The sequence below is a fragment of the Pseudomonas poae genome (assembly GCF_001439785.1).
Taxonomy (GTDB): domain Bacteria; phylum Pseudomonadota; class Gammaproteobacteria; order Pseudomonadales; family Pseudomonadaceae; genus Aquipseudomonas; species Aquipseudomonas poae.
In genome coordinates, this window is the sequence record NZ_JYLI01000025.1 from 1 (window position 1) to 84,438 (window position 84,438).

Annotated in this window: 76 protein-coding genes, 1 rRNA gene and 3 pseudogenes; 35 read left to right on the forward strand and 45 right to left on the reverse strand. The window is 60.9% G+C overall.

Features of this window, described 5'->3' with window-relative positions; translation table 11 throughout:
- The coding region (locus TU75_RS23300) for a DUF2971 domain-containing protein (RefSeq protein WP_060550273.1) at positions 1-865 on the forward strand (865 nt) is incomplete at its 5' end.
- 176 nt (positions 866-1,041) lie between these two features.
- Here TU75_RS23300 and TU75_RS23305 read toward each other — a convergent pair.
- The 3 genes from TU75_RS23305 to TU75_RS28220 all read right to left on the reverse strand — a co-directional run bounded on the left by TU75_RS23305 (position 1,042) and on the right by TU75_RS28220 (position 2,354).
- Positions 1,042-1,290, reverse strand: coding sequence for a hypothetical protein (locus tag TU75_RS23305; protein ID WP_041931524.1), 249 nt, complete (start codon positions 1,288-1,290; stop codon positions 1,042-1,044).
- 167 nt (positions 1,291-1,457) lie between these two features.
- Entirely contained in the window at positions 1,458-1,922 is a 465-nt protein-coding gene (locus TU75_RS28215; RefSeq protein ID WP_231981900.1) for a hypothetical protein, read from the reverse strand.
- Positions 1,923-1,985: 63 nt separating this feature from the next.
- Complete coding sequence (locus TU75_RS28220) at positions 1,986-2,354, reverse strand: hypothetical protein (protein ID WP_231981899.1); 369 nt, start codon at positions 2,352-2,354, stop codon at positions 1,986-1,988.
- A 236-nt stretch (positions 2,355-2,590) separates the two neighbouring features.
- Between TU75_RS28220 and TU75_RS23315 the strand changes: the two genes are divergently transcribed.
- Positions 2,591-2,920 carry a hypothetical protein gene (locus tag TU75_RS23315; protein WP_003238429.1) on the forward strand — a complete coding sequence of 110 codons (330 nt, stop codon included), beginning with the start codon at positions 2,591-2,593 and terminating at the stop codon, positions 2,918-2,920.
- 9 nt (positions 2,921-2,929) lie between these two features.
- On the opposite strand, the gene TU75_RS23320 is transcribed toward TU75_RS23315, so the two are convergent.
- Entirely contained in the window at positions 2,930-3,565 is a 636-nt protein-coding gene (locus TU75_RS23320) for a LysE family translocator (protein WP_060550274.1), read from the reverse strand.
- 154 nt (positions 3,566-3,719) lie between these two features.
- On the opposite strand from TU75_RS23320, the gene TU75_RS23325 reads away from it, so the two are divergent.
- The 4 genes and pseudogenes from TU75_RS23325 to TU75_RS27110 all read left to right on the forward strand — a co-directional run bounded on the left by TU75_RS23325 (position 3,720) and on the right by TU75_RS27110 (position 6,492).
- Complete coding sequence (locus TU75_RS23325) at positions 3,720-4,091, forward strand: PH domain-containing protein (protein ID WP_057007296.1); 372 nt, start codon at positions 3,720-3,722, stop codon at positions 4,089-4,091.
- A 332-nt stretch (positions 4,092-4,423) separates the two neighbouring features.
- A pseudogene (locus TU75_RS23330) lies at positions 4,424-5,579 on the forward strand (S-type pyocin domain-containing protein).
- A 7-nt stretch (positions 5,580-5,586) separates the two neighbouring features.
- Positions 5,587-5,844 carry a colicin E3-like toxin immunity protein gene (locus TU75_RS23335; protein ID WP_003238422.1) on the forward strand — a complete coding sequence of 86 codons (258 nt, stop codon included), beginning with the start codon at positions 5,587-5,589 and terminating at the stop codon, positions 5,842-5,844.
- A 24-nt stretch (positions 5,845-5,868) separates the two neighbouring features.
- Positions 5,869-6,492 (forward strand): DUF3916 domain-containing protein, encoded by a 624-nt coding sequence (locus tag TU75_RS27110; protein WP_082630543.1) that lies wholly within the window; start codon positions 5,869-5,871, stop codon positions 6,490-6,492.
- Here the strand turns inward: TU75_RS27110 and TU75_RS28225 are convergent.
- The 3 genes and pseudogenes from TU75_RS28225 to TU75_RS23360 form a co-directional block, all read right to left on the reverse strand.
- A pseudogene (locus TU75_RS28225) lies at positions 6,489-6,982 on the reverse strand (sensor histidine kinase); the annotation flags it as partial. The gene TU75_RS27110 and the pseudogene TU75_RS28225 sit on opposite strands and share 4 nt — an antisense overlap.
- A gap of 106 nt (positions 6,983-7,088) precedes the next feature.
- The gene (locus tag TU75_RS23355) at positions 7,089-9,134 is read right to left on the reverse strand and encodes a Rho GTPase-activating protein (protein WP_003238414.1); all 2,046 of its coding nucleotides are present in this window, start codon (positions 9,132-9,134) and stop codon (positions 7,089-7,091) included.
- Between the two features lie 42 nt (positions 9,135-9,176).
- Entirely contained in the window at positions 9,177-9,551 is a 375-nt protein-coding gene (locus tag TU75_RS23360; protein ID WP_060550277.1) for a c-type cytochrome, read from the reverse strand.
- Positions 9,552-9,768: 217 nt separating this feature from the next.
- On the opposite strand from TU75_RS23360, the gene TU75_RS23365 reads away from it, so the two are divergent.
- The 6 genes from TU75_RS23365 (at position 9,769) to TU75_RS23390 (ending at position 17,246) form a co-directional block, all read left to right on the forward strand.
- The gene (locus TU75_RS23365) at positions 9,769-10,149 is read left to right on the forward strand and encodes a response regulator (protein ID WP_015372925.1); all 381 of its coding nucleotides are present in this window, start codon (positions 9,769-9,771) and stop codon (positions 10,147-10,149) included.
- Positions 10,150-10,344: 195 nt separating this feature from the next.
- A complete protein-coding gene (locus tag TU75_RS23370) occupies positions 10,345-10,959 on the forward strand; it encodes a biliverdin-producing heme oxygenase (protein ID WP_060550278.1) in 615 nt (204 codons plus the stop codon).
- Complete coding sequence (locus TU75_RS23375; RefSeq protein ID WP_060550279.1) at positions 10,956-13,199, forward strand: ATP-binding protein; 2,244 nt, start codon at positions 10,956-10,958, stop codon at positions 13,197-13,199. The genes TU75_RS23370 and TU75_RS23375 overlap by 4 nt, the downstream gene beginning before the upstream one ends.
- Before the next feature lie 81 nt (positions 13,200-13,280).
- The gene (locus tag TU75_RS23380; RefSeq protein ID WP_060550280.1) at positions 13,281-15,176 is read left to right on the forward strand and encodes an alkaline phosphatase D family protein; all 1,896 of its coding nucleotides are present in this window, start codon (positions 13,281-13,283) and stop codon (positions 15,174-15,176) included.
- Between the two features lie 195 nt (positions 15,177-15,371).
- Positions 15,372-16,385 carry a sensor domain-containing diguanylate cyclase gene (locus TU75_RS23385; protein ID WP_060550281.1) on the forward strand — a complete coding sequence of 338 codons (1,014 nt, stop codon included), beginning with the start codon at positions 15,372-15,374 and terminating at the stop codon, positions 16,383-16,385.
- A 156-nt stretch (positions 16,386-16,541) separates the two neighbouring features.
- Complete coding sequence (locus TU75_RS23390; protein ID WP_060550282.1) at positions 16,542-17,246, forward strand: hypothetical protein; 705 nt, start codon at positions 16,542-16,544, stop codon at positions 17,244-17,246.
- Positions 17,247-17,500: 254 nt separating this feature from the next.
- Here the strand turns inward: TU75_RS23390 and ptaA are convergent, their stop codons facing one another.
- The 9 genes from ptaA to hmpA all read right to left on the reverse strand — a co-directional run bounded on the left by ptaA (position 17,501) and on the right by hmpA (position 26,900).
- On the reverse strand, positions 17,501-18,595 hold the full coding sequence (gene ptaA, locus TU75_RS23395; protein ID WP_060550283.1) for a pyoverdine biosynthesis transaminase PtaA: 1,095 nt from the start codon (positions 18,593-18,595) through the stop codon (positions 17,501-17,503).
- Positions 18,596-18,680: 85 nt separating this feature from the next.
- Positions 18,681-19,376, reverse strand: coding sequence for a 7-cyano-7-deazaguanine synthase QueC (gene queC / locus TU75_RS23400; RefSeq protein ID WP_060550284.1), 696 nt, complete (start codon positions 19,374-19,376; stop codon positions 18,681-18,683).
- 116 nt (positions 19,377-19,492) lie between these two features.
- Positions 19,493-20,380: a heme o synthase gene (gene cyoE, locus TU75_RS23405; RefSeq protein WP_003238392.1), complete on the reverse strand. Its 888-nt coding sequence runs from the start codon at positions 20,378-20,380 to the stop codon at positions 19,493-19,495.
- A gap of 11 nt (positions 20,381-20,391) precedes the next feature.
- A complete protein-coding gene (gene cyoD, locus TU75_RS23410; RefSeq protein WP_003176003.1) occupies positions 20,392-20,727 on the reverse strand; it encodes a cytochrome o ubiquinol oxidase subunit IV in 336 nt (111 codons plus the stop codon).
- The gene (locus tag TU75_RS23415) at positions 20,727-21,350 is read right to left on the reverse strand and encodes a cytochrome o ubiquinol oxidase subunit III (protein WP_003238390.1); all 624 of its coding nucleotides are present in this window, start codon (positions 21,348-21,350) and stop codon (positions 20,727-20,729) included. The genes cyoD and TU75_RS23415 overlap by 1 nt, the downstream gene beginning before the upstream one ends.
- Before the next feature lie 3 nt (positions 21,351-21,353).
- Complete coding sequence (cyoB, locus tag TU75_RS23420) at positions 21,354-23,372, reverse strand: cytochrome o ubiquinol oxidase subunit I (RefSeq protein WP_003238387.1); 2,019 nt, start codon at positions 23,370-23,372, stop codon at positions 21,354-21,356.
- A 3-nt stretch (positions 23,373-23,375) separates the two neighbouring features.
- Positions 23,376-24,317, reverse strand: a complete 942-nt coding sequence (gene cyoA, locus TU75_RS23425; protein ID WP_003238385.1) for a ubiquinol oxidase subunit II — start codon at positions 24,315-24,317, stop codon at positions 23,376-23,378.
- 791 nt (positions 24,318-25,108) lie between these two features.
- Positions 25,109-25,615 (reverse strand): disulfide bond formation protein B, encoded by a 507-nt coding sequence (locus TU75_RS23430; protein WP_060550285.1) that lies wholly within the window; start codon positions 25,613-25,615, stop codon positions 25,109-25,111.
- A gap of 103 nt (positions 25,616-25,718) precedes the next feature.
- Positions 25,719-26,900 carry an NO-inducible flavohemoprotein gene (hmpA, locus tag TU75_RS23435; RefSeq protein WP_060550286.1) on the reverse strand — a complete coding sequence of 394 codons (1,182 nt, stop codon included), beginning with the start codon at positions 26,898-26,900 and terminating at the stop codon, positions 25,719-25,721.
- A gap of 146 nt (positions 26,901-27,046) precedes the next feature.
- Here hmpA and norR point away from each other — a divergent pair, with 146 nt between their 5' ends.
- Positions 27,047-28,567, forward strand: a complete 1,521-nt coding sequence (gene norR / locus TU75_RS23440) for a nitric oxide reductase transcriptional regulator NorR (RefSeq protein WP_060550287.1) — start codon at positions 27,047-27,049, stop codon at positions 28,565-28,567.
- A gap of 279 nt (positions 28,568-28,846) precedes the next feature.
- On the opposite strand, the gene TU75_RS23445 is transcribed toward norR, so the two are convergent.
- Positions 28,847-29,752, reverse strand: coding sequence for a DMT family transporter (locus TU75_RS23445; RefSeq protein ID WP_060550288.1), 906 nt, complete (start codon positions 29,750-29,752; stop codon positions 28,847-28,849).
- Positions 29,753-29,889: 137 nt separating this feature from the next.
- Here TU75_RS23445 and TU75_RS23450 point away from each other — a divergent pair, with 137 nt between their 5' ends.
- A complete protein-coding gene (locus tag TU75_RS23450; protein ID WP_060550289.1) occupies positions 29,890-30,762 on the forward strand; it encodes an AraC family transcriptional regulator in 873 nt (290 codons plus the stop codon).
- Here TU75_RS23450 and TU75_RS23455 read toward each other — a convergent pair.
- From TU75_RS23455 to TU75_RS23480, 7 genes are all read right to left on the reverse strand, one after another.
- Positions 30,759-33,260 carry a LuxR C-terminal-related transcriptional regulator gene (locus tag TU75_RS23455; RefSeq protein WP_060550290.1) on the reverse strand — a complete coding sequence of 834 codons (2,502 nt, stop codon included), beginning with the start codon at positions 33,258-33,260 and terminating at the stop codon, positions 30,759-30,761. The genes TU75_RS23450 and TU75_RS23455 overlap by 4 nt on opposite strands.
- Positions 33,261-33,460: 200 nt before the next feature.
- On the reverse strand, positions 33,461-34,819 hold the full coding sequence (locus TU75_RS23460; RefSeq protein ID WP_060550291.1) for a DUF1329 domain-containing protein: 1,359 nt from the start codon (positions 34,817-34,819) through the stop codon (positions 33,461-33,463).
- A 26-nt stretch (positions 34,820-34,845) separates the two neighbouring features.
- Entirely contained in the window at positions 34,846-36,636 is a 1,791-nt protein-coding gene (locus TU75_RS23465; protein WP_060550292.1) for a DUF1302 domain-containing protein, read from the reverse strand.
- A 439-nt stretch (positions 36,637-37,075) separates the two neighbouring features.
- Entirely contained in the window at positions 37,076-37,987 is a 912-nt protein-coding gene (locus TU75_RS23470) for an SDR family oxidoreductase (protein ID WP_060550293.1), read from the reverse strand.
- A 339-nt stretch (positions 37,988-38,326) separates the two neighbouring features.
- Positions 38,327-39,235 (reverse strand): alpha/beta fold hydrolase, encoded by a 909-nt coding sequence (locus TU75_RS23475; RefSeq protein ID WP_015372937.1) that lies wholly within the window; start codon positions 39,233-39,235, stop codon positions 38,327-38,329.
- A complete protein-coding gene (locus TU75_RS28355; protein WP_256094212.1) occupies positions 39,235-39,363 on the reverse strand; it encodes a hypothetical protein in 129 nt (42 codons plus the stop codon). Before TU75_RS28355 ends, TU75_RS23475 begins: the two co-directional genes overlap by 1 nt.
- Positions 39,364-39,540: 177 nt before the next feature.
- Positions 39,541-39,996 (reverse strand): flavodoxin, encoded by a 456-nt coding sequence (locus TU75_RS23480; RefSeq protein WP_015372938.1) that lies wholly within the window; start codon positions 39,994-39,996, stop codon positions 39,541-39,543.
- 127 nt (positions 39,997-40,123) lie between these two features.
- Here TU75_RS23480 and TU75_RS23485 point away from each other — a divergent pair, with 127 nt between their 5' ends.
- Together TU75_RS23485 and TU75_RS23490 are read left to right on the forward strand one after the other, a co-directional pair.
- A complete protein-coding gene (locus TU75_RS23485; RefSeq protein WP_003230825.1) occupies positions 40,124-40,591 on the forward strand; it encodes a PAS domain-containing protein in 468 nt (155 codons plus the stop codon).
- Positions 40,592-40,649: 58 nt separating this feature from the next.
- Complete coding sequence (locus tag TU75_RS23490) at positions 40,650-41,255, forward strand: hypothetical protein (RefSeq protein WP_060550294.1); 606 nt, start codon at positions 40,650-40,652, stop codon at positions 41,253-41,255.
- A gap of 2 nt (positions 41,256-41,257) precedes the next feature.
- Here the strand turns inward: TU75_RS23490 and TU75_RS23495 are convergent, their stop codons facing one another.
- Positions 41,258-42,217, reverse strand: a complete 960-nt coding sequence (locus tag TU75_RS23495) for a MerR family transcriptional regulator (protein ID WP_060550295.1) — start codon at positions 42,215-42,217, stop codon at positions 41,258-41,260.
- 213 nt (positions 42,218-42,430) lie between these two features.
- On the opposite strand from TU75_RS23495, the gene TU75_RS23500 reads away from it, so the two are divergent.
- The 6 genes from TU75_RS23500 (at position 42,431) to TU75_RS23525 (ending at position 45,437) form a co-directional block, all read left to right on the forward strand.
- Positions 42,431-42,988 (forward strand): putative antibiotic biosynthesis monooxygenase, encoded by a 558-nt coding sequence (locus TU75_RS23500; RefSeq protein WP_060550296.1) that lies wholly within the window; start codon positions 42,431-42,433, stop codon positions 42,986-42,988.
- A gap of 57 nt (positions 42,989-43,045) precedes the next feature.
- Positions 43,046-43,756: a dihydromonapterin reductase gene (gene folM, locus TU75_RS23505; RefSeq protein ID WP_060550297.1), complete on the forward strand. Its 711-nt coding sequence runs from the start codon at positions 43,046-43,048 to the stop codon at positions 43,754-43,756.
- Positions 43,757-43,776: 20 nt separating this feature from the next.
- Positions 43,777-44,337 (forward strand): GTP cyclohydrolase I FolE, encoded by a 561-nt coding sequence (folE, locus tag TU75_RS23510; protein ID WP_003230834.1) that lies wholly within the window; start codon positions 43,777-43,779, stop codon positions 44,335-44,337.
- Positions 44,338-44,339: 2 nt separating this feature from the next.
- Positions 44,340-44,744, forward strand: coding sequence for a dihydroneopterin triphosphate 2'-epimerase (folX, locus tag TU75_RS23515; protein ID WP_003230837.1), 405 nt, complete (start codon positions 44,340-44,342; stop codon positions 44,742-44,744).
- Between the two features lie 65 nt (positions 44,745-44,809).
- The gene (locus TU75_RS23520) at positions 44,810-45,106 is read left to right on the forward strand and encodes a DUF1244 domain-containing protein (protein WP_003230838.1); all 297 of its coding nucleotides are present in this window, start codon (positions 44,810-44,812) and stop codon (positions 45,104-45,106) included.
- Positions 45,099-45,437, forward strand: coding sequence for a HopJ type III effector protein (locus TU75_RS23525; RefSeq protein WP_003230840.1), 339 nt, complete (start codon positions 45,099-45,101; stop codon positions 45,435-45,437). Before TU75_RS23520 ends, TU75_RS23525 begins: the two co-directional genes overlap by 8 nt.
- A gap of 81 nt (positions 45,438-45,518) precedes the next feature.
- On the opposite strand, the gene trxB is transcribed toward TU75_RS23525, so the two are convergent.
- Positions 45,519-46,481 carry a thioredoxin-disulfide reductase gene (trxB, locus tag TU75_RS23530; RefSeq protein WP_003230844.1) on the reverse strand — a complete coding sequence of 321 codons (963 nt, stop codon included), beginning with the start codon at positions 46,479-46,481 and terminating at the stop codon, positions 45,519-45,521.
- Between the two features lie 281 nt (positions 46,482-46,762).
- On the opposite strand from trxB, the gene cysZ reads away from it, so the two are divergent.
- Entirely contained in the window at positions 46,763-47,527 is a 765-nt protein-coding gene (gene cysZ, locus TU75_RS23535; protein ID WP_060550298.1) for a sulfate transporter CysZ, read from the forward strand.
- A 54-nt stretch (positions 47,528-47,581) separates the two neighbouring features.
- Positions 47,582-48,784, forward strand: a complete 1,203-nt coding sequence (locus tag TU75_RS23540; RefSeq protein WP_060550299.1) for a glycosyltransferase family 4 protein — start codon at positions 47,582-47,584, stop codon at positions 48,782-48,784.
- Here TU75_RS23540 and TU75_RS23545 read toward each other — a convergent pair.
- The 7 genes from TU75_RS23545 to rplU form a co-directional block, all read right to left on the reverse strand.
- Complete coding sequence (locus TU75_RS23545; RefSeq protein ID WP_003230850.1) at positions 48,753-49,856, reverse strand: NADH:flavin oxidoreductase; 1,104 nt, start codon at positions 49,854-49,856, stop codon at positions 48,753-48,755. The genes TU75_RS23540 and TU75_RS23545 overlap by 32 nt on opposite strands.
- A gap of 111 nt (positions 49,857-49,967) precedes the next feature.
- Positions 49,968-50,450, reverse strand: coding sequence for a glutathione peroxidase (locus TU75_RS23550; protein WP_003230852.1), 483 nt, complete (start codon positions 50,448-50,450; stop codon positions 49,968-49,970).
- Between the two features lie 100 nt (positions 50,451-50,550).
- Positions 50,551-51,015 carry a CreA family protein gene (locus TU75_RS23555; protein WP_032869812.1) on the reverse strand — a complete coding sequence of 155 codons (465 nt, stop codon included), beginning with the start codon at positions 51,013-51,015 and terminating at the stop codon, positions 50,551-50,553.
- Positions 51,016-51,030: 15 nt separating this feature from the next.
- Positions 51,031-52,149, reverse strand: a complete 1,119-nt coding sequence (gene proB, locus TU75_RS23560) for a glutamate 5-kinase (RefSeq protein ID WP_003230854.1) — start codon at positions 52,147-52,149, stop codon at positions 51,031-51,033.
- 113 nt (positions 52,150-52,262) lie between these two features.
- Complete coding sequence (gene cgtA, locus TU75_RS23565) at positions 52,263-53,486, reverse strand: Obg family GTPase CgtA (RefSeq protein ID WP_003230855.1); 1,224 nt, start codon at positions 53,484-53,486, stop codon at positions 52,263-52,265.
- 194 nt (positions 53,487-53,680) lie between these two features.
- Complete coding sequence (gene rpmA / locus TU75_RS23570) at positions 53,681-53,938, reverse strand: 50S ribosomal protein L27 (protein WP_003176049.1); 258 nt, start codon at positions 53,936-53,938, stop codon at positions 53,681-53,683.
- Positions 53,939-53,969: 31 nt separating this feature from the next.
- Positions 53,970-54,284, reverse strand: coding sequence for a 50S ribosomal protein L21 (gene rplU / locus TU75_RS23575; RefSeq protein WP_003230856.1), 315 nt, complete (start codon positions 54,282-54,284; stop codon positions 53,970-53,972).
- 239 nt (positions 54,285-54,523) lie between these two features.
- Here rplU and TU75_RS23580 point away from each other — a divergent pair, with 239 nt between their 5' ends.
- From TU75_RS23580 to TU75_RS23590, 3 genes are all read left to right on the forward strand, one after another.
- Complete coding sequence (locus TU75_RS23580; RefSeq protein WP_015372944.1) at positions 54,524-55,492, forward strand: polyprenyl synthetase family protein; 969 nt, start codon at positions 54,524-54,526, stop codon at positions 55,490-55,492.
- Between the two features lie 194 nt (positions 55,493-55,686).
- Positions 55,687-56,028 carry a zinc ribbon domain-containing protein YjdM gene (locus tag TU75_RS23585; protein ID WP_003230858.1) on the forward strand — a complete coding sequence of 114 codons (342 nt, stop codon included), beginning with the start codon at positions 55,687-55,689 and terminating at the stop codon, positions 56,026-56,028.
- Between the two features lie 160 nt (positions 56,029-56,188).
- Positions 56,189-56,446 (forward strand): PA4570 family protein, encoded by a 258-nt coding sequence (locus TU75_RS23590; RefSeq protein ID WP_003230859.1) that lies wholly within the window; start codon positions 56,189-56,191, stop codon positions 56,444-56,446.
- 129 nt (positions 56,447-56,575) lie between these two features.
- Here TU75_RS23590 and bamJ read toward each other — a convergent pair whose 3' ends face one another.
- On the reverse strand, positions 56,576-57,193 hold the full coding sequence (gene bamJ / locus TU75_RS23595; protein ID WP_003230860.1) for a BamJ family beta-barrel-assembly machinery protein: 618 nt from the start codon (positions 57,191-57,193) through the stop codon (positions 56,576-56,578).
- 387 nt (positions 57,194-57,580) lie between these two features.
- On the opposite strand from bamJ, the pseudogene TU75_RS28705 reads away from it, so the two are divergent.
- Positions 57,581-58,510 (forward strand): annotated as a pseudogene (locus tag TU75_RS28705) (methyl-accepting chemotaxis protein); the annotation flags it as partial.
- Complete coding sequence (locus tag TU75_RS28710) at positions 58,502-59,365, forward strand: methyl-accepting chemotaxis protein (protein ID WP_370671324.1); 864 nt, start codon at positions 58,502-58,504, stop codon at positions 59,363-59,365. The pseudogene TU75_RS28705 and the gene TU75_RS28710, both read left to right, overlap by 9 nt.
- A 638-nt stretch (positions 59,366-60,003) precedes the next feature.
- Here TU75_RS28710 and TU75_RS23605 read toward each other — a convergent pair.
- Positions 60,004-60,372 carry a glyoxalase superfamily protein gene (locus TU75_RS23605; RefSeq protein ID WP_003230862.1) on the reverse strand — a complete coding sequence of 123 codons (369 nt, stop codon included), beginning with the start codon at positions 60,370-60,372 and terminating at the stop codon, positions 60,004-60,006.
- A gap of 159 nt (positions 60,373-60,531) precedes the next feature.
- Here TU75_RS23605 and TU75_RS23610 point away from each other — a divergent pair, with 159 nt between their 5' ends.
- A complete protein-coding gene (locus tag TU75_RS23610; protein ID WP_015372946.1) occupies positions 60,532-60,912 on the forward strand; it encodes a lysozyme inhibitor LprI family protein in 381 nt (126 codons plus the stop codon).
- A gap of 25 nt (positions 60,913-60,937) precedes the next feature.
- On the opposite strand, the gene TU75_RS23615 is transcribed toward TU75_RS23610, so the two are convergent.
- From TU75_RS23615 to TU75_RS23630, 4 genes are all read right to left on the reverse strand, one after another.
- Positions 60,938-62,383, reverse strand: a complete 1,446-nt coding sequence (locus TU75_RS23615) for a SulP family inorganic anion transporter (RefSeq protein ID WP_060550300.1) — start codon at positions 62,381-62,383, stop codon at positions 60,938-60,940.
- 147 nt (positions 62,384-62,530) lie between these two features.
- The gene (locus TU75_RS23620; RefSeq protein WP_060550301.1) at positions 62,531-63,427 is read right to left on the reverse strand and encodes a LysR family transcriptional regulator; all 897 of its coding nucleotides are present in this window, start codon (positions 63,425-63,427) and stop codon (positions 62,531-62,533) included.
- 31 nt (positions 63,428-63,458) lie between these two features.
- Entirely contained in the window at positions 63,459-64,049 is a 591-nt protein-coding gene (mdaB, locus tag TU75_RS23625) for an NADPH:quinone oxidoreductase MdaB (RefSeq protein WP_060550302.1), read from the reverse strand.
- Between the two features lie 124 nt (positions 64,050-64,173).
- Positions 64,174-64,938 (reverse strand): sulfite exporter TauE/SafE family protein, encoded by a 765-nt coding sequence (locus TU75_RS23630; RefSeq protein WP_060550303.1) that lies wholly within the window; start codon positions 64,936-64,938, stop codon positions 64,174-64,176.
- 158 nt (positions 64,939-65,096) lie between these two features.
- Between TU75_RS23630 and TU75_RS23635 the strand changes: the two genes are divergently transcribed.
- From TU75_RS23635 to TU75_RS23645, 3 genes are all read left to right on the forward strand, one after another.
- Positions 65,097-66,005 (forward strand): LysR substrate-binding domain-containing protein, encoded by a 909-nt coding sequence (locus tag TU75_RS23635; protein WP_060550304.1) that lies wholly within the window; start codon positions 65,097-65,099, stop codon positions 66,003-66,005.
- Positions 66,006-66,093: 88 nt separating this feature from the next.
- Positions 66,094-67,494 carry an amino acid permease gene (locus TU75_RS23640; RefSeq protein WP_003230903.1) on the forward strand — a complete coding sequence of 467 codons (1,401 nt, stop codon included), beginning with the start codon at positions 66,094-66,096 and terminating at the stop codon, positions 67,492-67,494.
- A 129-nt stretch (positions 67,495-67,623) separates the two neighbouring features.
- Positions 67,624-67,968, forward strand: coding sequence for a cupin domain-containing protein (locus tag TU75_RS23645; protein WP_003230905.1), 345 nt, complete (start codon positions 67,624-67,626; stop codon positions 67,966-67,968).
- A gap of 216 nt (positions 67,969-68,184) precedes the next feature.
- Here TU75_RS23645 and mmsB read toward each other — a convergent pair whose 3' ends face one another.
- Both mmsB and TU75_RS23655 read right to left on the reverse strand, forming a co-directional pair.
- Positions 68,185-69,072: a 3-hydroxyisobutyrate dehydrogenase gene (mmsB, locus tag TU75_RS23650; protein ID WP_003230907.1), complete on the reverse strand. Its 888-nt coding sequence runs from the start codon at positions 69,070-69,072 to the stop codon at positions 68,185-68,187.
- A gap of 15 nt (positions 69,073-69,087) precedes the next feature.
- A complete protein-coding gene (locus TU75_RS23655) occupies positions 69,088-70,605 on the reverse strand; it encodes a CoA-acylating methylmalonate-semialdehyde dehydrogenase (protein WP_060550305.1) in 1,518 nt (505 codons plus the stop codon).
- A gap of 130 nt (positions 70,606-70,735) precedes the next feature.
- Between TU75_RS23655 and TU75_RS23660 the strand changes: the two genes are divergently transcribed.
- Positions 70,736-71,683 (forward strand): LysR family transcriptional regulator, encoded by a 948-nt coding sequence (locus TU75_RS23660; RefSeq protein WP_003230911.1) that lies wholly within the window; start codon positions 70,736-70,738, stop codon positions 71,681-71,683.
- A 102-nt stretch (positions 71,684-71,785) separates the two neighbouring features.
- Here the strand turns inward: TU75_RS23660 and recD are convergent, their stop codons facing one another.
- The 3 genes from recD to recC are packed head-to-tail and all read right to left on the reverse strand — an operon-like array spanning position 71,786 to position 80,975.
- On the reverse strand, positions 71,786-73,858 hold the full coding sequence (gene recD / locus TU75_RS23665; RefSeq protein WP_060550306.1) for an exodeoxyribonuclease V subunit alpha: 2,073 nt from the start codon (positions 73,856-73,858) through the stop codon (positions 71,786-71,788).
- Positions 73,855-77,529, reverse strand: a complete 3,675-nt coding sequence (gene recB, locus TU75_RS23670; protein ID WP_060550307.1) for an exodeoxyribonuclease V subunit beta — start codon at positions 77,527-77,529, stop codon at positions 73,855-73,857. The genes recD and recB overlap by 4 nt, the downstream gene beginning before the upstream one ends.
- Entirely contained in the window at positions 77,526-80,975 is a 3,450-nt protein-coding gene (gene recC, locus TU75_RS23675; protein ID WP_060550308.1) for an exodeoxyribonuclease V subunit gamma, read from the reverse strand. The genes recB and recC overlap by 4 nt, the downstream gene beginning before the upstream one ends.
- Positions 80,976-81,188: 213 nt before the next feature.
- On the opposite strand from recC, the gene TU75_RS23680 reads away from it, so the two are divergent.
- A complete protein-coding gene (locus TU75_RS23680; RefSeq protein ID WP_414860466.1) occupies positions 81,189-84,257 on the forward strand; it encodes an autotransporter domain-containing protein in 3,069 nt (1,022 codons plus the stop codon).
- A 73-nt stretch (positions 84,258-84,330) separates the two neighbouring features.
- Here TU75_RS23680 and rrf read toward each other — a convergent pair.
- Positions 84,331-84,438: ribosomal RNA gene (gene rrf / locus TU75_RS23685) — 5S ribosomal RNA — on the reverse strand; the annotation flags it as partial.

Genomic DNA, 84,438 nt, shown 5'->3' on the forward strand with positions numbered 1-84,438 from the left:
CGCGAACCATGGCCAGTTTTTGCTCCGGGCTCCAGCGGCGCCGCCGCTCCTGGCCCAAAAGCTCCCCACTCTTGTCGTTGCTATTAGTCATAAACATAACCGTTTGCCTATCCCTTATCGTAAGGGGGAAACGGTGTCCTGTCTTTCATGGGGCTCGTTCAAAAACCTCCTACCACAGCTGATTGCAGATACGGTTGCAGAACTACCGCACCATCAACGGCATCTAGTCACCGAAGCTCAGGTTGAGGCGGTAGTGCGTGCGCAAATGGTCTCAAGGGACGTTGGTTTCGTCAGTACCATCAAGAGGCTAATGCCTGATCTACACGCGCGCTTCAACAGTGAGATGGAAAAACGAATCGGCATCCTTTGTTTAACGGAGGCACCTGACGATCTCTTGATGTGGGCACATTACGCTTGCTCTCATGAAGGGTTCGCAATCGAATTTGATCCAGAAGCGCTCTTCTTCCACCAGCGACGCACCAAAAAAGATGAGCTCAGACACCTGAGGCCTGTCCATTACTCGAACATCCGGCCATCACTTACATTTGATAAGGCAGACATGAAAGCCTTGCTCACGAAAAGTGAACACTGGGCATACGAGCGAGAGTGGCGAATGATGGTTGACTTGAGCGACGCATCTACAGTTTTGAATTTCGGCGGAAAAAGCTTCCATCTATTCGCTTTCCCAACCTCTAGCATCAAATCTGTAATCCTTGGTTCAAGGATGCCAAAAGAAACAAGGCAGGAGATTTTAAGCCTGATCCGTGGAAGTGCTGACCTTGAGCACATCACTTGCTACCAGGCTTCGATTGATGAAAATTTTTTCAGAGTTAACATCAATCCCGCAGAAGGTCCGGTTCAGTGACAAGCGTTGTGTATCCCTAGCTGTATCCCTAACTGGATAATCTGCCTACAAGCAGCGTTTTATATGGAACGCACGAGTCTCCCTCGGGCACCATCTTAAAAAAAGACCTTGAAATTCAAGGTCTTTTTTTTCGTCTGCAGGAAAGTGAATGGTCAGGCCTTAAAACCTGCCAGCTGTCACTTTTTCTTCTTGGCAGGCTTTTCCGCCTTCTCTGCCTTCTTGGCCTTTTCCGGCTTGCTATCCGCCTTCTTCACAGCTTTCTTCGGCTCAGCATCTTTTTTCTTGTCTTTCTTCTCGGAAGATTTCGAAAGGGTCGCGGCCGCTGCTGATTTTTTTGCCGGTGATGACTTCTTGTCTTTCAATTCCTTACTGGCTTTCGAAGACTCGCCTTTGCTTTTCTTCTCGTCTTTAGCCACGTTGACCACCTCTCGAAGGATGCCGGTATTGGCACGCCGCCTGGGGAATTATCCACAGGCTAATCATTAGGCGAGCGTGCCCAAAAGCGGTTCCATTTTTTTGCTGCCGAGAGGGGTGGAACCCGATCGCCCCTGCAGAGCGGTGGGTGAGAGTGTCTCAACAGGGTAATCTCGGCTCAGACCAGCTCGCGCGCTGGCTCTTGTGCGGCAAACAACGCATCAAGCGTGTTTAGAAACACGTCATGGCTCAAGATCCCCGTGGCAATCGTCGACAGCACCACTTTGCCGCTCTCGTCCTTGATCACCACATTTTCAGTCCAGGCATTGAGGTCGACGGTACGCAACGATGCCATCGACACGTTCTCGCCCTTGTAGTGTAAAAACGTACGGCTGACGAGAATCGGCGAGGTGGTGATTTTCAGAAAATTGCCGCTCACTCGCTTGCCCCAGACCTGTCCTGAATTGATGCAGTTGAACGTCACCGACCCGCCCGCCTCCAGCGTCGCGACCACTGCCGGCATGCGCGCGAGTACGTGACGCTCACGTACCAGTTGCTGGAATTGGTAAAAGCCCTTGAGGCCTTCGATCACGCGGTGAAACGGCTCGGACGCATTACGGCGATAGGCCAGATTGGTGATCATGCCGGTCATCGCGGTTTGCCCGGAGCCGAACAGGTACAGGTCTTCGATATCGGCAAATGCGGTTTAGTGGCGCTGATCGTTGACGATACGCTCGATGCCCAGCTCGAACACGTTGTAGACCGGTGCGCGCAGTCTCTTGTGCCAGGCGTAGGCCGCAAACACGCCCAATGCGATCACCGCGAGCAAGGCGCTGGTGGCGTAGATCAGCGTCTGTGGGCTGCTGAAGCTGAATGACAGGCCGCGGGAAGTCTCGCCGGCTAAGGGGCCTTCACTGCCTGCGGGCAAAATGGTTCCCAGGTACAGCACAAACACGGCGAGGCCCAACAGCACGACGCCAAAGATCAAACTGAACATCAGAAAGCCTTTGCCGTGACGGAAGCTGGCAATCAGTTCGCCGGTGGCCGAAGGTGCCTGGGTGGGAGATGGCTGCATGGTAGTTGCGTCCTTTTCATGAAGGAGAGGCGCCGCTGTTAAGGCAGCGCGAGTTAGCTCCGCACTCTGGGTCTCCGAGAACCGGATGCATGGCGAGTTGGAGCATGGCTAATTAGTATTGTTCCTTGGATTGCCCTTTGCGGGCGCGCGAGCCCCGTTGTACGGCGCCTGGGTCTTTTTTTTCAGACACAGAACAGTGATCATCGCCCTCCTCCCAATGAACCAGGACCCAAACCATGGAATTGACGCTGGAAGCGGTTGCGCTCTTTGCACTTAAGCTTGTGCACGAGACAGACGGCGGCAGCCCGGTTTTGCGGGATGATCTGGTGATGGATGGGTATGAGCGGGAGGTGTTTGGATTACTCGTACGCAAGGGCGATCTCGCTACAACTCAGCAAAAAATCAGCGAGTGCATCGCGCTGGCCCTGGTGGCACTGGGCGGCCCGAACACGGTAATGGGCCGTGAACTGCAACGGCTGGCGACGGACGTGCGCCAGGCGCCTACGTTTGAAGCACTCACGGCCCCGCTCGACGCGCTCAAGCAGTACCTGAAAGCAATCCTGTGAGGTGGTCGCTTACCGCCGCCCCTCCACCACCATCCGCACCGCCAACCCCATCAACACCGACCCCATCACCCAGCGTTGCACCATCTGCCAGCGCGGCCGAGTGACAAAGAACACCGCAATCGAACCTGCCATGCAGGCGATCACTGCGTTGACGCTCACGCTGATGAAAATCTGTGTGAAGCCCAGCACCAGGGACTGCGCAAGCACGCTGCCATGACCGTTCGGGTCGATGAACTGAGGCAGCAACGACAGGTACATCACCGCCACTTTGGGATTGAGCAGGTTGGTGACCAGGCCCATGGTGAACAACTTGCGCGGGCTGTCCTTGGGCAGGTCGCGCACTTGGAAAGGTGACCGTCCGCCCGGCCTGATCGCCTGCCACGCGAGGTAGGCCAGATACAGCGCGCCACCAAGGCGCAACGCGTCGTAGGCAAAGGGAACGGCCATGAGCAACGCCGTGATCCCCAGCGCCGCGCACAGCATGTACACGACAAAACCCAATGCAACGCCGCTCAGGGAAATCAGCCCGGCCATGCGCCCCTGGCAGATCGAGCGGGAAATGAGGTAAATCATGTTCGGCCCGGGCGTCAGCACCATGCCGAGTGAGATCAGGCCGTAGGCAAGCAAGCTGGACATATCGGGCATTGTTTGGCTCCTGGATTTTTGTTCTGCCGGCGTGGAATCCTTCGACAGGGCCGCCATGGTAGAGCGTACAAATCCCGCGCGTCAGATACAGATCCACAAGCAAAACGCCATACACCGGCACCCGTTTGAAACACCACCCACCCAGGACAGGCAGATGATCGACTTCAACAACAAAGGTTTCTTCAAGCTCAAGCAAAACAACGAATACGCCGAACGCGTATCGGCGCTGCTGCTGGACGGCGAAGAAGTGGTCGACGCCTACAAGGCCATGCGCGACGGCGTGGTCTTCACCACCCAGCGCATCATTGCGGTGAACGTGCAGGGGATTACCGGCAGCAAGAAGGACTTCACCTCGCTGCCGTACAAAAACATTGTGGCGTACTCCGTAGAAACCTCCGGCACCTTCGATCTGGACTCGGAGCTGGAAATCTACTTTTCGTCGCTGGGCAAAGTGAAATTCGAATTCACCGGCAAGACGTCGATTGTGGAAATCTCACGGTTGATTTCCAGGCACTTGCTCGGCTGATCAGCAGGCTGTATCTGCACAACGTCGATCGAACGCTTGCCCCCCACAGACAGGGATTTTGTGGCGAGCAGGCTTGTCCTGCGTTGGGCTGCGCAGCAGCCCCAAAACCAGGCGCTGAGCCGTATCAGGTACACCGCGTTTTGCTGGATTAGGGGCGCTTCGCACCCCAACGCGGGGCAAGCCCGCTCGCCACAGAAGCATTCGGCGGTGATGGAAAAGGCACCGACTGGGCATCAGTCCACTTTTCCCACGCCCAGCAGCGAACAAAGACGATATTCGCCTCTTTGCCTACCTCGTAGGCTCACTCCCTCGCACAAGGAAGTGAGCCCTTCATGTCAGAGCGCTTTTACCCACCCACCGAAGAAGATTTACGCAAGCGACGGATCCTGACCCCGCAGCCATCGCGTGTGCCGTATTCGCCGTCTTTTGATTTTTTCGAGCCATCGCCTGCTCCAATACCCGAGCCAGCCAAACCTCAAGGCTGCGTTTTCATCAAGCCTTGCCAACTGCCTGACGGCGTCACTCATTACTTCAACCCGGCCGGGTATGTGCCGTTGGAGCTGATCAGGGAGTACGGCCATTTAAGCCTGCTGGGTGGACGTGAGGTGGACAGCCGAGGCGCAGTCGCCTTGCGCAAAATCAGCGGCAGCACATTGCCCGCAGGCTTGGGGCAGCTGGCATTGCGTTCAGCTGTTTGGGAGTCGGCGGCCACTGCCGTAGGGTCCGTCGCCGGAGGCCTGCTGACGGGGTTGGTGGCGCTGGCTTGGCCTTCGGCGCTGGGTGATAGCGCGCTGTACAGCGAGGAGCAGTTGCGTTCGATGCAACGAGCGCGTTCGCAGATGCGGTTGCATATCGAGCAACGTGAGGACGGCACGCTCAAAGGGTATGGGTTTTACACGGGCAATCATGCCGCGTGGCAGATGATTGATGTGGTGCAGTTTCAAAGCCGTGGCGATCAGTTTGTGGCGGATTTGGGTGAGGGCGTGGAGCTGATCTGGACGCCTGCGGTTGATCCCAGTGACACGTTAGGTATTCCGGCATTGGAAGCTGCGCCGCAGGCGCCGGTGATCTGGATTTATCCGCCGACGGAGAAGGCCGCACAGATTCTGGTGAACCCGATTTATCCACCGCAGTATCGGGATTTTATTCTGGTGTTCCCGGTGGAATCGGGGGTTCGGCCGCTGTATGTGGTGGTGAGTGTTCGGGCAGGGGATCACAAGTACCACAAGGCGCCTAACACTGAACAAATAACTGGCTTTGAAAACTTGATAAAAGCAAAACCCATGACTCCCAGGCAGGGAGGTGCCGGGCTGAGAGAGCGCTGGGTTGAGGAAAAGGGTCGGAGGATCTATGAGTGGGACTCACAGCATGGAGAGTTGGAAGTTTATCTAGCCAGTGATGGAAGCCATATAGGTGCGTTCAGCCACCTAACGGGTGAGCAACTAAAAGGGCCGAAAAAAAAAACGAAATATCAAAAAATACCTGTGAGGGCAACATGGGACTAAAAGTGAGATTGGAATGGTTCGACAGAACCACAGAGCGGCTGTGCGGAATGGAGGACTCAGCGGATTTAGGAGACGACTATTCAGTAATTTCCGAGCTTGGGCTGTCGGTGAGAGAGGATATCAATAACGGCATGTTTGAGCTGCGTCCGGAGTGGCTGTCACTGATACAGACACGCTTCTCTCATGAAATTGCTCTTTCAGAAAACGACTACTTCATCGCGTTTGATTACGAAAACGCAAACGAATAACGCAGACTTAGAGAATTCAGCCTCATGCGCAGACTGTCACTGACAAACAAAAAACTCCGCAATATCCCCAGGCACCTCAGAGCCCTTACCCGGTGGGCAAATAGCTTCGAAGGCTGCTTTTACGAAGAGTTACCGCCGCAACCCGACTACATAAACATAAAAATTCCGGTTATCGAAAATCTTGTTGAAGGTGAGCAAACCACACCGGAAATTCTGGCGCATTGTGCTCAACAGTTGATCAAGGTTGCAGGTCACTTGCTTGAAGCACGATCAGGCGATGACCCTGAGTGCTGGGTCGTCGCCTGCATCATGGTCCCAGACACGTTCTCAAGCCGAGTCTGTGTCTACACCGACAAAGCCCGCTATCTCGGCCACACTCAACCCTTCGACTACGAGTACTTCCGTCAAACCCGCATTACCGGCCGAAGCCTCGTCAGCGAATGGGGCTTGACCCTGCCGCCGGGCCTCCACGAAGTTGGTTTTTACTTCACTCATGAGGATGAAGAGGGAAACACCTTTGAATCTGAACATTGGTACTTCGGCGAAGTCAGCACAACCGATGAAGCCTCTGGTGGAGAGCGCTGGAAGTATCAAACCTTTAAATCCTTCCAAGCGCAGCATCCGCATTTGTTCGGTCCGTCCAACTAACTTGCCTTAACCTCACCCCGCGCCACCTCAATCAACACCCGATTCGCCGGCTCCGAAATATCAAACACCAACCGCGCGCACAAGCTGCCCTGCTCCCGGTTGTGCAACGCCAGGCGGCAGCCGATTTTGCTGGCGATCATTTCCACTATCGCCAACCCGAGCCCGGCACCATTGGCATTGCCACGGCTGTAAAAGCGTTCGGACAGGCGCTCTATTTCGGCTTCTTCAATGCCCGGCCCTGGTCTTGTACGCTCAGGCAGTGGGTACCTATCACCACTTTTACTTCGCTTCCCGGCGGGGAAAAGTTGAGGGCGTTGGTCACCAGGTGCTGCAGGGCAATGGCCAGCGCTATCGGTTCGGTTTCTACCCAGCAATCCTCGTTGTCTTCCAGCACCAGTTCCTCACCCTTTTCCATCGCCAACGGCGCCAGCTCAGCCAGCTCTTCGCGTACCAGCTCGGTGAGTTGCACTCGGTGGCAAACCGGGTTGAGTTTCAACGCTTGCAGGCGCTCACGTGTGGGCTGCATGAAAGCGCGCGGTTGATGCTGTTCAGAAATGTACGCGAACAACCTTAAGCGACCATCGACGCCAACGTCCTCAGTCGTACATTTTTTCCAGACGCCCACCTGACACCGAATTGGCCGCGGCCAGGTACTCGTCGAATGAAATGTCTGACAGCGTGTAAAACAGACTGCGTACGGGCGGCAAATCACTGCCGGGTATCGGATGGTTATGCAGGCGGGGTTTGACCAGGGCGCGGAGGATCTTGATCAGCGCCGGGTCAGCGGCATACGCGGCGAAACCGCGCTGTGCTTGCTCGAGATCGCTGTACAGCGAAAACCCATATTGATGGTCGACATCGGAACCGGGCTGCCCGCCAAAACGGGCCTGTGCATCCTTGAGGAAGTGCTTGAGCAGGTGCACATCCAACACCGGCACATCATTGCATGGGAAACCTGCATGGTATTGACCACTGACAATCACCAGCGGCATCACCACTACCTCAGGCAAGGTCAGAAGCTGCGGAAAATACTGGCTGCAAAAGTCCTTCAAGCCGGCTTTGACATGACGCGTTTTCTTAAGCGCCTGATTGGCTTTGCGAGCAATACCGTTTTTGTCATTCAGATCATTGTGATAGTCCAACGGGGTAATCGGTGCTCTTCGGCTCCTGAGTTCACAGACCACCAACAGGTTGCCGAACGAAAAAACCAGATCGATTTCCTCGGCAACACTTGCACACTTGAACTCGACCGCGCCCAACCAGTTCAGGTTGGTGAGTATCCTGTTTGAAGCGCGGCACTCTTCCAGAACCCCAAGAAGGTATCGCTCGAACAACTTTCCTCGGCGTTTCGGGTCGGGGTCGACCTCCTGGAACCAGATATCAAAGTTTCTCGGAATGCTGGCTGTTAATAGCGCGGCCACCGGGATCAAAAAGTCATCATCCACCTTGATCAACGGCCTCGACCAAAGGTCGTGTTGTAGGCTTTTCGCCTCGTAAGTCAGCACCTCGACCACCGCGTTCATCTGTTGGCGATCAAGCCCCATGCACTCGGTCAGCCTGGCAACCAACACTTCTTGGGAAACCCGTGGGCATAACGTCAGAAGGCTGTCCCAATCCGTCGGGTCCGGCTTATTTTCGTCGCGCTCCTTGAGGTTTGCGGCAAATACGGACAAATGAAGCCAGGCCAACAGCAGGTGCCTGCACTCAGGCGAAGTATCGCGTGAGCGCTGCGCCGCTTCGAACAACGGAAGCAAATAACCGTCGAGCATGTAATAGGGGACCATCCGCGCATAAAGCGCGGCTTTTTTCACGTTTTCGCTTAGATCAGACCACGGCACCAGCGACAGCCCGCCCTCTTCATCGCATTGGATATACCGCATGCCCGCCAGAAACTGGGTGATGATTGCGTGGAATCGCCTGAAGTCGCTGGCTATGTACAGCCCGGCAGCGCCGTTACCATGGTCGCGTCGATACTCATAAACGGCCTTGATCAAATCCGCTTTCTGGGAAGTGGATGAAAGCACCACGCCATTTTTATCCGCACAAAACTCCATGCCACCATAGAGCAACTCCTGCCAGATCCTCTTGAAACTGTGAGTCATCTGGACGAGCACGTTCTCGTTGAAAAAAAAGTCCATGGCACTCAAGGAATGCGGGCAGCCGTCAGGGTACAGAGCACGCAAGTCATTGCGATTCTGGTAAAGATCCCAGATTGGGCCGCAGAGGGAGTCAAGCCGGTGCATGTTGAGCTTTTCGGGCTCCATCCCGAGTTCGCTGTTGGTCAACAGAGACCGATAGGACAATATCTCTTCCAGAGAAGATGCAGGATTAGCCTCCATCATCCGGCGCTGCTCGGACGACATTGCGTAAAAAAAATGATTGGCTGCGGCGACATGTGCGCCAATCAGCGCGTCGTACGTCAATGCCAGGTCTGCATTGAAAGAGAATTGAACCCGCGCAAGCTTCACATAATTAAAGAGGTTATTGAGCCACACAGCGCCATTGAGAAAGCCTCGCTCCACTTCCTGCCCATTGCGTAACTGTTCGTATTTTTCGACCCAGTCCGTTACGACAAACTTATCGAGTTTCGCAGGGTGCGCGAGACCGTGACTGCGGGCTAACTTAAGGAGAGGCCGTTCCATCAGAATTCCTTGAGCAGGTTGCATCAACGCCGTTTTCCGTGACTACTTGGGTTGGAATGTTTCGAGGTACGACAGAAGATTTTCAATCTTCTCCCGATCACTGATCCCCCAGAAAATCATCCGCGTCCCGCTCACCACCGCTTTCGGGTCTTCGATATAGGCTGCAAGCTTGTCCCGCGTCCAAACCACACCCGAATTCTTCATCGCGTCGGAATATTGGTAATCGGTAGTGACGCCTGCGGGCCTGCCGATAATGCCGTTCAACTCCGGTCCGAAGCCGCCCCGCGCGCCTTCACCGACGCTGTGGCATCCGCCGCAGGTCTTGGCGAAGAGCTTGCCACCCGCTTCTGCATCGCCAGCGGCAAAGGCTGAAGGGGTACTCAGTAAAAGGGCTAGAACGATCAATGCGTATTTCATGGAAACTCCCCATCGGCGGTTACCGGCAATTATGCCTGTTGTCAGAATCCCATGCCGGTTCACACCGCCCGTGGATCGATGCCGGTGCCGCGTCTCCCTGCACGCACGCAATTCAGCCCCTCCAACCGACCACCCATCGTTTAAAAAACATCCAATCGAACCTAATCGACCACTGCCCACTCCACCTTACTGAACCCCTGATGGTGGAGTAAGGATCATGGCTCAGCCATCGATTTTGGTATTGGAAGACGACGAAATCATTCGGGCGTTGATGGTGGATGTGCTGGAAGATTTCGGCGCGGTGGTGACGTCGTTTCCTTCGGCGGATGAAGGCATGATTTACCTGGAGCAAGGCGACGAGCCCGTGGACCTGATTGTCAGTGACGTGCAGATGCCCGGTTTGCTCAATGGCTATGACTTGAGCCGCGTGGTTGCGCACCGCTGGCCCGAGGTGCAGGTGCTGTTGACCTCCGGCAATACCAGGATCGCCGAGGAGCTGGGCGGTTCGGTACGCTTTCTGCCCAAACCCTGGAGTGCCCGACATCTGATTGAATGCGTGCAGACGGCATTGACTCAACAGGGTGTTTCGATGCATTGATAGCGTCGCGACATCACTCAAACCGAACTTCGAGTTCGTTATTGCGGTCATTTAGTCAGCAAGGAGCGACTTTTCTGATCCGCCTGTCAGCCATTTCGCCTCGTGCGTACAGTTGGCTGCACCGAGTTGTGTAGAATTGTCGCCCATTTTCACGCGTCATTCATGGCCCACAGGCCCACAGTTCGAGCTTACTGAATGCACTCACAGGCCCATGACGTTGGTGCGCCACCTCTGCTGGAAGCGCTGCGCACGGGCACTGGCCTGCTGCACGTCGCACTGGAAAAACGTATGCCGTTTTTTTCCGAGCGCCTGGATGCCCAGTGGTATCGACGTCTGCTGCAGGCGTACTTCGGCTTCTATGCGCCGATTGAAGCAGCGCTGCACGATAGCGGCTTGATCCCCGAAGGTTTTGACACATCGTTGCGTGAGAAAACGCCGACATTGATCAGTGACCTTCACGCCCTCGGCCTGAACGACGCCGCCATCAGCGCCCTGCCCCGCTGGACCGATCTCCCGACTTTCGACACCCCCGCAGCCTGCCTCGGTGCCCTGTATGTGCTGGAAGGCGCGACCCTCGGAGGCCAGGTATTGCGTCGGGAGATGGCTCAACGCCTGGGCGTGGATGCCGACAACGGTGGCGCATTTCTTGATGTATATGGCGCCGAGACCGGACGGCGCTGGAAAACATTTCTTGATTACCTGGACCGGCAGACACTGGACGCGGCTGACAAACAACGCGCCGTGATCGCTGCCCGCTCAACATTCAGCGGCTTTGAGCAATGGCTCGACCGCCAGGAGGTACTGCTATGAAAACCGAAGATTTCGAAGAGCTGCTTGCCAACTGTGCCGACGAGCCCATTCGCTTTCCCGGGGCGATTCAGCCCCACGGCGTGCTGCTGACGCTGTCGGAGCCCGACCTGAACATCATCCAGGTCAGTGCCAATGTCAGCACCCTGTTCGGCCACACGCCCGAGTCGCTGCTGGGCCAACCGCTGCACACGCTGATCGGCGCCGAGCACGCCCAGGTCGTGCACAGCATGGCCGCGCACAATACGTTCGCCGACGCACCGCCCCTGCATGTCAACGTCAATGGCGCGCAGTTTCTGGGCCTGCTGCACCGTCATCAGCGCGTACTGGTGCTGGAATTCGAGCCACGGCTTGAGGACTTCCAGCCACGAGCGCTTGAGGGTCGCACCAGCAACCTGGGCAAGATGCTGCAACGCCTGCAATCGGCGAAAACCCTGCAGGCGCTGTACGAAATCAGCGTGACCGAAATCCAGGCGATGACCGGTTACGACCGCGTGCTGATCTACCGTTTTGAAGAGGAAGGCCATGGACAGGTGATCGCCGAAGCGTCCGCGCCGTCCATGGAACTGTTCAACGGTCTGTTCTTCCCCGCGTCCGACATCCCCGAGCAAGCCCGCGAGCTGTACCGCACCAACTGGCTGCGCATTATCCCGAATGCGGCCTACGAACCGGTGCCACTGTTGCCCAAGCTGCGCCCGGACATCGACCAGCCGCTGGACCTGAGCTTCGCCACGTTGCGCAGCGTGTCGCCGATTCACTGCCAGTACATGCAGAACATGGGCGTGCTGTCGTCCATGAGCATTTCGCTGATGAAGGGCGACAAGCTCTGGGGCCTGATCAGTTGCGGCAACCGTGAGCCGCTGTTGGTGCCGCACGAGTTGCGTACCGCCTGCCAGACCATCGGCCAGGTGCTGTCGCTGCAAATCAGCGCCATGGAGGCCCTGGAGCTGAGCCGCCAGCGCGAAGAAAAAGTCGACACCCTGGCTTTGCTGGAGGAGGCAATGAAAGCGTCGAAAAACAATGTATTCGACGGCCTTGCCCAATGCGGCCAGTTGCTGATGGACCTGACCTTGTCCGGCGGCGTGGCAATCATCGAGGACAAGCAACTGCACCGTTACGGCAACTGCCCGGAGCCGGCGCAAATCCGTGCCCTGCACCGCTGGTTGCAACAGAATGGTGAGCCGGTGTTCGCCAGCCACAACCTGGCGGCGCTGTACCCGCCGGCGGTCGACTTCCAGCAAGTGGCCAGCGGCGTGCTCGCCATGAGCCTGCCCAAGCCTGTGGACAACGGTGTGCTGTGGTTCCGCCCGGAGGTGAAGGAAAACATCAGTTGGAGCGGCGACCCGAGCAAGCCACTCAACCTGGAAAGCTCCGACGCCGGCATGCGCCTTCGCCCACGCACCTCGTTTGAAATCTGGAAAGTGGAGATGGCCGGCATTTCCACCAAGTGGAGCCACGGCGACCTGTTCGCCGCCAATGATCTGCGACGCTCGGCCCTGGAAAACGACTTGTCGCGCCAGGTGCTGCGCGAGCAACAGGCGGTGCGTGCGCGTGACGAGTTGGTGGCGGTGGTGTCCCACGACCTGCGCAACCCGATGACTGTGATTTCGATGCTCTGCGGCATGATGCAGAAGGCCTTCAGCTCCGATGGCCCCCACACATCGCGGCGGATTTCCTCGGCAATCGACACCATGCAACAGGCAGCGGCGCGCATGAATGTGCTGCTGGAAGACTTGCTCGACACATCGAAAATCGAGGCCGGCCGCTACGTGGTCAAGCCGGTGCCGCTGGATGTGAGCCAGATGTTCGAAGAGGCCTATTCACTGCTGGCACCGCTGGCGATGGAAAAAGGTATCGACCTGTCGTTCAACACCGAGCCCGGCCTGCTGATCAATGCTGACCCGGAGCGCTTGTTTCAGGTGCTGTCGAACCTGATCGGCAATGCCATCAAATTCACCCCACGCCAGGGCAACATCGGTATCAGCGCCATGAGCAACGGCGAGGAGATTGTGTTTTCGGTACGCGACTCGGGTGAAGGCATTGCTGCGGACCAACTGCCCTACGTGTTCGATCGCTACTGGACCCAGGCTGAAAACAATCCCACCGGCAGCGGGCTCGGCCTGTACATCACCCAAGGCATCGTCCAGGCCCACGGCGGCAAAATTGTTGCAGAAAGTGAGCTGGGGCGCGGCAGTGAGTTCCGCTTCACGGTGCCCAGGGTGACCGACGACGCCCACAACTGACCCGCAGGCGGATCGGGCGACATAAACGGCAGGGCCTGCGTTATCCTGCGGGCCTGTTCCTCACTGTGAGTCGTCCGTTTCATGCCTGAGCAGTCGTCGCTTCCTTCCGTCCTTGCCGGCCCCTTGCTGCGGCGCCTGGAACCCCGGCGCCTGGTGCTCTGGCTGGTAGCCAGCCGCGAGCTGACGCTTGTGCTGAGGCTGCGATTGCCCGACACAACCCTGGACATAGGCCTCGATGCGCATTGCCAAGTGGTGCCCGTCGGCCGTCACGCGTTTATCCACCTGATCGACGTGCCGATGGCCCACGCCCTGCCGCAGGATGTGAGCATCGGTTACGACCTGCTGGTAGACGCCTGTCCCATGGCCGAGTGGGCGCCCCATCTGCTGTACCCCGACACCGAATGCCCAAGCTTTGTGCTGCACAGCCGCCTGCACCAAGTGCTGCATGGCTCGTGCCGTAAACCCCATCACAGCGCCGAGGAAGGCCTGTTGTGCGCCGATCGTTTGCTGGCAAGCGCCCATTCCCCGGCTGAACGTCCGGCCTTGTTGATGATGAGCGGCGACCAGGTGTACGCCGATGATGTCGCCGGGCCGATGCTGCGGGCGATTCACGCGCTGATCGAGCGCCTGGGCCTGTTCGATGAGCATCTGGAAGGTGCCGTGGTGGACGACAGCGCCAATCTGTACGGGCATCGCGCCAGTTACTACCATCGCGCCGACCTGCTGCCGACGCTGGAGAGCAACCAGACCCTGCGCGAGCGGTTCTTTGGCGGCACCAAAAAGCCGATTTTCACCAGCAGCACCGCTGACAATCATCTGGTGACCTTCGCCGAGGTGATTGCGATGTACCTGCTGGTATGGTCGCCTGCGCCCTGGAGCCTGATCACGCCTGCACCGCCGCCGTTGCACGCCGACGAACAACCGCGCTACGCACAGGAGCAGGTGCAGATCGATCGGTTCCGCAATGGACTGCCCGGCGTCGCCCGAGTGCTGGCGCATCTGTCGACGCTGATGATTTTCGACGATCACGACATTACCGATGACTGGAACCTCAGCGCGCAATGGGAAGAAACCGCCTACGGCCATCCCTTCTCCAAGCGCATCATCGGCAATGCGCTGCTCGCCTACATGCTCTGCCAGGGCTGGGGTAACCAGCCGCAGGTGTTTGACGAACTGGTTCAGCAAACCCAGGCAATCGCCAACCATGCGCACAACAATCACCTCAACGCCGCCGCGCAGGATGGATTGATCGACACCTTGTTGAAATTCCAGCAATGGCATTACGCGCTGCCCACCACCCCGGCGTTGGTGGTACTCGACACCCGCACCCGGCGCTGGCGCAGCGAATTCAATCTCAAGCAACCTTCCGGGCTGCTCGACTGGGAAGCCCTGTGCGAGCTGCAGCAGACGCTGCTGGACCATCCTTCGGCGATCATCGTCTCGCCTGCGCCGGTGTTTGGCGTCAAGCTGATCGAGACGGTGCAAAAGGTCTTCAGCTGGTGCGGTTACCCCCTGCTGGTAGACGCCGAGAACTGGATGGCCCATCGCGGCGCGGCCCAAGTGATCCTCAATATTTTCCGCCACTCGCGCACACCGGGTAACTACGTGATCCTCTCCGGCGACGTGCATTATTCGTTTGTCTATCAGGTGCTGATCCGCCACCGCAACGGCGGCCCCAAACTCTGGCAGGTCACCAGCAGCGGCATCAAGAACCAGTTTCCCCCGCGCCTGCTGGAATGGTTCGACCGCCTCAACCGCTGGCTCTACTCTCCACGCTCCCCGCTCAACTGGTTCACTCGTCGGCGCACCATGCAAGTGGTGCCGCACATCCCGGAACATGCCGAAGCCGGGGAACGGCTGTGGAACTCGGCGGGCATCGGCCAGGTGTTTTTCAATGAACAGGGCGAGCCTGAAGCGATCTACCAGCACAATGCGGATGGGAGACCTCGGACGAGGATGGTCGAGCCACTGTTATAAGAGCCAGGGGGCGCACTACCCTCACCGGGTAGATGTGCATCCATGCCAAAGCAGTAGCCAATCGCCATCCCACTAAAGCAGCACACGCCTCCTATTCAAACCCCACAGCCCCCCATGTAAAGTGAGACCTGCCACGGAGTATCGGCGCCAACACACACTGGCCTTGGGCGCCAGCACACGCAGGGAAGCGCGCAGATGGACGATACATCCGGCAATGACCCCTTGGGCAACGACTTTTCCGACCTCAACGCCGACATGCTGCATGCCGTCATGGAGTTGGTCAGCGACGGAATCTGGGATTGGAACGCCAACACCGGCTTCGTCTACCGCAACCCCGGCTGGTACGAGATGCTGGGTTACTCCCGCCACTCCCTGGAAAACAATGTGTTTACCTGGGAGAACGTCATCCACCCTGACGATTACCCCAGTGTGATGGTTGTTTTCGATGACTACATCAACCAGCGCGCGCCCCATTACCAGTGCGAATATCGCTGTCGAAAAAAAGACGGCAGCTACCTGTGGATCGAAGACCGGGGCTATGTGATTGCGCGCAACCCCGACGGCTCGGTAGGGCGCATGGTCGGCGCGCACCGTGATATTCATTCGCGCAAACACTCCATCGAACAACTGCAAAAGCGCAACCAGTCCCTTGAAGCGCTGGTAACCGAACGCACCCGTGAACTGTCCCGGGTCAATCAACAGCTGCAGCTGCAACTGGAAGAGAACCGCGTCCTCGCCGAACAGGACGCCCTGACGCACATCGCTAACCGTTATCGCCTGGAGAAAGTCCTGCTGGAAGAATGCGAGCGTGCCGAGCGCTTCCGCCTGCCGTTGGCCTTGGTGGCCATGGACCTCGATGACTTCAAGCAGATCAATGACCATTACGGTCACGGCATGGGCGACGAAACCCTGCTGCGGGTGGTCGAGGGCTTGAAGGCGGGCATGCGCACTGGCGACCTGCCGGCCCGTTGGGGCGGCGATGAGTTCATGGTGGTGCTGCCCAGAACCACACTGGACGCGGCAAAACGGGCGGCCGAAGACATTCGTCAGCACATCGCGCAGATGCCCACCTTGCACACTGCTTGCGTGACCTTGAGCCTGGGCGTGGCGCAACGTCAGAAGGGGGAATCGGCGGCCGCGTTGATGAGGCGCGCCGATCAGGCGTTGTACCGGGCCAAGGCGGCGGGCAAGAACAGGGTTTCGGAGTAGATCGCGACTTTTATTAACGAGCCGGCGAGTTTATTTCGTTTGCGGCAAAGGCGCGCAACTGGACGAGTAGCACGCATCCGCCTTGACCTCACCCCCCTCCCCCCTGAAAATGCCCGACGCTTTTTTGTCTCCGTTTACTGAAGTAGTGAAATTTCAATGCCTGATTCCCACCTCAAAGAATCCGTAGCCACCTTGCACGCCAAGGCTGAATACGAAAACGCCATCAATCTTTCACAGCATGTGCCTGCAGCCAAGATCATCAGCGAGATGGTGCTGGACGCGTTTCACACCTCCAAGGAAAGCGACCAGATCCGCGAGTTGCGCGTGGCTATCCGCCAGGCTCATGACGCCTTCGACGATGACAAGGCCTATGACCTGATGGGCCGACTCAAGCAACTCAAGGACGCCGAAGCAGCCGACAACCTCGCCCTGGAAGACCTGAGCAGCAAGTTCTCGATCAGCCGCATCCTGTCCAGCTTCAAGGACGACCCCGAGTTTCAGGAACTGGTGTACGGCCTGGCCCTCAAGGTGCTGAACCAGTCGCATCAAGCCATCAGCAATCCGAGCGCCGGCAAGAGCAAGGCCGCACGGACCAAAAAAGACGCTGAAGTGTTCGTCATCAGCAAGGATGGCGTCAGCGTGACCCTGCCGCTGCGCACGCCGCGTTCCAGGCTCAATGTCGACCGTGAGGCATTCGAATTCCTGGGGTTCAGCTTCGCAGGTGAAGGCGATGAGGCCGAGCTGGAAGTCCAGAGCTTTGTGGATAATTCAGGCACAGAACAGCCGCTGAACCGCAAGAGCGTGATCACCGCGCTGCAGCAGCAGACGGCGTTTGCCGGTTACAGCATCGCCCAGCAGTAACTATGCGAGGGGATGTCGTGGCGAGCGGGCTTGTTGTGGCGAGCGGGCTTGCCCCGCGTTGGGGTGCGAAGCGCCCCCAATCCAGCAAAACGCGGTGTACCTGATACGCCTCAGCGCCTGGCTTTGGGGCTGCTGCGCAGCCCAACGCAGGACAAGCCTGCTCGCCACAGGGAATCTGCGCTTAACTGAACGGCATTAGGGCTTGCCACAAGAAGCCCACAGGGATGTGGCTGCCACATTGAGTCTTTGGCATCTCAACTGACCCGTTCGACCTGCGCTGCGAATACCTCGCGAAAGCGCGCCATCTCCCGCTTGTTACCCACCGTCACCCGTATCCACTGCGGCCAGTTGCTCCACACCCGCCCAACCAGCACGTGATGTGCCGCCAGCCGTTCAACCACCTGCTGCGCCGGTTGCTTCACATCGACCATAAAACAATTGCTCTGCGAGGCCGTGCAGGTGAATCCAAGCCCATTCAGCCAGGCGATGGTCTCATCCCGCGCCTGGGCATTGAGGGCTTTGCGCTGGGGCAGCAGTTTGATGTCTTGCAGACTGGCCTGCGCGCCCATCAGGCTTGAGCCCGCCGGGACGTTATCGCCGCCAAATATCGCCAGCCGTTCCAGCAGCGCCGGATGACCGACCGCCAGGCCCACCCGCGCGCCGGCCATGCCGTAGATCTTCGAGAAGGTTCGCAGTACCAGCAGGTCGTCGTGGTCGGTCACCCAGTTCACACAACTGGGGGCATCGCAGAAGTCGATATAGGCCTCGTCCACCACCAGCACGCTGCCCTTGGGTTTGTTTGCCAGCGCATGCCGGATCGCCTCGATGGGCGTCAGGGTGCCGGTGGGGTTGTTGGGGTTGCACAGGTACAACATGCCCGCCTGGGGGTCGGCGGCAAGCATGGCGGGTAGGTCGTGGGCATGGTCGGCGTTCAGGCTCACCTCGCACACGGGCGCGCGCCACGCCTGTGCTGACTGGCGCGGCACTTCGTAGGAGGGTGTCGCCATTACCAGGCCACGCGTGGGGCTGGTAAACGCCAGGACGGCATAGCGCAGGGCGGCCATGGAGCCGGCAAACACCGCCACCTGCTCTTCGGCGATGCCCTGCTGCTGGGCGAACAGCGCAGCCAGCGCGTACATGTGCGGGTAGGGATAACGCCCCGCCGCTGTAATCCCCCGCTGCATCGCATCGCGAGCAGAGGCTGACGGGCCGTAGGGGTTTTCGTTGTAGTTGAGCCGTACAGTGTCAGTCGTTGCCGGCGCGGGGCTGGCGTGCGCCCAGTTCAAATGCCCCAGCACCGGCAATGCGGCGCCAAAGGCGAGAAGGGAACGACGACTGACGCTAACCATGGGGTCTACTCCTTGTAGGCGAGTGCTGAATGCTCACTGTGTAAGGAAGTATGACGAGAAGCCGGTCGGTGGATTTAACCGCACTTCAGCTCGACTGCAACTTGTGCTTGAGGCTGCCCATGACCGCCGCCTTGTTCTGCAGGTAGTCATTGAGGCCACGCGCGCGCAGGTCGCAGGCGATGCAATTGCCACAGCCGTCGCCGACCACGCCGTTGTAACAGGTCAGGGTCTGCTGGCGCACCAGCTCCAGTTGACCCAGGTCATCGGCCAGAGCCCAGGTCTCGGCCTTGTTCAGCCACATCAACGGGGTGTCCAGACGCAATGGGTAATCCATGCCCAGCTCAAGCGCCTTGTTCAGCGCCTTGACGAATGCGTCCCGGCAATCGGGATAGCCCGAGAAGTCGGTTTCGCACACGCCGGTGATCACGGTTTCGGCCTTAACCTGATAGGCGTAGATTGACGCCAATGTCAGGAACAGGATGTTGCGCCCCGGTACAAAGGTACTCGGCAGGCCAGCGCCTGAGCTCTCGGTGGGCACGGGGATGTTGTCGCGGGTCAGGCTGCTGATGGCCAGCTCATTGAGCAACGAAACGTCCATCACCTTGTGCACGGTGGCACCCAGCTGTTTGGCCAACCGCTGGGCCACTTCGATTTCGGCAACATGGCGCTGACCGTAATCAAAAGTAATGCAATGCACCTGTTCGTAACGCGCCAGGGCCTGGATCAGGCAGGTCGTCGAGTCCTGCCCGCCACTGAAGACCAGAACGGCTGTTTTACTCATGCTTTTGTTCCTGCCTGCTTTGAAGTGGGGAAGAGTGTAAAGGTGGCTCAATAAAAAGCCCCGCGCTTCTTTCGAGGGCGGGGCTGACTTTGGCTCGAGAGCCAATGCTCGATGACTCAGTGTGCGTAGGTCAGCAACAGCTCTTTGGGTGCCTGGAAATCCACAGACATCATCACGCTGAGCGCGGTGATGGTGAAGATCGAGAACACGAACAGCTTGCGCGCCCAGACGGTGTCATCCACCGCCTTGTAGCCGGTCCAGGCCATGTACAGCCAGTACATGCCCATGGCGGCGGCAACGGCGAGGTAGCTCATGCCGGCATAGCCACTGAAGGTCAACATCAAGGTCGCCACGAGGAAGGCCAGGATGTAGAGCAGGATGTGTTTCTTGGCCACCTGGATGCCACGCTTGACCGGCAGAACCGGGATCGACGCAGCCAGGTAGTCATTGAAGCGGAAAATCGCGATGGCATAGGAATGCGGCATCTGCCACAGGCTGAACATCACCAGCAGCACCAGCGCGGCCATGTCGAAGCTATTGGTCACAGCCACATAACCAATCACCGGCGGCATCGCCCCCGACAGACTGCCCACCAGCGTGCCGTGAACCGACTTGCGCTTGAGGTACAGGCTGTAGAGGCCGACGTAGATGACAAAACCGATCACGGCAAACAGCGCCGCCAGCGGGTTGGCCACTTTGTACAACAACACCACACCGGCAACACCCAGGACGGTCGCGAAGATCAGTGCCAGTTTCAGGGAAATGAGCCCCTGCACCAGCACACGATTCTTGGTGCGCTCCATCTTGATGTCGATGTCGCGGTCGATGCAGTTGTTGAACACGCAACCGGACGCCACAACAAGGGAAGTGCCGATCATTGCCGCCAGGAAGATGGCCAGATCGACATGCCCCTTGGAGGCCAGGAAGAAGCCGCCTGCCACAGAAAGCACGTTACCGAAAATGATCCCCGGTTTGGTGATTTGGATAAAGTGCTTAAGCGACATCGGGTCTTACCTCACTTCGCCATCATGTAGGTGTGGATGCTGAACATGATCCACAGCGACAGACCAACCAGCAGAACAATCACAAGACCTGCGAACACGAACGCAATCACGTTCTCGCGCTGGGCTTCGGAGCGGTCCAGGTGCAGGAAGTACACCAGGTGCACCAGCACCTGGATCACTGCGAATGCCAGCACGATCATCAGGGTGATCGACTTCGGCAAGGTCGGGTACATCACCAGGCCGAACGGGATCAGGGTGAGGATGACCGACAGGATGAAGCCGATAGCGTAAGACTTTACGCTGCCGTGGCTCGCATCATGGCTGTCATGGGAGTGTGCATTAGCCATTACAGAGTCCCCATCAAGTAGACGACGGTGAATACGCAGATCCAGACCACGTCCAGGAAGTGCCAGAACAGGCTCAGGCAGCTCAGGCGGGTCTTGTTGGTGTTGGTCAGGCCGTGTTTATTGACCTGATACATCATCACCGCCATCCACAGCAGGCCTGCCGATACGTGCAGACCGTGGGTGCCTACCAGCGTGAAGAACGCGGACAGGAAGCCGGAACGGTGCGGGCCGTAGCCTTCGGAGATCAGCAGGTGGAACTCGTTGATCTCCATGCCGATGAAGCCCAGGCCGAACAGGAAGGTCAGCGCCAGCCAGCTCAGCACGCCCTTCTTGTTGCCTTTGTAGAAGGCCAGCATGGCGAAGCCGTAGGTGATCGAACTGAACAACAGCAAGGCGGTTTCGCCGAGCACGTAAGGCAGTTCGAAGATGTCGTGGCCCGACGGGCCACCCGCTACGTTGTTTACCAGTACCGCGTACACCGCGAAGATCGACGCAAACAAAATGCAGTCGGTCATCAGGTAGAGCCAGAAACCGAAGACGGTTATCGGGCCGGTGTCGTGGTGGTCGTGGTGCCCATGGTCATCGACATGGGCGTGTCCAGCATTGGTCGCTAAGTTCGACATGGTTTAAACCTGTTCCAACGGGGTTTCAACACGGTTGGCCGGAATCTTCTTCTCGGCTACCAGGCGAGCGTGCTGCTCGGCTTCGATGCGTTCGATGGTTTCCACCGGCACCATGTAGCCTTGATCGTCACGTGCAGCATGGACGATGAAGTAACCGATAGTGCCCACCAGGCCCACGATTGCCAGCCACCAGATGTGCCAGATCATCGCGAAACCGAACACGGTCAACAGCGCGCCCATCACCACGCCAGTGGCGGTGTTGTTCGGCATGTGGATCGGTTCGTAGTGCGCAGGTTTCTGGTACGCAGTACCGTCTTCCTTGGCTTCGGTGAACGCATCGATGGTGTTCGCAGTCGGGATCACGGCGAAGTTGTAGAACGGTGGTGGCGACGAGGTCGACCATTCCAGGGTGTGGCCATTCCACGGGTCGCCGGACTCGCACAGGTTCTGCTTGCGATCACGCACGCTGACATACAGCTGGATCAACTGGCAGGCGATACCCGCCGCGATCATCAACGCACCGAACATGGCGACGTACAGGTACGGCACCCACTCAGGGTTGGTGGTGGCGTTCAGACGACGGGTCATGCCCATGAAGCCCAGTGCATAGAGCGGCATGAACGCGACGAAGAAGCCCGAGATCCACAGCCAGAATGCAGCCTTGCCCCAGCCTTCGTGCAGCTTGAAGCCGAACGCTTTCGGGAAGTAGAAGCTGAAACCTGCGATGTAGCCGAATACCGCACCACCGATGATCACGTTGTGGAAGTGAGCGATCACGAACAGGCTGTTGTGCAGCACGAAGTCAGCACCCGGGATGGCCAGCAGTACGCCGGTCATGCCGCCGATGGCGAAGGTCACCATGAAGCCCAGGGTCCACAGGACCTGGCTGGTCATGCGCAGACGACCGTGGTAGATGGTGAACAGCCAGTTGAACAGCTTCACCCCCGTCGGGATGGAAATCAGCATCGTCGCCAGGCCGAAGAAGGCGTTGACGCTGGCCCCCGAACCCATGGTGAAGAAGTGGTGCAGCCAGACCATGAAGCCCAGTACCGAGATCGCGCCCGATGCGTAGACCATCGAGTGGTGACCGAACAGGCGCTTGCCGGTGAAGGTCGAGATCACTTCGGAGAAGATACCGAACGCTGGCAGGATCAGGATGTACACCTCAGGGTGACCCCATGCCCAGAACAGGTTCACGTACATCATCGGATTGCCACCAAGTTCATTGGTGAAAATGTGGAAATCCAGGTAACGGTCAAGCGACAGCAGCGCCATGGTAGCGGCCAGGATCGGGAACGACGCCACGATCAGCACGTTTGCCCAGGTACAGGTCCAGGTGAAGATCGGCATGTCCATCAGTTTCATGCCTGGGGCGCGCATCTTCAGGACGGTGGCCAGGAAGTTGACCCCCGTCAATGTCGTCCCGAGTCCCGATAACTGCAGGGCCCAGATGTAGTAATCCACCCCCACGCCCGGACTGTATTGCAGGCCCGACAATGGCGGGTAGGCAACCCAACCGGTCTTGGCGAATTCGCCGACGCCCAGGGACAGGTTGATCAGCACCACGCCGGATACCAGCAGCCAGAAGCTCAGGGAGTTCAGGAACGGGTAGGCAACGTCACGCGCACCGATCTGCAGCGGCAAGGCAAGGTTCATCAGGCCGGTGAAGAAAGGCATCGCCATGAAGATGATCATGATCACGCCGTGAGCGGTGAAGATCTGGTCATAGTGTTCAGGCGGTAGGTAGCCCGGCGAACCCTCGGTGGCCATGGCCAACTGGGTACGCATCATGATGGCGTCGGCAAAGCCGCGCAGCAGCATGACCATGGCCACGATGACGTACATGACACCGATTTTCTTGTGGTCGACGGAGGTCAACCACTCGGTCCACAGGTAGGTCCACTTCTTGAAGTAGGTGATTGCCGCAAACAGTGCCAGACCACCCAGCGCGACCATGGCGATGGTAATCATCACAATCGGCTCGTGGAATGGGACCGCGTCCCAACTTAATTTACCAAACATCGTTTACTCCTCTGCCCCAGCAGTTGAATTCGAGCCCGTGTCAGAACCTTCAGCCGCGGCCACTTCTTTCTTCTCGTGCTTGACCGGCTTGCCTGGTTTCATGCCTTCGTACTTGTCGACGATTTTCTGAAACAGGTTCGGCTCGTACGAGGAGTACAGGGCGACAGGGTTGTTCTGGCTTGGTTTGGTCAGGGCGTCGTATTCAGCTTGATCAAGCTGTTTAGGTGCGGCCTTGACTTCGGCGACCCAGGCGTTGAAGTCTTCCTGGCTTGTCGAGATCGCTTTGAATTTCATGCCGGTGAAGCCAGCGCCGCTGTAGTTGGCGGAGATGCCTTCCATTTCAGCTTTCTGGTTGGCGATCAGGTGCAGCTTGGTCTGCATGCCTGCCATCGCGTAGATCTGGCCGCCCAGGGCTGGGATGAAGAACGAGTTCATCACGGCGTCGGAGGTGATCTTGAAGTTCAGCGGAGTGTGTTCCGGGAACCGGATCTGGTTCACGGTGGCGATACCCAGGTCCGGGTAGATGAACAGCCACTTCCAGTCCAGCGCAACCACTTCGATGTTGATCGGCTTGACGTCCGATTCCAGCGGGCGGTAAGGGTCCAGTGCGTGGGTGGACTTGTAGGTCACATAACCCAGGGCAACGATGATGAGGATCGGGACCAGCCACACCGCGATTTCAATCTTGGTGGAGTGCGACCACTTCGGCGCGTAGGTCGCGCTGGTGTTGGACGCGCGGTATTTCCAGGCGAAGGCGAAGGTCATGATGATCACAGGAACCACGACCAGCAGCATCAGCAGGGTGGCGGTGATGATCAGGTTTCGTTCATCCAGACCGACCTGTCCTTTTGGGTCGAGCAAGGTCCACTTGCAGCCTCCCAGCATTAACAGCATGCCAAGCAGCGGCAAAAAGCCTAGTAATCGGGGGTACCTGTTTTTACTCATCTCACGACCTCTAAAGCAGCTTGCGCAATGCAGTTGGGTTTTGATCGCCAACACTTCACCCTGCCAAGGGTTGGCATTTCTCTTCGATTGAATAAGAGCCTGCCCGCCACACCAAAAAAACTGTACGTTTCACTGACCTGCGGCGCGTTCTTATTCGATTTCGTGGTTAAAGGCCTTGTTACAGGCCAATTCCATTTGGTGCGGATAGTTGAAAGGCTGCCGGAACCTGGGTCGCACAGAGCCATCCATCGCTCCCGACCCCTGCGATGCTCAAATATTGCACAGCATCGGACACTCAGTGCCGGGGATTGTAGTTAGCTGGCGATGTATAAACCATGTCTGATAAAGAAATAATTTTTATCGATTACAGCAATAATTCTTTACCGACGGGGCCGGGAAGCGCGATCTTATTGCGGTCAATTCTCAATAAAGCCCACAAAAAAAGCCCGGCCATTCATCCATTCAGGTCATCCCTTACAGGTTGTAAGGGCATGTTCAGGCCGTCGAAGTCCCCATAAAACAAGGCATTGGGACACCCCTCAAGGACTGCCAACGTGACCTGTCAAAGGTCCGATTCAAGTGCTGAACTGACAGCACAAACTGACCGATTGGTGCAAATTTACAAGCCAAAACCGCCGCCCGAAAAGGGTGTGTGACAGCGTCCGTGTGACAACATGTCGCACGCTGCGCACACCCTTTATCGGCTTTCGTCACGGCCCTTTCACATTTGCCGACGCACGAAAAAGCCCCGGTCCCTCTCTCAAAGGCGCCGGGGCTTTTCATTGTAAGGCTCAGCCCGTGCGTTGGCGATTGCGATATATGCCCAGCGGCACCAGGATCACCGTCAGCACAAACGCCACCAGCGCCCATTGCGCCAGCGACAGGCCCAGTACCGGCGGGTAAGGGGTGCTGCAAAAGCCATCGACCTGGAAGCCCAGCGGAAACACCTTGGCCAGCGGCAAGTCATCAACGATCGGCTGCAACACATCGACACCGCAGCTGACCTGGGGAAAGAACTGGGTGTACACGTGATGCCCCGCCGCAGCCACCCCACCGAGCGCGCTGAGGATCACCAGCCCTTCGAACAGGGTGACGGCGCCCTTGGTGCGCATGGCGGCGCCGATGAGCGCGAAGATCGCGATCAACAGCAAGGCGTAGCGTTGCAGGATGCACAGCGGGCATGGCGCCTCGCCCAATACCACCTGCATGTACAACGCACCGCCGATCAGCGCCAGGCAGATGATGCCCAGCAACACCAGAAAGCGCCGCTCTCTGCCTAAACGCAATTCGTCACTCATCCCCGTATTCCTTTGTCTGGTTGTGCCAATGGGCGCAAGTTTACACACAGAGCATGGTTTAAACAGAGGGGGGTTAACGGGGGATTAATCCGTTGGATCGGCGTTACTCCAGCGCAGCTGCGGGACCGAAGAACTCGTAGCGGCTTTGCGCCGGCGGCACGCCCAACGCATCGAGGTAACGCTTGATCGCGGCCATGAAGCCTTTCGGTCCAAGGAAGTAAGCATCCAGGTCGCGCTCCTGCGGCAACCACGCCGCCAACTGCGCCTGGCTCAACAGCCCAATACTGTCCGCCGCCGCACTCCCCCCATCGTCCTCGGCATAACAGTAAAACCGCTTGAGCTGCGGATGCCTGGCCGCCAGTCCGTCGACCCACTCGCGGAACGCATGCACCCGGCCATTGCGCGCGCAATGGATAAAATGCACCGGGCGTTCGGTGGCCAGGGCCGCCTCGAGCATCGCCAAGGTTGGCGTGATGCCCACCCCGCCACTGATCAGCACCAGTGGTTTGTCGCTGGCCACCAGAGTGAACTCGCCCGCCGGCGGGAACAGATCAATCGTCGCGCCAACCTGCAGTTCATCATGCAAATAGCCGGACACCCGCCCCCCGGCTTCGCGCTTGACGCTGATGCGGTACTCGCCGCCGTCGCTCAAGGCCGACAGGGAATAATTGCGGCGCACTTCTTCACCGTCGAGCACCAGCCGCAGGCTGATGTATTGGCCCGGCGCGGCGTTGAGGATCGGGCCGTTGTCCACCGGAGCAAAATAAAAGGAGGTGATCTCGGCGCTCTCCTCCACCCGCTTCGCCAGTTTGAAGGGCCGCGCACCACGCCAGCCGCCCGGCGCCTGGGCCTTTTCGTCGTAAAGGGCCTTTTCCGCGCCGATCAGAATATCCGCCAGTTGGCCATAGGCCGCGCCCCAGGCGTGCATGACCGCAGGCGTGGCGATCTCACTGCCCAGCACTTCAGAGATCGCCCGCAACAGGCAGGCGCCGACAATCGGGTAGTGCTCCGGCTGAATCTGCAACGCCACGTGCTTGTTGATGACCTTCGCCACCAAGTCGCCCAACTGGTCGAGCCGGTCGATGTGCCGCGCGTACATCAACACGCCATTGGCCAGCGCGCGGGGCTGATCGCCGCTGGCCTGGTGAGCCTGGTTGAACAGCGGACGCACTTGCGGGTACTCGGACAGCATCATGCGGTAGAAATGGGTGATCAGCGCCTCGCCGTCGCTTTCCAGCAAGGGCACGGTGGATTGGATAATGGCGCGGTCTTGGGCCGTCAGCATGGGAGACTCCTGGGTATTTAAATTAACTACCCTCATGCAATCAGCATTCATGCCAACCTATAAAACCAATACTTTCAACCACCTACAGACAAACTAGTCAATATGACTTCCTACCCTTATAGTCACAAGGACTACAAGGAGTCATTATGACTGCACATTCACTGCTCACCACCCTGCTGCCCCTGGTCGCCGATCTCTCCCGCGACCTGCCCGAAGGGGAGCGTTACCGCCGTCTGCTGCACGCCATGCGCGAACTGCTGCCGTGCGACGCTGCCGCGCTGTTGCGCCTGGATGGCGAGTGGCTGGTGCCGCTGGCGGTGGATGGCCTGAGCGCCGATACCCTGGGGCGACGCTTCAAGGTCAGCGAACACCCGCGCTTCGCCGTGCTGCTGAGCAGCCCCGGCCCTACGCGCTTCGACAGCGACAGCGCATTGCCCGACCCCTATGACGGTTTGGTCGCCGGTGTGCACGGGCAGCTGGAAGTGCACGATTGCATGGGCTGCCCGCTGTTCGTCGACGACCGGCCCTGGGGCCTGCTGACCCTGGATGCCCTGGACACCGAGCGTTTCGAACGCGTTGAACTGGACGCCCTGCAAGCCTTCGCCAGCCTCGCGGCCGCGACGGTCAACGTCGCCGAACGCATTGAACGCCTGGCCTTGCGCGCCGAAATCTACCGTCAGGCCGGTGGCCAGCCGTACAAGGAAATGATCGGCCAGAGCAAAACCCACAAGCGCCTGGTGCAAGAGATCAATCTGGTGGGCGGCAGCGACCTGACGGTGCTGATCACCGGTGAAACCGGGGTGGGCAAGGAGCTGGTGGCCCAGGCGATCCATGCAGCCTCAACGCGAGCCGACAAACCGCTGATCAGCCTCAACTGTGCCGCCCTGCCGGAGACGCTGGTGGAAAGCGAGCTGTTCGGCCACGTGCGTGGCGCCTTTACCGGTGCACTGAATGAACGCCGAGGCAAATTCGAATTGGCCAATGGCGGCACCCTGTTTCTCGATGAGGTCGGCGAGCTGTCGCTGAGCGTGCAGGCCAAACTGCTGCGCGTGCTGCAAAGCGGCCAGTTGCAGCGCCTGGGTTCTGACCGTGAACATCAGGTGGATGTGCGCTTGATTGCCGCCACCAACCGCGACCTCGCCGAAGAAGTGCGCAGCGGCCGCTACCGCGCCGACTTCTACCACCGCCTCAGCGTGTACCCGCTGCACGTACCCGCGCTGCGTGACCGCGGCCGCGACGTGTTGCTGCTGGCCGGTTACTTCCTCGAACAGAACCGCTCACGCATGGGCCTGGGCAGCCTGCGCCTGGCCAGCGATGCCCAGGCCGCGCTGCTGGCCTATCACTGGCCGGGCAATGTGCGCGAACTGGAACACGCGATCGGGCGCAGCGCGCTCAAGGCGCTGGGCAACTGCCGCGAGCGGCCGAAGATACTCAGCCTGAGCGCCAGGGACCTCGATCTGCCCGATGTCAGCGCGCCAGTCATTGAGGCGCAAGCCCCGCCGGCCCCCCTCACCGGTGACCTGCGCCAGGCTACCGAGCATTACCAGCGCCAACTGATCGACGCCTGCCTGGAACGCCACCAGCACAACTGGGCCGGCGCCGCCCGCGAACTGGGCCTGGACCGCGCCAACCTGGGCCGCCTGGCCAGACGCCTGGGCCTGAAGTAGCAGGCAACCCCACTCCTGTGGCTAGCGGGCAGCCCCAATGCCATTCAGTTAAGCGCAGATTCCCTGTGGCGAGCAGGCTTGTCCTGCGTTGGGCTGCGCAGCAGCCCCAAAACCAGGCGCTGAGCCGTATCAGGTACACCGCGTTTTGCTGGATTGGGGGCGCTTCGCACCCCAACGCGGGGCAAGCCCGCTCGCCACAATAAGCCCACACATTTTCCTGAACTGAACGGCATTAGGGCTCGCCACAGGCTGCAGTTGAATCAACGAATTGGCAGAGCCTCACTGGATTGGTTTTGCGTGGAAGATCGGGCTCATAACTTTAGGCTTTCTGAACACCAACACATTGCCCAGCATCACCAGTACCAGCCCGGCCAATGCCGGCGGCGTCCACTGATAGCCTTCGGCAAATGCCGACACGTTCAACGCCACCACCGGGAACAGCACGGTGCAATACGCCGCGCGTTCGGGCCCCATGCGTCCCACCAGGGTGAGATACGCCGTGAACCCGATCACCGACCCTGGAATCACCAGGTACCACAAGGCGCCGATATAGCGCGCGCTCCACTCCATCTCGAAGGGAATGCCGCGCAGCACGCACCAGGTCGCCAGCATCAAGGCGCCGTAGGCCATGCCCCAGGCATTGGTGGTCAACGGTCTGAGGCCAGCCTTCTGTTGCAGACTCGAAAGCATATTGCCCGCCGAAAAACACAGCGTCCCCAGTAGCGCCAGACCTAGCCCCAGCAACGTCTGCGGGCTGGCGGTGTGCCCGGCCAGTTCCGGCCAGAACAGAAAGCCCAGTCCCAGCAGACCCAGGCCACCGCCCATCAACACGTTGCGCGCCACACGCTGGCCGAAAAACACCCGTGCGTTCAGCGCGTTCCACAGGGTGGCAGTGGAAAACACCACCGCCACCAGGCCACTGGGGACCCACTGCGTGGCGGTCAAAAAACACATGAAGTTGACGCAGAACAGGCACAGTCCCTGGGCCAGGCAGATCAGATGCCCGCGCCGGTTCATCACCTGCAGCCTGCGACTGAGCAACAACAGCGCAAACAGCACCAGCGCGGCCAGGCCAAAGCGGTACACAATCGACACGGGGATCGCGACAACGCGCAACTGCCACTTGAGGGCGATCCAGGTGGTGCCCCAGATCAGCACGGTGAGGACATACAGGGAAAGGTTCATGGCGCGGCTCCGAAGGTTGAGCCACAGTGTCCGCCCCAAGGCCCGAATCGCTCTTGCACATTCTTGCGCTTTTGTCGGGCGCAGGGATCACAGTCCGGACCTCGCGCGGTAGGATGCCAGGCATCGGAGAACACGCCATGCCTGATCTGCAATCGCTGCACATCTTTCAGTCCCTCAACCGCTCGCCCAACGCACGCCTGCACGCTTGCGCCGAGCTGGGGGATGGCGTGTCGGCGGCGCTGTGGAGCAACCACCACGATGCCCAGGATTATCAGGGGCCCAGCCATCACACGCTGTCCTGCTATGTCGGTGGCGGCACCGGGACCTTTCGCCGTGACCAGCCGGGCATCAAGGGCGGTCCGGACAAGCTGTGCGTGCTGCCGGCCGAGCATCAGTCGGCCTGGGTGATCAACGGCGACATCCGCCTGGCCCATGTGTATTTCAGCCCGGAACAATTCGCCCTCGGCTGCGTCACCCTGCTGGACCGCGAACCGCGCGCCCTCGCATTGCAGGAAGCGACCTTTCTTGAAGACCCAGGCCAGGCGCAGCGGTTTCACCAACTGATCGCGCTCAATTGGCACGAGCCGGCCGAACGCCTGCTCACCAGCAGCCTGGCCCATGAGATGCTCAGCCACACCCTGCTCAATCAGGTCGGCGCCCGCGATGGCCTGCGTTTGAAAGGCGGGCTGGCGCCCTACCAACGCCGGCGATTGGTGGAGTACATCGAACAGCACCTGCACGACCCCATCAGCCTCGGGCTGTTGGCCGGCTTGTGCGCCTTGTCGGAATACCACTTCGCGCGGATGTTCCGCCAGAGCTTCGGCCTGCCGCCTCATCAATACCTGCTGGCGCGCCGCCTGGCCTGCGCGCGCGACCTGCTGCGCGGCGGCGTCCTGCCGTTGGGCGAAGTCGCCTTGATGTGCGGGTTTTCCAGCGCCAGCCATTTCAATCAGCGCTTTCGCCAGGCCATGGGCGCAACGCCCGGCGACTATCGCCAGGCCTTCGTCTAGACCATCAGCCCCAGGGCCTTGGCCTTGGCCACCGCCTGGGTGCGCCGTTCCACGCCGAGCTTGCTGTGGATGCGCCTGGCATGGGTCTTGACCGTGTGCAGGGAAATGAACAGACGGTCGGCAATCTGCAGGTTGGAATTGCCCAGGGCGATCAAGTGCAGCACTTCCAGTTCACGCAGGCTCAAGGGATTGTCCGCTGCGTCGTGCCCCACCGCCTGCGGCTCCAGGCCCAGTTCGCTCAATACACCAGGCGAACGCAGGCGCAGCTCGCGGATCGCCTGCTGCACCTGGCAGCGCGCCGCGAGCGCCAGCCCGGCTTGCAGCGCACGACGCGCCAGGGCGGAGTCGCCCAACTGCCACGCCACCTCGCCGAGCACCAACTGCACTTCGGTTTCCAGGCAGAGCATGCCGCTTTGCCGGGTGGCCTCCAGCAATGCGTTAAGCCGCGCGAGCGGTTGCTCGGCGCACCCCAGCTTCACTTCCGCCAGCACCAGCAGGTACTCAAGACGCGGGACCAGTTCCAGCGTGGCCGGCGGTGCCTGCCTGGCGTGCGGCCCGCGAAAGTGACGCAGCACACGGCGCACCGCTTCCACGGTCAAGTCGGCGCGGCCCTGCTGCAACCAGAAATGCCCGCTGATCAACAGCAGCACCGCGCGGTAAACGCTTTGCGGGACGTGCCGTTGCTGCATCAGCCGCTCAGCCTCGCGCAGTTGGACAAACGCCTGGGCGTAGTCGCCCTGATTGGCCGCCAGCAATGCCAGGCCCAGAAAACCATAGAGCACACGCTTGTCCTGACTGTGCAGGCACATCGTCAAGCCCGTCTGAAAACAGTCGGCGGCCAGTGCATCCTGGCCCTGACGCAGGGCCAGGTGGCCACGGCGCAACGCGATCCGTCCCACCAGCGGACCGGCATCGAGCTGCTGCTTGAGCAACATCGCCTGCACCTGCTCCAACAGGCTTTGCGCCCGATGGGGTGCGCCGCGCTGCTCGAGCAACTGAGCGTGATCCAGTTCGAGCAATGCCTCCAGCAGCAACGAACCCTCGGCGCGGGCCAGGCACAGCGCGTCGCGGTTCAGGGTTTGGGCGACGTCCAGCTCGCCGCGCAGCAAGGCTTGCTGGGTGAGCCCGGACAGGCACATCAGGCGCGAGGTCCAGGCGCTGTCGGGCAAGGCCTGCAGCGCTTCAAGAAAATGCGCGCGGGAGCATTCGCCATCGCCGTTCAAATGCAACAACCAGCCCCACTGCGCTTGCCAACGCGCCAGCAGGTGGCGTTGCTGGGCGGCGCAAGGTTGCGGTGTAAAGCGCGCCAGTTGATCGATGCACTGCGCGGCCTGATCGAAGCGGCCGGCGAACAGCAGCGCCGCCGTCACCAGCCCCACCAGCTGCGCAGAGCACAGCAGCAGCTCATCACCGTGCTGTTCGTGCAGGCGCAACACCAGCACGGCGTTCTGCTGGCGAAACAGGTCTTCGAAACTGAAGTGCTGCAACAGGCTCACCGCCACTTCGAACGCTTCGGCCAGCAGCGCCTGTTCGAACGCGGCCTGCCAGTCGCCCTCGGCGGTAAACCATTGGCAGGCACGCCGATGCCAGGAACGACGGGCCGGCCAGGGTTCCTCGCGCACCACGTGGGCCAGCGGCGCAAATATGCACAACCAGTCGGCGCTGTGTTCCCACGGCTGGATAAAGGCACCGAGCGCCTGCAGATCGCGCAGGCACCGGCCGCCGTCGCCAGCGCCGAACAGGTGTTCACACAGGCGCGCATTGAACCTCGGCAGACGGGCCAGCACCTGCCACGCCTCGACCCATTCGGCGGGCCAGGTGTTGAACAGCTCGTGCTGCAAATAGTCGCGCAGGGTTTTGTCGGGATGACCGTCGCCCAACAAGGCGATACGCACACCTGCGCACCATCCGGCGCTGAAGTGCACGACGCTGTCCAGGCTCTGGCCGGGGCCGAGCAATGCCTGGATTTCCCCGGTGCTGAACGCCAGCTCGCTGGCGCTGCACTCCCACAGTTCATCGTCGAGCAACAGCCGCGGCCAGTTGCACGCCGGGCGCCGCCGCGTGCCCAGCCACCAGCTCAGCGCCGGGCTGCTTTGGGTGAGCAGGCGGTCGAGCAAGGCATCCAGTTCGGTGTCGGGGAAACGGCAGAAGTCATCGAGAAACAGCCAGGCCGGCGTTGACCAGCCACTGAGATCGAGCAACAGCGCAGCTTCATCGGTGAAGGGCAGGCCCAGACCCTGTGCCACACGCCGGCACAGGTTTTCAGGACTCAGGACCACCCCATTGAGCGCCAGCCAGTACACCTGGCACCCCGCAGGCGCCTGCAAGGCGCACTCGGCGAACAACGCACTCTTGCCGCTGCCGCCCGGTGCCCATAGCAACCTCACCCGTGCCTGCGCTGCGAGCAAGGGCTGGGCCAGTCGCGGGCGCAACAGGTGGTGAGCGGACAGCCGTGGCATGAATCCGGGACGGTCCAGGCAGCGAGTCATGGCGGTCATTGCTGCATCCTGCGTTTTTATTGTGATGGAGCCTGACGCGTACCCTAGTCCTGGGCTTGGTGGTTGTTGAAGAAGTATTCAGCGGGGTGATTGACGGCCATGCATAAAAGCCGAGGTGCACGCTTATCCAATGTGGGAGCTGACCCACCGCTATCGCAGGCAAGCCAGCTCCCACAGGTTGGTTGGATTTCACCTCACCTTCAGCGCACGCCTTCGGAGCGCAATGCTGCGGGGGTGTAGTCGGCGGCCTTGGCGGCGAAGCCGAACACGAAGCTGCGTTTCTCCTCGTTCTTCATGCCCAGGGCGATGTAACGCCCGGCGATGAGGTCATAGAGGGTTTCGACGGTGTAGGCCGGCACCTGGTGGTCGTAATAGAACTGCGCATGGCCTTCGGCGACGCGCCACAGTTGGCCGCGACCGTCGTAGTGATCCACCAGTGCCACCTGCCAGCTGTCTTCGTCGATGTACATGTGGCGCTTGGCGTAAACATGCCGTTCGCTGGGCTTGACCGTGCCGACCACTTCCCACACGCGGTGCAGCTCGTAGCGGGTCAGGTCCTGGTTGATGTGGCCGGCCTTGATGATGTCGTCGTACTTGAGGCTCGGCGAATCGAGCTTGTAGCTGTTGTAGGGGATGTACATCTCTTTCTTGCCCACCAGCTTCCAGTCGTAGCGGTCGGGCGCGCCGGAGAACATGTCGAAGTTGTCGGTGGTGCGCAGGCCGTCGGAGGCGGTGCCCGGCCCGTCATACGACACTTGCGGCGCACGCCGTACGCGGCGCTGGCCGGCGTTGTAGATCCAGGCCAGGCGCGGCTCTTTCACCTGATCGAGGGTTTCGTGCACCAGCAGCACGTTGCCCGCCAAACGCGCCGGGGCCGTCACCGACTGCTTGAAGAAGCTCAACACGTTGGCCGCCTTGGCCGGGTCCATGTCGGGGATGGCCTGGGGCACCGCCACTTCTTCCTCGAAACGAATCGGCGTGTAGCTGCCGTTGGTCTGCGGCGTGGCCTGGGTGATGATGCGCCGCAGGTTGCCGCCGTGGTAACGGGTAATGTGGTTCCACAACACCTCCACGCCCGTCTTGGGAATCGGGAACGCGTAGTAGCGATTGCCGGTGAAATTCTCCAGGCCGTTGCCATCGTTGATCGTCTTGACGTTCAACGCGCTGCGCTTGATCGACTCGTAGATGTCCGGCGGCAGGTTCACTGTGCGGTGGCTGGGGTACACCGGGATCTTGTAGGTCTCCGGGTAGCGCTTGAACATGGCCACCTGGCCGTCGGAGAGTTTGTCCTTGTACTTGTCAACGGTGGCGGCGGTGATCACGAACAGCGGTTTCTCGCTGGCAAACGGATCGGCCAGGAAGCCTTTGCTGTCCACCACACCGGCGTTTTTCGGGATGCCGCCGGTCCAGGCCGGGATCGAGCCGTCAGCATTGCCGGCTTTTTCGGCGCCGACCGGCGTGAGGGTGGTGCCCAACTGGGCAGCCTCTTGCGGCGAAACCGCCGCCGTCACGTGAGCGGCCAACAGACTCAGGGCCAGCACTGCAATTGTCTTACGCATAAGTTCTTGTCCTTCTTTAAGCCAAATCAGAAGTTCACGCCAAAGCTGAGGGCGAGGAAATCGCGGTCGGTCAGGGTGTTGTAGTCGCCGCCAAAAAAGTCGGTGTAGCTGAGGCTGGCGGTGTACGTGCTGCGGTAATCGGCATCCACGCCGACACTGATGGCCTTGGCGCCTTTGTTGAAGATCCCGTTGGGGCCATAGCCGGCGACGTCATGGGACCAGGACAGGTTGGGCTTGAGGTTCACCCCGGCAATCGCGTTGTTGTAGTCCAGGATCGCCCGCGCACGGTAGCCCCAGGAGGTGGAGGTGACGAAGCCATCGGTGTCGCCCTGGAACCCATAGGCGCCGTACACCGAATCGCGGCCGTAACGCAGTTTGGCTTTGTCTTCCAGGCCGGCAACGTGCACCACCGCCGCCTCGCCCACCAGAGTCAGGCGCTCGGCGCCCAGCACCTGGTCGAAGAACTGGGTCATGGTGCTCTGGATCTGGGTGATTTCCTTGCGCCGGTAACCCACGTTGTCGGCGCCGAACGAGCTGCGGATGGGCGAGGCGGTGTTGCCGGCAATCGGGTTGATCAGCGCCAGGGTCAGGTCGGTGGTGTTCAGTTGCACCGGGGCATTGGGGCGGTAGCTGATTTCGCCGGTCCACGCCGTGCCGGTGGGCAAGGTGGTGGAGAAGCTGGCGCCAAACAGGCGGATGTCCTCCGGGTAGTCGAGATAATACTGGCCTCGGCCGAGCATCAGACTTTGCACCAGGCCCGCACCGGAGCCGGGCGCCACGCGGTTGGCGGCGCCTGCAATGGCACCGAGGGTCGCAAGGCTGGTGTTGTTGGTGATAGTGCCCACGGTGGGCGTGCGGCTGTGGTAGTTCATGAAGTACAGGCCGTACTCGGTGTCGTCGCCGAGCCAGCGCAGGGCCGCGCCGAACTGGCCGGAGTCGCGCGCATCGCGGTCGCCGGCACGCCGTACGATCACCCCTTCATTGGTCGTGCCAAAACCCTGGCCAAACGCGGCCGCCACCGGTTGCAGAGGCCGGATCGCCGGGCTGCCCACCGTGTAGTTATTGGTGCAACCGTCCGCCGCCACATCGCCGCCGAAAAAGGTGCCGCAGTTGTCCAGCACCGTCTGGTCCCATTCCAACTGGTAGAACCCTTCGACGGTGAGCTGGCTGGTGAGGCTCTGAGAGGCGAACAGCATGTTCACCGGGATCAGGCCTTCCTTGATCTCGGCGCCCGGGCGGCGGAACGCAGAGACGTCAACCGGGTTGATGCTGTTGATGGAGTTGCCGATAAACGTGCTTTCGCCCCAACTGACCACTTGCTTGCCGGCGCGCACGGTGCCTGGCAGGTCGCCCAGGGAATAGTTGTGATACACGAAGGCATCGAGGATCTGCGCGCCGCTGGATTTGGCGCCCTCTTTGCGGTTGTGATCGCTGATGGGCTTGAATTCACGGTCTTCGTCCTTGAGCTCGAAGTCGTACCAGTACTTGCCGCGCACGAACACGCCGGTGTCGCCGTATTTCAGCTCAAGGTCATGCAGGCCTTTGAAGATTTTCGAGAAGGTCTCGCCTTTTTTAAAGTTGAGCCGTCCGTCATCGCCCGTGGAAGCCTGGCCGCTGCCACCGTTGACGGTGCCCACCAGCTTGCGGTCGGCATCGCGCATGCCCCAGCTGGCGCCCACCGACAGCGAGGAGTCGAATTGCCCTTCGATCTCGCCAATGTTGAACGAAACAGCCTGCGCCTGGGCACAGCAACCCAAGGCAACCGCAGCGGCCAGCGCCTGTGGCGTGAAGATGGCGCGCATTGTTGTTTTTGTCATGCGTCTTCCCCGGTGAGTGACAGAAGGCTTCACCCTACTGCCGCCCACGGGGAGCGATAAGCGCACCAAGGAGGTATTCGTGTTGTCGCTCGAAAGGATTACCGGCCACGCGGGCCGGGTTCAGGCGCGGGTATGCAGCAGGTGGATGGGAGGCCATCAGAGGAATGGATGGATCGTTACGAAATTTGCAACAGTCCTTGTCCCGATGAGGTATTACTCATTCTGTAACAAACGACTATTCTTGCCGGGCTTTAAGAGCACTGCGCTCGCTCCCACCCCAGGGTGCAAAGCCGGATTCAACCTGATTGATGTTTTTATTCAATCGGTTATCGGTGTTCATTGACGTTTATCTACCGCTCCTTGGTACAACGTCTTATTTCAGCCGCTGCGTTTGCAGCGGCTTTTTTTTGCTTGGGGATTAAAGGAAATCGCGCAACGATCAGAGGCTGTATTTCTGCAAGTTGGCCATCATTTCCTTCAGCGCCTCAATGTTGTCCTGCGGGTGGGCAGCCCCGTTGAAGTCGCAGATCTGCGCCCAATGCGCCGCGACATCCTCAGGGGAGAACCCGGCCTGCGGGTCAAAACCCACGCCCAGGCTGCGCTCCCAGCGGGTCTTGCCGATCCAGCCGCCGCCGACTTCAAACAGGCCCGAAGTGTCCTGGCAGGCCTCGCTGCCCAGGTACACCACCAGCGGGCTGACCAACTCCGGCTTGAGACGCTCGAACACCTGCGGCGGGATCAGGCCTTCGGTCATGCGCGTCGCCCCGGTGGGGGCGATGGCGTTGACCAGGATGTTGTGCTTGCGCCCTTCCAGTGCCAGGGTGCGGGTCAGGCCGTACAGGCCGAGCTTGGCCATGCCGTAGTTGGACTGACCGAAGTTGCCGTAGATGCCCGAAGTGGACGCGGTGAAGATCACCCGACCGTAGGCTTGCTCACGCAAATGCGGCCAGGCGGCGCGGGTGACTTTGTAGGCGCCTTCGACATGCACCCGGTAAACCAGATCCCAATCGCTGTCCTCCATCTTGTGGAAGGTTTTGTCGCGCAGAATGCCGGCGTTATTGACCACCACGTCGATGCGGCCGAAGGCGTCCATGGCGTTCTGCACAATTCTGTCGCCGTCGGTGACCGAATCATGGTTGGCCTGGGCAATGCCGCCGGCCTCACGGATTTCGGCGACAACCCGGTCGGCCGCCGAGGCATTGGCGCCTTCGCCCTGGGCAGAGCCGCCTAGATCGTTGACCAGCACTTTGGCGCCGTGACTGGCAAACAGCAGTGCATGGGCGCGGCCCAACCCGCCGCCGGCACCGGTAACGATCACAACCTTATCCTGGAACTGCACTGACTCACTCATACCGAACTCCACAGGCGACAATGACAATGGACCGAGTGTCCGGCACCGGGCAGACCGTCACAATGAACACGGCCAGGGCTGAATGGTGCGCGATAAGGCAGCGGGATGATTGCGTGGCGAGCAGGCTTGTTGTGGCGCGCAGGTTTGTTGTGGCGAGCGGGCTTGCCCCGCGTTGGGGTGCGAAGCGCCCCCAATCAAGGAAAATGCGGTTTACCTGACCCTGTGCAGAGTCAGGTTTTGGGGCTGCTGCGCAGCCCAACGCAGGACAAGCCTGCTCGCCACAGGGAATCGATTGCCTGAAATAGCTTCTGTGCAGTCAGTAAAACGGCTGACGCGACTCTATCGCGAGCAAGCCCCTTCCCACGCGGTGACGCGCGCAATGTTTGCGCGAAACGTCAGGTAGTGCTTGAGCACCTGCACCGGCGCTTCGATCTGCGGGTAGTGGCCGATGTTGGTCAGCAGCACGGTGTCGGCATGGGGCACCAGTTGATGGTATCGCTCCACCATGTGTGCCCCGGAGATCGGGTCGACCTCGCCATCGATCACGCGCAACGGCACATCGCCCACTTGCATGGCCGCCACCCAGCGATCACGCAGGGTACGGCGCTGAGGCACGTAGGCGATGAGTTTGTGCAGGATGCGCGTGCCGTCGCTGGCGCTGATCAGGCTCCAGAAATCGTCAAGGGCGCTTTCGCTGGGGCGGGTCCGGGGGCCGAAAATCTGGCTGAAGCTGTTGGACAAGGCGTTGCGTCCAAAGGCGCGGCTGATCATCCAGCCCAGTGGGCTGAGCAAGAGCTTTTGGACCAGCGCCGGGCGATGGGTTTCAGGAAACAGCCCGCCGTTGAGGAACACGCAACTGGCCATCTGGAAGCGACCTTCGTAATGCCGGGCCAGCAGTTCCTGGGCGACGCTGTCGCCATAGTCATGGGCCAGCACATGCACGGGCTGCTCAACCCCCAGGTGCTTGAGCAGCGCCTGTTGCAGATCGGCCTGCTCCAGCAGGCAATAGCCGTGGTCCAGTGGCTTGGCCGAATCGCCGAAGCCGAGCATGTCGCAGGCAATCACCAGGTTGCGGTGGGCCAGGGGCTGCCACAGGTAGTGCCAGTCCCAACTGGCGGTGGGAAAGCCATGGATCAGCAGCAGCGGCTCACCCTGGCCGGCCACCCAATAACGAATGGTGTGGCCGCGAAAGTCAAAACTGCGGCTGCGCTTGCGCCAGGCACGCAACGGGATCTCGGCGAGTGGCATCAGGTTTTATACCCCAGGGCTTGCAGGTGGCGTTTGCGCGGCGGCGCCAGGGTCACACGCGTTTGCCGTTCGGCGGCGCTGACCTGGTTTCTGACGTTGGATAGCGATAGAACGGGGGATGGGCTCACGGCGATAACCTCCTTGGCGCATTTCTTATTGTTTTTTTCGTGGTGGGCCAGTCTAGTCAGACACTCTGGCGCGATGAGTTGCCTTCGCAGCCAGCTTGATGACCGTGCGAGTCAGTTGCAAGAATAGTTCGATCGAGGGTCGGCGGCGTCAGAGAAGCGCCGCCAGAAAAGCCGCAATCAGCCGCGCAGGGCCGCCACCAGATCGCCTAGCCAGGGCTCGGCGTCGGCTTCCGGGGTGACACTTTCGCTGGCGTCCAGGCGCAGCATCGGCAGCACTTCGCGCACGCCCAGTTCACTGAACAATTCGCGCATCTGCTCGCCACCGCCGCAAAAGGTATCGCCATAGCTGGCGTCGCCGAGGCCGATAACGGCGCCGGGCAGTCCGCGCCAGGCGGCGGGCAGTTGGTCACGGATGCTCGAATACAACGGCTGCAGATTGTCGGGCAGTTCGCCCATGCCGGTGGTGGACGTCACCGCAAGCAAAGCCTCGGGTGCAAACGCCTGCACATCTGCCAGGGTGGCGCGAGGGTTGTGCCAGGCTTCGAAACCGGCCGCAGTGAGGATGCCGACCGCATGGCGGGCGACTTCTTCAGCCGTGCCGTACACTGAGCCGGAAAGGATGGCGACTTTCATCAATCTGATCCTGTGGTTGAATGAAAGCCTGGGATATTAACAGCTGAGGCAAATATTTCGGTGCGCCCCGTGCAACATCCTGCCGGTGCCATAAACTGCCCTGTGTAAACACGCTTTGGATCGCTTAATGATTAACCCCAACCTGATGCAAATGGTGATCAACGCTTCCAACGACGGCATCGTGGTCGCCGAACGAGAAGGCCGCGAGACGCCGGTGATTTACGTCAACCCGGCTTTCGAGCGCCTGACCGGCTACACCCTCGATGAAATCCTCTATCAGGACTGCCGCTTCCTGCAGACCGGTGACCGCGACCAGCCAGGCCTGACGGTCGTTCGCAAAGCCATGCAGGAGGGTACATCCTGCCGCGAAGTCCTGCGCAACTACCGCAAGGATGGCACGCCGTTCTGGAATGAACTGTCGCTTTCAACGCTGTATAACGAGGCCGACAAGCTGACGTATTTCATCGGTGTGCAAAAGGACGTCACGCTGCAGGTAAAGGCTGAGCAGCGCGTCGTACAACTGGAAGCTGAACTGGCCAGGGTCAAGAGTGAGCTCGCAGCGCTGAAGGCCGCGGCCGGATCGAATAAAGTTTAGAAACCGTGGGCATTAGAATGGATAATCGCCCCTCACTCTTCCTCATTGAGCCCAATCAATGTCACGCGAAGCGCTTCTGACTCAGGACGAGTTGGATTTCATTCAGAACATGCAGCACAACCCTCAGCTCAATCTGAGAGATGCTTCGTCGAGCCTGACGGTCAATGGCGGTGCGCAATTGCGCGACCTGCTCACCCGGCTGGCGGCTCACGACCATGTCACGCTGCAGGCGCAATTCGACAACCAGCAACTCACCTTCCCCCTGCATTTGGTGGAGGACGAGTTCAATGCAGTGCATTTGCGCGTCGGCGTGCCGAGCATCTTTGAAGACGGGCCGATGATCCGCCCATGGCGCCTGGCGCTGGAAACACCGGTGGCGCTGGAAAACATCCGCGGCACCCCCGGCGCGCTGTGGGTGCATCAGGTGTCATTCAAGGGCGTGCTGGTGGAAATGCGTGGCCGCGGCAAGCCGCCCAGGACCTTTTCGCTGTGGTTCAGTCCATCGGGCTACGAGCGTATTTCGCTACGCGGGACGTTCGAGCGGGAGACGGCGCGGGGCTTGTTTGCCTACCGCCTGAGCCAGGGCGATGCAGATGAAACCGAGCGCCTGCGCCAGTTCATCCTGCACGAACATCGCCGAGTGCACCCGCACATGCATGCCTGAATTCAGGCATCCAGCCTCGCGCCGAGAAACTGCTGCAAGCGAGCCTGCATCGACTGCCCGTCATTGCCCAGGCGGCCAATGGCGGAACCGGCCAGGCTTTCGCGAGCCAGGTCCGATGCGTCCCCGGCCAGCAACAGCGGGCAGTCCAGGGTCAGCGCCAGGCGCCTGAGGCGCAGCGGCAGTTCGCTGCCGGGCGCATGATTGGAAAACAACACCAGCGCGCGCGGCCGGGTTTTTTCGCACACCAGCGTCAATTCATCGAAAGGCTGGCCCACACCCAGCACTTTGACCGAGAGCTGATCACTGCTCATCAAGACCCCCGCCACCAGCAACTCCAGCTCACGGCACTCGCCGGCAATGGCCGCCAGCAGCACACGTGGTACGGGCGAAGCGCAGGCCAGCCGCAGACGTTTTGACGTACTGGCACGCAGGAAGTTATCGAAGAACAACCATTCACTGGCCTGGCCGAAGCGGCCCTGGTGGCGCAACAGATCGTTCCACAGCGGCATGAGGATGTCCTGGAACGCTACGCTCGCCGGGTAGGTCGCAAAAATCTGACCGTAGAGGGTCTCCAACTCGGCATCGTCAAAAGCGCTGATGGCGAGCATCAGTCGCGCCTGCCAACTCGGCCATTCACCCTCCTCGTCCGGGTTCTGCTCAGCGCGAACGACCACGGCCTGCTGGTCATCACGGGCGATGATCTTTGCGACCTTGCTGACGGCCAGGCCTCGCTCAATCCAGTCGAGGATGCGATTCACCGTGTCGATATCCGCTCGGGAGTACAGGCGATGCCCGCTTTCGGTGCGCGTGGGCTGGATCAGGGCATAACGACGCTCCCACGCACGCAAGGTGACAGGGTTGACCCCAGTCAACCTGGAGACTTCACGAATCGGAAGCAACTCAGCGGAATTGGAGTCGGCAACCGGGGCGATTTCGTGGACAGGAGTAATGATTTCGGACATCAGGCGGCCAGCAGCATGTATGAAATTGGATCCTATTTAACGCTTTTATACCTTTGTTTTTCAAGGACCGGGCCTATCGGACCAAAGTCGCTGGCGTATTCGCGAAAAACAGGAATAATCCTTGCTTGCTTTTCAACAGAGCTGCAACACCCCGCAGCTTCGTTTGTGCGCCACCTACCCGGTTCAGCGCGCCCGTACATTCGGAGATACACAATGTCTACCTCACCCGTCACCTTGATGGTTGCGCGCCGCGTGGCCAAAGGGCGCTACGCAGAACTGATGGCCTGGCTGCGCGAAGGCGAGCAACTGGCCACGGACTTTCCCGGTTACCTGGGCTCCGGCGTACTGGCCCCGCCGCCCCATGACGATGAGTTCCAGATTATCTTCCGCTTCGCCGACGAAACCACCCTGCACGCCTGGGAGTTTTCCGCCTCGCGCAGTGCCTGGCTGAGCCGTGGCAGCGAGCTGTTTGCCGACCCGTCCGAGCACCGCGTGCGCGGCATCGATGGCTGGTTTGGCGCAGTGGGCGTGCGACCGCCACGCTGGAAGCAGGCAGTGGCGATCTGGCTGGCATTTTTCCCGGTGTCGCTGTTGTTCAACTTTGGCCTGGGGCCACTGCTGGGCGAGCTGGACCTGGTACCGCGCATTCTGGCCAGCACCCTGGCGCTCACACCGTTGATGGTGTTCTGGTTCATCCCACTGTCGACCCACCTGCTGGCCAACTGGCTCCATCCCTCGCCGCCGACCAAGGTCACGCAAGCTCCCGCCTGAGTACAGGGAAGGCCGGTCGCTGGTATAGTTTCAACCTGCCCGCGACCCGAGCTTCCCATGACCGCACCCCTTGCCCCGATCCTGATCACCGGCGGCGCCCAGCGCGTCGGCCTGCATTGTGCCGAGCGATTGCTGGACGCCGGTCAGCCGGTGATTTTCAGCTACCGCAGTGAGCGCCCTGGCGTTCACGCTCTGCGCGAGCGTGGCGCAACCGGCCTGTTTGCCGACTTCTCCAGTGAGGCCGGGATTCTTGCGTTTATCAACGCACTCAAGACCCACACCGATTGCCTGCGCGCCATCATTCATAACGCCTCGACCTGGGTCGCGGAAACGCCGGGCGACGAAAGCCGCGCGTTTAACGACATGTTCAGCGTGCACATGCTTGCGCCTTATCTGATCAACCTGCATTGTTCAACCTTGCTGCAACGCTCGACACCTGCCGATATCGTGCACATCAGCGATGACGTGGTGCGCAAGGGCAGCCACCAGCACGTCGCCTATTGCGCCACCAAGGCCGGGCTCGACAGCCTCACGCTGTCGTTTGCCGCGCAGTTCGCGCCGCTGATCAAGGTCAACGGCATCGCGCCGGCGATGGTGATGTTCAACGAGGGCGACGATGCGGCTTACCGCGAAAAAGTCCTGGCCAAGTCGGCCCTGGGCATCGAGCCCGGGCCGGATGTGATCTATCAGAGTGTTCGTTACCTGCTGGACAACCCCTATGTCACTGGAACCACCCTGACCGTTAACGGTGGGCGGCATATCAAGTAAGCCGTTTTTGAGGATGTTGTATGACTGTATCCCTGCCCCACCACTACCGCGAGATCCTTAAAGGCCTGGGTGAAGACCCGGAGCGCGAAGGCCTGCTCGACACCCCCAAGCGCGCCGCCAAGGCCATGCAGTACCTGTGTCATGGCTACGAGCAGAACCTGGAAACCATCGTCAACGGCGCGCTGTTTGCGTCCGACAACGATGAAATGGTGATCCTCAAGGACATCGAGCTGTATTCGCTGTGCGAGCACCACCTGCTGCCCTTTATCGGCAAGGCCCATGTGGCCTATATTCCGACCGGCAAGGTGCTGGGCCTGTCGAAGCTGGCGCGCATCGTGGACATGTTCGCCCGGCGCCTGCAGATCCAGGAAAACCTCACGCGGCAGATCGCCGACGCCATTCAGGACGTGACCCAGGCCGCCGGCGTGGCGGTGGTGATCGAGGCCCGGCACATGTGCATGATGATGCGCGGCGTGGAAAAACAGAATTCAACCATGAACACTTCGGTGATGCTCGGCGCATTTCGCGAGTCGAGCACCACGCGCATGGAGTTCCTGCAACTGATTGGACGGAGCAAGTAGCAATGCCACAACTTCAACCAGGCATGGCGCGCATCCGGGTCAAGGACCTGTGCCTGCGCACCTTTATCGGCATCAACGAGGATGAAATCCTCAACAAGCAGGACGTGCTGATCAACCTGACCATCCTGTATGCCGCCCAGGCCGCCGTGCGCGACAACGATATCGACCACGCCCTGAATTACCGCACCATCACCAAGGCGATCATTGCCCATGTGGAAGGCAACCGCTTTGCCTTGCTTGAGCGCCTCACCCAGGAACTGCTGGACCTGGTGATGGGCAATGAGTCCGTGCTGTATGCCGAAGTCGAAGTGGACAAGCCCCATGCGCTGCGCTTTGCCGAATCGGTGTCGATTACGTTGGCGGCAAGCCGCCCAGCCTCAAACAACAAGCTTCAACCCACAACTTAAAGCCATCCTCATCCCAACTTGCAGCTTGAAGCTTATCCGCTTGAAGCTGTCTCGAAGAGCCCCCCATGACCGACCAACAACGCCTCGAACTCGAAGCCGCCGCCTTTCGCCGACTGGTGGCGCACCTGGACAGCCGCAAGGATGTGCAGAACATCGACCTGATGAACCTGTCGGGCTTTTGCCGTAACTGCTTGTCCAAGTGGTACAAGGCCGAGGCCGACGAGCGCCAGATCGAACTGAGCCTGGATGACGCCCGGGAAGTGGTGTACGGCATGCCCTACGCCGAGTGGAAAGCCCAGTACCAGCAAGAAGCCAGCGCCGAGCAGCAGGCTGCGTTTGCCAAAGGAAAAACCCATGACTGACCTGAATACCCTGCACGCCAGCCTCAACAGCGGCGAACACGAATTTGCCGACACCCTGGCATTTATCGCCGCCGGTTACGACTACCAGCCGCAAGCTTTCACCAATGGCAGTGTGGAAAACGCTGCCGGGCAGAACGAGGGGTCGTGCAAGACCTTGGGTTTGGCGTTACTGGAAGGCTTGAGCGACCAGCAAGCATTGCTGGCTTTTGGGGAGCATTACCGGTCGGTGGTGTCCACGCCTGAGGGCAGCGACCATGGCAATATTCGCGCGCTGATCGAGCATGGCCTGGCCGGCGTAAAATTTGCGGCACAGCCTCTGACCCGCAAATGAGCCAGACATTTGCCTTGCAGTGTGATTTAGATTGGGCATAAAAAAACCGGCCTCGCAGCCGGTTTTTTCAGTTCAACAGGTTTAGAACGACGCGTCCTTCAACCCATCGAGGTAGCGCTCGGCGTCCAGGGCCGCCATGCAGCCGGCGCCGGCCGAGGTGATGGCTTGGCGGTAAACGTGGTCGGCCACGTCACCGGCGGCGAAGATGCCGTCGATGTTGGTAGCAGTAGCGTTGCCTTCACGGCCGCCCTGCACCACCAGGTAACCGTCCTTGGCCTCGAGCACGCCTTCGAACAACGACGTGTTCGGGGTGTGGCCGATGGCGATGAACACACCATCGACTTTCAACTCGTCGAAGCTGCCGTCGTTGTTTTTCAGGCGCGCACCGGTTACGCCCATGTTGTCGCCCAGGACTTCGTCCAGCGTGGCGTTGAGCTTGAGGATGATTTTGCCTTCAGCGACACGGGCGTGCAGCTTGTCGATCAGAATCTTCTCGGCGCGGAAAGTCTCGCGACGGTGCACCAGGGTCACGGTGCTGGCGATATTGGCCAGGTACAGCGCCTCTTCCACGGCAGTGTTGCCACCACCGACCACGGCCACGGGCTTGTTGCGATAGAAAAAACCGTCGCAGGTGGCGCAGGCGGACACGCCCTTGCCCATGAACGCTTCTTCCGACGGCAGGCCCAGGTAACGGGCGCTGGCGCCAGTGGCGATGATCAGCGCGTCACAGGTGTACACGCCGCTGTCGCCGGTCAGGCTGTAAGGCTTTTTGGAGAAGTCGACGGTGTTGATGTGGTCGAAGACGATCTCGGTTTCGAAGCGCTCGGCGTGCTCCTTCATGCGCTCCATCAGCGCCGGGCCGGTCAGGCCGTGCACGTCGCCCGGCCAGTTGTCGACTTCGGTAGTGGTGGTCAGTTGACCGCCCGCCTGCATGCCGGTGATCAGCAGCGGCTTGAGGTTGGCCCGGGCAGCGTAGACGGCAGCGCTGTAACCGGCAGGGCCGGAACCGAGAATAATCACTCGCGAATGACGGGTATCAGACATGACTCACTCCTGTCGACCGCCCGCAGAACAGGGCGGCTGGAATAAAAAAGGACTGCGAAGCACTTGGGGAAGGCTTGAACTCGCAGATCCTGAAAATGATGGGTGCAGCGTATAGAGGGGGGCAAGATTAAGGAAATACGCATTAACAATCCAGCTCATAGGTGGTCTCTATGCAGTCGGCTCTACTCATCGACGGCTTTGTTACTGCTGATGTTGCCGCTTTCGACTTGCGTACAAAGTCGGTAAGGTCGGCGCGTTCGTCATCCTGCTCGGAGTTCACCATGCCCGCTCCTGTTCTTTCCGGCCCGCAATACCTGCGCGAAGGCCTCAAACTGGTATTGAGCCCCGGGCTACGCCTGTTTGTGCTGCTGCCGCTGGCGATCAACCTGGCGCTGTTCGTCGGCTTGATCTATTTCGCCGGCCATCAGTTCAGCCTGTGGGTCGATCACCTGATGCCAACACTGCCCAGTTGGCTGAGCTTCCTGAACTACCTGTTGTGGCCGCTGTTTGTGGTGCTGGTGGTGCTGATGGTGTTTTTCACTTTTACCATGCTCGCCAATATCATCGCGGCGCCGTTCAACGGTTTTCTGTCGGAGAAAGTCGAAGTGGTGGTACGCGGCACCGACGACTTCCCGGCGTTCAGCTGGGGCGAGTTGATCGCCATGGTCCCGCGCACCCTGACCCGGGAAATGCGCAAGCTGGGCTATTTCCTGCCCCGCGCCATCGGGCTGTTTATCCTGTCGTTCATTCCCGTGGTCAACCTGATCGCAGCGCCGCTTTGGCTGCTGTTCGGCGTGTGGATGATGGCGATCCAGTACATCGACTACCCGGCCGACAACCACAAACTGGGCTGGAACGAAATGCTCGCCTGGCTGCGCCAGAAGCGCTGGCAGAGCATGAGCTTTGGCGGGGTCGTCTATCTGGTGCTGCTGGTCCCGGTGGTTAACCTGCTGATGATGCCGGCAGCGGTGGCCGGCGCCACGTTGTTCTGGGTGCGCGAACAAGGGGCCGAGGCGATGGCGGCGCAGCCGATCACTCGGTCATAAATCCATCATCCACGCGACACATTGACGACATGGCCCACGGCGACACTGTGGGTCATGACGACAGCCTCGCTCCACATCACACTGATCACCGAAACCTTCCCGCCAGAAATCAACGGGGTGGCCAATACCCTTGGCCGCCTGTGCGACGGTTTGCGCGCGCGTGGCCATGTGGTCGAACTGGTGCGCCCGCGCCAGGGCATCGACCAGTGCCGGCCCAGCGACGACGAACTGCTGCTGTGCCGCGGCTGGCCGTTGCCGGGCTACCCGGGCCTGCAATGGGGCCAGTCGTCGATGCACAAGCTGTTGCGACGCTGGACGCGCCAACGCCCGGATGTGCTGTACATCGCCACCGAGGGGCCGCTGGGGCTCTCGGCGTTGCGCGCGGCGCGGCGCCTGGGAATCAGCGTGGTGAGTGGCTTTCACACCAACTTTCAGCAATACACCAACCGCTACGGAATGAGCCTGCTGAGCAGGATGGTCACGCATTACCTGCGCTGGTTTCATAATCGCTCGGCCCTGACCCTGGTGCCCAGCGCCAGCCAGCGCCTGGAGTTGGAACGTCGGCAGTTCGAACGTCTGGGAATGTTGTCGCGCGGGGTCGACAGCCAACTGTTCCATCCCGCCAAACGTGACTGCACGCTGCGTGAAACCTGGGGCCTGGAGAACGACGACATTGCCGTGCTGCACGTGGGGCGCCTGGCTGCGGAGAAAAACCTCGGGTTGCTCAAACGCTGTTTTGAAGGGTTGCAGGACAGCTATCCCGCTCGACGCATGAAGCTGATCATCGTGGGCGACGGCCCGCAACGCGCTGTACTGGAACGCGACCTGCCCGAGGCGGTGTTCTGCGGCACCCGGCGTGGCGAAGAACTGGCGCGCCATTACGCTTGCGGCGATCTGTTCCTGTTTCCCAGCCTGACTGAGACCTTCGGCAATGTGGTGCTCGAAGCCATGGCCTCGGGGCTTGGTGTGGTCGCGTATGACCAGGCGGCGGCCACCCAGCATATTCGCCACGGCTACAACGGCGTACTGGCCATGCCTGGCGATGAGGGCGCGTTCTGCGAAGCGGCCACCTGGCTGCTGGAAGAACGCGAAACCTTGCGCAGGGCGCGCCTGAACGCGCGCCAGCATGCGAGTCGCCAGGGATGGACGGCGATTATCGAGCAGTTCGAGCGCCAGTTGCGGGGGGTGTGCAAGGAGCCGCATCCGTCGCCGCTCCTTACGCCCTTTACACCAGGGTCGTCAGCGCCTCACGACTGAACGGCAGGATATCGCCCTCACGCCCTTCACGCACCTTCACCGCCCACTCCGGGTCCACCAGCAGGGCACGACCCACGGCCACCAGATCGAATTCGCCGTTGTTCAGACGCTCGAGCAGATTTTCCAGGCTGGCGGGCTGCGCGACCTTATCGGTGTTGACCATGAACTGCAGGAACTCGCCATCCAGGCCGACGCTGCCCACGGTGATAGTAGGCTTGCCCGTGAGCTGACGTGTCCAGCCAGCCAGATTGAGGTCGGAGCCTTCGAACTCCGGCTCCCAGAAGCGACGGGTGGAGCAGTGAAAAATATCCACGCCGGCGTCGGACAACGGTTTGAGGAATTCACCCAGCGCCTCGGGGGTTTGCACCAGACGCGCGGTGTAGTCCTGCTGTTTCCACTGCGAGAAACGGAAGATGATCGGGAAATCCGGGCCCACTGCGGCGCGGGTGGCCTGGATCAACTCGATGGCAAAACGCGAACGGTTAGCCAGACTTCCTCCGTATTCGTCGGTGCGCTGGTTGCTGCCCTCCCAGAAGAACTGATCGACCAGATAACCATGGGCACCATGGATTTCCACGCCATCCATGCCAATGCGCTGGGCATCCCTGGCGGACTGGGCGAAGGCGTCGATCACGTCCTTGATGTCCTGAACGGTCATGCCGTGGACGACCACCTTGCCGTCCTTGAGTTTTTCCATCGGGCCGTAAGCCGGCACGCTGGCGTCAGGCTCGGTGCCCGGACGACGTACACTGCCCACGTGCCACAGTTGCGGGACGATCTTGCCGCCTTCGGCATGGACAGCGTCGACCACCTGCTTCCAGCCGGCCAGGGCGGCTTCGCCGTAAAAATGCGGGACGTTGGGGTAGCCGTTGGAGGCCGGGTGACCGACCACGGTGCCCTCGCTGATGATCAGGCCCACGCCAGCGGCGGCGCGGCGGCGGTAGTACTCGATAACCTTGGCGTTGGGCACGCCGCCCGGGGAAAAGGAACGGGTCATGGGCGCCATGACCACGCGGGTCGACAGTTGCAGCGTACCGAGTTGGAAGGGTTTGAACAGGGCTTGGACAGACACGGCACACTCCACGAAAGACGGGTTTATGACGTGGATAATATGGGCCATGCCGCGCGCCGCACAGCACTATTGATAGGAGTGATTGAAGTCCAGAAGCGAGCGAAGTGTGACTCAGCTCAGGGCTTTTTCGATGGCCTGGACGATTGCCGGGTCTTCCGGCGGGGTACGTGGCGAGAAACGCGCCAGCACGCGTCCATCTTTGCCCAACAGGAATTTCTCGAAGTTCCAGGTGATATCCCCGGGAAACTCGGCGCCCTCGCCCGCCAGCAAGCGGTATAACTGGTGACGCTCAGGGCCGTTCACGTCGAGCTTGCTGCCCAGGGGAAACGTGACGCCGTAATTCAGACTGCAGAACTGGCTGATCTCTTCGTCGGTGCCCGGCTCCTGCCCCGCAAACTGATTGCACGGCAGGCCCAGCACCGTGAAACCCTGGCTCTTGTACTGCTGATAGAGGTTTTCGAGCGCCGCATATTGCGGGGTCAAACCACATTTGGAGGCCACGTTGACCACCAGCACCACTTGCCCCTTCAAGGGTGCCAGCGGCAGCTCTTGACCGTCCAAAGCTTTGAGTTTCAGGTCGTGGAAAGCACTCATGACGAACTCCAGATATCCATGTTCTTTGCGTTGCACAGATTCGAGATTACAGACCGCGAGCCTGCAATCATAGACACCGCTGACAAAACTCGCCCGCCGGTTACTGAGCGGTTGGCCACGGCAGAATCGGAATCGCAGTGACCGCATTCTGCGGGCTGCCCTCGATCAGGCGGTCGCTGTAGACCAGATACACCAGGGTATTGCGCTTCTTGTCGAGAAAGCGCACCACCTGCATGGTCTTGAACACCAGCGAGGTGCGCTCCTTGAACACTTCGTCGCCATCCTTGAGATCGCCCTTGAAGTGGATCGGCCCGACCTGACGGCAGGCAATCGAAGCTTCGGCGCGATCTTCGGCCAGACCCAGGCCGCCTTTGACACCGCCGGTCTTGGCGCGGGACAGGTAGCAGGTCACGCCATCGACCTTGGGGTCGTCAAAGGCTTCGACAACGATACGGTCGTTGGGGCCGACAAACTTGAACACTGTCGACACCTGGGCGATTTCTTCGGCTGAGGCCACCAGCGGTGTGAGCAACAACAGGCCGAGCACGCACTTCATTAAACGCATCGTGTATTCCTTTGATTAAACCAGGATCAGGTTGTCGCGGTGAACCAGTTCCGGCTCGGCCATGTAACCCAATACTCCGACAATGGCGTCAGACGATTGTCCAATAATCTTCTGCGCTTCCAGGGCACTGTAGTTGGCCAGGCCCCGGGCGATTTCGCGACCATCAGGCGCTACACACACCACCATCTCGCCACGGCGGAAGCTGCCCTGCACCCGTTTGACGCCCACCGGCAACAGGCTCTTGTTGCCCTGGGATAAGGCCGAGACCGCACCGGCGTCCAGCACCAGGGTGCCACGGGTTTGCAAATGCCCCGCCAGCCACTGCTTGCGCGCCGCCAGCATGCCGCGCTCCGGCGACAGCAGTGTGCCGATGCGCTCGCCGGCCTTGAGGCGATCCAGCACGCGCTCAAGGCGCCCGCCAACGATGATGGTGTGAGCACCGGAACGCGCCGCCAGGCGAGCGGCGCGCAGCTTGGTCTGCATGCCGCCACGGCCCAGGGCGCCGCCGACGCTGCCGGCGACCGCGTCCAGCGCGGGGTCGTCCGCGCGCGCCTCATAAATAAGCTGCGCGTCGGGGTTGTTGCGCGGGTCGGCGTCGAACATGCCGTCGCGATCGGTCAGAATCACCAGCAAGTCGGCTTCGACCAGATTGGCGACCAGCGCGGCCAGGGTGTCGTTGTCGCCGAAGCGGATTTCGTCGGTGACCACCGTGTCGTTCTCGTTGATCACCGGGATCACCTTGAGCTCCACCAGTGCGCGCAAGGTGCTGCGGGCGTTGAGGTAGCGCTTGCGGTCGGACAGGTCGTCATGGGTCAGCAGGATCTGCGCCGTATGGCGACCGTGCTCGGCAAAGCTCGATTCCCAAGCTTGCACCAAGCCCATCTGGCCGATGGCGGCGGCGGCTTGCAGTTCATGCATCGCGCTGGGTCGCGCGGTCCAGCCGAGGCGGCTCATGCCGGCAGCAACGGCGCCCGAGGACACCAGCACCAACTCCACGCCCGCTTCATGCAAGGCCACCATCTGCTCGACCCAGACGCTCATTGCTGCGCGATCCAGACCTTTGCCATCCGCCGTCAGCAGCGCACTTCCGATCTTTACGACCCAGCGCTGCGCGCCTGTCACTTTGCTCCGCATCATCTTCAACCTTAGAGTGAGGGCTGCACGCGACCCAGCGCCGCCCATAACGTTATACCCGGATACTAAAACGCCGCTCTACAAGGAGCGGCGTTCAAGTTTATCGCAACGAATCAGTCGCGCACGTAAATGATTTCCGGACCGTCCTCATCATCCACGTCTTCCTCGTCCCAATCGTCGTCGCCGATGTCATGGACCGACTTCACGCCGCTGCGGCGCAGGGCACGCTGGTCGTCCAGGGCCTGCAGCTGGGCGCGGGCTTCGTCTTCGATCTGCTGGTCGAGCTCGGCGAGTTCGGCCTTGAACACCGGGTCAGCCGCCAGGCGGTCGGCGCGGTCTTCCAGGTAGCGCATGATGTCGCGGGTCAGGCGCTCGGTGCCTTCTTTGGCGATGGCCGAGATCACGTAGACCGGACCTTCCCACTCCAGGCGGTCGACGATTTCCTTGACGCGCTCCTCGTGCTCTTCTTCAAGGATCTGGTCGCACTTGTTCAACACCAGCCAGCGATCACGCTCGGCCAGGGCCGGGCTGAACTTGGTCAGCTCGCTGACGATCACTTCGGCGGCATCCGCAGCGCTGGTTTCATCCAGCGGCGCCATGTCAACGAGGTGCAGCAGCAAACGGGTGCGCGACAAGTGCTTGAGGAAACGAATACCCAGGCCTGCACCATCGGAAGCGCCTTCGATCAGGCCGGGGATGTCGGCGATCACAAAGCTCTTCCAGCGGTCGACGCTGACCACGCCCAGGTTTGGCACCAGGGTGGTGAACGGGTAGTCGGCGACTTTCGGCTTGGCGGCCGAGACCGAGCGGATGAAAGTACTTTTGCCGGCGTTCGGCAGGCCCAGCAGGCCCACGTCCGCCAGTACCTTCATTTCCAGCTTGAGGTCGCGCTGCTCGCCTGGCTTGCCCGGTGTGGTCTGGCGCGGTGCACGGTTGGTGCTGGACTTGAATCGGGTATTACCCAGACCGTGCCAGCCACCCTGCACGACCATCAGCTTCTGGCCGGCCTTGGTCAGGTCGCCGATCACTTCCTGGGTGGCCGAGTCGATAATGGTAGTGCCCACCGGTACACGCAGCACCAGGTCTTCGCCTTTTTTACCGGTGCAGTCGGTGCTGCCGCCGTTGGAACCACGCTCGGCATCGAAGTGCCGGGTGTAACGGTAGTCGACCAGGGTGTTGAGGTTTTCGTCGGCCATCATGTAGATGGAACCGCCGTCACCGCCGTCACCGCCGTTTGGGCCACCGTTTTCAATGAATTTTTCGCGACGGAAACTCATGCAACCGTTACCGCCGTCGCCTGCTTTTACTCGGATGGAAACTTCATCAACGAACTTCATAACAAAACGCCTCTCGCCGCACGGGCGAGCTTAAGAAACCAAGACATAAGACTCTTGCAAAAATGAGCGCAGCGACCTCAAGCAACGACCGCACATCCTGCTGCTCTCGCCCATGACAAACAGCTTTGCAAGAGACTCACTCCACAAACGAAAAAGCCCCGTCGCAAGACAGGGCTTTTCCAGCGATCTCGCAATTAAGCTGCGACAACGCTCACGTAACGGCGGTTGAACGCGCCCTTTACTTCGAACTTGATCACGCCTTCGATTTTAGCGAAGAGGGTGTGATCCTTGCCCATGCCAACACCGTAACCGGCGTGGAATTGGGTGCCGCGCTGACGCACGATGATGTTGCCCGGAATGATTTTCTGGCCGCCATACATCTTCACGCCAAGGCGTTTGGCTTCTGAGTCGCGACCGTTACGGGTACTACCACCAGCTTTTTTGTGTGCCATGAGTCAATTCTCCTAGTGAGGAATTAGGCTATTAAGCCTGAATACCGGTGATTTTGATCTCGGTGTACCACTGGCGGTGGCCCATACGCTTCATGTGGTGCTTACGACGACGGAACTTGATGATGCGGATTTTATCGTGACGACCTTGGGAGATCACTTCAGCCACAACGGTAGCGCCAGCAACAACTGGAGCGCCGATGTTCACGTCATCGCCATTGGCGACCAACAGAACGCGATCAAAAGTAACGGATTCGCCAGTAGCGATTTCCAGTTTTTCGATCTTCAGGTATTCACCTGGGGCGACTTTGTATTGCTTGCCACCAGTAACAATTACTGCGTACGACATGGTATTTCTCCGATAATCCTGCTCACCCAGCGCTTTATAAGAAGAGGTATTGGCTGGCATGGCTGCATGGGATGGACGTCCCGAATGCAATTGCGTAAGGCAGGTGCTGCCCAGGAAGTTCAGGGTGCGCGATTGTACGCAAGGTAAATGGGTGTTGCAAGGGGCCGTCCATCGCGCCTTGACACCCGGGGGTCAGGGTCCTAGCATGCCGCGCAACCCTTCTGGAGCGACTGTCGCTGATGCAACCCCAAGCTTTCTACCGCGCGGTCGCGGACGATTTTAGCGCCGTCGACGGCATCATCAAGCAGCAGCTTACCTCGAAAGTGCCGCTGGTCTCCAAAATTGGCGACTACATTACGTCGGCCGGCGGCAAACGCCTGCGTCCTTTATTAGTGTTGCTGTGCGGCAAGGCGCTGGGCCGCGAAGGCGATGACTTGCGCCTGCTGGCCGCCACCATTGAATTCCTGCACACCGCCACCCTGCTGCATGACGACGTGGTCGACATGTCTGGCATGCGCCGTGGCCGCGAGACCGCCAACGCCATGTGGGGTAACGCGCCGAGCGTGCTGGTGGGCGATTTCCTGTATTCGCGCTCGTTCGAGATGATGGTCGAGCTGGGTTCGATGCCGGTGATGAAGATTCTGTCACAGGCCACGCGCATCATCGCCGAAGGTGAAGTGTTGCAGCTGTCCAAAGTGCGCGACGCCAGCACTACCGAAGAAACCTATATGGAAGTGATTCGCGGCAAAACCGCGATGCTCTTCGAAGCTTCGACCCACAGCGCCGCTGCGTTGTGTGGCGCAACGGCTGAACAAGCCGAAGCCCTGCGTACCTTTGGCGACCACTTGGGTGTAGCGTTCCAACTGGTGGACGATCTGCTCGACTACCGTGGCGACGCCGAAACCCTGGGCAAGAATGTCGGCGACGACCTGGCCGAGGGCAAGCCGACACTGCCGCTGATCTACACCATGCGCGAAGGCACGCCGGAACAGGCGGCACTGGTGCGCAAGGCGATCCAGAAAGGCGGGATTGAAGACCTCGAAGCTATCCGTGCTGCGGTAGAAGCCTCGGGCTCCCTGGAGTACACCGCACAGCTGGCGCGCGACTACGTGGCCCGTGCCATCCAGTGCCTGGAAGCCCTGCCAGCCAGCGAATACCGGGATGCCCTGGTCGAGCTGAGCGAGTTTGCGGTAGCCCGTACGCACTGAGCAATATCTGCGAGCGCAGGCTTGTGTGGGAGCTGGCTTGCCTGCGATAGCATCACCTCGGTACATCTGACACATCGCGGTGCCTGCATCGCGGGCAAGCCCGACTCCCACAAGGTTCCGAGGCGCCCCCCCAACCTGCAATAAACCCTATATAATGTGCGACTTTTAGCCACCCTGACTCTCAAGGAGCTTTAGTGAGCACGTTGCCACCCTGCCCAAAATGCAATTCCGAGTACACCTACGAAGACGGCGCCCAGCTGATCTGCCCGGAATGCGCCCACGAGTGGTCCGCCAATGGCGAGGCCGAAGTGGCGGGCGACGAAACTGTGAAGAAAGACTCTGTGGGCAATGTCCTGCAGGACGGCGATACCATCACCGTGATCAAGGACCTCAAAGTCAAGGGCACGTCGCTGGTAGTCAAGGTCGGGACCAAGGTCAAGAACATCCGCCTGTGTGACGGCGATCATGATATCGATTGCAAGATCGACGGTATCGGCCCGATGAAACTCAAGTCCGAGTTCGTGCGCAAGGTCTGAACCTGCCTCTTCCATCCCGCAGCCACTGCGGGATGGCGTTTCGCCCTCTTTGCTGACGCAGCTCAATACCCACACAGAAAAAAATACAAATCGCCAATAGGCACTTGCCATTCCACGAATAAGAATTATTCTCATTGAAACCCATCAAGGAGAATGAACCATGACTTATTTGATCGATGCCTGGCTGGACCGCCCGCACCCCTATCTGCGAATCCTCCATCGGGAAACCGGCGAAGTGTGCGCGGTGCTGGAAGAGGAAGCGCTCAATGAGCTACAGGACCAGGGCGACCTGGACGTGAATGGTCTGAGTTCGAGTGAACCGGGTGTACTGAAGGAAGTGGTGCGCAACCTGTTTCTGTTCTGCTATGCGCGGGCATTGCGCCCGACGACGGAGCTGCATGGCAGGTTTCACCCGTGAACCAAAAACGGGATGCTGCGCCCTCTGTGGGCGCCGGGCTTGCCCGCGATGCAGACAACTCGGCCTGAAGTAGCACCGAGGTGATGCCATCGCAGGCAAGCCAGCGCCCTCATGAAGCAAAAGCAGGTCTTACAGAACGTCGAGCAACTCGACATCGAATACCAGCACGCTGTGCGGCGGAATGCTGCCAACGCCTTGAGCGCCGTATGCCAGTTCGCTCGGCACGTACAGGCGCCATTTGCTGCCGGCATTCATCAGTTGCAGGGCTTCGGTCCAGCCGGCGATCACGCCGCCCACCGGGAATTCCGCAGGCTGGCCGCGCTCGTAGGAGCTGTCGAACACAGTGCCGTCGATCAGGGTGCCATGGTAGTGGGTACGCACCTGGTCTTCACGGCTCGGCTTGGCGCCGTCACCCTGGGTCAGCACTTCAAATTGCAAGCCGGACGCCAGGGTAGTAATGCCGTCACGCTTGGCGTTTTCAGCCAGGAACGCCAGACCAGCGCCAGCGGCTGCTTCAGCCTTGGCAGCCGCTTCGGCTTGCATGATTTCGCGGATGACCTTGAAGCTGGCGGCCATTTGCTCCTGGTCGACACGGCTTGGCTTGCCTGCGAACGCGTCGGTCAGGCCGGCCAGGATGGCGTCCAGGCTGACGCCCGGTGGCGGGTTGTCGCGCAGTTGGTCGCCCAACTGACGGCCGATACCGTAGCTGACGCGGGTTTCGTCGGTAGACAGATTAACGTCGGACATGAAAAGGCTCCGCTGTGGGACCACGCAATGTGCCGCGCCGTCCACAATTAAAAGGGCCCGCAGACTAGCATAATAAGGGCAACTGGGGATGCGCCCTTGCGGAGCATCGCCGCCCCCTTTTAGTGCTTTTTTGTCGCATCGCAGATAAAAACCCTACAGATTTTTCTTTTGCCGCCGATAGAGAGCTACACCTTGGCTGGCTCAAAAAACAACATCATCCAGCAGACAGACATTTTTCTTGCGGAGCAATCGATGAACAGCTGGTTCGGTAACATCAGCGTAAACCTCAAACTCGGCCTGGGCTTCGGCCTGGTGCTTGTCCTCACGTCGATCCTGGCACTCACCGGCTGGACCAGCCTGGGCGGCCTGATCGACCGCAGCAACTGGATGAGCGATATTACCCAGCTTAATGCCTCCCTGACCAAACTGCGTATCGTGCGCCTGCAATACATGCTGGCCAACGGCGACGAGACCGTTGCTCAAAACGTGCAAACCAACCTGGATGCCTTCACCGCCCAGCAGCAAAAGCTGCTCGACAGCTTCAAGAGCCCGGAAAACCTCAAGCTGCTCAACGCGCAGAAAACCGTGATCACCGCCTATCAGCAGTCGCTGAACAAAATGCGCGAGGCCTACCGCAACGGCAACGCTGCACGCGAAATGATGGGAGACAAGGCCGACATCGCCAACGCGCAGATCAACGCCCTTGATGCCAACGTGCAGCAGATGCCCGACAGCCCGGAACGCTTCACTCAGTACCAGGCCGTGGTCAACGCCAAGACCGAACTCCAGCAGGCCCGTTACGAGGTGCGAGGCTATACCAACAACGTCAATGCAGAGACCGAGGCCCGTGCTGCCGCTCAGATCGACAAGGCCATCAGCAGCCTGAAGAATCTCAGCGCCGCCTTTGGCAGCAGCCAGCAAACCGCGCTGAGTTCTCTGGAAACCGCGCTGGGCGCCTATCGCAGTGCCGTGCAGAGCTATAAGGCAGCGAATGCCAACATCGTCAGCGCCCGCGCCGAAATGACCACTCAGGGCGCCGATATCGTCACCATCAGCGAAAAGCTCTACGAGATCCAATTGCAACGTCGTGACGCCGAAAGCGCCCAGGCCCGCAGCCTGCAGTTGATCAGCACGCTGCTGGCCCTGCTGGTTGGCATCATTGCGGCGCTGGTCATCACTCGCCAGATCACCCGTCCACTGCAGGAGACCCTCGCCGTGGTCGAGCGCATTGCCTCCGGCGACTTGAGCCACAATATCCAGGTCACCCGTCGGGACGAGTTGGGTGTGTTGCAACAAGGCATCCAGCGCATGGGCACCACCCTGCGCGAGCTGATCAGCGGCATTCGCGACGGCGTGACCCAGATCGCCAGCGCTGCCGAAGAGCTGTCGGCCGTGACCGAGCAGACCAGCGCCGGGGTCAACAGCCAGAAGATCGAGACCGATCAGGTCGCCACCGCCATGCACGAAATGACCGCCACTGTGCAGGAAGTGGCGCGTAACGCCGAGCAGGCTTCACTGGCTGCCGCCGATGCGGACGGTCAGGCCCGCGCCGGCGACAAGGTGGTGGCCGAAGCCATCGCCCAGATCGAACGCCTTGCCGCCGAAGTGGCACGTTCCACCGACGCCATGTCGCATCTGCAACAAGAGAGCAACAAGATTGGCAGCGTGATGGACGTGATCAAGGCCGTGGCCGAACAGACCAACCTGCTGGCACTCAACGCGGCGATTGAAGCGGCACGTGCCGGTGAAGCCGGTCGTGGGTTTGCGGTCGTGGCCGACGAAGTACGTGGCCTGGCCCAGCGCACGCAAAAATCCACCGAGGAAATCGAAGGCCTGGTCGCCGGTTTGCAGAACGGCACCCAGCAAGTGGCCAACGTGATGAACAACAGCCGCAGCCTCACTGACAGCAGTGTCGAGCTGACGCGCAAGGCCGGTGCCTCCCTGGAAAACATCACCCGCACGGTGTCGAACATCCAGTCGATGAACCAGCAGATTGCCGCGGCGGCAGAACAGCAAAGCGCGGTGGCCGAAGAGATCAGCCGCAGTATCGTGAATGTGCGTGACGTGTCGGAACAGACCGCCACGGCAAGCAACGAGACGGCCAAGTCGAGCGTTGAGCTGGCTCGATTGGGCAGCCAGTTGCAGCAGATGGTCAGTCACTTCCGCGTTTGACTCAGCAAAAAGCCGCCTCGGGTTTAACCGAGGCGGCCCCACTTCTCAGACCTTACAGGTCGTCGAAGCTGTCCCGCAGGAATGCCCATGCGTGATAAATACGCAGCGCATTCACTACGAGGTTCCACGTACGTCGTGCAAACTTAGACATACTCGGCCCTCCGTGAGTTGGGCCTTACCTCCAGCGCACTTACCGGAACATGTGAGCCTTCAGATGCGGGTCAATGCGTCCTTGAGGCGGCCGGGTTGATGGTCCTCCCGCATAAATCCGGCACGGATTACTAGCCCGTGGCGGTCGGCCCAGAATTTGCGCGCGCACCCGGCACACCTGAAAGAGACAAACGTAGAACGGGGAGAATCCTAACGAACATTCAGGTTTGAGGTGTTTCCAGAAAACGTTAAATATGCAGTATTGCCCACCAGTTTATTGCAAGTTTTTGCAGCGACTGATCGCAAGAAAATCAATAGCATCCACGCCCAATGCAACCGTCACTCAACCTTGCGCGATGACATTAGCGTCAGTAGTATTCGTCTGCAGGTCAATGTGTCCTTGAGTTCGCAAGCCCCAGCCACTAACTGGGATTGCAATAAAAAACCGCCCCTACCCAGGCGGTTTTTTATTGCCTGCGATTTACCTCTCAGGCCTCGCCTTCCTCGACAAACACCAGGCGATTTCCAAACGGGTCCTTGATGCTCATTTCCCGCGATCCCCAGGGCGTTTTTTCAACGCCGGGCTTGGCGAACCGGTAGTCTCTGGCCTGCAACTGCTGCTGGTAAGCGTCCAGCCCTTGCGTCTGAATCCGCACCGCCGCCCCCGGCGACGCATCGCCATGGTGCTCTGACACGTGCAGCACACACTCCCCCAGCGACACCTGCAGGTACAGCGGATAATTCGCTTCGAACCGATGCTGCCAATCGACCTTGAAGCCCAGGAAGTCGACGTAGAACTCCAAGGCCTTGGCCTCGTCGAAACTCCGCAGGATGGGGATGACTTTTCCTAAGTGCATGACGACCGCTCCGTGTAAAAGAGCGCCCACTATAGAGGCGAAAACCCACGAAGAAAATTCGCCAGGAGATGGGCTGACCGCTCGCTCGGACTTGCCCGAAACTCGCACGCTGTCTGCGAGTCATAGAATGCAACGCCACTCACGCACGGGAACCCGACCATGATTCGTACATCTTTTGCCGTCAGCGCCCTGCTTCTGGCGCTTTGCGGCGCAGCCTCAGCCGCCGACAATCCTGCGCTGAAAAAATGCATGGACAGCGCCGAAACCACCCTCGCCATGGTCACGTGCAATGTCAAGGAAACCAAGGTGCAGGATGCGCGCCTGAACAGGGCCTACAAGACCGCACTGGATGCACAGGAAGGTGAACGCAAGCAGCAGCTGCAAGACGTGCAGCGCCTGTGGATCAAATACCGCGACGCCAATTGCGCCTTCGTCGGCAGCGCCACCGGCGGCACCATCGATCAGGTCAACGGCTCCGGCTGCGTGCTGGACATGACCCAGACCCGCGCCCAGGAACTCGAAGACCTGGTTGGGCCGTAACTGGCTGGTCCATAAACAGACACGCTCAATCGTGATGCACTTTCGCCCGCTTGAGCAGCTTCTTGCAGCGCTCCGACAGGTGCAGCACGCGCACATGCTTGCCGGCCTTGGTGTAACGCTCGCGCAAGGTCATCAGCGCGGCAATCGCTGAGTAATCGACAAAGCTCAGGTGACGGCAATCGAGCGTCACCTGGGCCGGGTCGTTGGCCGGGTCGAATTGATTCAGGAACGGCGTGGTCGAGGCAAAGAACAAGGTGCCGTGCAGCCGATACAGCTTGCTGCCATCCGCCTCCAGGTGCTCATCGGCATACAGCTCGCGAGCCTGCTGCCAGGCGAAGTTCAGCGCCGCGATCACGATGCCGCACAGCACGGCCGTGGCGAGGTCCGTGAACACCGTGATCACCGTCACCGCAATGATCACCAGCACATCATTGACCGGCACCTTGTTGATCACCCGCAAGGAGGCCCAGGCAAAGGTCTGCTGGGACACCACGAACATCACCCCCACCAGCGCCGCCAGCGGGATGCGTTCGATCAAGGGCGACAGAAACAGAATAAACAACAGGATCATCACCCCGGCGAACACGCCGGAGAATCGCCCGCGCCCGCCGGAACTGAGGTTGATCACGGTTTGCCCGATCATCGCGCAGCCGCCCATGCCGCCGAACAGGCCCGAGACCATGTTCGCCGCGCCCAGGGCAACGCTTTCGCGGTCCGGGTAGCCTCGGGTCTCGGTGATTTCGTCGGTGAGGTTCAGGGTGAGCAGGGTTTCCAGCAGGCCGACCATGGCCATCAGAAACGCATAGGGCGCGATGATGCCGAGGGTTTCCAGGTTCCAGGGAATCTGCGGCAGCGCAAAGGTCGGCAGGCCGCCGGCGATGTGGGCCATGTCGCCCAGGGTACGGGTGGGCAGGCCGAGCAGGTACACCGCCAGGCCCACGCCGAGGATGGCCACCAGCGCCGGCGGCACCGCGCGGGTCAGGCGCGGCAGCAGGTAGACAATCGCCATCGTCGCCGCCACCAGGCCGATCATCACGTACAGCGGCGTGCCGCTGAGCCAGTGTTCGCCACGCTTGAAATGCTCCAGTTGCGCCAGCGCAATGATGATCGCCAGGCCATTGACGAACCCCAGCATCACCGAATGCGGCACCATGCGCACCAGCTTGCCCAGGCGCAGCACGCCGAAGGCGACCATGATCAGCCCGCCGAGCAGCACCGTGGCCAGCAGGTACTCCACGCCGTGCTGCACCACCAATGCGACGATCACCACCGCCATCGAGCCCGCCGCACCGGACACCATACCGGGCCGACCGCCGAACAAGGCGGTGAGGGTGCAGATGATGAAGGCGCCATACAGGCCCATCAACGGGTTGAGATGGGCCACCAGGGCAAAGGCGATGCACTCGGGCAGCAATGCGAAAGACGTGGTGAGGCCGGCCAGGGCGTCGGCGCGCAAACGGTTAAAGGTCATGGAGGTACCAGGGAGTTGCGGGGGAGTCAGGCGGGGAATGGTACGGAAATGTGCTCGCAGGGGCCAGTGAAGATATGACGACAGGTGGCCCGAGGCGCCCCTTCCGTCGGCGAACCCCTGCCCTTATTTGACGGGATTCACCGTCTGTCAGCAGGCATAGCGCGCCAGCTTGGCCTGGATAAAATCCAGGAAGCACTGGATGCGCAGCGCCAGTTGCGAGTTGCGGTAGAACACAGCGTGGATCGGCTGACGATACCCGCTGTTGAACGCCTCCAGCACCGGCACCAGGCGCCCCGCGCTGATATCTTCGCCGGTCATGAAATTCGACAGGCAGGCAATACCCTGCCCTTGCAGCGCCAGGTGCCGCAGGGTTTCGCCGCTGGACGCGACGATGGCAGGCTGGATCAGCCAGCGGTCGCCCTCCACATGGCGCAGCGGCCAGTGGTTGAGGGTCTCGGTCTGGCTGAAGCCCAGCAAGGTGTGCTGCGCCAGGTCAGCGACACTGGCCGGCGTGCCATATCGCTTGAGGTAGGCCGGGCTGGCCAGCACATGCAGCGGCGTGCAACCAAGGGCGCGCGCGTGCAGGGTCGAGTCAGCCAGTGCGCCGATGCGTATGGCAATGTCGGTGCTGTGTTCCAGCAGGTCGATGATCAGGTCATCGCTGTTGAGCTCCAGCTGGATCTGCGGGTACAAGGCTCGAAATTCGGCAATGTACGGCACGATCCCATGCAGCATGAACGGCACCGCGGCATTGACCCGCAGCCGCCCGGCCGGGGTTTTCTGGCGCGACGACAGGTGCTCCTCCAGCTCATCCATCTGCGCCAGGATCCGCTTGGCCTGTTCGAAGAAGTACCGGCCCTCCTCCGTCAGGTCCATGCGCCGCGTGGTGCGGTTGATCAACGTGGTGTCGAGCTTGGCTTCCAGCCGCGAGAGCGTGCGGCTGACCGCCGAGGGCGTCTGCCCGACCTGCTCGGCCGCCGCCGAAATCGAGCCGCACTCGATCACGCTGACGAAAATCTGTAGCTCATCGGATCGGGCTTTCAAGGGGCGGTCCTCATGATCGGTCGACGCAAGCTTACACCGACAGGCGCAGCACCTGCGCCAGATGCTGCTCGTAGCGCGCCACGTCGGCGTCGATGGCCGGGCGTTTCATCACATCCACGCAGAGGAAGGTCGGCAAGGCGCTCATGCCGAGAAACTCATTGGCTTTGTGGAACGGGAAGTACACCGCGTCCACGCCCTTGGCTTCGAAGAAATCGGCCGGGTCGTCAAAGGCCTGCTGCGGCGCGTTCCAGGTCAGCGACAGCATGTAGTGTTTGCCCTGAATCAGGCCCCCGCTGCCGTACTTCTGCGAGGCATCAGAACGCGTGCGACCATCGCTGGCGTACAGGCTGCCGTGGCCTTCGGTGAAGACTTCATCGATGTATTTCTTGACGATCCACGGCGCGCCCATCCACCAGCCGGGCATCTGATAGATGATTACATCGGCCCAGAGGAACTTGGCCACTTCTTCGGCAACGTCATAGCCTTCGTTGATGTGGGTGACCTTGACGTCGAGGCCGCCACGGTCGAGCACGGCCACAGCGGCCTCATGCAGGGTGGCGTTGTAGCGGCCATCGGAATGGGCGAATTTTTTACCACCGTTGAGCAAAAGTACTTTTTTCATGGAAGGGGATCCTGAGGGTTATCAATACAGGCCGTCAGGCTATCGCTATCACCCGCCCGGAATAAGCGGCGGCAGAGCAAAATACAGTTGACCGGAACGCACGAATAAACCTCTATTCTTGAATTCAGTCGCTGGTCAACAGGTGTGCGCCCAGCAGGGAGATCCCGATGAAGAACACCCGTCTGAACAGCACCGCGCTGATGCGCTGGCGCACCGCCTGCCCCAGCCACATCCCCAGCAGCGCGGGCACCAGCGCCAACGACGAGGCGCTGATTTCGCCAGCGCCCAGGCTGCCGTGCCAGGCCAGGCCTGCGGCCAGTGCCAGGGTCGATACACTGAACGACAGACCCAGGGCCTGCACCAGTTGGTCGCGACTCAGGCCAAGTGCTTGCAGACAAGGCACCGCCGGAATAACGAAGACGCCGGTGGCCGAGGTGATGATGCCGGTGATCCACCCGCACAGCGGCGCCAGCCAGCGCTCGGTAGGCGGCGTCATCCTGAACGTGGGCAGGCACAGACCGCTGAGCGCGTAAATCAACAACGCCGCGCCCAGTGCGCGCACCACCCATTGCTCGGCACCCATACCAAGCCAAAGCGTGCCCAGCCCCGTGCCGAGGAAGATCAGCAGCAGCATCAGCCATAGACGCTTGAGCAGCGCATTCAAATGGCCGCCGAACGCCAGTTGCCAGAGGTTGGTCACCATTGAAGGGATGATCAGCAATGCGGCAGCCTGTGCCGGCAACATAGCCAGGCCGAGCAGGCCCATCGCAACGGTGGGCAGGCCGAGGCCGATAATGCCCTTGACCATGCCGGCCAGCAGGAAAGTACCGATCACCAGTGCCGTCAGGGCTGGGCCGAGGTGTTGATAGAACGCGAGGAAGGTGGTCATGGGGCGATTATGGGGACTTCCGGCCGGATCGAAAATGCGGCATATACTGAGGCTGCCTCTTGTTTTGTGTGAGGCTGAGGGCCTTATCGGGAGCAAGCTTCAAATATGGGAGGGGCTTGCTCCCGATAGCGTCAGCCCAGTCAACGGATACCCCAGCCATGCACTTTGACCTGATCGACCTGCGCCTCTACCTGCACATTCTCGACACCGGCAACATCACCGCCGGCGCCGCCCGCAGCCATCTGTCCCTGGCCGCCGCCAGTGCACGTATCCGCGCCATGGAAGCTTCGCTGGGCATTGCGTTTCTTGAGCGCGGCCGCCGTGGTGTCACGCCGACGCCCGCCGGCAAAGCCCTGGCCCGCCATGCACGACTGCTCCTGCAACAGGCTGACCACCTGCAACAGGACCTGGCGGCATACGCCAACGGCGTCAAAGGCCAGGTGCGCCTGTTGTGCAACACCACCGCTCTCAGCGAATACCTGCCGGAGCTGCTGGCGGCGTTTCTACGCGAACACCCCAACCTCGATATCGACCTGCAGGAGTTGCCGAGCCTGCGAATCACCCAGGCCCTGCGCCAGGGCACGGCGGACCTGGGCATCATCTCCGACGCGGTCGACACCCATGGCTTGCAAACCCTGCCCTTTCGCGATGACCCGCTGGTGCTGATCATGCCGCTGGATCATCCCTTGGCGGCCGCCCCGGTCAGCTTTATCGACAGCCTGCAACACACCCACGTCGGCCTGGCCGCCCATAGCGCGCTGGCGATCTACCTGGAGGAACAGGCACTGCACGCTGGGTTTCGTCTGCAAACCCGCATCCGCGCCGATGGCTTCGAGGGGCTGATGCGCATGGTGGCGGGTGGGGCAGGCATCGGCATCGTGCCGCAGGCCGCACTGGTGCGCGGGCCGTCGCCGTGCGACTTCAAGGCTCAGCCACTGGCGGAAGAGTGGGCCCGTCGTCGGTTGCTGTTGTGTGCACGCTCGTTCGAGCAGTTGCCGGGTTATGCCAAGGCGCTGTGGGATGCCTTGAGCAAGCCCCGCCCACATTTTGATCTTCATTCAACTTAAGGTTCTGTAATATCTGCCCCCTCAGCGTCCGGGGATGGGTTTTGTGTGCAACCCATCCTGCGGAACAACAAGTAGAAGGTAATGTTTAATGGCGGATGACACAGTTAACCCGGTGGGCCTCAAGCGTGGTCTGAAGAACCGGCACATTCAACTGATCGCCCTGGGCGGTGCGATTGGTACGGGACTGTTCCTCGGCTCGGCCGGGGTACTCAAGTCGGCGGGGCCGTCGATGATCCTGGGATACGCGATTGCCGGTTTCATCGCGTTCCTGATGATGCGCCAGCTCGGCGAAATGATCGTCGAAGAGCCGGTGGCCGGTTCCTTCAGCCACTTTGCCCATAAATACTGGGGCGGCTACGCGGGCTTTCTGTCGGGCTGGAACTACTGGGTACTCTACGTGCTGGTGGGCATGGCCGAACTGACGGCGGTGGGCAAGTACATCCAGTTCTGGTGGCCGCAGATTCCGACCTGGGTCAGTGCACTGGTGTTCTTCGCCGCCGTGAACCTGATCAACACCCTGAACGTGAAGATCTTCGGTGAGGCCGAGTTCTGGTTCGCGATCATCAAGGTGGTGGCGATCGTCGGCATGATCATGCTCGGCGGCTACCTGCTGCTCAGCGGCGGCGGCGGCCCGCAGGCGTCGGTCAGCAACCTGTGGAGCCACGGGGGGTTCTTCCCCAACGGCGGCATGGGGCTGTTGATGGCCATGGCGTTCATCCTGTTCTCGTTCGGTGGCCTGGAGCTGGTGGGTATCACCGCCGCCGAAGCCAGCGAGCCGCGCAAGGTGATCCCCAAGGCGATCAACCAGGTGGTCTACCGCATTCTGATCTTCTACGTCGGCGCGCTGACCGTGCTGTTGTCGCTGTACCCGTGGGACCAATTGCTGCAGACCCTCGGTGCCTCCGGCGACGCCTACAGCGGCAGCCCGTTTGTGCAGATCTTCTCGCTGATCGGCAACGACACCGCCGCGCATATCCTCAACTTCGTGGTGCTGACCGCGGCGCTGTCTGTGTACAACAGCGGCGTGTACTGCAACAGCCGCATGCTGTTCGGCCTGGCCGAGCAGGGCGATGCGCCCAAGGCGCTGATGAAGCTCAACAAGCAGGGCGTGCCGTTGCGAGCACTGGCGGTTTCGGCGCTGGTGACGCTGCTCTGCGTGGTGGTCAACTACGTGGCCCCCAAGAGCGCGCTGGAACTGCTGTTTGCACTGGCGGTTGCCTCGCTGATGATCAACTGGGCGCTGATCAGCATCACCCACATCAAGTTCCGCAAGGCCATGGGCGAGCAAGGCGTGACGCCGTCGTTCAAGACCTTCTGGTTCCCGTTCAGCAACTACCTGTGCCTGGCGTTCATGGTGATGATCATCAGCGTGATGCTGGCGATTCCGGGAATTCGCGAGTCGGTGTACGCGATGCCGGTGTGGGTGGGGATCATCTACCTGGCCTATCGGTTTCGGACAAGAAACGCAAACGCTGCGCCAGCACACTGATTGATGTGGGAAGGGGCGTCCCTTCCCCCACCTCATGCGCTTACAGACATCCTGATGTCGAGTTCAGACCACTGACGCAACGCCCGAGGCCTTAGGGTGCATCCTTCCATTCCCTGCCTCGGAGTCATCATGTCCAAGCCCATCACCGTACTGCGCGACACCCATCCCCTGCCGGTCCTGGACGCGTGCAAATGGGAGAAGCTTGAAGGCGACCCTCACACCGTCAACCTCAACGCCTACACCAGCGAAGACGGCAGCAAGATCATGGGCACCTGGATCTGCACGCCGGGCAAGTGGTACGTGGAGTACGTGAAGTGGGAATACTGCCATTTCCAGGAAGGCTATTGCGTGATCACGCCTGAGGGCATGGAGCCGATCCATTTGCGCGCCGGGGATATCTTTGTGGTGGAACCCGGAATGAAGGGCACGTGGGAAGTGGTGGAGACGGTGCGCAAGTATTTTGTGTTTGCCTGATACGCGTTGTGGTTGTGGCGAGCGGGCAAGCCCCAATGCCGTTCAGTTAAGCGCAGATTTCCTGTGGCGAGCAGGCTTGTCCTGCGTTGGGCTGCGCAGCAGCCCCAAAGCCAGGCGCTGAGCCGTATCAGGTACACCGCGTTTTGCTGGAGTGGGGGCGCTTCGCCCCCCCCAACGCGGGGCAAGCCCGCTCGCCACAAAGGCGCAAAAGCCCTGTTATTTGGGTTTGCGATAGCTGTTGATGATCGCCGAAAAGTCCTTGCCCCCTTCCCCACGCTGGCTCATCGATTGATACAACTGCTGGGCCACCGCGCCGAGGATCACGGGTTGCCTGGCCTGGCGCGCCGCTTCGGTGGCCAGGCCCAAGTCCTTGAGCATCAGGTCGGCGCCGAAGCCGCCGGTGTAACCGCGCGATGACGGCGCGGTTTCGATCACGCCCGGCCATGGGTTGTAGGTGTCCGAACTCCAGCAGCGCCCGGTGGAGCTGTTGATGATGCCGGCCAGCACCTGGGTGTCGATGCCAAGGGCGTCGCCCAGGGCCATAGCTTCGCTGACACCCACCATGCTGATGCCCAGCAAAAGGTTATTGCAGATCTTGGCGATTTGCCCGGTGCCCACCTCACCGCAATGCACAATGTTGCGCCCCATCTGCGCCAGCACCGGTTGCAGGGTGGCAAACAGCTGCGGCGTGGCGCCCACCATAAAGGTGAGCGTCCCGGCCTGCGCCCCACCCGTGCCGCCGGACACGGGTGCATCCGCCATCACCACACCGTGTTCGGCGGCAGCCGCCGCCACGTCACGCGCGGTCTGCGGGTCGATGGTGCTGCAATCCACCGCCGGCACGCCTTGGCCGATACCGGCGAGTACACCATCCTCATTGAGCCACACGCTGCGCACATGGGCAGCGGCCGGGAGCATGGTGATTACCAGTTCGGCGCCTTGGGCGGCGGCGCGCGGCGAGTCGCTGAGGGTGCCGCCCAATTCGGCGAGTTCCTTGAGCACGGCCTGGTTCAGGTCGAACAGGTTCAGCGCGTGGCCGGCCTTGATCAGGTTGCGGGCCATGGGTGCGCCCATGTTGCCCAGTCCGATAAATGCAATGTTCATGATCGTCTCCCCCACTCAGCGCAGGTTGATGGTGGTGTTGACGCCATCATTGACCGTGTCGTCGTCGAACCAGCGGCTGGTGACGGTTTTGGTCTGGGTGTAGAACTGCACCACTTGCTTGCCGTAGGGGCCGAGGTCGCCCAGCTTGGAGCCGCGCGAGCCGGTAAAGCTGAAGAACGGCACCGGCACCGGAATCGGAATGTTGATGCCGACCTGGCCCACGTCGATTTCGCTCTGGAACTTGCGCGCCGCCGCGCCGCTCTGGGTGAACAGGCCGGTGCCGTTGCCGAAGGGGTTGGCGTTGACCAGCGCGATGGCCTCGTCCAGCGTGGCGACTTCCAGCACCACCAGCACCGGGCCGAAAATTTCCTGGGTGTAAATCTGCATGTCCGTGGTCACGCCCGAGAACAGGGTCGGCCCGACGAAGTTGCCTTGCTCGAAGCCCGGCACCTTGATATCGCGGCCATCCAGCTCCAACGTGGCGCCTTCCTTCACGCCGCTTTCGATCAACGCCAGGATGCGCGCCTTGGCCCGCTTGGAGATCACCGGGCCGACATCCGTGCCCGCTTCACTGCCGGCATTCACCTTGAGTTTCTGCGCCAGCGCCTTGAGTTCCGGCAGCCATTGCTTGGCCGCGCCCACCAGCACCACCACCGAGGTGGCCATGCAGCGTTGGCCCGCCGCGCCGAAACCGGCACCCACCAAGGCGTTGAGGGTGTGTTCACGGTTGGCATCCGGCAGCACCACCGCGTGGTTTTTTGCGCCCATCATCGACTGCACGCGCTTGCCGTGTTTGCCAGCCAAATCGTAGACGTGGGTGCCGACGGCGGTCGAGCCGACGAAGGACACGGCCTTGATGTGTTCATGGGTGCACAGCGCATCCACCACGTCCTTGCCACCGTGCACCACGTTGAGCACGCCGGCCGGCACACCGGCTTCCAGCGCCAGCTCCACCAGCAGCATCGTGGACAGCGGGTCCTGCTCGGACGGTTTGAGCACGAAGGTATTCCCGCAGGCGATGGCCATCGGAAACATCCACAGCGGAATCATTGCGGGGAAGTTGAACGGCGTGATGCCGGCGCACACGCCGATGGGCTGGCGCAGGGTGTAGGTGTCGACACCGCCGGCAACGTTTTCAGCGAACTCGCCCATTTGCAGGGTGCCGATGGAACAGGCGTGCTCGACCACTTCCAGACCCCGGAAAATATCACCTTCGGCGTCAGCGATGGTCTTGCCCTGCTCGGCACTGAGGACAGCGGCGATGCGCCTGGACTGTTCGCGGATCAGGGCTTGCAGCTTGAGCATGATGCGCATGCGCGCGCCAATCGGGGTCAGTTTCCAGGTCTGAAAGGCGCGATGAGCAGCGTCGATGGCGGCATTGACTTCGTCAGCGGTGGCAAACGGGACTTTGGCCAGCACCTCTTGCGTCGCCGGGTTGACGATGTCTTGCCATTCGGTGGTGCCGGATTCGACCCACTCGCCGTCGATCAGCAGCTTGACGCGTTGCACGGAAATGTCGGTAGAGGCGTTCATGTGGTCTCCAAATCTTATAGTTATGCAGAGACAAGGCGCGTGAATCGCCTTGGAGGTGAGGCGTTCGGACTGTTTTTGGAGTATAGATGTGCAAATCTCTAATAAGAACGCACATAAAAGCCGGTCCAATATGCAAAAAAACATCACCTCACTGGGCTCCCTGAACTGGGATGACTTGAAGTTTTTCCTCGAAGTGGCCCGCACCCGCAAGGCCAGCGTTGCGGCCAAGCGCCTGGCGGTGGACTACACCACGGTATCGCGGCGCATTGCTTCGCTGGAAGTGTCCCTCGGCACGCTGCTGTTCGAAAAATCCCGCACCAACGGCTTCGTGCTCACCGCCGAGGGCCAGCGTTTGCTCGGTTACGCCGAATCCATCGAAAGCACCCTGCATATGGCCTGCGAGCAGGTGTCCGGCTCCGGCGTGGCGCTGTCCGGGCATGTGCGCATGGGCTGCACCGAGGGCTTTGGCAGCTTTTTCATCACGCCGCAGTTGAGCCACTTCGTCGACACCTACCCCGCCATCTCGGTGGACATCCTGCCCCTGCCCCACTTCATCAGCCTGTCCAAGCGCGAAGCAGACATCGTCATCGCCCTGGAGCGCCCGGAACACGGGCCCTATGTGTGCTGCAAACTGTGCGATTACCAATTGCAGCTGTACGCGACCCAGGACTACCTCGACCAGCACCCGCCGATCCAGCGTCCGGCCGATTTGGCCGAGCATCCGTTTATCAGCTATGTGGATGATCTGGCGTTCAGTTCAGAGCTGCTGTACCTCGCCAATGTGGTGCCAGGCGCCAGCGCCAGCTTGCGCAGCACCAGCGTGATCGCGCAGTACGTGGCGGCGCAGCAGGGCCGGTCGATGGCGATATTGCCGTGCTTTCTCGCGGCGCAGGATCCGCGCTTGCTGCCGGTGCTGGGGGAGCAGATTGCGATCACGCGGCAGTTTTGGATGTACTGCAGGGAGGACTTGCGCAAGCTCAAACGGATCACCCTGTTGTGGGATTACATCCGTGAGGTGACGGAGCAGAACCGAGGGTTGTTGATGGGGGAAACGCGGGAGATGAGGTTTGCCGATTAAATGTGGACAGGAGGCTTGCTCCCGATAGCTGTGAGTCAGTGACCTATCAGTGCCTGACACTCTGCTATCGGGAGCAAGCCCCCTCCCACACTTGATTGCATTTCAGGTTGAGATGGCTTCCGTGTCCTGACCCAGTTCCAGCATCAATCCGCTCAGGCGCTTGACCTTGCGCCGCACCGCTTCTTCGAACACACCGCCACGCGGTTCGATCAGGCTGAACCAGCGTTTGGCGCGGGTGATGCCGGTGTAGATCAGCTCTTTGGTGAGCACAGGGTTCAATGCATCGGGCAGGATCAGCGCGGTGTGGGTGAACTCGGAGCCCTGGGACTTGTGCACGGTCATGGCGTACACGGTTTCCACGTCGTTCAGACGGCTGGGCAGCACAAAGCGTACGCCGCCCTGGCCATCGTTGCGTGGGAAGGCCACGCGCAATACCTGCGGGCCGCCGTCACTTTCCGGCAGTTTCAGAGCGATGCCAATGTCGCCGTTCATCAAGCCAAGGCCGTAGTCGTTGCGCGTCATCAAGACCGGACGGCCTTCGTACCACTGCTCGTCGCCTTCGATCAGCTTCACTTTGCGCAAGGCGGCGGTGATGCGCAGGTTGAGGCCTTCCACACCCCACGGGCCCTTGCGCACGGCGCATAGCAGCTGAAAGGCATCGAAGGCTTGCAACAGTTGCTGCGCCCAGTGGGTCCAGGCGGGGTCGTCGCGCGGGGTGTCGAGCGGCGGGCGCGCAGACTGCAGCAGGTTCAGGTAGTAGCGATAGCCTTGGGCGCCGTCGCCCTGCCCGTCCAGCACCAGCCGCTCCAGAGCGTGGTCGTGCTCGCCCTTGAGGCTGACGCAGAACAGGTCGCTGTGGCTGCGCGCGGCCAACAATGCACGCGCCTGTTCGGCGTTTTGCTGGTTGACCCAGCGCGCCAGCTGGCCGATGCCGCTGCCTTCGCCGAAACGCCGCGAATAACGCAGCATCACCACTTGCTGCGCCAGCGGGTGGCTGGCGTCGAGGTCTTCCTGCAAGCCGCTGACACTGAGGTCTTCGCCGCTGACCGCTTGCAGCCACTGGCGCGTCTGCGGGCTGTACCAGCCGGCCTCGGCGTCGCGGCACAGGTCGCCCAGCACGGCGCCGGCCTCCACCGAGGCCAGTTGGTCCTTGTCACCCAGCAGCACCAGCCGCGCGTGGGACGGCAGTGCGTCGAGCAGGTTGGCCATCATTTCCAGGTCGATCATCGAGGCTTCGTCCACCACCAGCACATCCAACGGCAGCGGGTTGCCCAGGTGATGACGAAAGTGCCGAGTGCCAGGACGACTACCGAGCAAGCGGTGAACGGTGGTGACCTGGGTCGGGATCTTGTCCTTCACGCCCTGGGGCACGTTGAGCGACAGCACTTGCTGGCTGATGGATTCGGTCAGGCGCGCGGCGGCCTTGCCGGTGGGCGCGGCCAGGCGGATGCGCAACGGGCTGCCGGCCTCCACGGCGGGCGCCTGCAACAGCGCGAGCAGGCGCACCACGGTGGTGGTCTTGCCAGTGCCGGGGCCGCCGGTGACGATGCTGAACGCACCGCGTGTGGCCAGGGCACAGGCGAGTTTCTGCCAGTCGATCACGCCATCCGGCGGGGCTTGCTCGAACAGGCCATTCAAGCGCTGGGGCAAGTCGGCCGAGACGGTTTCTTGCGTGACCAGGCGCAGGCGCAACGCGGTATCGATGCGCCGCTCATAGGCCCAGTAACGGCGCAGGTACAGGCGTTTGCCGGCCAACACCAACGGCCGGCTGTGGGCAGACTCGTGGTCATCGCCGGCCAATGCGACCAAAGGACTGGCCGCCAGGGCCTGGCACCAATGGGCACCGTCGAGGCCGCCGAGCAGTTGTGATGGCAGCAGCATGGCGCCGGTTTGCAGGTCGCCTTCGGGTGGCAACGACAGGGCGAAATCCGGTGCCTTGAGGGTTTCGAACAGGTCCAGGCACACATGGCCGTGACCCAACTGGTGACTGGTCAAGGCCGCGGCCAGCAACACGAGGGGGTCGGCGCGTGGGTCGAGCTCATTGAGGAAGCCAACGAAGGCCTTGTCCAGCGCACGCAGCCAGCCGCGCTCGACCCAACGGTCGAGCAGTTGCAGCAGGTCGGCGGCGCGGCTCAGGGGTGCCAGTTCCTCCAGCGGTAGCGGCGACAGGCTCATAACAGCACTCCTTGTTCCCAAGCGGGTTCAGCCTTGGGCGGTATCGATTTGCCCTGGAACAGCAGGTCCAGGCCCTCGATCAGCTCACGCGGTGGCCGGGTGAAATACGCGCCCTGGCTGGCGGCCTGGGTGCCCCGCAGGAACAGGTACAGGGCACCACCGACATGCCGGTCGTAATCGTAATCGGGCAAACGGGCCTTAAGCTGGCGGTGCAAGGCCAGCAGGTAAAGGACGTATTGCAGGTCATACCGATGCTCAAGGATCGAGTGCTCCATGGCCTCGACGGTGTAGGCCGAATCGTCAGGGCCTAGCCAGTTGGATTTGTAGTCGGCCACGTAGTAGCGGCCCTCGTGTTCGAACGTGAGGTCGATAAAGCCTTTGAACATGCCATTGAGCAACACCGGTTCGGCAGCCACGCGGGACACGCCGTGGTGGGTGTGCTGACACACCAGCCTGTCGAGGGCGAGCACGTCGACCTTGTGGCTGGCGAACCAGAATTCCATTTCGATCTGGTAGTGCTGCAGGCCGCTGAGCATGACCTGATCGTTGTCCAGGGGCAGCGGCGTTTGCAACAAGTGGCCCAACCAGGCGCTGAGGGTGACGATCCAGCCTTCCCAGTTGCGGCGGTTACAACGCGCACCGACGGCTTTTTCGAGCGCCTGCGGGGTTACGTCAAAGCCTTCTTCACCGGCCCACTCGAGTAAACCGTGAAGGAAGGTCCCTGGGTTGGGCCCCCGTGGAAAACGGTGAATATCGCCGCCGGACGCGGCCACCTCGCGTGGGGCGTCGGGGTCGAGACGTTCGTCATCGAACAGCTTCTGGGCCTGGGGGCTCTCTGGCGCCTCCAGGGGAGCGGCGCTCATGCTGTCGCCAATGCGCAGAGCACTGTAAGACGCGATCCACCAGTTTTCCGCCGCCTTGCGCGTGGGCAGCAACGGCGCCAGCAAGGTGGCCTGGTTGCGCGGCGGGTGGAAGACATTGTCCCGTGGGTCCGGCACCTCGGTGTAGTGCACCGCCGGGCAGCCTTGCGCCAGGTCCAGCAACCAGCGCGCCAGCCCGGCGGACTCGCTCAGCGCGGCCCCCGCACCGAGCAAATAGCCGAGCGCCGACAGGTGCAGCACCGAGCTGCTGGTGTTGCCGCGCTTGAGGTCGGCGATGCCCAGCCAGCAAGCATGTTTGGCGCGGGTGAGGGCCACGTAGAGCAGGCGCAGGTCTTCGGCCAGGCGCTCGTCGTCGGCCTGGGCGATCAGCTCGGCGGTGGGACGCAGGCTGACCTGGGATCGACCCTGTTCATCGTGGTAATGCAGCGGCAAGCGGCTGCCATCCACCGGTTTGGCCGAGCAGATGAACGGCAGGAACACCAGGTTATATTCCAGGCCCTTGGACTTGTGGATGGTCACCACCTTGACCAGTTGCTCGTCGCTTTCCAGGCGCAGGATCTGCTCTTCACCGGCCTGACCGGACAGCGCCAGGTGTTCGGCCAGGTGACGGATCAGGGCCTGCTCGCCATCGAGTTCCGAGGCGGCCTGTTGCAGCAACTCGCTCAGGTGCAACAGGTTGGTCAGCACCCGTTCGCCGTCGCTGCGCGCGATCAGGGTTTGCGGCAATTTGAAATCGTGCAGCAAGCGACGCAGCATCGGCAGCACGCCCTGATTGCGCCAGATCGCGCGGTAGCCACGAAACTGCATCACGCGGGTTTCCCACGCCAGTTCGTCCTGATTCAGACGCTCCAGTTCCGCCAGCGACAGGTTCAAGGTGACGCAGGCCAGGGCGGCGCGCAGGGGGCGCTCGACGTCAGGCTCGGCGCAGGCTTTGAGCCAGGCCAGCAGGTCGTGGGCTTCCTGGGCGGCGAACACTGAATCCTTATCGGACAGGTACACACTGCGCACGCCACGGGCGGCCAACTCGGCGCGCACGGCTTGGGCTTCCTTGCCGTCGCGCACCAGGATGGCGATGTCTGACGGCAGCACGCCGTCGAAGCGGCCATCCTGGTGCCGGAACCCTGCGGTGCCTTGCTGCCCGCCGTTGAGCAGCTCGACAATCTGTGTCGCGCAGACAGCGGCGAGATGCTTGCGATAGATGACGTTGGAAATCGGCTGATCGGTGGGCAGGTGCCAGAGGTTCAGCGCCGGCAGCGTCTGACCATCGACCTGCATCTGTTCCTTGCGACCCTGGGCCAGCACCGCGTGGAACGGCACCGGGTTGTCGCCGTTGGACTCACGGAACAGAAACGCGCCACGGCCTGTTTCGGCACGCTGGAACACATGGTTTACCGCCTCGACCATGGCATGGCTGGAACGGAAGTTGGTGCCCAGCGTGTGGTGACGGCCGAGGGTGGATTTACGCGCGCGCAGGTAGGTGTAGATGTCGGCGCCCCGGAACGCGTAGATCGCCTGCTTGGGGTCGCCGATCAGGAACAGGCCGCTGTCGAGGTGGTTTTCTTCGATGCGGTAGATGCTGTCGAAGATGCTGTACTGCACCGGGTCGGTGTCCTGGAATTCGTCGATCAGCGCCACGGGGAACTGTTCGCGAATCAAACTGGCCAGACGCTCGCCACCTTCGGCTTGCAGGGCAGCGTTGAGGCGGATGAGCATGTCGTCAAAGCCCATTTCGGCGCGACGGCGTTTTTCTTCTTCAAACCGTTTGCCGACCCATCCGGCGGCGTGTTGCAGCACGGCGGCATCGGGGCTCGGCAAGGCGTCAAGAAGGGCTTTGAGGTCGGCCATGGCCTCAATGCCGGGGTGCTGCGGCGGCTCGCCTTTCCAGGCTTCAGCCATGCCGTCCGGAGTGAGCCGCGTGAAACCGGTGCCGATGTCCAACTGTTCCAGGCTCTCGTCGGCGGCCCAGGCGCTGATTTTTTCGAACCACGGTTCGAAATAACGGGCCTGCATCTTGCGGCCATCAACCGCTTTGGCGGCGACGGCTTGCAGGCAGATCTCACGCAATTCCGTTGCCCATTGTTGCCAGGGCGCCTTGAGGTGAATCAGCGCTTCACGGCGCTCCTGCAGGCAGGCGTTGATCAGCTCGGCGGGTTCGCGGGTGTCGTCGGCCGGCCGTTCGCTGCCGAACAGCGCGCGCACCCGTGGCATCAGGGCAGCCGGGCCGCCCCAGTGGGTGCGCACCCAGTTGAGCGCGTCGTCGTGCATGGGGTAGCAGAACAGCCGCCAGTAATCGCGCAGCACCTCGCCCAGCAGATCGCTGTGGTCGGTTTCCAGGGTCTGGGTGAACAGGCTGCCGCTGTCGAAGGCGTGTTCGCGCAGCATACGCTGGCACCAGCTGTGGATGGTCGAGACCGCCGCTTCGTCCATCCATTGCGCGGCGATGTCCAGGCGATTGGCGCAGGCAGGCCATAGCTCGGGCGGGTATTCGTCGCGCAAGTCGGCGATCAGGGCGTCCGGTTGTTCGATCTCGGTACGGAAGAAACGCGCAGCTTCGGCCAGGCGGATGCGGATACGCTCACGCAGCTCCTTGGTGGCGGCGTCGGTGAAGGTCACCACGAGAATTTGCGGCGGCAGCAATTCGTGACCGAAACCGGACGTTTCGCCACCGTGGCCGAGCACCAGGCGCAGGTAAAGGGCCGAGATGGTGAAGGTCTTGCCGGTGCCGGCGCTGGCTTCGATCAGTTGGCTGCCTTTGAGCGGGAACGCCAGGGCCAGGGGTTTACGGGTCATGCGCCGGCCTCTTCGCCAGTGAGTGATCGCCAGGGCGCAGTGATCAGCGGGCGATACAGGGTTTCGGCCCAGCCTTCGAACTCTTCGCTGGCGGTGAGCGCGGCGTAGTCGGGGAATTGCCGGGTGAGCGCCGGCGTTTCACGACGCTCGCCGTCGGTGGTGATGCCATCGCCTTCGTAGGCTTTGCTGGCGGCCGCCTGCGCCTTGGCCGGGTCGGTTTGGCCCAGCCAGGCAAACGCGGTTTTAACGGCAACCGGCAGTGGCTTGCTCATGCCAGTGTGCCAGGCCAGCAGCAGGTCGTTGAGCAAGCCTTGCGCGGTGGCTTTTTCCAGCGGGGCCAGCAGCAAGGTGTCGTCGCTGGCGACCAGGCCGGTGCTCAATGGCAGGCCACAGGCGCAGGCCACCAGATGATTGACCCAGGGCCGAATCAGGCGGTGCCACTTGCGTGTCTTGAGCGAGCCAATGCTGTTGGGGATGGTGGTGACGCTCAGTAACCCGCCATCGCTGCGCCGATGCAGGCCGCTGATCCAGCCGTCCAGTTGAATGCCCTGGTAGTCGACGCTGATGGGTTCCGCGCCGGTATGGGGGGTGGGCCAGAGTGCCAGCAATTGCTGATAGCGCTGCAGCAAGTCGGGCAACGGTTCGATCAACTCGTTGCGCAGGCATTCGCCGAAACCGACCATGGGCAGCAGGCCGCTGCCTTGCAAGCGCAGGGCCTGGGCGTTGAGGGCCTGGTCGAGCTGATCGGGTCGGGTCAGGGCGGCGTTGAGCAAACTGTCGCTCAGGCTGTAGCGCTGCAGGGCGTCGAGCACGAAGGGTTCTTCGTCCGCCAGCGGTACTTCGGCAGCTTCGAAGAACACTTTCAGACGCTGGCTGAAGAAATGTTTGACTGGGTTGCGCAAAAAATCCTGCAATTGGCCAAGGCTCAGGGGTTCTTCCTGCTGATGCGGTGCGAGTGCGCCTGCGATGGGGATTGCATCGGTCGACTGGTGCAGCATCTGCCATTCGCGGGCGTAACTGAACAGCGCGTCGCCTTCGTGGAAGTAGCGGGCGCTGAACGGTTGGAGCGGATGTTCCTGGGTCATGGCCTCCAGCAATGGAGCGTCCTGGATGTTGTGCCAGCCGCTGGCGATATGGTCGCGCAACTGGCCGATCAGCACCGAGGCCGGCCGGTCGCTGTTGTCGCGAATGCTGCGGCCGACCCAGCTGATATAGAGCTGGTCGCGGGCCGAGAGCAGGGCTTCGAGCAGCAGGTAGCGGTCGTCTTCGCGGCGTGAACGGTCGCCGGGGCGGTAGTCGCTGCCCATCAGGTCGAAATCCAGCGGCGGTTGCGCGCGCGGGTAGTCGCCATCGTTCATGCCGAGCAGGCAGACCAGCTTGAAGGGGATGGCGCGCATGGGCATCAGGGTGCAGAAATTGACGGCCCCGGCCAGGAAGCGCTGGGACAGCCGGCCTTGGTCCAGGCCAGCCAGCCAGGCTTCGCGCACCACGGTGAGCGGTAACTCGTCCTGCAGGCCGACGGACTCACAGGTTTCCAGCCAGGTTTCTCTCAGTTGTTCGAGTTGGCCGAGCAGGTAGTCGTCATGTTCGCTGCTGGCCAGGAAGAAGCGCTGCATCAGGCGCTGCAGGCGCTCGCCCCATACCCTCGGTGCCGCGGGCTGCGACAGAGCTTGATGGGCGTCATTGAGCGCGTCGAGCAGGGCCACCAGCGGGCCGATCAGGGCGGCATCGAGGCCGCCGATTTCGTCGTAGGGTTCAATGCCATCACAGGCCATACCCGTGCCGACCGCGTAGCCGAGCAGCATGCGACGCAGGCCGAATCGCCAACTGTTCTGCTCCAGCGCTGGCGGCAGGCCCAGGCCAGCGCGCTGTTCGGCGTTCAAGCCCCAGCGGATACCGGCGCCTTCGATCCAGCGATGCAGGGTGGGCAGGTCGCGCTCTTTGATGGCGAACCGCTCGCGCAGGGCCGGCACGTCGAGCAGGTCGAGGATTTCACTGACGGGGAAGCGGCTGTCGGGCAGTTTGAGCAGGTGCTCGACCGCGATCAGCAATGGATCGCGGCCGCGCTGGCCCTGGTCGGTGAGGGTGAAGGGAATGAAGCGTGGATCGCTGCGTTCGAGTTGGCCGAACACCGCGCGAATATGCGGCGCGTAGCTGTCGACGTCGGGGACCATGACGATGATGTCCCGAGGGCGCAGCGTGGGATCGGCACTGAAGCGCTGGAGCAGTTGATCGTGGAGGATTTCGACTTCGCGTTGCGCGCTGTGGGCGATGTGGAAGCGGATGGAGGTATCGCGCTGCAAATCGACCGCGGGCCACTTTTCGCGGGTTTCATTCAAGGGGCGCAGTTCGAGGATGTCGTCCTGGAGCTGGTTGAGCAGCGTGGTGGGCTCGCTCTCGCTGAACAAGTCGATGCGACCGTCACGGAACGCGGCGCGGTAGCTGTTGGGGTCGTCGTAACTGTCCAACAGGCTGATGTAGTCGCGCCCCTGTTTACCCCAGGCGGCGAGCAGCGGATGTGCGTGCTGGTGCAGGGTTTGCGGGTCGAGGGTGACGGGCATGCCGGCCTTGCGCGCCTGGCGTTTGTACTCGTTGCGCAGCAGGTCCTTGTCGGCAACGATGTCGGACCAATGATGGCGGCAAGGGTTGTGCACGCAGAGCAGCACCTGGCTGAACCGGGCCAAGCCGGCGAGGGCTTCGAGCGCCTGGGCGGGCAGTGATGAAATGCCGAAGACGATCACTCGGGAGGGCAGGCCTTTGGGCGCGTGCTCCAGGGTATTGATGCGCTCGATAAAGCGCTGATGCACGCCGGCGCGGCTTTGGGCCATGCCCTCCTCTCCCACATCCAGCAGCAGCGCGCGCCATAATTCGGCTTGCCAGCAGTTGGCGGGATTGAGCGGTTTGGACTCGCCTCGACCATTGCGTAATTGATGACGGCCGGCGGCCCAGTCTTCCAGCCAATCGGCGCGGTAGACCTGATACTGGTCGAACAGGTCAGCCAGGCGTTCGGCAAGTTGATAGCGTTTGCGCAGGTCGGTGTCTGCGGTCAAAAAACGCTGCAGCGGCTCGAAGTGTGGTTGGTCAATCAGCTCCGGCAGCAGGCGCATCAGGCGCCAGGTCAGGGGGGCTTTATCGAGCAGGGATTTGGCCGGGATTTCGTCGCGGCCCAGCACCATGCGATAGAGCTGCCACATGAAGCTGCCGGGCAGTTGAACGTCGATGGCGGCGGCGATACCGCAGCCCCCCATGTCGTCATCCTGTGGATCTTCAGCCAGGGCCAGCTTGAGCCATTGGGCGATACCGTTGCTTTGCACCAGCGCGATTTCGTTTTCCAGGGGCGCCAAGGGGTAACGGCGCATCCAACTGACCACCAGGCTGCGCAGCTCATCCAGGCGGTTGCCGTGAACCACCATGAACCCAGCGCTGAGGGACGTCGCATCCGGCATAACGGCTTCCTTGGGAAAAGCACAATCGAGGGGTGCGACTTTAGCACTGTGGACCGTTATTGGCGGGCTTGAGATGGTTTATGCCCGTTGAACCGCCACAAATGTGTCACTGCGCATACATGGGAGTGTAAAACCTGCTTGCTAGGGTCGGCGCCTTATCCAGATAGAGTGAAGGCGAAGGCTATGCGATCCAACACCCAGATTGCCCAGGTAATGGCGTCTTCATTACTCCTTTCATTGCTTGCCGTATCGGTTCAGGCAGCGAGCCGTGCGGGGGACAACAGCATCAACGGTGTCGACCTGCTCTCCGGATTCGGCACGCTGTGGACGACCGGCGCGACCTGGGACACCGGCACACCGACCGCGCTGGGTCAGGGATTGCTCAGGCGCAACCTGCAAATCGTGCTCGACCGCGCCAATGCCCGCACCCTCGCCCAGGAAACTGCTGCCTACTTCGATGATCGCCGTGACCAAAGTTACAGCGCCATCAGCGGGCTCGGTTCGTTGAGCACTGCCTACAAGGCAGGCGCCGGCGCCTTCACGACCATCACGCAATTCGACGACAGCAATAAAACCATCAGGTACGACGATAAAGGCAATGGCGCCGGCAGCTCGTCTTCGGCGCTGGGCAAGGTGGTCGATCTGGTCGGTGCGGTGCGCAACGACGCGTCTACCACGCCCACCAAATCCCACTATCTGTATCCGCGCCCCTGGCGGCAAAGCCTGGACGGCCAGAGCCTGGAGTTTGTGGTGCAGCCTTCGCTGCGCCCGGCCAAGAGCACGACGCCGGCGAGCGATTCGGGATTCCCCAGCGGCCATACCAACGCTGCGTATTTGTCTTCCTACGCACTGGCCTATGCGATTCCCGAACGTTTCAGCGAACTCATGCTGCGCGCCTCGGAAATCGGCGACAACCGTATTGAAGCGGGCATGCACTCGCCGTTTGACGTGATGGGTGGGCGCATCACCGCGACGTATTTTGCCATCGATAATCTGTCCAACCCGGCCAACGCTCAACTGCGCGCCGATGCGCGGACACAGGCACTGAAGTACTTCACTGCCCAGTGCGGCGGTGATGTTAATAACTGCATGGCGACCATCGACCCAGCCACTGACCGTACATCCCAGCATGCTCAGGACAAGGCGCTGTATACGTCGCGCATGACTTACGGATTCGACCCTGTGGGCGCGACCAACCTGGCTCCGGTCGTGCCGATTAACGCCGAAGTGCTGCTGGAAACGCGCTTTCCTTATCTGGACGCGAGCCAGCGACGCGAGATTCTGGCGACAACTGAAATTACCTCAGGCTATGCGGTGATTGATCAGTCTGGCGGCTATGGTCGATTGAACCTGTACGCGGCGGGCGATGGCTTCGCAGCATTCAACACCAACGTCACGGTGAATATGGACGCCAGCCTCGGCGGTTATAACGCCGTTGACGCCTGGCGCAACGATATCAGTGGCAGTGGTGCGCTGATCAAGAACGGCAGCGGCAACTTGATGCTGACCGGCAATAACACTTACTTGGGTGGCACGGTCATCAACGGCGGGGTGCTGACCGGTCACGCCCAGTCCTTCGGCAGTGGAGCGATCACCGATAACGCGACGCTGGTGGTTGATCAGTCAACCAACGATACCCTGGCCAACACGCTGGTGGGCAACGGTGCGCTGATCAAGCGCGGTGCCGGGTCGCTGAACCTGACCGGCAACAGCAGCCTGTCGGGTGCAACGACTGTTCAGGCCGGTCGCCTGGCCGTTAATGGCAACCTGGGTAACTCGCTCGTCAGTGTGCGGCAAGGCGCAACGCTGGGTGGCAACGGCACCGTGGGTGGCATCAATGTCGCTCAGGGTGGCGTGGTGGCGCCGGGCAATTCGGTCGGGCAATTGAACGTCAATGGTGACGTCAATCTTGCTCAGGGTGCGGTTTATCAGGTGGAGTCGGACGCTGCCGGCAATGCGGACCGCATCGTCGCCAGCGGCCGTGCGAGCCTCAATAACAGCACCTTATCGCTGGTTGAAGGCGGTAACTGGCTGGCCGCGAGCCGTTACTCGATCCTCTCGGCAGCCGGCGGCGTAAGCGGTGCGTTTGCCGCTGTACAAACCAACTTCGCCTTCCTCACCCCAACGTTGAACTACACGGCTACCGATGTGGGCCTGACACTTGACCGTAATGCGCAAAGTTTCTCGAGCCTGGCGACCACTCAAAATGCCAGGGCTGTCGCGCAAGGGCTGGACAGTGCGGGGGCAGGCAACACGCTATGGCGTCAGGTGGTACAGGATGACGCGCCGACGGCACAAGCTACATTCAAGGCGCTGTCCAATGAGCTGCATGCTTCAACGCAGACAGCGTTGATCGAAGACAGCCGGCTGGTGCGCAATGCCATGAATGACCGGTTGCAACAATCGCAGTCGGCGCAGGCATTCGGCAGTACGGCGCAAACATTGGTCGGTGATGCTTCGCGTGGCGTGGTGTGGACTCAAGCCATTGGCGCAACCGGGAAGACCGACAGCAGCCGTGACGTCGCCGGACTCGACACGCATACCAGCGGCCTGCTGCTTGGCGTTGATGTACCGCTCGATGATACGTGGCGCGTGGGCGCGCTGGCTGGCGTGAGCAACAGTAGTTTCAATCTGCGTCATGCGTCCGGCTCCACTGACAGCGACAACTATCACCTGGGCGTCTATGGGGGTGCCAAATGGGGCCAACTGGGGCTGCGCCTTGGCGCGGTGCGCACCTGGCACGACCTGACGGCCAAGCGCACGCTGGAATTGCCAGGCTCTTCCGAACACTTCAAAGAGGATTACAGGGCGGCGACCAACCAGGTCTTCGGCGAGTTGGGTTATTCCATCGAAATGGGTAACGCGCTGCTCGAACCCTTTGCCAACCTTGCGCACGTGCGACTGGACACCGATTCCTTCGATGAGAACAGCAACCTGATCACGCTGGAGAACAAGTCCCAGGACAATCACATCACCTTTAGTACTCTGGGCCTGCGTGCAGCCACTCATTTGAATGTTGGCAGCGTTGCGGTCAAGCCTAACGCCACGCTGGGTTGGCGTCGTGCCTATGGCGACGTGACGCCAGAGAGCCGTGCCGCCTTCAGCGGTGGCGGCACCTTCGAATTGGCCGGCACACCGATTGCCCGCAGTGCAGCAGTAATCGGCGTGGGCGTCGATCTGGGATTGAGCGATACCATGATCGTGGGCTTGAGCTATGACGGTCAGGTGAGCAGCAATGCATCAGATCAGGCATTGAATGCTCGGCTGACGTTGGCGTTCTAAGACTTAAGCGTGACTTTCCGATCGCCCAAAACAAAACCCCATCTGCTTTCGCAGATGGGGTTTCGGAATTTAATCTTGACGATGACCTACTCTCACATGGGGAAACCCCACACTACCATCGGCGATGCATCGTTTCACTGCTGAGTTCGGGATGGGATCAGGTGGTTCCAATGCTCTATGG

Coding starts and splice junctions, on each gene's coding strand:
- TU75_RS28215 (WP_231981900.1), bottom strand. CDS start 1,922: ATGATCACCAATCTGGCCTATCGCCGTAATGCGTCCGAGCCGTTTCAC.
- TU75_RS28220 (WP_231981899.1), bottom strand. CDS start 2,354: ATGCAGCCATCTCCCACCCAGGCACCTTCGGCCACCGGCGAACTGATT.
- TU75_RS23315 (WP_003238429.1), top strand. CDS start 2,591: ATGGAATTGACGCTGGAAGCGGTTGCGCTCTTTGCACTTAAGCTTGTG.
- TU75_RS23320 (WP_060550274.1), bottom strand. CDS start 3,565: ATGCCCGATATGTCCAGCTTGCTTGCCTACGGCCTGATCTCACTCGGC.
- TU75_RS23325 (WP_057007296.1), top strand. CDS start 3,720: ATGATCGACTTCAACAACAAAGGTTTCTTCAAGCTCAAGCAAAACAAC.
- TU75_RS23335 (WP_003238422.1), top strand. CDS start 5,587: ATGGGACTAAAAGTGAGATTGGAATGGTTCGACAGAACCACAGAGCGG.
- TU75_RS27110 (WP_082630543.1), top strand. CDS start 5,869: ATGCGCAGACTGTCACTGACAAACAAAAAACTCCGCAATATCCCCAGG.
- TU75_RS23355 (WP_003238414.1), bottom strand. CDS start 9,134: ATGGAACGGCCTCTCCTTAAGTTAGCCCGCAGTCACGGTCTCGCGCAC.
- TU75_RS23360 (WP_060550277.1), bottom strand. CDS start 9,551: ATGAAATACGCATTGATCGTTCTAGCCCTTTTACTGAGTACCCCTTCA.
- TU75_RS23365 (WP_015372925.1), top strand. CDS start 9,769: ATGGCTCAGCCATCGATTTTGGTATTGGAAGACGACGAAATCATTCGG.
- TU75_RS23370 (WP_060550278.1), top strand. CDS start 10,345: ATGCACTCACAGGCCCATGACGTTGGTGCGCCACCTCTGCTGGAAGCG.
- TU75_RS23375 (WP_060550279.1), top strand. CDS start 10,956: ATGAAAACCGAAGATTTCGAAGAGCTGCTTGCCAACTGTGCCGACGAG.
- TU75_RS23380 (WP_060550280.1), top strand. CDS start 13,281: ATGCCTGAGCAGTCGTCGCTTCCTTCCGTCCTTGCCGGCCCCTTGCTG.
- TU75_RS23385 (WP_060550281.1), top strand. CDS start 15,372: ATGGACGATACATCCGGCAATGACCCCTTGGGCAACGACTTTTCCGAC.
- TU75_RS23390 (WP_060550282.1), top strand. CDS start 16,542: ATGCCTGATTCCCACCTCAAAGAATCCGTAGCCACCTTGCACGCCAAG.
- ptaA (WP_060550283.1), bottom strand. CDS start 18,595: ATGGTTAGCGTCAGTCGTCGTTCCCTTCTCGCCTTTGGCGCCGCATTG.
- queC (WP_060550284.1), bottom strand. CDS start 19,376: ATGAGTAAAACAGCCGTTCTGGTCTTCAGTGGCGGGCAGGACTCGACG.
- cyoE (WP_003238392.1), bottom strand. CDS start 20,380: ATGTCGCTTAAGCACTTTATCCAAATCACCAAACCGGGGATCATTTTC.
- cyoD (WP_003176003.1), bottom strand. CDS start 20,727: ATGGCTAATGCACACTCCCATGACAGCCATGATGCGAGCCACGGCAGC.
- TU75_RS23415 (WP_003238390.1), bottom strand. CDS start 21,350: ATGTCGAACTTAGCGACCAATGCTGGACACGCCCATGTCGATGACCAT.
- cyoB (WP_003238387.1), bottom strand. CDS start 23,372: ATGTTTGGTAAATTAAGTTGGGACGCGGTCCCATTCCACGAGCCGATT.
- cyoA (WP_003238385.1), bottom strand. CDS start 24,317: ATGAGTAAAAACAGGTACCCCCGATTACTAGGCTTTTTGCCGCTGCTT.
- TU75_RS23430 (WP_060550285.1), bottom strand. CDS start 25,615: ATGAGTGACGAATTGCGTTTAGGCAGAGAGCGGCGCTTTCTGGTGTTG.
- hmpA (WP_060550286.1), bottom strand. CDS start 26,900: ATGCTGACGGCCCAAGACCGCGCCATTATCCAATCCACCGTGCCCTTG.
- norR (WP_060550287.1), top strand. CDS start 27,047: ATGACTGCACATTCACTGCTCACCACCCTGCTGCCCCTGGTCGCCGAT.
- TU75_RS23445 (WP_060550288.1), bottom strand. CDS start 29,752: ATGAACCTTTCCCTGTATGTCCTCACCGTGCTGATCTGGGGCACCACC.
- TU75_RS23450 (WP_060550289.1), top strand. CDS start 29,890: ATGCCTGATCTGCAATCGCTGCACATCTTTCAGTCCCTCAACCGCTCG.
- TU75_RS23455 (WP_060550290.1), bottom strand. CDS start 33,260: ATGACCGCCATGACTCGCTGCCTGGACCGTCCCGGATTCATGCCACGG.
- TU75_RS23460 (WP_060550291.1), bottom strand. CDS start 34,819: ATGCGTAAGACAATTGCAGTGCTGGCCCTGAGTCTGTTGGCCGCTCAC.
- TU75_RS23465 (WP_060550292.1), bottom strand. CDS start 36,636: ATGACAAAAACAACAATGCGCGCCATCTTCACGCCACAGGCGCTGGCC.
- TU75_RS23470 (WP_060550293.1), bottom strand. CDS start 37,987: ATGAGTGAGTCAGTGCAGTTCCAGGATAAGGTTGTGATCGTTACCGGT.
- TU75_RS23475 (WP_015372937.1), bottom strand. CDS start 39,235: ATGCCACTCGCCGAGATCCCGTTGCGTGCCTGGCGCAAGCGCAGCCGC.
- TU75_RS23480 (WP_015372938.1), bottom strand. CDS start 39,996: ATGAAAGTCGCCATCCTTTCCGGCTCAGTGTACGGCACGGCTGAAGAA.
- TU75_RS23485 (WP_003230825.1), top strand. CDS start 40,124: ATGATTAACCCCAACCTGATGCAAATGGTGATCAACGCTTCCAACGAC.
- TU75_RS23490 (WP_060550294.1), top strand. CDS start 40,650: ATGTCACGCGAAGCGCTTCTGACTCAGGACGAGTTGGATTTCATTCAG.
- TU75_RS23495 (WP_060550295.1), bottom strand. CDS start 42,217: ATGTCCGAAATCATTACTCCTGTCCACGAAATCGCCCCGGTTGCCGAC.
- TU75_RS23500 (WP_060550296.1), top strand. CDS start 42,431: ATGTCTACCTCACCCGTCACCTTGATGGTTGCGCGCCGCGTGGCCAAA.
- folM (WP_060550297.1), top strand. CDS start 43,046: ATGACCGCACCCCTTGCCCCGATCCTGATCACCGGCGGCGCCCAGCGC.
- folE (WP_003230834.1), top strand. CDS start 43,777: ATGACTGTATCCCTGCCCCACCACTACCGCGAGATCCTTAAAGGCCTG.
- folX (WP_003230837.1), top strand. CDS start 44,340: ATGCCACAACTTCAACCAGGCATGGCGCGCATCCGGGTCAAGGACCTG.
- TU75_RS23520 (WP_003230838.1), top strand. CDS start 44,810: ATGACCGACCAACAACGCCTCGAACTCGAAGCCGCCGCCTTTCGCCGA.
- TU75_RS23525 (WP_003230840.1), top strand. CDS start 45,099: ATGACTGACCTGAATACCCTGCACGCCAGCCTCAACAGCGGCGAACAC.
- trxB (WP_003230844.1), bottom strand. CDS start 46,481: ATGTCTGATACCCGTCATTCGCGAGTGATTATTCTCGGTTCCGGCCCT.
- cysZ (WP_060550298.1), top strand. CDS start 46,763: ATGCCCGCTCCTGTTCTTTCCGGCCCGCAATACCTGCGCGAAGGCCTC.
- TU75_RS23540 (WP_060550299.1), top strand. CDS start 47,582: ATGACGACAGCCTCGCTCCACATCACACTGATCACCGAAACCTTCCCG.
- TU75_RS23550 (WP_003230852.1), bottom strand. CDS start 50,450: ATGAGTGCTTTCCACGACCTGAAACTCAAAGCTTTGGACGGTCAAGAG.
- TU75_RS23555 (WP_032869812.1), bottom strand. CDS start 51,015: ATGCGTTTAATGAAGTGCGTGCTCGGCCTGTTGTTGCTCACACCGCTG.
- proB (WP_003230854.1), bottom strand. CDS start 52,149: ATGCGGAGCAAAGTGACAGGCGCGCAGCGCTGGGTCGTAAAGATCGGA.
- cgtA (WP_003230855.1), bottom strand. CDS start 53,486: ATGAAGTTCGTTGATGAAGTTTCCATCCGAGTAAAAGCAGGCGACGGC.
- rpmA (WP_003176049.1), bottom strand. CDS start 53,938: ATGGCACACAAAAAAGCTGGTGGTAGTACCCGTAACGGTCGCGACTCA.
- rplU (WP_003230856.1), bottom strand. CDS start 54,284: ATGTCGTACGCAGTAATTGTTACTGGTGGCAAGCAATACAAAGTCGCC.
- TU75_RS23580 (WP_015372944.1), top strand. CDS start 54,524: ATGCAACCCCAAGCTTTCTACCGCGCGGTCGCGGACGATTTTAGCGCC.
- TU75_RS23590 (WP_003230859.1), top strand. CDS start 56,189: ATGACTTATTTGATCGATGCCTGGCTGGACCGCCCGCACCCCTATCTG.
- bamJ (WP_003230860.1), bottom strand. CDS start 57,193: ATGTCCGACGTTAATCTGTCTACCGACGAAACCCGCGTCAGCTACGGT.
- TU75_RS28710 (WP_370671324.1), top strand. CDS start 58,502: ATGGGCACCACCCTGCGCGAGCTGATCAGCGGCATTCGCGACGGCGTG.
- TU75_RS23605 (WP_003230862.1), bottom strand. CDS start 60,372: ATGCACTTAGGAAAAGTCATCCCCATCCTGCGGAGTTTCGACGAGGCC.
- TU75_RS23610 (WP_015372946.1), top strand. CDS start 60,532: ATGATTCGTACATCTTTTGCCGTCAGCGCCCTGCTTCTGGCGCTTTGC.
- TU75_RS23615 (WP_060550300.1), bottom strand. CDS start 62,383: ATGACCTTTAACCGTTTGCGCGCCGACGCCCTGGCCGGCCTCACCACG.
- mdaB (WP_060550302.1), bottom strand. CDS start 64,049: ATGAAAAAAGTACTTTTGCTCAACGGTGGTAAAAAATTCGCCCATTCC.
- TU75_RS23630 (WP_060550303.1), bottom strand. CDS start 64,938: ATGACCACCTTCCTCGCGTTCTATCAACACCTCGGCCCAGCCCTGACG.
- TU75_RS23635 (WP_060550304.1), top strand. CDS start 65,097: ATGCACTTTGACCTGATCGACCTGCGCCTCTACCTGCACATTCTCGAC.
- TU75_RS23640 (WP_003230903.1), top strand. CDS start 66,094: ATGGCGGATGACACAGTTAACCCGGTGGGCCTCAAGCGTGGTCTGAAG.
- TU75_RS23645 (WP_003230905.1), top strand. CDS start 67,624: ATGTCCAAGCCCATCACCGTACTGCGCGACACCCATCCCCTGCCGGTC.
- mmsB (WP_003230907.1), bottom strand. CDS start 69,072: ATGAACATTGCATTTATCGGACTGGGCAACATGGGCGCACCCATGGCC.
- TU75_RS23655 (WP_060550305.1), bottom strand. CDS start 70,605: ATGAACGCCTCTACCGACATTTCCGTGCAACGCGTCAAGCTGCTGATC.
- TU75_RS23660 (WP_003230911.1), top strand. CDS start 70,736: ATGCAAAAAAACATCACCTCACTGGGCTCCCTGAACTGGGATGACTTG.
- recD (WP_060550306.1), bottom strand. CDS start 73,858: ATGAGCCTGTCGCCGCTACCGCTGGAGGAACTGGCACCCCTGAGCCGC.
- recB (WP_060550307.1), bottom strand. CDS start 77,529: ATGACCCGTAAACCCCTGGCCCTGGCGTTCCCGCTCAAAGGCAGCCAA.
- recC (WP_060550308.1), bottom strand. CDS start 80,975: ATGCCGGATGCGACGTCCCTCAGCGCTGGGTTCATGGTGGTTCACGGC.
- TU75_RS23680 (WP_414860466.1), top strand. CDS start 81,189: ATGGCGTCTTCATTACTCCTTTCATTGCTTGCCGTATCGGTTCAGGCA.